General features: G+C 74.6%; 75 protein-coding genes and 2 pseudogenes (1 of these 77 cut by a window edge). 42 read left to right on the top strand and 35 right to left on the bottom strand.

All coding sequences use genetic code 11. The features are described 5' to 3' along the window. Both AB0469_RS06640 and AB0469_RS06635 read left to right on the top strand, forming a co-directional pair. Positions 1-137: adenosylhomocysteinase (locus AB0469_RS06640; protein ID WP_366450250.1), on the top strand; the 137-nt coding region annotated here is incomplete at its 5' end. Positions 138-151: 14 nt separating this feature from the next. Beyond that, on the top strand, positions 152-847 hold the full coding sequence (locus tag AB0469_RS06635) for a maleylpyruvate isomerase family mycothiol-dependent enzyme (RefSeq protein WP_366450231.1): 696 nt from the start codon (positions 152-154) through the stop codon (positions 845-847). 43 nt (positions 848-890) lie between these two features. Here AB0469_RS06635 and AB0469_RS06630 read toward each other — a convergent pair whose 3' ends face one another. Further along, entirely contained in the window at positions 891-1637 is a 747-nt protein-coding gene (locus tag AB0469_RS06630) for a PIG-L deacetylase family protein (RefSeq protein ID WP_366450230.1), read from the bottom strand. Between the two features lie 145 nt (positions 1638-1782). On the opposite strand from AB0469_RS06630, the gene AB0469_RS06625 reads away from it, so the two are divergent. The 3 genes from AB0469_RS06625 to mshA all read left to right on the top strand — a co-directional run bounded on the left by AB0469_RS06625 (position 1783) and on the right by mshA (position 6944). Further along, entirely contained in the window at positions 1783-3597 is a 1815-nt protein-coding gene (locus tag AB0469_RS06625; protein ID WP_366450227.1) for an asparagine synthase-related protein, read from the top strand. Positions 3598-3849: 252 nt separating this feature from the next. After that, on the top strand, positions 3850-5424 hold the full coding sequence (locus tag AB0469_RS06620) for a class I tRNA ligase family protein (protein ID WP_366450226.1): 1575 nt from the start codon (positions 3850-3852) through the stop codon (positions 5422-5424). Between the two features lie 179 nt (positions 5425-5603). Further along, positions 5604-6944: a D-inositol-3-phosphate glycosyltransferase gene (gene mshA, locus AB0469_RS06615; RefSeq protein WP_366450225.1), complete on the top strand. Its 1341-nt coding sequence runs from the start codon at positions 5604-5606 to the stop codon at positions 6942-6944. A 346-nt stretch (positions 6945-7290) separates the two neighbouring features. Here the strand turns inward: mshA and AB0469_RS06610 are convergent, their stop codons facing one another. From AB0469_RS06610 to AB0469_RS06570, 9 genes are all read right to left on the bottom strand, one after another. Further along, positions 7291-8343, bottom strand: coding sequence for a helix-turn-helix transcriptional regulator (locus tag AB0469_RS06610; RefSeq protein WP_366450224.1), 1053 nt, complete (start codon positions 8341-8343; stop codon positions 7291-7293). Between the two features lie 203 nt (positions 8344-8546). Next, positions 8547-8987, bottom strand: coding sequence for a transcriptional repressor (locus AB0469_RS06605; protein ID WP_366450222.1), 441 nt, complete (start codon positions 8985-8987; stop codon positions 8547-8549). A gap of 100 nt (positions 8988-9087) precedes the next feature. Continuing rightward, positions 9088-9990: a class I SAM-dependent methyltransferase gene (locus tag AB0469_RS06600; protein ID WP_366450221.1), complete on the bottom strand. Its 903-nt coding sequence runs from the start codon at positions 9988-9990 to the stop codon at positions 9088-9090. Between the two features lie 238 nt (positions 9991-10228). After that, positions 10229-10708, bottom strand: coding sequence for a GNAT family N-acetyltransferase (locus tag AB0469_RS06595; RefSeq protein ID WP_366450220.1), 480 nt, complete (start codon positions 10706-10708; stop codon positions 10229-10231). A gap of 130 nt (positions 10709-10838) precedes the next feature. Continuing rightward, on the bottom strand, positions 10839-11747 hold the full coding sequence (locus AB0469_RS06590; protein WP_366450219.1) for a M56 family metallopeptidase: 909 nt from the start codon (positions 11745-11747) through the stop codon (positions 10839-10841). Continuing rightward, a complete protein-coding gene (locus tag AB0469_RS06585; RefSeq protein ID WP_366450218.1) occupies positions 11744-12139 on the bottom strand; it encodes a BlaI/MecI/CopY family transcriptional regulator in 396 nt (131 codons plus the stop codon). Before AB0469_RS06585 ends, AB0469_RS06590 begins: the two co-directional genes overlap by 4 nt. 166 nt (positions 12140-12305) lie before the next feature. After that, positions 12306-12587 (bottom strand): metal-sensitive transcriptional regulator, encoded by a 282-nt coding sequence (locus AB0469_RS06580; RefSeq protein ID WP_366450217.1) that lies wholly within the window; start codon positions 12585-12587, stop codon positions 12306-12308. A gap of 11 nt (positions 12588-12598) precedes the next feature. Beyond that, a complete protein-coding gene (locus tag AB0469_RS06575; RefSeq protein WP_366450216.1) occupies positions 12599-14866 on the bottom strand; it encodes a heavy metal translocating P-type ATPase in 2268 nt (755 codons plus the stop codon). 94 nt (positions 14867-14960) lie between these two features. Then, positions 14961-15248, bottom strand: coding sequence for a cation transporter (locus tag AB0469_RS06570; protein WP_042809309.1), 288 nt, complete (start codon positions 15246-15248; stop codon positions 14961-14963). Positions 15249-15425: 177 nt separating this feature from the next. On the opposite strand from AB0469_RS06570, the gene AB0469_RS06565 reads away from it, so the two are divergent. Together AB0469_RS06565 and AB0469_RS06560 are read left to right on the top strand one after the other, a co-directional pair. Beyond that, a complete protein-coding gene (locus AB0469_RS06565) occupies positions 15426-16394 on the top strand; it encodes a hypothetical protein (RefSeq protein ID WP_366450215.1) in 969 nt (322 codons plus the stop codon). 84 nt (positions 16395-16478) lie between these two features. After that, positions 16479-16760, top strand: coding sequence for a metal-sensitive transcriptional regulator (locus AB0469_RS06560; RefSeq protein WP_042816407.1), 282 nt, complete (start codon positions 16479-16481; stop codon positions 16758-16760). A gap of 94 nt (positions 16761-16854) precedes the next feature. On the opposite strand, the gene katG is transcribed toward AB0469_RS06560, so the two are convergent. Next, positions 16855-19053 carry a catalase/peroxidase HPI gene (katG, locus tag AB0469_RS06555; protein ID WP_366450214.1) on the bottom strand — a complete coding sequence of 733 codons (2199 nt, stop codon included), beginning with the start codon at positions 19051-19053 and terminating at the stop codon, positions 16855-16857. 152 nt (positions 19054-19205) lie between these two features. Here katG and AB0469_RS06550 point away from each other — a divergent pair, with 152 nt between their 5' ends. Both AB0469_RS06550 and recQ read left to right on the top strand, forming a co-directional pair. After that, positions 19206-19616: a Fur family transcriptional regulator gene (locus AB0469_RS06550; RefSeq protein WP_366450213.1), complete on the top strand. Its 411-nt coding sequence runs from the start codon at positions 19206-19208 to the stop codon at positions 19614-19616. Between the two features lie 216 nt (positions 19617-19832). Then, positions 19833-21890, top strand: coding sequence for a DNA helicase RecQ (gene recQ, locus AB0469_RS06545; RefSeq protein WP_366450211.1), 2058 nt, complete (start codon positions 19833-19835; stop codon positions 21888-21890). Between the two features lie 46 nt (positions 21891-21936). Here the strand turns inward: recQ and AB0469_RS06540 are convergent, their stop codons facing one another. Further along, the gene (locus tag AB0469_RS06540) at positions 21937-24324 is read right to left on the bottom strand and encodes an excinuclease ABC subunit UvrA (protein WP_366450210.1); all 2388 of its coding nucleotides are present in this window, start codon (positions 24322-24324) and stop codon (positions 21937-21939) included. A gap of 285 nt (positions 24325-24609) precedes the next feature. On the opposite strand from AB0469_RS06540, the gene AB0469_RS06535 reads away from it, so the two are divergent. Beyond that, positions 24610-25551 carry an NAD-dependent epimerase/dehydratase family protein gene (locus AB0469_RS06535; RefSeq protein ID WP_366450209.1) on the top strand — a complete coding sequence of 314 codons (942 nt, stop codon included), beginning with the start codon at positions 24610-24612 and terminating at the stop codon, positions 25549-25551. A 17-nt stretch (positions 25552-25568) separates the two neighbouring features. Beyond that, complete coding sequence (locus AB0469_RS06530) at positions 25569-28904, top strand: aminotransferase class I/II-fold pyridoxal phosphate-dependent enzyme (RefSeq protein WP_366450208.1); 3336 nt, start codon at positions 25569-25571, stop codon at positions 28902-28904. A 10-nt stretch (positions 28905-28914) separates the two neighbouring features. On the opposite strand, the gene AB0469_RS06525 is transcribed toward AB0469_RS06530, so the two are convergent. The 5 genes from AB0469_RS06525 to AB0469_RS06505 all read right to left on the bottom strand — a co-directional run bounded on the left by AB0469_RS06525 (position 28915) and on the right by AB0469_RS06505 (position 32858). Continuing rightward, positions 28915-29493 (bottom strand): toxin, encoded by a 579-nt coding sequence (locus AB0469_RS06525; protein WP_366450207.1) that lies wholly within the window; start codon positions 29491-29493, stop codon positions 28915-28917. Further along, entirely contained in the window at positions 29490-29969 is a 480-nt protein-coding gene (locus tag AB0469_RS06520) for a helix-turn-helix domain-containing protein (RefSeq protein ID WP_052290918.1), read from the bottom strand. Before AB0469_RS06520 ends, AB0469_RS06525 begins: the two co-directional genes overlap by 4 nt. A gap of 332 nt (positions 29970-30301) precedes the next feature. Then, positions 30302-31462, bottom strand: coding sequence for an MAB_1171c family putative transporter (locus AB0469_RS06515; protein WP_366450206.1), 1161 nt, complete (start codon positions 31460-31462; stop codon positions 30302-30304). A 42-nt stretch (positions 31463-31504) separates the two neighbouring features. After that, positions 31505-32221, bottom strand: coding sequence for a TetR-like C-terminal domain-containing protein (locus AB0469_RS06510; RefSeq protein WP_366450205.1), 717 nt, complete (start codon positions 32219-32221; stop codon positions 31505-31507). Positions 32222-32354: 133 nt separating this feature from the next. Continuing rightward, entirely contained in the window at positions 32355-32858 is a 504-nt protein-coding gene (locus tag AB0469_RS06505) for a GNAT family N-acetyltransferase (protein WP_366450204.1), read from the bottom strand. A gap of 136 nt (positions 32859-32994) precedes the next feature. Between AB0469_RS06505 and AB0469_RS06500 the strand changes: the two genes are divergently transcribed. Continuing rightward, complete coding sequence (locus AB0469_RS06500; protein ID WP_366450203.1) at positions 32995-33564, top strand: PadR family transcriptional regulator; 570 nt, start codon at positions 32995-32997, stop codon at positions 33562-33564. Positions 33565-33601: 37 nt separating this feature from the next. Further along, positions 33602-35320, top strand: a complete 1719-nt coding sequence (locus AB0469_RS06495) for an acyl-CoA dehydrogenase family protein (RefSeq protein WP_366450202.1) — start codon at positions 33602-33604, stop codon at positions 35318-35320. Between the two features lie 55 nt (positions 35321-35375). On the opposite strand, the gene AB0469_RS06490 is transcribed toward AB0469_RS06495, so the two are convergent. Together AB0469_RS06490 and AB0469_RS06485 are read right to left on the bottom strand one after the other, a co-directional pair. Further along, positions 35376-36548, bottom strand: coding sequence for an agmatine deiminase family protein (locus AB0469_RS06490; protein WP_366450201.1), 1173 nt, complete (start codon positions 36546-36548; stop codon positions 35376-35378). Between the two features lie 223 nt (positions 36549-36771). Beyond that, entirely contained in the window at positions 36772-37353 is a 582-nt protein-coding gene (locus tag AB0469_RS06485; protein WP_366450200.1) for a helix-turn-helix domain-containing protein, read from the bottom strand. Between the two features lie 142 nt (positions 37354-37495). Here AB0469_RS06485 and AB0469_RS06480 point away from each other — a divergent pair, with 142 nt between their 5' ends. The 9 genes from AB0469_RS06480 (at position 37496) to AB0469_RS06440 (ending at position 47780) form a co-directional block, all read left to right on the top strand. After that, on the top strand, positions 37496-39160 hold the full coding sequence (locus tag AB0469_RS06480) for a serine/threonine-protein kinase (RefSeq protein ID WP_366450199.1): 1665 nt from the start codon (positions 37496-37498) through the stop codon (positions 39158-39160). Between the two features lie 117 nt (positions 39161-39277). Then, complete coding sequence (locus tag AB0469_RS06475) at positions 39278-40441, top strand: agmatine deiminase family protein (protein WP_366450198.1); 1164 nt, start codon at positions 39278-39280, stop codon at positions 40439-40441. 83 nt (positions 40442-40524) lie between these two features. After that, positions 40525-41106 carry a helix-turn-helix domain-containing protein gene (locus AB0469_RS06470; RefSeq protein WP_366450197.1) on the top strand — a complete coding sequence of 194 codons (582 nt, stop codon included), beginning with the start codon at positions 40525-40527 and terminating at the stop codon, positions 41104-41106. 268 nt (positions 41107-41374) lie between these two features. Beyond that, complete coding sequence (locus tag AB0469_RS06465) at positions 41375-42388, top strand: agmatine deiminase family protein (protein ID WP_366450196.1); 1014 nt, start codon at positions 41375-41377, stop codon at positions 42386-42388. Between the two features lie 90 nt (positions 42389-42478). After that, positions 42479-44134: an ABC transporter substrate-binding protein gene (locus tag AB0469_RS06460; RefSeq protein WP_366450195.1), complete on the top strand. Its 1656-nt coding sequence runs from the start codon at positions 42479-42481 to the stop codon at positions 44132-44134. After that, on the top strand, positions 44131-45093 hold the full coding sequence (locus AB0469_RS06455; protein ID WP_366450194.1) for an ABC transporter permease: 963 nt from the start codon (positions 44131-44133) through the stop codon (positions 45091-45093). Before AB0469_RS06460 ends, AB0469_RS06455 begins: the two co-directional genes overlap by 4 nt. Then, on the top strand, positions 45090-45944 hold the full coding sequence (locus tag AB0469_RS06450) for an ABC transporter permease (protein WP_366450193.1): 855 nt from the start codon (positions 45090-45092) through the stop codon (positions 45942-45944). Before AB0469_RS06455 ends, AB0469_RS06450 begins: the two co-directional genes overlap by 4 nt. Beyond that, positions 45941-46969 (top strand): ABC transporter ATP-binding protein, encoded by a 1029-nt coding sequence (locus AB0469_RS06445; protein ID WP_366450192.1) that lies wholly within the window; start codon positions 45941-45943, stop codon positions 46967-46969. Before AB0469_RS06450 ends, AB0469_RS06445 begins: the two co-directional genes overlap by 4 nt. Further along, complete coding sequence (locus AB0469_RS06440) at positions 46959-47780, top strand: ATP-binding cassette domain-containing protein (RefSeq protein ID WP_366450191.1); 822 nt, start codon at positions 46959-46961, stop codon at positions 47778-47780. The genes AB0469_RS06445 and AB0469_RS06440 overlap by 11 nt, the downstream gene beginning before the upstream one ends. A gap of 35 nt (positions 47781-47815) precedes the next feature. Here AB0469_RS06440 and AB0469_RS06435 read toward each other — a convergent pair whose 3' ends face one another. Next, positions 47816-48481: a TetR/AcrR family transcriptional regulator gene (locus AB0469_RS06435; RefSeq protein ID WP_366450190.1), complete on the bottom strand. Its 666-nt coding sequence runs from the start codon at positions 48479-48481 to the stop codon at positions 47816-47818. A 157-nt stretch (positions 48482-48638) separates the two neighbouring features. On the opposite strand from AB0469_RS06435, the gene AB0469_RS06430 reads away from it, so the two are divergent. From AB0469_RS06430 to AB0469_RS06395, 8 genes are all read left to right on the top strand, one after another. After that, positions 48639-49796 carry an agmatine deiminase family protein gene (locus AB0469_RS06430; protein ID WP_366450189.1) on the top strand — a complete coding sequence of 386 codons (1158 nt, stop codon included), beginning with the start codon at positions 48639-48641 and terminating at the stop codon, positions 49794-49796. Positions 49797-49985: 189 nt separating this feature from the next. Beyond that, positions 49986-51530, top strand: a complete 1545-nt coding sequence (locus tag AB0469_RS06425; protein ID WP_366450188.1) for an alpha/beta fold hydrolase — start codon at positions 49986-49988, stop codon at positions 51528-51530. Between the two features lie 20 nt (positions 51531-51550). Continuing rightward, complete coding sequence (locus AB0469_RS06420) at positions 51551-53155, top strand: alpha/beta hydrolase (RefSeq protein ID WP_366450187.1); 1605 nt, start codon at positions 51551-51553, stop codon at positions 53153-53155. Between the two features lie 380 nt (positions 53156-53535). Continuing rightward, positions 53536-54999 (top strand): FAD binding domain-containing protein, encoded by a 1464-nt coding sequence (locus AB0469_RS06415; protein ID WP_366450186.1) that lies wholly within the window; start codon positions 53536-53538, stop codon positions 54997-54999. Then, positions 54996-57362: a xanthine dehydrogenase molybdopterin binding subunit gene (gene xdhB / locus AB0469_RS06410; RefSeq protein WP_366450185.1), complete on the top strand. Its 2367-nt coding sequence runs from the start codon at positions 54996-54998 to the stop codon at positions 57360-57362. The genes AB0469_RS06415 and xdhB overlap by 4 nt, the downstream gene beginning before the upstream one ends. Before the next feature lies 1 nt (position 57363). Continuing rightward, entirely contained in the window at positions 57364-58173 is an 810-nt protein-coding gene (xdhC, locus tag AB0469_RS06405) for a xanthine dehydrogenase accessory protein XdhC (RefSeq protein ID WP_366450249.1), read from the top strand. Between the two features lie 175 nt (positions 58174-58348). Then, positions 58349-61054, top strand: coding sequence for an AAA family ATPase (locus AB0469_RS06400; RefSeq protein WP_366450184.1), 2706 nt, complete (start codon positions 58349-58351; stop codon positions 61052-61054). 132 nt (positions 61055-61186) lie between these two features. After that, positions 61187-62152: a helix-turn-helix domain-containing protein gene (locus AB0469_RS06395; protein WP_366450183.1), complete on the top strand. Its 966-nt coding sequence runs from the start codon at positions 61187-61189 to the stop codon at positions 62150-62152. A 25-nt stretch (positions 62153-62177) separates the two neighbouring features. Here the strand turns inward: AB0469_RS06395 and AB0469_RS06390 are convergent, their stop codons facing one another. The 5 genes from AB0469_RS06390 to AB0469_RS06370 all read right to left on the bottom strand — a co-directional run bounded on the left by AB0469_RS06390 (position 62178) and on the right by AB0469_RS06370 (position 66964). Further along, on the bottom strand, positions 62178-62876 hold the full coding sequence (locus AB0469_RS06390) for a GPR1/FUN34/YaaH family transporter (protein ID WP_366450182.1): 699 nt from the start codon (positions 62874-62876) through the stop codon (positions 62178-62180). Positions 62877-62893: 17 nt separating this feature from the next. Next, complete coding sequence (locus AB0469_RS06385; RefSeq protein ID WP_366450247.1) at positions 62894-64771, bottom strand: amidohydrolase; 1878 nt, start codon at positions 64769-64771, stop codon at positions 62894-62896. A gap of 131 nt (positions 64772-64902) precedes the next feature. Continuing rightward, positions 64903-65733: an alpha/beta hydrolase gene (locus AB0469_RS06380; protein ID WP_366450181.1), complete on the bottom strand. Its 831-nt coding sequence runs from the start codon at positions 65731-65733 to the stop codon at positions 64903-64905. Positions 65734-65801: 68 nt separating this feature from the next. Further along, the gene (locus AB0469_RS06375) at positions 65802-66296 is read right to left on the bottom strand and encodes a DoxX family membrane protein (RefSeq protein ID WP_366450180.1); all 495 of its coding nucleotides are present in this window, start codon (positions 66294-66296) and stop codon (positions 65802-65804) included. A 5-nt stretch (positions 66297-66301) separates the two neighbouring features. After that, complete coding sequence (locus AB0469_RS06370; protein ID WP_366450178.1) at positions 66302-66964, bottom strand: hydrolase; 663 nt, start codon at positions 66962-66964, stop codon at positions 66302-66304. Between the two features lie 333 nt (positions 66965-67297). Here AB0469_RS06370 and AB0469_RS06365 point away from each other — a divergent pair, with 333 nt between their 5' ends. Continuing rightward, positions 67298-68794 carry a DHA2 family efflux MFS transporter permease subunit gene (locus AB0469_RS06365; RefSeq protein ID WP_366450177.1) on the top strand — a complete coding sequence of 499 codons (1497 nt, stop codon included), beginning with the start codon at positions 67298-67300 and terminating at the stop codon, positions 68792-68794. 463 nt (positions 68795-69257) lie between these two features. Here AB0469_RS06365 and lanKC read toward each other — a convergent pair whose 3' ends face one another. Then, positions 69258-71855: a class III lanthionine synthetase LanKC gene (lanKC, locus tag AB0469_RS06360; protein ID WP_366450175.1), complete on the bottom strand. Its 2598-nt coding sequence runs from the start codon at positions 71853-71855 to the stop codon at positions 69258-69260. Between the two features lie 311 nt (positions 71856-72166). On the opposite strand from lanKC, the gene AB0469_RS06355 reads away from it, so the two are divergent. From AB0469_RS06355 to AB0469_RS06340, 4 genes are all read left to right on the top strand, one after another. Next, on the top strand, positions 72167-75148 hold the full coding sequence (locus tag AB0469_RS06355; RefSeq protein WP_366450174.1) for a type 2 lanthipeptide synthetase LanM family protein: 2982 nt from the start codon (positions 72167-72169) through the stop codon (positions 75146-75148). 117 nt (positions 75149-75265) lie between these two features. Next, entirely contained in the window at positions 75266-75457 is a 192-nt protein-coding gene (locus tag AB0469_RS06350; RefSeq protein WP_366450246.1) for a hypothetical protein, read from the top strand. Positions 75458-75576: 119 nt separating this feature from the next. Further along, entirely contained in the window at positions 75577-78534 is a 2958-nt protein-coding gene (locus tag AB0469_RS06345; protein WP_366450173.1) for an AAA family ATPase, read from the top strand. Positions 78535-78737: 203 nt separating this feature from the next. Further along, the gene (locus AB0469_RS06340) at positions 78738-80534 is read left to right on the top strand and encodes a BTAD domain-containing putative transcriptional regulator (RefSeq protein WP_366450172.1); all 1797 of its coding nucleotides are present in this window, start codon (positions 78738-78740) and stop codon (positions 80532-80534) included. A gap of 125 nt (positions 80535-80659) precedes the next feature. Here AB0469_RS06340 and AB0469_RS06335 read toward each other — a convergent pair whose 3' ends face one another. From AB0469_RS06335 to AB0469_RS06310, 6 genes are all read right to left on the bottom strand, one after another. Beyond that, positions 80660-82075 (bottom strand): MFS transporter, encoded by a 1416-nt coding sequence (locus AB0469_RS06335; protein ID WP_366450171.1) that lies wholly within the window; start codon positions 82073-82075, stop codon positions 80660-80662. After that, positions 82072-83001, bottom strand: coding sequence for a hypothetical protein (locus tag AB0469_RS06330; RefSeq protein WP_366450170.1), 930 nt, complete (start codon positions 82999-83001; stop codon positions 82072-82074). The genes AB0469_RS06335 and AB0469_RS06330 overlap by 4 nt, the downstream gene beginning before the upstream one ends. Before the next feature lie 2 nt (positions 83002-83003). Then, positions 83004-84272 (bottom strand): radical SAM protein, encoded by a 1269-nt coding sequence (locus AB0469_RS06325; RefSeq protein WP_366450169.1) that lies wholly within the window; start codon positions 84270-84272, stop codon positions 83004-83006. Then, the gene (locus AB0469_RS06320; protein WP_366450168.1) at positions 84269-85231 is read right to left on the bottom strand and encodes a hypothetical protein; all 963 of its coding nucleotides are present in this window, start codon (positions 85229-85231) and stop codon (positions 84269-84271) included. Before AB0469_RS06320 ends, AB0469_RS06325 begins: the two co-directional genes overlap by 4 nt. A 62-nt stretch (positions 85232-85293) precedes the next feature. Then, positions 85294-86532, bottom strand: a complete 1239-nt coding sequence (locus tag AB0469_RS06315) for a glycosyltransferase (RefSeq protein WP_366450167.1) — start codon at positions 86530-86532, stop codon at positions 85294-85296. A 115-nt stretch (positions 86533-86647) separates the two neighbouring features. Further along, entirely contained in the window at positions 86648-86770 is a 123-nt protein-coding gene (locus tag AB0469_RS06310) for a hypothetical protein (protein WP_344158603.1), read from the bottom strand. Between the two features lie 295 nt (positions 86771-87065). On the opposite strand from AB0469_RS06310, the gene AB0469_RS06305 reads away from it, so the two are divergent. From AB0469_RS06305 to AB0469_RS06280, 6 genes are all read left to right on the top strand, one after another. Next, entirely contained in the window at positions 87066-88151 is a 1086-nt protein-coding gene (locus AB0469_RS06305; RefSeq protein WP_366450166.1) for a radical SAM protein, read from the top strand. Next, on the top strand, positions 88148-88810 hold the full coding sequence (locus tag AB0469_RS06300) for an iron-containing redox enzyme family protein (protein ID WP_366450165.1): 663 nt from the start codon (positions 88148-88150) through the stop codon (positions 88808-88810). The genes AB0469_RS06305 and AB0469_RS06300 overlap by 4 nt, the downstream gene beginning before the upstream one ends. Before the next feature lie 44 nt (positions 88811-88854). Continuing rightward, a complete protein-coding gene (locus AB0469_RS06295; protein WP_366450245.1) occupies positions 88855-89034 on the top strand; it encodes an aroma-sacti cluster domain-containing protein in 180 nt (59 codons plus the stop codon). Positions 89035-89124: 90 nt separating this feature from the next. Beyond that, the gene (locus AB0469_RS06290; protein ID WP_366450164.1) at positions 89125-92256 is read left to right on the top strand and encodes an adenylate/guanylate cyclase domain-containing protein; all 3132 of its coding nucleotides are present in this window, start codon (positions 89125-89127) and stop codon (positions 92254-92256) included. After that, a complete protein-coding gene (locus AB0469_RS06285; protein WP_366450163.1) occupies positions 92253-93086 on the top strand; it encodes a S8 family serine peptidase in 834 nt (277 codons plus the stop codon). The genes AB0469_RS06290 and AB0469_RS06285 overlap by 4 nt, the downstream gene beginning before the upstream one ends. Positions 93087-93111: 25 nt before the next feature. Further along, positions 93112-93687 (top strand): GAF domain-containing protein, encoded by a 576-nt coding sequence (locus AB0469_RS06280; protein ID WP_366450162.1) that lies wholly within the window; start codon positions 93112-93114, stop codon positions 93685-93687. Positions 93688-93781: 94 nt separating this feature from the next. On the opposite strand, the gene AB0469_RS06275 is transcribed toward AB0469_RS06280, so the two are convergent. The 3 genes and pseudogenes from AB0469_RS06275 to AB0469_RS06265 all read right to left on the bottom strand — a co-directional run bounded on the left by AB0469_RS06275 (position 93782) and on the right by AB0469_RS06265 (position 95296). Further along, complete coding sequence (locus AB0469_RS06275) at positions 93782-94189, bottom strand: FKBP-type peptidyl-prolyl cis-trans isomerase (protein WP_366450161.1); 408 nt, start codon at positions 94187-94189, stop codon at positions 93782-93784. Between the two features lie 332 nt (positions 94190-94521). Continuing rightward, positions 94522-94761 (bottom strand): annotated as a pseudogene (locus AB0469_RS06270) (IS5/IS1182 family transposase); the annotation flags it as partial. A gap of 121 nt (positions 94762-94882) precedes the next feature. Continuing rightward, positions 94883-95296 carry an SgcJ/EcaC family oxidoreductase gene (locus AB0469_RS06265; RefSeq protein WP_366450160.1) on the bottom strand — a complete coding sequence of 138 codons (414 nt, stop codon included), beginning with the start codon at positions 95294-95296 and terminating at the stop codon, positions 94883-94885. A gap of 306 nt (positions 95297-95602) precedes the next feature. Between AB0469_RS06265 and AB0469_RS06260 the strand changes: the two are divergent. Continuing rightward, a pseudogene (locus tag AB0469_RS06260) lies at positions 95603-96324 on the top strand (PEP/pyruvate-binding domain-containing protein); its annotated part runs 223 nt beyond the window's last position; the annotation flags it as partial.

Genomic DNA, 96324 nt, shown 5'->3' with positions numbered 1-96324 from the left:
AGCACCTCGACGAGAAGGTCGCCCGCCTCCACCTCGACGCGCTCGGCGTCAAGCTCACCACGCTGCGCCCGGAGCAGGCCGAGTACATCGGCGTCGAGGTCGAGGGCCCGTACAAGCCCGACCACTACCGCTACTGACCGACGGGAACACCGTGGACACCATCGTGGAGACCGCTCCGGACACCGCAGCCGACCCCGACGTGCGGGACCCGTGGCTCCCGGACCTGCTGCTGCGCACCGAACGGGACGCGCTGATACCGCTGTTGCGGCGCACGCCGGAGGCCGCGTACGGGCTGCGCACCGCCTGCCCGGGCTGGACCGTCCGGGAGGTCCTCGCCCACTGCGCGGCCGCCCTCGTACGGATCGTCGAGGACCGGCTGGAAGAGGGGGTCTTCCTCCCCGCCGCCAACGCCGCCGACGTCGCCGAGCGCGCACACTGGCCGGTGGGCCGGATCGTCGACGAACTGGAGCGCGGGTTCAGCGAGGCGGGGCCGGTCATCGCCGCAGGTGACGGCCGGCTGGACACGGTGGCCCTGGGGGAGTGGATCCACGCCGGCGACGTCCGCGAGGCGTGGGGGGAGCCCGGTGCGTACGCGGGGGACAGCCTGGCGCTCGCCCTGCCCCTGCTGCGCACCGCCAGCCGCAGACGCGAGACGCCCCGGCTGATCGCCGAACTCGGCGGTCGCACCGGAGCGCTGGAACTGGGCAACGAGGTGGACGGCCGGCCCCCGGCCCGGTTCAGCGGCGACGCGGCGACCCTGATCCGGATCTACTCGGGCCGTCCCCTGGTCGCCACCCGCTACGAACTGGCGGGCGCGACCGAAGCGGAACTGCTCGTCTACCGGTGAGCCAGAGGGGCGCGCCCGGGCCGGCACCCGGCCCGGGCGGCCCTCACCCCTCGATCCGCACGACCTGGAAGGCCTCCGCCATCCGCCCCGCGGGCAGCCCCGCCGCCCGCGCGTGCTCGCCCAGCCACTCCCGCAGCAGCCCCGCCAGATCGTCGAAGTGGGCGGTCTGCGAGGTGTGGATGCGCAGCGCCTCGACCTTCCGGTCGAAGACCGGCGTGACGTCCACGTACTGGTTCGGGGTCGGACCGGTCATCAGCCACAGCTCGGGCACGATCCACGGCTCCAGTCCCTCCTCCTTGAGCAGGGACGGGTGGGCGAAGGGGTTGCGGGCCTCGGGGTAGATCGCCCGGAGGGCGGCGTCGCCCACGGCGCGGTGGTCGGGGTGCAGGTCGGCCACGCGGGACCAGTTGATCTCCGGGCTCGGGATGACGGCCCGCTGCGGGCGGACCTCCCGGATCACCCGGCACAGGTCGCGGCGCAGCTCCACGCTCGGCTCGACGTAACTGTCGGGATAGCCGAGGAAACGGACGTCGTCGACGCCGCTGCGCTTGGCCGAATGGACCTGCTCGGCCCGGCGGAGGTCGCCCATGGCCTGGCGCGGGAGCCGCTCGTCGTAGCCGCCGGCGCCGCCGTCCGTGACGATGCAGTACGTCACGCGCCGTGTGCCCTGCGCGATCCACCGCATGACCGTCCCGCTGACGCAGAACTCGATGTCGTCCGGGTGCGCGGCCACGACCAGCAGGGATTCCGGTGCGCTGCGGTCTGTGTGATGGGTCGCGAAGTGTTCCATGAGGTCAGCCTGTTGGGCGTGACCGTGGGCCGCAAGGCGGCCCCTTTGGCGTACTCGCGACATGTCGTCCGTACGCCACCCGAGGACTTCACCGCACCACATCGCTCAGGAACCACGCGCGCGTGGGAAGCGGAGGCGCCCCGTCATGTGCAGGATCTTCGGCTCCTTCTCGGCCGCACGGGCCGACCCGGACCCGGTCGAACTGGCCGCCGTTTCCGCCCGGCAGCGGCACGGCGGGCCCGACGAGCACCGGGTGCTGCGCGGGCCCGGCTGGTCGCTCGGCTGCGACCGGCTCGCCGTGACCGACCCGCGCGGCGGGAGCCAGCCGTACCGGCTCGCGCACCTGCCGGGCATCACGGCCGTCCTCAACGGCCAGATCTACAACCACGCGGCGCTGCGCCGCGAACTCGCCTCCCGCGGACACCGGTTCCCCGACCGCTGCGACGGCACCCTGCTGCCCGCGCTGTACGCCGAGTACGGGCCGGACTTCGCGCGGCGGCTCGACGGGATGTTCGCCGTCGCCGTCCTCGACCTGCGCGCGGCCCCCCGGCTGGTCCTCGCCGTCGACCCGCTCGGGACGAAGCCCCTGCACTACCACCAGGGCCCGGACGGCACGTTCCGCTTCGCCTCGGAGATCCCGGCGCTGCTGGCCTTCGACGGGGTGCGGGCCGCTCCGCGCGAGGACAGCCTCGACACCGTCCTGTGCCTGCGCACCCCGGTCTCCGCCCGTACCGCCCTGGAGGGGATCGGTCTCCTGCCGCCCGGCGCGACCGCCGTCGTACGCCCCGGCCGGGCCCCCGTCGTACGGCGCAGGCCCCCCGGGCCGCCGCCCCCCGCGCAGACGCCCGAGGGGGAGCGGGACGACGCCGGGGACCTGCTGCGCCGCGAGGTGCGCAGCCTGGCGCGGGCCGACGTGCCGGTGTGCGTCCTCACCAGCGGCGGCCTCGCGTCCGGCCTGGTCACGGCCCTGGCCGCCGAGTACGCGCGGGAGACCGGGGCGCCCGCACCGCACACCTTCCACCTCGCCCTGCGCGGCCGGTGGCCCGGCGCCGAGCACGGCCGGGCCCGGCAGACCGCCCGGCACGCCCGCACCCTCCACCAGGAGATCGCCCTGGACCCGGCCGAACTGCCCTCGCTGCTCACCCGGACCACCCGCCACCTGGGGCAGCCCGATGCGGACCCCGCCGCCCCCGCCGCGTACGCCCTCTTCCGGGCGGTCCGGCAGGCCGGCTACACGGTCGCGCTCACCGGGGACGGCGCCGACGAGCTGTTCGGCGGTCCGGCCCGGCTGCACGCGGCCTCCTGCGTGCCCTCCGGACCGGACTGGGCCGCCTCCTACACCGACGCGCTGGGCGCCGCGCCCCGGATGCTGCGCGCGTGGCTGTACACGCCCGCCTACCGTGCCTTCATCGCCGACGAGGGCTCGGCCGCCGACCGCGTCGAGCGGGAACTGCGCTCCTGCCCGGACGGCGACCGGCGGGCCGCCGTGGCCGCCTTCGAGACCCGCTGGCGGCTGCCCGCCGGGCCCCTGCGGCGGGCCGACCACCTGGGCATGGCCTGGGCGGTCGAGGCCAGGATGCCCTTCTGCCGCCCCGCCGTCGCCGCGTACGCCCGCACCCTCGCGCCCGCCGCCGCGCAGGACCGGGGGCCCCTGCGGGCGGCCGGGCGCGCGCTGCTGCCCAAGGCCGTGGCCCAGCGCGCCCGGCAGCCTGCCGCCCTGCCCCTCGCCGCCCTGATCGCCCCCGGCGGCCCGCTCCTGGAACCCGTACGCGAACTGCTCTCCGCCGAGCGGCTGGCGCGGGCCGGACAGGTCCGGCCGGAACGGGTCCGGGCGCTGCTCGCGCGCCAGTTGGAACGCCCCTCGGAGCGCGACGCGCTCGCGCTGTGGGCGCTGGCCGCGCACGAGCTGTGGACCGAGGTGGTACGGGGCATGCGCGTCCCGCTGGACTGCGCCGCCTGAACGGCCGTACGGGCCTGCGGGACCGGGGCCGCCGGGCCGGGGACCACCCGGCCGACCGGCCGGTACCTCCTGGCGTGTCCACGCAACGGCGTGAACGCGCACCCGCATATCAGACCGTACGGTTCGTTTCTCTGTCACGCTGGTACGGCACCCCGGGCTTCCCGGCGGCCGGGCGGCGGCCCGCCCGCCCCGACCGCTCATCCCGTTGCAAGCCCCGCTGCGTACTGCGCACCACAACGTCAAGGAGGTCCCATGAGCACCCCCGTATGGATCACCGCGACCCCGCCGGCCACCCACGGCGAACTCCACGTCGGCCACCTCGCGGGCCCCTACGTCGCGGCGGACGTCCTGTCGCGCTTCCTGAGGGCCGAGGGCGAGCCCGTCCTGTTCACCACGGGCACCGCCGACCACAACAGCTCCGTGCACGCCCGGGCCCTGCGCGCGGGCCGCAAACCGGAGGAGGTCGCGGAGGGGTACCGGGCCGCGATCACCTCGGACTGGCTGCGCTCGGGCGTGGAGTTCGACCACGTCGTGCGCCCCCGCCAGGACAAGGGATACGGACGCTGGCTCGCGGACCTCTTCCGGCGCCTGCACGCCGAGGGCGTCATCGCCGCCCGCACCCGCCTGACCCCCTACTGCGAGTCCTGCGCACGCTGGCTCCACGGCGCCCACGTCACCGGCACCTGCCCGCACTGCGCGGCCTCCAGCGACGGCGGCATGTGCCACGAGTGCGCCCGCCCCAACGACGGCGGCGACCTCCTGGAGCCCCGCTGCGCCCAGTGCGGCTCCCCGGCCGTGCCCCGGCGCTGCCGCCGCCTCTACGTCCCGCTGGAGCCGCACCGCGAGGCCCTCGCCGAGTACTGGGCCACCGCCGGCCTGCCGCCGCGCCTGGCCGCGCTCTGCGAGTCCCTCGTCGAGGACGGCCTGCCCGACATCGCGGTGGCCCACCCGGCGGAGTGGGGCCTGCCCGTCCCGGTCGACGGCTTCCCCGAGCACCGCATCGACGGCTGCTTCGAGGCCGCCGCCATGCACCTGTTCGGCTACGGGGACCAGGCCCTGCCCGAACGGGCCATCCACTTCTGCGGCTTCGGGCACGCCTTCTGCCAGGCCGTGCTGCTGCCGGTCCTGCTCTTCGCCCAGGGCGTCAAGCTCCCACAGCACTTCTGCGTCAACGAGGCGTACGTGGTCGGGGACGAGGCCCTCGTCCGGGGCTCCGGCCAGAAGGCCTGGGCCCTGGACCTGATCACCGAGTACGGATCGGACACGCTGCGCCGGCACGTCCTCCAGGCCCGCCCGCTGGGCCGCCGCACGGAGTTCCACCCCGAGCGGCTCGCCGCCGCCCGCCGTGAGCTCGACGAGAGCTGGAACAGCTGGCTGTCGCGGCTGTTCGCGGCGGTCCGGGAGGAGTGCGCCGGGCTGGCCCCGGCCGCCCTGCCCGGCGGCTCCGGCTGGGAGGTGCTGGAACGCCGGCTGCTGCGCGGGGTGGAGGACCTGCGCGACGCGTACGCGCCGGAGTCCTTCGACCCCCGCAGGGCGGTCGCCCTGCTCGACGAGACGGTGCGCTCGGCGGCCGACTTCGGCCACGTCAACGCGCACGAGGCGCACCGCCCCACCGCCGACAGCCGCCACCTGCCGGCCCTGGCGGCGCAGCTGGCCGTGGCCCGGGCGCTCGCCGCCTGGGCGCGGCCGGTGATGCCGGAGGGCGCGGACCGGCTGGCCGCGGCCCTCACGTCGCAGCCGGGCGGCCCGGTTTCGGCGGCGGCCCTCGTCCCGCCCGCCCCGGGCACCCGGCTGGCCCCGCCCTCGGGTCCGGTCTTCGGCTTCTGAACCGGCCCGGCCCGGCCCGGTCCCCCCGGACCGTGCCGCCGCCCCCCCCACACGGCGGCACGCCGGGAGCACGCACCACCCGCACCACAGTGAGACGACCATCCTCCTTCGCCGCGTGACCGCGCGCCGGTCACCCGGCGGTGCGGGGCGCACGCGGCCCCTCCCCGTTGGAGCTCCACGTGTCCCTGCGCGTCGCCATGCTCAGCGTCCACACCTCACCGCTGCACCAGCCCGGCACCGGGGACGCGGGCGGCATGAACGTCTACATGGTCCAGCTCGCCCGCGCCCTCGCCGAACAGGGCGTCGAGGTGGACCTGTTCACCCGCTGCCGGGGCGAGGAGCACCCGGACCCGGCCGGCCTCGGCCCCGGCGTCCGGGTGCGCCACCTGGAGGCCGGACCGCGTGCGCCCCTGCCCAAGGAGGACATGCCCGCCCTGGTGGTGCCGTTCTCGCTGGCACTGCTCAAGGAGGAGCGGCGCTACGACCTGGTCCACTCGCACTACTGGCTCTCCGGCCAGGCGGGGCGCATCGCGGCCGCCGGCTGGCGGATCCCGTTCGTGCACACCGCCCACACCCTGGCCCGGGTCAAGAACGCCGCCCTCGCCGAGGGGGACGCCCCCGAGCCGGAGCTGCGCATCCGCGGCGAGCACCAGGTCGTCGGCTCCGCCGACCGCCTGATCGCCAACACCGGCGACGAGGCGAGGGCGCTGGGCGAGCTGTACGGGGCCGACGCGCGCCGGACCCGGATCGTCCGGCCGGGCGTGGACCTGGCCACCTTCGGCCCGGGCCGGGGCAAGGTGCGGGCCCGGGCCCGGCTGGGCCTGCCGGCCGACGCGTTCGTCCCCCTGTACGCGGGGCGCATCCAGCCCCTCAAGGGACCCGACGTGATGGTGCGCGCGGTCGCCGCACTGCTGGAGCGGGCCCCGCACCTGCGCCGGCGCACCCTCGTCCCGGTGGTGGGCGGCAACTCGGGCGCCGGACCGCGCGGGGAGGCCTGGGAACTGGCCCGCGAGCTCGGGGTATCGGACGTCCTGCGCCACCACCCGCCCGTGCCGCAGCGGGAGTTGGCGCTGTGGTACCGGGCGGCGGACGTGCTGATGGTGCCCTCGCGCAGCGAGTCCTTCGGGCTGGTCGCCCTGGAGGCGCAGGCGTGCGGTACCCCGGTGCTGGCCTCGGCCGTCGGCGGGCTGCCGACCGCGGTGCGGGACGGGGTGACGGGCGTACTCGTCCACGGCAACGACCCGGCGGAGTACGCCCGCAGGCTGCAGTGGTTCGCCGAACACCCCGCGGAGGCCGCGGTGATGGGACGGGCGGCCGTGGCCCACGCGCGGAGCATGAGCTGGGGGAGCGCGGCGGCCCGGACCCTCGAGGTCTACCGGGACGTCCTGCGGGAGGAAGGGGCGCGACCGGCCCCGGACGGGAACGGGGCAGGAGCGGCGGCACGCTCCTGCCCCGCCGGCACCTCTCTCCTGGAGGGCCGAGAAGGCCGGAATTCCAACCTAGCAGCACTTTTGGGCTGACCAAAGGTGTGCAAGCGTAACGTCTGTATGAACTCCTTCAGATCCGCCTCAGGTGCGCTATAGGGAAGTGGCCCGCCCCCGGAATCCGTACGACAATAGAGAGGTCTTCGAAGGAATACCGGCGGCACGGATCCGCGGAGACGGAAAAGACCTTTCGCAATTCCTGGAGGAATCATGTCCGCTGCGCACACCGCCCCCGCCCGCCCGCTCTGTACGGTCCGTACCAACGGCAACGGCTGGGACTGAACAACCGGTCACGTCGGCGGACACGACCCCGCGACCTCCTCTCCGGGCGGTCGCGGGGTTTTTTCTTCGTCACTCTCCCGGCGTGTGAACGGCCCGCAATTCAATCGAGCCAGCCGAGGCGCTGCGCGCGTACTCCCGCTTCGAACCGGCTGGACGCCCCCATTTCCTGCATGAGCTCGGACAGCATGCGGCTCACGGTGCGCAGGGAAACTCCCAGGGTCCGGGCGACCTTTTCGTCCTTCATTCCCGAGGCCAGCATTTTCAGGGCCGCCCGCTGCTGCTCGGACAGTCCGTCGCCGCCGAGTTCCGGTGCCACGTCGTCGCCGTAGGGGGTGGCCGCGTGCCAGCAGTGCTCGTACAGCGCGAGGTAGGAGCGGACCAGGGCCGGGCCGCGGGCGAGGATCGCGCCGGCCGACCGGTCGTCGGGGTGCACGGGCAGGACGGCGAACTGCTGGTCCGCGATGATCATGTTCATCGGGACGGCGGGGGAGAGGCGGATCTCCACGCCCGCCTCCACCCGGCGCCGGAGCATCTCCACCGCCTCCGGGGACGTGGTGATCCGCTGGTGGTAGATGGCGCGGATGCGCACCCCGTTGTCGATCTGCCGGCGGTCCCGGCTCAGCACCCGGTCGGCCACCTCCCGCACCAGGGCGGTGACGTGCATGGACGTCAGGTCGTGCCGGATGACGTCGGTGATGTCCTCCAGGACCTGCTGGATCCGCCCGTAGTCGTCGAGGACCTCGACCTCCACCTCGGAACCGCTCAGCGCGCCGGGCCGCAGGAACCTCCCGACCAGCGTCTCCAGCGCGCTGTACGCGCGGTCCGACTCGTCCAGGTGCTCGCGCAGCCGCTCCCGTTCCCGCTGGAGCATCCGCAGCAGGGCGATCTCGGGATCGACGGCCGCGACCGCGTCCGGACCCGGCCGCCACTCATCGGACTGGAGGTCGGCGCGGGTGGCGTGGGTGGTGCCGGTGGGCACGACGAGGCCGAGCGAGATCAGCTCCGCGCGCCACTTCTCGCGCTCCTCGGCCGAGAGGTCGAGCTCGTCGAAGGCGTCGCTCAGGCTGGACACCCCGCGCAGGCGCAGCTCCTGATAGAGGGCCAGCACCTTGTCGGCCGACTGGATGCCGTCCCTGCCATCGCCCGTTGCCATCGCGAAGCGACCCCCTCGTCTTACGAATCGACAGTCACACTTTGGCACATGCCAATGGGGGAGCCACCGCCCCCCTGTTTCGGATGTGACGGGGGTCACGCAACACCTCTGAGGTGCGGGGCTCGTCCGCCGGCCGCCCGGAACGGCCGCCGCGCCCGACTCCCCGGCGATGGCGGGGAGGCGGGCGCGGAGGGGGGTCGGGTTCAGTCGCGGGCCGCGGCGAGGCAGTCGGGGCACAGCCCCTTGAAGACCACCTCGGCGCCGTCCGTCCGCCAGGCGGTGAGCGCGTCGCCGGCCGGCTCCGGCACCTCGGCCTCCACGTTCTCCACCCGCCCGCAGCGCAGGCACAGCGCGTGCTGGTGCGGCGGGCCGGCGACCTCGAAGACGGCGGGCAGGCCCGGGCGGTCGAACTTCGCGGCCAGCCCGGTCTCCAGGAAGTGCCGCAGCATCTCGTAGACGGCCTGGCTGGTCAGGGTCCCGAGCCGCTCGCGGGCGGTGGCCGTGATGGACTCGACGTCCATGTGGCCGCCGGCGGACAGGACCTGGAGCACTTCGAGGCGCGGCCCCGTCACCCGCAGGCCCACGTCGCGGAGGCGCTGGATCACTGCCTCGCGGCCGGTCGACTCCTCCACGACAGCCCTCACTGCGCCACCACCGCCATCTGGTCCACTCAAACCTTTGGGGGCATCGTACCTCTTGCGAGTCCTCCTCGAGCGGGAGGAGAGGAATGGGGGCGCGGGCCCGTCAGCCGCCGGCCCGGCACACGAGCAGGACGCTCTCGGTCCGCCCGTCCAGACGGTGGGCGCGCCGCCGTTCCACGCGCAGCCCCGCCGCGTGCAGCTCGGCGGCCAGGCACTCCGGATCGATGATCCACTTGTCGGTGGTCCGCGCCACCCGCTCGGTGCGCACCTTGCCGGTGCGCACGGAGTGGTAGGTGATCCGCTCGCTCATCCCGTCCAGGTCGAAGACCTGCCGGGCCACGGTCCATTCCTCGACCCCGTCGAACCGGGGGACCTGGAACGCCCAGGTGCGCTCGGGCTCCTCGGACAGCCCGCGCAGCCCGTGGGCGGTGTAGTCCAGGGCCAGTACCCCGCCGGGCTCCAGGTGTCCGGCTATCTCCCGCAGCAGCCCGGGGCGGGCGCGGGGCGGTACGGCCGCGATCATCGTCCCGGCCAGCAGGGCCAGCCGGTACGTCCCCCGCAACCTCAGCCGTGCCAGGTCGGCCCGAGTGGTGACCAGGCGCCGCGACACCTGGGGGCCGATCCGCCCGCCCCAGGCCCGCAGCCGCTCCAGGCTGGCCGCGTCCCGGTCCACGGCCTCGACGTGGAAGCCCTGCCGGGCGAACGGCACGGCCAGGCGCCCGGCCCCGCAGCCCAGGTCCAGGACCGGCCCGCCGCAGCTGCGGGCGAGGCCCAGGTAGCGGACGATGTCCGCGCTGTGCGGGCCCAGCAGCGCGTCGTGCAGCCAGCCGGAGTCCTCGTCCGCCGGGGCGGCCGACTCCAGGCCGGGCAGGTGGTCCGCCGGCGGTACGGCCGTCCCGCCGTAGAGGGGGAGACCGCAGGCCTCCGGCGCGGACGGCGGGACCGGTGCGAACGCGGCGGGCACGACCGGCCTGACGGGCAGGGAAGTGCCGCTCGGTGTGTGCATCGCTCCTCCAGGGGCTCGCTCGGTCCAGCCGTCCGGGGCGTGGCTCCCGTGCCGCCGGGAGACCGCGCCGCTGGGGAAATCCTGTCCTGCGGGCGGGTGGCGGGGCCAGCGTTGCGGGCTGCGTGAACACGCGATGGCGTGGATCTGCCACGGTCCCGGCGGAGCGGGGAGGAGGAGGGGCTGGGGCCCGTCGTCGAAGTCCCGTCGTCGCGGGGCGGACGGGAGTGTGACGACAGGCCTAGAGCGCGCGGCCGAGCCGGACCGGGGTGAGGGCGGTGAAGCCGTGGTGCGCGAAGAACGGCAGGGCCGGGGCCCGTTCGGCGGGGAGCGTCATCCGCTGGGACGTCGCCCCGTGCGCCCGCATCCGCTCTCCGGCGGCCGCCAGGAGGGCCGTGCCGACGCCCTGCCGACGGCGGGCCGGGGCGGTGCACAGGGCGTAGAGCTCGCCCTCGGAGGTCACCGGGACCCCGCCCGAGACGGCCCCCACGACGGTCCCGTCGGCATCGGCGGCCACCAGCCAGCCGAGCCAGGCCGGCGCCCCGCCGGGAATTTCTATTTCCGCTCGAATGCGGGGAAGCGCGCAATGGTCCGACACCAGCCGGCCGACGCGCATTTCACCGAGGAGGCTGCCGTAGTCCTCGCGTATGGCCTCGGCGAGGAGCCGGGAAATGGCCGCCGCGTCACGCGGAGCTGCGGTCCGCACGTCAGCCAGCAGCATCTATCCCCCACCTCTCGCCGTACCGGTCCTGAGCCCGCACGCGCCCACAATAGCGGCCAATTCGAGCGGCCGGGGTCGGGGGGAAATCTACGAATTGACTTAGTAAATAGCCGGGTTGGGTGGTCCTCTATCAACGGGTCCAACAACAGAGCGCGACCAGGGGGAGGATGGCGGACGCCGAGGCGGCCACCGCGAACAGCCCCCGCAGCACCGGACGTCCCGCCCGGCGCGGCCCCAGGATGCGCCGCATCCGCACCGCCGCCGACGGACCGCCCGCCGCGAACGCCCGCTGCGGCGCGTGCCCGGTCGCCAGCGCGTAGAGCGCCGAGGCCAGGGCGTCGCTCGAACAGCCGCGCAGCGCCCGGTCGTCGGCGGCCATCTCCAGCAGCAGCGGTACCGTCCGCCCCCCGATCCGGGCCAGCGGCAGCCGGCGGAACACCGACGCGTACGCCCCCGCCGCCGCCACCATCAGATGGTGGCGGCCGCCGATGTGGGCCCGCTCGTGCGCGAGCGCGGCGGCCAGCTCCCGCTCCGACAGCACCTCCAGGGCCCCGGTCGAGACCACCACCCGGCGCGAGCGCCCCGGCAGGCAGTACACCGCCGGGCGCGGGTCCTCCAGTACGGTCACCCCCAGCCGCTCGTCGTACCGTCCCACCAGGCGCAGCAGTTCGGCATGGCGCGTACGGGCCCGGCGCGCCCGCACCAGCTCCCGGACGAAGCCCGTCGCCGGGACCGCCAGCACCACGAGCGCCGACAGCGCGGCGAGGGCCTCGCGCGGCGTCGCGTCGAGCAGCCGGTGCGGCGAGGGCGGGTCCAGGGTCAGGGCCATGTCGACGAGCCGGTGGCTGGTCCGCGCGGGCAGCACCAGCTGCGCCGGCAGCAGCGCCGTCGCCGCAGCGAACAGGGCGCCGCACAGGATCCACGCGGCCAGCCCCAGTCGGGGCGCCTGCTGCGCCCACACGGCGCGGACCAGCATCAGCGGCAGCACCAGTCCCGTGACCAGGGCCAGCCCCAGCGGCGGCAGCACGTGGTGGTTCACAGGGCGTCACCCGCCGCGCCGGACGGGCGTTCGGAGCGGGCCGCGCGCAGGGCCTCGTCCAGCGCCTCCACGTCCTCGTGGGACATCCTCTCCACGAACCGCAGCAGCGTGGCCCGGCGGTCCTGGCTGTCGCCGAGCGCGTCCTGCATGAGCGCCGCGGTGTACTCCTCGCGGCTGCGCACCGCCTGGTACATCCAGGCCCGGCCGGACTTCTCGCGGCTCAGCCAGCCCTTGCGGTAGAGGATGTCGGCCACGGTCATGACGGTGGTGTAGGCGACCGTGCGGCCCCGGTTGATGTCGTCGACGATCTCGCGGACGGAGGCGGGCCGTTCCCACAGCCACACCCGGTCCATGATCTCGGCTTCCAGCTCTCCCAGCCGGCGTACGCGCATGCTTGTCGCCCTCCCCGTCGCGAGCGGCTCATCGTACGGCCCGCCCTCCCGGCGGGGGCATACCCCCACCCCGTAGCCGGGCCCCGCGCGGCCGGGCCGTGGAACGCCGCGAGCCCCTCCGCACGGACACCGTGGGGAGGGGCTCGCGGACCCTGCGGCCGCCGGGCTACGCGCGGATCAGCCGGGCTATGGCCCTGCTCGCCTCGCCGACCTTGACCCGGGCCCGGTCCCCGCCCTGGGCGATGGCCTCGGTGACGCAGCAGGCGAGGTGCTCGTCGAGCAGGGTCACGGCGCAGGACTGGAGCGCGGCGTTGATCGCGGACACCTGGGTGAGCACGTCGATGCAGTAGACGTCCTCGGCGACCATCCGCTGGACGCCGCGGACCTGGCCCTCGATCCGCCGCAGGCGCCGGATGACGTCTTCCTTGTGTTCTCCGTAACCGGCCACGGGGGCTCTCCTCAGTTGGCGGCGGCCCTGAAGCCGCGCAGACGCAGGCTGTTGCCGACGACGAAGACCGAGGAGAAGGCCATGGCCGCTCCGGCGATCATCGGGTTGAGCAGTCCGGCCGCGGCGAGCGGCAGGGCGGCCACGTTGTAGGCGAAGGCCCAGAACAGGTTCGAGCGGATCGTGCCCAGCGTCTTGCGGGCGAGCCGGATGGCGTCGGCCGCCGACCGCAGGTCGCCCCGGACCAGGGTCAGGTCGCCGGCCTCGATGGCGGCGTCGGTGCCGGTGCCCATGGCCAGGCCCAGGTCGGCCTGGGCGAGGGCGGCGGCGTCGTTGACGCCGTCGCCGACCATCGCGACGCTGCGGCCCTCGGCCTGGAGCCGCTTGACCACGTCCACCTTGTCCTGGGGCATGACCTCGGCGATGACCTCGTCGATGCCCACCTCGCGGGCCACCGTCTCGGCCACGGCCTTGTTGTCGCCGGTCAGCAGGATCGGGGTCAGGCCCAGCGCGCGCAGCCGGCCGATGGCCTCGGCGCTGGTGTCCTTGACGGCGTCCGCGACCTCCAGCACCGCGCGCGCCTCGCCGTCCCACGCGACCGCGATCGCGGTGCGGCCGGCGGACTCGGCGTCGGACTTGGCGCGCTCCAGGTGCGGGGGCAGTTCCATCGCCCACTCGGCGAGCAGCTTGCCGCGGCCGACGAGGACGGCGTGGCCCTCGACGACGCCCTGGACGCCGAGGCCCGGGATGTTGGCGAAGTCCTCGGGGGCGGGCAGGGCCCCGACCCGGGCGGCGGCGCCGGCGGCGACGGCCTGGGCGATGGGGTGCTCGGAGGCGTGCTCCAGGGCTCCGGCCAGGCGCAGCACCTCGCTCTCGTCGGTGCCCTCGGCGGTGTGCACGTGCAGCAGGGTCATCCGGCCGGTGGTGACGGTGCCGGTCTTGTCGAGGACGATGGTGTCGACCTTGCGGGTGGACTCCAGCACCTCGGGGCCCTTGATCAGGATGCCGAGCTGGGCGCCGCGGCCGGTGCCGACCAGCAGGGCGGTGGGGGTGGCCAGGCCCAGGGCGCAGGGGCAGGCGATGATCAGGACGGCGACGGCCGCGGTGAAGGCGGCCGAGAGGCCGGAGCCGGTGCCGAGCCAGAACCCGAGGGTGGCCAGGGCGATCGCGATGACGACGGGCACGAACACGGCGGAGATCTTGTCGGCGAGCCGCTGGGCGGCGGCCTTGCCGTTCTGCGCGTCCTCGACGAGCCGGGCCATGCGGGAGAGCTGGGTGTCGGAGCCGACGCGGGTGGCCTCGACGACCAGGCGGCCGCCGGCGTTCAGGGTGGCGCCGGTGACGGAGTCGCCGACGGAGACCTCCACGGGCACGGACTCGCCGGTGAGCATCGAGGCGTCCACGGCGGAGGAGCCCTCGACGACGGTGCCGTCGGTGGCGATCTTCTCGCCCGGGCGGACCAGGAAGCGGTCCCCGACCTGGAGGTCGGCCGTGGGCACGGTCACCTCCAGGCCGCCGCGCAGCACGGTGACCTCCTTGGCGCCCAGTTCCAGCAGCGCCTTGAGGGCGGCGCCGGCCTTGCGCTTGGACTTCGCCTCGAAGTACCGGCCGGCCAGGATGAAGGTGGTGACGCCGGCCGCCGCCTCCAGGTAGATGTTCCCGGCGCCGTCGGTGCGGGCGATGGTGAACTCGAAGGCGTGCCTCATGCCGGGGGTGCCGGCCGTGCCGAAGAACAGGGCCCACAGCGACCACAGGAACGCGGCGATCGTGCCCACCGAGATCAGGGTGTCCATGGTGGCCGCGCCGTGCTTGGCGTTGGTCCAGGCGGCGCGGTGGAAGGGCCAGGCGGCGTAGGTGACGACGGGCGCGGCCAGGGTCAGCGAGAGCCACTGCCAGAAGTCGATCTGGAGCGCCGGGACCATCGCCATCGCGATGACGGGCACGGAGAGGACGACGGCGGTGGTGAGCCGCTGGCGCAGCGGGGCCAGTTCGTCGGCCTCGGCCGGCGGCTCCTCCCCGGCGCCGGACGGGGCGGAGGAGCGGGGCGGCGCGGGCTCGTGCGCGGTGTAGCCGGTGGCCTCGACGGTGGCGATCAGGTCCGCGACGGAGATGTCGGCGTCGGCGTCGAAGGTGACCTTGGCCTTCTCGGTGGCGTAGTTGACGGTCGCCTCGACGCCGTCCATGCGGTTGAGCTTCTTCTCGATGCGTGCCGCGCACGAGGCGCAGGTCATGCCGCCGATGGCGAGCTCGACCTGGGCGGCGCCGGGAGTGATGGTGGTCATGAGTGCTGCTCCTCGTTCGAGCGCGGGGTCGGTGCCGGGGCCCGGTGGACGGGCCCCGGCGTCCGGGGTGGGTCGGGGTCGGGCGGCCGGGGTGTCAGGCCCGGCCGGTGAGCTCGTAGCCGGCGTCGTCCACGGCTTCGGCGATCGCGGCGTCGTCCGGCTCGCCGGCGGTGGTCACGGTGACCACGCCGCCGTCCACGTCCACGTCCACCGAGAGGACCCCGGCGAGCGCGCCGACGGACGCGGTGATGGCGGTCCGGCAGTGTCCGCAGCTCATGCCGGACACGCGGTAGACGGTGGCGGTGCTGTCGACGACGGCGACGGTGGTCGTGGTCTCACCGTTCGAGGCGCAGGCGCCATCGGGGGAACAGCAGGAAGACATGGGCTTCTCCTTGGTCGTGCAGATACCCTCTGGGGGTATCCGGGCTGACTCCAGATATACCCCCCGGTGGTATCCGTCCGCAAGAGTTTCCCGCGCTTGACTTGATACCCCCTGGGGGTATGGTGGAGGTCCATTGAACCGCTGTACGCGGCACCTACGTCGTACGGGAGACCAGGCATGAACACCGGAGTGAAGATCACCGCCTTCGCCGCCGCACTCGCGGCGGCCTTCGGCGCCGCCTACGGGGTCGGGGCGGGCGTCGGCCCCGTGGGCGCGCCGGCGAAGACGGAGCACGCGGGCCACGCGACCCGGGCACAGGCGCCCGGGGCCGGGGGCGGGCACGGCGGCCACGACCAGGCCGCGGCCCAGGGCCCGGCGGCCGGCGGCCTCCAGGTCTCCGACGGCGGCTACACGCTGAGCCTGGACACCCCGCAGGTGTCCCCGGGCCAGGGCGAGCTCAGGTTCTCGGTGAAGGACGCGGCCGGGCGCAAGGTCACCGGCTACAAGACCGAGCACGGCAAGGAGCTGCACTTCATCGTCGCCTCGCGCGACCTGACGGTCTTCCGCCACCTCCACCCGGTGCGCGCGGAGGACGGGACCTGGTCGACCCCGGTGGACCTGCCCGCCGCGGGCGCCTACAAGGCCTTCGCCGACTTCGCCCCGTCGGCCGGGGACGCGAAGAACGTCACCCTGGGCGCGGACCTCACCGTCCCCGGGGCGTACGCGCCCAACCCGATGCCCCCGGTCGCGCCCACCGCGGAGGTGGACGGCTACCAGGTGGCGCTCGGCGGGACCCTGGACCCCGGCAAGCCCGGCGAGCTGAAGCTGACCGTCAGCAAGGACGGCCGGCCCGTCACCGACCTGGAGCCCTACCTCGGGGCCTACGGCCACCTCGTGGCCCTGCGCGACGGCGACCTCGCCTACCTGCACGTCCACCCCAACGAGGGCGGGCCCGGCCCGGACGTCTCCTTCACGGCCACCGCCCCGAGCGCCGGCACCTACCGGCTCTTCCTGGACTTCCAGCACCAGGGCAAGGTCCGCACCGCGGCCTTCACCGTCCGCGCGGGCGGCGGTCAGGCGGCCCCGGCGGCCGCCCCGCAGCCCGCTCAGCCGGCCGGGGAGGAGCAGGGCGGTCACTCCCACTGACCGCCCGGCGGAACATCCCGCGGCCCGTCCTCGTTGTCGCCATACCCCCCAGGGGTACAGACCCGATGAAGGGAAGCGATCGCCGTGCCCGGATACACCTCCCACAAGGACGACGTCCTCAAGCGCCTGCGCCGCATCGAAGGCCAGGTGCGCGGCCTCCAGCGCATGGTCGAGGAGGGGACGTACTGCATCGACGTGCTCACCCAGGTCAGCGCCGCCACCAAGGCCCTGCAGTCCTTCGGGCTGACCATGATGGAGGACCACCTGCACTCCTGCGTCGCCGACGCCATCGCCGAGGGCGGCGACCAGGCCCGGGGCAGGGTCGAGGAGGCCTCGCGGGCCATCGCCCGCCTGGTCCGCGCCTGACGCGGCGCGCAGGGCCCGCCCGCGGCCGGCCCCCGGAACGGGTCCGGGCCGGCCCCCTGGCGGGGCCGGCCCGGACGCGTCGTACCGGAGGGCGTCAGACGAGGTCGAAGCGGTCCAGGTCCATGACCTTGGCCCAGGCCGCGACGAAGTCCTTCACGAACGCCTCCTTGGCGTCGTCGCCGGCGTAGACCTCCGCCAGGGCCCGCAGTTCGGAGTTGGACCCGAAGACCAGGTCCGCCCGGCTGCCCGTCCACCGGACCGCGCCCGTCGCGGCGTCACGGCCCTCGAAGAGGGTCTCGTCCTCGGACACCGCCTTCCACGTCGTGCCCAGGTCGAGCAGGTTGACGAAGAAGTCGTTGGTCAGCGCCCCGGGGGTGTCGGTGAGGACGCCCAGCGACGACTGCCCGTGGTTGGCGCCCAGGACGCGCAGGCCGCCGACGAGGACGGTCATCTCGGGCGCGCTCAGGGTCAGCAGGTTGGCCCTGTCCAGCAGCAGGTACTCGGCCGGCAGCCGGTTGCCCTTGCCGAGGTAGTTGCGGAAGCCGTCGGCCGCCGGCTCCAGCGCGGCGAAGGACTCCACGTCCGTCTGCTCCTGCGAGGCGTCCACCCGGCCCGGGGAGAAGGGCACCTCGACCTCGAAGCCCGCCCGCCCGGCCGCCCGCTCGACGGCGGCGCCGCCCGCGAGCACCACCAGGTCGGCCAGCGAGACCTGCCGGCCGTCCGAGCGGCCCTCGTTGAAGGACCGCCGGATCCCCTCCAGGGTGCTCAGCACCGTCGCCAGGCGGTCGGGGTCGTTCACCTCCCAGCCGCTCTGCGGCTGGAGCCGGATGCGTCCGCCGTTGGCGCCGCCGCGCTTGTCGCTGCCGCGGAAGGAGGAGGCGGCCGCCCAGGCGGCGGACACCAGGTCGGACACCGACAGGTCCGACGCGAGCACGCGGGCCTTGAGGTCGGCGACCTCTGCGGCGCCGACGGGCTCGTACGTCCTGGCCGGCAGCGGGTCCTGCCACAGCAGCTGCTCGGCCGGGACCTCCGGGCCCAGGTAGCGGACGACGGGGCCCATGTCGCGGTGGGTCAGCTTGTACCAGGCGCGGGCGAACGCGTCCGCGAACGCGGCGGGGTCGGCCTGGAAGCGCCGCGAGATGGGCTCGTAGACCGGGTCGAAGCGCAGCGAGAGGTCCGTGGTCAGCATCGTCGGTGCGTGCCGCTTCGACGGGTCGTGGGCGTCGGGGACGGTGCCCGCGCCGGCGCCCTCCTTCGGCCGCCACTGGTGGGCGCCGGCGGGGCTCTCGAACAGCTCCCACTCGTAGCCGAAGAGGATGTCGAAGAAACTGTTGTCCCAGGTGGTCGGGGTGTTGGTCCAGATGCCCTCCAGACCGCTGGTGATCGCGTCCCCGCCCTTGCCGGTGCCGTACGCGTTCGCCCAGCCCAGGCCCTGCGCCGCCATCGGGGCGCCCTCCGGTGCCTCGCCGACGTTTTCGGCCGGGCCGGCGCCGTGGGTCTTGCCGAAGGTGTGGCCGCCCGCGATCAGGGCGACCGTCTCCTCGTCGTTCATCGCCATCCGGTGGAACGTCTCGCGGATGTCGCGGGCGGCGGCGACCGGGTCCGGGTTGCCGTTGGGGCCCTCCGGGTTGACGTAGATCAGGCCCATCTGGACCGCGCCGAGCGGGTTCTCCAGCTCGCGGTCGCCGGTGTAGCGCCGGTCGTCGAGCCAGGTGGTCTCGGGGCCCCAGTACACGTCCTCGTCGGGCTCCCAGACGTCCGCGCGGCCGCCGCCGAAGCCGAAGGTCTCGAAGCCCATCGTCTCCAGGGCGACGTTGCCGGCGAGGATCATCAGGTCGGCCCAGGAGAGGCTGCGGCCGTACTTCTTCTTCACCGGCCACAGCAGGCGGCGGGCCTTGTCGAGGTTGCCGTTGTCCGGCCAGCTGTTGAGGGGCGCGAAGCGCTGCTGGCCGGCCCCGGCGCCGCCGCGGCCGTCGCTGATCCGGTAGGTGCCCGCGCTGTGCCAGGCCATGCGGATCATGAAGGGTCCGTAGTGGCCGAAGTCGGCCGGCCACCAGTCCTGGGAGGTCGTCAGGACCTCCGCGATGTCCTGCTTCACCGCGGGCAGGTCGAGGGTGTCGAACGCCTTCGCGTAGTCGAAGTCCTCGCCCAGCGGGTTCGCCACGGCGGGGTTCTTCGCGAGGATCTTCAGGTTGAGTGAATCCGGCCACCACTGGCGGTTCCCGCCGCCCTGGGTGGGGTGCGGGGCACGGCCGTGGGCGACCGGGCAACCTTCGGCTTGCTTCTCAGACATGGGAATCCTTCCGCACCGGCGGGTAACGCGGTGCTCGGAAATCGCTGGAGTGTTTTCCTGTCCCTTGGCTATCGGCAAAACCGATCCTACGATGGACGGATTCCAAGTCAAGAAGCACGCCAAACAGCGCTTCCCCGGGAATGGGTGACCATATGAGTGACCTGCTGGAACGACTTCGAACCCGCGGCTGGCGGATGACCGCGCAGCGCCGCGTCGTCGCGGAGGTGCTGGACGGGGACCACGTGCACCTGACGGCCGACGAGGTCCACGCCCTCGCGGCGCGACGGCTGCCGGAGATCTCCCGGGCCACCGTCTACAACGCCCTGGGGGAGCTGGTCGCCCTCGGCGAGGTGGCCGAGGTGTCCACGGACGGCCGCGCCAAGCGCTACGACCCCAACGCCCGCACGCCGCACCAGCACCTGGTCTGCTCCGGGTGCGGGACCATCCGCGACGTCCGCCCGGCCGGCGATCCGCTGGCCGGCCTCCCGGAATCGGAACGGATGGGTTTCACGGTCTCCAAGGCCGACGTCACCTACCGGGGCCTTTGTCCGTCCTGTGCCTGATCCCTTTTCCGCCGCATACGGAGTTCGCTTTTCGGCCACGAGAAAAAAGGGGGCGTGTGCGGCGGCGCATTCACCCCGCCGCATTCCGGGCACGTCCGGCGGCGGTGCGGGCGGCGCGCCCGCACCGCTCACCCGTCACGGTGAGTAGTCGTACCGGTGGTCCACAGGCCCGGCGGGCGGGACGGGAGTGTCCCAGGGTGCCGCTAGGCTTCTCGGATGGCCCTTCCGGACGCTTCCCCCGAGATCTCAGACGACGTCTCCGACGCATTGCGGGTGCTCCACCGCGTATTCGGCTACAGCTCCTTCCGCGGTGAGCAGCAGGAGATCATCGAGCAGCTGATCGGCGGCGGCGACGCCCTCGTCCTGATGCCCACCGGCGGCGGGAAGTCGCTCTGCTACCAGATCCCGGCGCTCGTCCGGGAGGGCACCGGCATCGTGATCTCCCCGCTGATCGCGCTGATGCAGGACCAGGTGGACGCGCTCACCGCCCTCGGGGTCCGGGCCGGGTTCCTCAACTCCACGCAGGACCCCTACGAGCGCCAGGCCGTCGAACAGGCCTTCCTCGCCGACGAGCTGGACCTGCTCTACCTGGCCCCCGAGCGGCTGCGCACCGAGGGGACCCAGCGCCTGCTCGACCGGGGCCGGGTCTCCCTGTTCGCCATCGACGAGGCGCACTGCGTCGCCCAGTGGGGCCACGACTTCCGGCCCGACTACCTCGCGCTGTCGATGCTGCACGAGCGCTGGCCGAAGGTCCCGCGGATCGCCCTGACCGCGACGGCGACCGAGGCCACCCACACCGAGATCGCCGCGCGCCTCGGCCTCCAGGACGCCCGGCACTTCGTCGCCAGCTTCGACCGGCCGAACATCCAGTACCGCATCGTCCCCAAGGACAACCCCAACCGGCAGCTGCTGGACCTGATCCGCAGCGAGCACGACGGGGACGCCGGCGTCGTCTACTGCCTCTCCCGGTCCTCCGTGGAGAAGACCGCCGCCTTCCTGGCGGAACAGGGCATCGACGCGGTCCCCTACCACGCCGGCATGGACGCCCGGGCGCGCGCCGCGAACCAGGCCCGCTTCCTGCGCGAGGACGGTGTCGTGGTGGTCGCCACCATCGCCTTCGGCATGGGCATCGACAAGCCCGACGTGCGCTTCGTCGCCCACCTCGACCTGCCCAAGTCCGTCGAGGGCTACTACCAGGAGACCGGCCGCGCCGGCCGCGACGGCGAGTCGGCCACGGCCTGGCTCGCCTACGGCCTCCAGGACGTCGTCCAGCAGCGCAAGCTCATCGACGGCTCCGAGGGCGACGACGCCCACCGCCGCTCCCTGGGCATGCACCTGGACGCCATGCTCGCCCTGTGCGAGACGGTCGACTGCCGCCGGGTCCGGCTGCTGGAGTACTTCGGCCAGCAGGGCGGAGCCTGCGGCAACTGCGACACCTGCCTGACGCCCGCCGAGTCCTGGGACGGGACGGTCGCCGCGCAGAAGCTGCTGTCCACCGTGTGGCGGCTGGCGAAGGAACGCCGCCAGAAGTTCGGCGCCGGCCAGGTCATCGACATCCTCCAGGGCAAGAAGACCGCCAAGGTCATCCAGTTCGACCACGATGCGCTCTCGGTGTTCGGCGTCGGCGCGGACCTGGGCACCGCGGAGTGGCGCGGGGTCGTGCGCCAGCTGCTGGCGCTGCGGCTGCTGGCCGTCGAGGGCGACTACGGCACGCTCGTCCTCACCGATGCCAGCGGTGACGTGCTGGGCGGGCGCCGCACCGTCCAGATGCGCAAGGAGAAGAAGGCGCCCGCCGCCTCCCGCAAGGAGTCCGGGGCCCGCTCCGGGAAGGCCGCCCGCGTCCCCGTCGACCTGCCGGCCGCGGCCGTCCCGGTCTTCGAGGCCCTGCGCGCCTGGCGGGCCGCCACGGCCCGCGAGCAGGGCGTGCCGGCGTACGTGGTGTTCCACGACGCCACGCTGAGGGAGATCGCCACGGTCCTGCCGGGCACGGTCGAGGAGCTGGGCGGGATCGGCGGCGTCGGCGAGGCCAAGCTCGCCAAGTACGCCGAGGGGGTCCTGGAGGCCCTGGCCGGGTGCCGGGCCGACGGAGCCGCCGCCACCGCGGCCGTCCAGGCGCCCGCCACTGCCGCGGCCGTCCAGGCGCCCGCCGCCGCGCCCCGGGCCGCGGCGCCCCGGCAGGGCGATCCGTCCCCGTCCCACGAGGAGCCCCCGTTCGAGGACGAACCGCCGTTCGACCTGGACGAGATGGACCCCCCGTGGGACGACTGGCGCTAGGACGCGTTGCGGCCCCTGCCCGGGCCGCCCCGCAGGACCGCGCCGGTCAGGCGCCGACGTACGCCGCCAGGTGCTCGCCCGTGAGGGTGGACCGGGCGGCCACCAGCTCGGCCGGGGTGCCCTCGAAGACGATCTTGCCGCCGTCGTGGCCGGCCCCCGGCCCGAGGTCGATGATCCGGTCGGCGTGCGCCATGACCGCCTGGTGGTGCTCGATCACGATCACCGACTTGCCGGAGTCCACGAGCCGGTCCAGCAGCCCCAGCAGGTGCTCCACATCGGCCAGGTGCAGGCCGGCGGTCGGCTCGTCCAGGACGTAGATCCCGCCCTTCTCGCCCATGTGCGCGGCCAGCTTCAGCCGCTGCCGCTCACCGCCGGACAGGGTGGTCAGCGGCTGGCCGAGGGTCAGGTAGCCGAGTCCGACGTCCACCAGCCGCTCCAGGATCCGGTGCGCGGCCGGCGTGCGCGCCTCGCCCGAGCCGAAGAACGCCTCGGCCTCCGCCACCGGCATCTCCAGCACCTCGCTGATGTCCCGGCCGCCGAGCCGGTACTCCAGCACCGACGCGTCGAACCGCTTCCCCTCGCAGTCCTCGCAGGTGGTGGCGACCCCGGCCATCATCGCCAGGTCGGTGTAGACCACCCCGGCGCCGTTGCAGGTGGGGCACGCGCCCTCGGAGTTGGCGCTGAAGAGCGCCGGCTTCACCCCGTTGGCCTTGGCGAACGCCTTGCGGATCGGCTCCAGCAGCCCCGTGTACGTCGCCGGATTGCTGCGCCGCGAACCGCGGATCGGTGCCTGGTCCACCGACACCACCCCCGCCGAGGCCGGGACGGAGCCGTGGACCAGCGAGCTCTTGCCCGAGCCGGCCACGCCGGTGACCACGGTGAGCACCCCGAGCGGGACGTCCACGTCGACCCCGCGCAGGTTGTGGGCCGACGCCCCGCGGATCTCCAGGGCACCGGTGGGCTCGCGGGTCGACTCCTTGAGGCGGGCCCGGTCGTCGAAGTGCCGGCCGGTGACGGTGCCGCTGCCCCGCAGCCCCTCCACCCCGCCCTCGAAGCAGACCGTGCCGCCCGCCGCGCCGGCGCCGGGCCCGAGGTCGACGACGTGGTCGGCGATCGCGATCACCTCCGGCTTGTGCTCCACGACGAGCACCGTGTTGCCCTTGTCGCGCAGGCGCAGCAGCAGGCCGTTCATGCGCTCGATGTCGTGCGGGTGCAGTCCGGTGGTGGGCTCGTCGAAGACGTACGTGACGTCGGTGAGCGCCGAGCCGAGGTGGCGGATCATCTTGACGCGCTGCGCCTCGCCGCCCGACAGCGTGCCCGCCGCGCGGTCGAGCGAGAGGTAGCCCAGTCCGATCTCCACGAACGAGTCGAGGGTGTGCCGCAGGCTCGCCAGCAGCGGAGCCACCGAGGGCGCGTCGAGCCCGCCCACCCATGCGGCCAGGTCGCTGATCTGCATCGCGCAGGCGTCGGCGATGCTGACCCCGTCGATCTTCGAGGACCGGGCCCCCGCGCTGAGCCGGGTCCCGTCGCACTCGGGGCAGGTGGTGAAGGTGACCGCCCGCTCCACGAACTCCCGGATGTGCGGCTGCATCGCCTCCTTGTCCTTGGCCAGCATCGACTTGCGGATCCGCGGGATCAGCCCCTCGTAGGTCATGTTGATGCCCGCGATCTTCATCCTGACCGGCTCGTGGTGCAGGAAGTCCTGCCGCTGCCGCTGCGTGAACGAGCGGATCGGCGCGTCCGGGTCGAAGAACCCCGACTCGCTGTAGAGCCGGTGGTTCCAGCCGCCCGGCTTGTAGCCGGGGACGGTCAGCGCCCCGTCGTTGAGGGACTTGGAGTCGTCGAAGAGCTGGGCCGGGTCCAGGTCGTTGACCGTGCCCCGGCCCTCGCAGCGCGGGCACATGCCGCCGGTGACGCTGAACGCGCGCCGCTCCTTCACGGTCTGCCCGCCGCGCTGCAGGGTGACCGCGCCCGCCCCGCTGACCGAGGCCACGTTGAAGGAGTACGCCTTGGGGGAGCCGATGTGCGGGTCGCCGAGCCGGCTGAAGAGGATGCGCAGCATCGCGTTGGCGTCGGTGGCGGTGCCGACCGTGGAGCGGGGGTCGCCGCCCATCCGCTGCTGGTCGACGGCGATCACCGTCGTCAGCCCGTCCAGCACGTCCACGTCGGGACGGGCCGCGGCGGGCATGAAGCCCTGGACGAAGGCGCTGTACGTCTCGTTGATCAGCCGCTGCGACTCCGCAGCGACCGTGTCGAACACGAGGGAGCTCTTGCCCGAGCCGGAGACACCGGTGAACACCGTCAGCCGCCGCTTGGGGATCTCGACGCTGACGTCCTTGAGGTTGTTCTCCCGCGCGCCGTGCACGCGGATCATGCCGTGGCTGTCGGCGGCGTGCGGTGCGGGCGTCCGGTCGTTCGTCGTGCCCCTGCTCATCGTCTCTCCCTCGTCGGCGCGGCCGCGGCGGCGTCCCTCGGCGCCCCGGCCCGCTCCACGCTACGCGAGGGCCCGCGACCGCCGCTTCTCCGTTCGTGACCGGTCCGGGCCCGGGGGAGGGGCGGGCCGGGCGGCCACCGGGTTCCGGCCAATCGCACCGCACCGGGCGATCCGCGGACGTGCGGGACCACTGCCGCGGGAGCACCGGACGGGGGTGGGGGATTCGGCCGTCACGGCGGGGGGCACCGGCGCGACCCGGCCGGGGGCCCGCGCTAGTGTGCACGCGTGAACTCTCATGTCGTCATAGGTTTCGGACCCGCCGGTGCCGCCACCGCCCGGCTGCTCGTCGAGCAGGGCCACACGGTCAAGGTCGTCACCACCTCGGGCCGCAGTCCGGAGCCCGGGATCGAGCACATCGCGCTGGACGCCGGGGACGGCGGACGGCTGACCGAGGCGGTACGGGGCGCGGCCGCGCTCTACGCCTGCGCCGCTCCGCCCTACCACCGCTGGGCGGGGGAGTGGCCGGCGCTGGCCTCCTCGCTCTGTACGGCGGCCGAGGCGACCGGCGCGGTGCTGGTCATGCTCGGCAACCTCTACGGGTACGGACCCGTGGACGGCCCCCTGACCGAGGACCTGCCCCTCGCGGCGACCGGCACCAAGGGACGGGTCCGCGCCGCCGTCTGGGAGCGGGCGCGGAACCTGCACGAGCAGGGCCGGATCAGAGCGGTCGAGGTGCGCGCCTCGGACTTCTTCGGACCCGGCGTCACCGACGGCGGGCACCTGGCGGCGCGGGTGCTGCCGCAGCTGCTGCGCGGCAGGCCCGTGTCCACGCTCGGCGACCCGGACGCCCCGCACAGCTGGACCTACCTCCCCGACGTGGCCCGGGCCCTCGCGGAGGTCGCGGGCGACGAGCGGGCCTGGGGCCGGGCCTGGCACGTCCCGACCGAACCGGCCCTGTCCGTCCGGGAGATGGTCGACCGGCTCGCCGCGCAGGCGGGCACGGGCCCGGTCGCGGTACGCGGCGTCCCGCCCCTGGTGCTGGGCCTGGGCGGGCTGTTCTCCCCGCTCCTGCGCGAGCTGAAGGAGGTCCGGTACCAGTTCGACCGTCCGTTCACGGTCGACTCCAGCGCCTACGAGACCGCGTTCGCCGCCCGCGCCACCCCCCTGGACCAGCAGGTCAAGGCCACGGTGGACTGGTGGCGCGAACGCCTGGCCACCACCGGGTGACGGTTCCAGTGAGAGGGATGAATTCCACAGTGGACCCCAGGGGAGCGGGGCAGGGCCGGGAGCGGGGCCGGGACGACATAGCCGTCGTCGGGATGGCCTGCCGGTTCCCGGGGGCGCGGAACCTGAACGAGTACTGGCGGCTCCTGATGGATCCGCGGGCACAGTTCGGCCGCGTCCCCGACACGCGGTGGCGCGCCGGCGCCTTCCTCAGCGACGACTTCCGCGACACCGCGGCCGCCTACACGGACACCATGGCGCTCCTGCCGGACGTGGACCGCTTCGACGCGGCCCACTACGGCATCCCGCCGCGGCGGGCGAAGGCGATGGACCCCCAGCACCGGCTGCTGATCGACCTCGCCCGCGAGGCGATCCAGGACGCCGGATGGGAGGCCGACGGCTTCGACCGCGAGGAGACCTCGGTGATCACGGCCCTCACCGACAGCGGCTACCGGGGCCTGACCACCCTGCAGATCCGCATGCGCCAGCTGGCCGGCGGGGAGTTCGGCGCCCGCCCGGGCGACCCCGGCTGGCGTGAGACGGTCCGCGCCGTCGACGGGATGCAGGGCACCTCCGTGGCCGGCATCCTGCTCAACATGGGCCCGAACACGATCAGTTCGGTCCTCGACCTGCACGGCGAGAGCTACGCCCTGGACTCCGCCTGCTCCGGCGGGCTCATGGCCGTGGCCAACGCCGTCCACGCGCTGCGCTCCGGCCGCACCCGCATCGCCCTCGCGGGCGGCGCCCAGCTGGTCGTCACCCCCGACCTGCTCGTGGGCCTGTGCCGGATCGGCGCCCTCTCGCGCAGCGGCCGCTGCCTGCCCTTCGGCGCGGACGCCGACGGCTTCGTCCTCGGCGAGGGCGCCGGGGTGCTGGTGCTCAGGACCCTGGCCGACGCGCAGGCGGCCGGCGACCGCGTGTACGCGGTGATCCGCGGCGTGGGCAGCGCCAACGACGGGACCGTCCAGGGCGGTATGCACCCGCAGGCCGCCGGACAGCTGCGCGCCCTGCGCCGCGCCTACCGCGACGCGGGCCTGGCCCCCGGCGAGGTCGGCTACCTGGAGGCGCACGGGACCGGGACCACCGTCGGCGACCCCGTGGAGCTCGCCGTCCTGCGCGAGCTGCGCGCGGAGTCGGCGGCCCCCGCCCACCTGGGAGCGGTCAAGGCCGTGGTCGGGCACTCGCTGAACTCCGCCGGGCTGGCCGGGCTCATCAAGTCCGTCCTGGCCGTCCAGCGGGGCGTGATCCCCCCGCAGCCGGGATTCGGGCTCGCCGACCGCGCCCTGCTGGACGCCGCGCGGCTGACCGTGCCGACGGAGCCCGTCCCCTGGCCGCAGGACGGCCGGCCGCGCCGGGCCGGCGTCAGCGCGTTCGGCTTCGGGGGCACCGGCGTGCACCTGGTGGTGGAGGAGCACACCGCGGCGCCGGCCCGGCCGGCGCCGGCCGCGGGCCCGCACGTCCTGGCCCTCGGCGCCCGCGACCGGGCCGGGCTGGCCCGGTACGCCCGGGACCTGGCCCGTACCCTCGCCGAGGAGCGGCCGCCGCTGGCCGTCGTCGCCGACACCCTCGCCCGCCGCGCCCCGCTCACGGAACGCCTCACCGTGGAGGCGGCGGACACCGCCGAGGCGGTCGCCCGGCTGACCGCGGCTGCCGAGGCCGTCGAGGCGGGCCGAGCCGTCGGCTCCGGGGAGGCGGTCGTCCCCGCCGCCGGGCGGACGCCCCCGTGCACCCTGCCGCCGAGCCCGCTCGCCCCGCGCCGCCACTGGATCGTGGACGAGTCGGCGCGCGCGGCCGCCGACCCCGAGCCCGCACCGGCGCCCGCCGCCTCCGCTCCGCCGCTGCGGGAGGCGCGGTTCGACGGGGCGACCGCAGGGACGGTCGTCCTCGAAGAGGTGTCGCGGACCGGCGTCTACCCGCTGTCCGACCTGCACGAGGGCCAGACCCTGGTCGGCGACCTCGGCTTCGACTCCCTGATGCTGCACGAGCTGGACACGCGCCTCGCCCACCGGGTACCGGGGTTCAAGGCGGAGGAGATGTTCTCCCCGGACCTCACCGTCGGCCGCCTGATCGGCCTCGTCGACCCGGAGCGCACCGGACCGCAGGGCGCACCGGCGGCGCCCCCGCCGGACGCCGTGCGGTGGAGCGCCGAGACGGCGCACGTCGACGACTTCCCGGAGGTGGGCAAGCTCGAACAGCTCCTGGGATCCATCGCCGACACCGGGGCGGACTTCCCGTACTTCCGGGTCCACGAGGGCAACATCCGCGACACCACGGTGATCGGCGGCCGCCCGTACCTCTCCTTCGGCAGCTACAACTACCTGGGCCTGTCCGGACACCCCGCCGTCAACGAGGCCGTGCACCGGGCCGTCGAGCGGTACGGGACCTCGGTCTCCGCGAGCCGGGTCCTGTCCGGCGAACGGGACCTCACCGTCCGCCTCGAACGGGCCCTGACCGAGTTCCTCGGGGTCGGGGACTGCCTGACCCTGGTCAGCGGCCACGCGACCAACGTCACCGCGATCGGGCACCTCGTCGGCGCGGGGGACCTCGTCCTGCACGACGCGCTCGCCCACGACAGCATCCTCCAGGGCTGCGCCCTGTCCGGGGCCGCGCGCCGCCCGTTCGCCCACAACGACACGGAGCAGCTGGAACACCTGCTGCGGCTCAACCGGTCCCGGTTCCGCCGCGTGCTGATCGCCGTCGAGGGCGCCTACAGCATGGACGGCGACCTCGTCGACCTGCCCGCCGTGATCGAGCTGAAGAAGCGTTACGGCGCCCTGCTGATGGTGGACGAGGCGCACAGCATCGGCACCGTCGGCGAACGGGGCCGGGGTGTCGGCGAGTTCTTCGGGGTGGACCGCCGCGACGTGGACCTGTGGATGGGCACCCTCTCCAAGGCCTTCGCCAGCTGCGGCGGCTACCTCGGCGGCTCGGCCCGGATGGTGCGCTGGCTGCGCCACACCCTCCCCGGCTTCGTCTACAGCGTCGGCCTGACCCCGCCCAACGCGGCGGCCGCCCTGGCCGCCACCGAGCTGATCGAGGCGGAGCCGCACCGGGTGGGGGCGCTGCGGCGCAACTCCGAGCTCTTCCTGCGCCTGGCCGTCTCCGCTGGCCTGGCGACCGGCTCCAGCGCCCACACGCCCATCGTGCCGTGCATCCTCGGGGACTCGGCACGGACCCTGCGCGTCGCGGACGGCCTCTACGCCCGCGGGGTCATCGCCGACCCGATCTTCCACCCCGCCGTGGAGGAGGGGCTGTCGCGGCTGCGGTTCTTCGTGACCGGCGAGCACCGCGAGGAGGACGTGCGACGGGCCGTGGCGGTCCTGGCCGAGGAGGTGGCGGCCGCCGCCGCGCCATGAGCGGTCCACTTCAGAAGAGGGTGCGTTCGATGCGGCTGAGCACGGCGCTCTTCTCCGGGTCGCCACCCTCGTCCGCCCCCGCGTCCGGGGGCGCCGGATGCCGCTGTTCGGCGCCCTCCATCCGCTGGGCGAGCAGATAGGCGATGATCTCCGCCTCCTGCTCCTGCACGTCGTCGTAGGTGGCGCGCAGGAGCATGTCGCGCACGAGGTCGGGGTCGAGGTCGGGGAAGAGGAGGCGGGCGGCCGCCTCGTCCAGTCCGCCGGCCCCGCGGTGGCAGCAGATGATGTGGCCCAGCTCGTGCAAGATGATGTGCTCCTGATGCGCGCTGGTGGTGTTGGCGTCGTAGAAGATCAGGTCCTCGTCGCGGGCGGCGACCCACATGCCGCACGGGTGCGAGGAGGGCATCTGCATCGGGACGAGGAGGATCGGCCGGTCGCGCGCCTCGCCGAGGTGGCGGCAGAGTTCGGCGACGTCGGACACCTCGGGGAGGCCGAGTTCGGCGAGCCGCCGGGCGCCGGCCTTGCGGAGCTTCCTGAGCTGGCTGCGGCGGTCGTGATCGGCGGCCCGCTCCTTCCAGGCGCCCCTCATACGGGCTCGGAGGGGCCGGGTCCGTCGGACGCGGGGGAGTCGGCGACGGGGGCGTCGGTGACCGGCGGGAGGCCCTGCATCTGCCGGTACTGGTCCATGATGGCCGTGATGGCCGCGAGGTTCTCCTTCTTCATCCCGGCCGCGCGCATCGCCACGGCCCGGACCCCGGACTGCCGCAGCGCCTCGATGGCGGCGACCTGGCTGAGCACGGACTCGGCGACCTTGTCGTCGAAGAAGTAGGCGACCGAGACGCCGAAGAACTTGGCCAGGGCCGCCAGGAGGTCGGGTGACGGGTTGGAGCGCTTGCCCGTCCGCAGCTGCGAGAGGTACACGCCCCCGGCCTTGAGCTCGGGGTTGGCCCGCTTCAGCTCCTCCGCCACCTCGGCGTTGGTCCAGTGCTTGCCCTTGGGACGGACCGTCTTGAACAGGTCGTCGAGGCGCCTGGCGAGCAGGGGCCGGTCGTCGCTCTCGGTCATGGTGAATCTTCCTCCCGTCACCTCCTCGGTATAGCCCTTGGCTATACGCCAGTTTCACAGAATAGCGGTCAGTTGACAATTGGCCTGGACTCCGCCAACGTTGGGTCTCGCCGATAGCTGCCAGCTAACTCGTCACGGGGGAAGTCCGACGGGGGCAACTCGTCACGGGGGAAGTCCGACGGGGGCAGGCGGTGAAAAACGGACTGGCCCGGCCCTCGGGGGATGGGCCGGGCCAGTCCGGGCATGAACCACCCGAACGGCCCGACGTCGCACGCGGGGGGAACGGGGGAGGCCCGCCCGGTTCGACGGGGGATACGAACCGGGCGGGAGCTTCAACTCGCGGTGCCGAGCTTACTGTAGGCGGCCGCGACTTTGGTGAGCCAGGCGACCTCGGCCGTGAAGTTGTCCGTGTCGCGGTCGTCGAAGTCGCCCGCGTCCTTGTTGTCGTGCGGCATGGTCCCGGCCTGCTTGGCCGTCAGGGCCCGCTTGATCCGCGCCGCCTCCGTGAAGGCCTGCCGCGACTCCTCGCTCTCCTCGCGCCCCGACGCGCCGTCCGAACCTCCCACGGTCGTACGGTCGATGTACGGGCGCAGGTCCCGCCATCCGTCGCGGATCTCGACGACCCGGCGGTGCAGCCGGTAGTCCAGGTCCGAGACCGAGGCGCCCGGCGGCTCCAGGGCGATGTCCGGGGAGGACTCGTACAGGTCCCGCCAGAGCGGGTACAGCGCCCGGTACGAGCGGTAGCTCCGGCCCCACGCCAGCAGCCGGGAAGCCGCCGGACCCCACGAGGAGTTGGTGAGGCCGAGCGACAGGATGACGATGCCCGCCGCGCTGAAGAGGTTCGAGGCCAGCTTCCAGGCGCCGATGTCGACCCCGGCCGCGGCCGTCAGGATGTTGAGCGTCCGGCACGAGCAGTACAGGAACAGCACCACGGCGGCCACCCGCAGCACCCGCAGCGCCTGGCGCAGCGACTCGTTGTCCGTCATCCGCGCGTACGAGCCGCACTGGCGGAAGATGGTCACGCACGGCAGCGCCTGGGAGGCCATGAAGGCCAGGAGGTAGACGAGGACCAGCGGCTGCCCGCTGCCCGTGTCGAAGTCCGAGGACGGCCGGGAGGCCCCGTCGGCCAGGAGGAAGAGCGCCACCAGGGCCACGTCGAGCGCACCCCCGGTGACCAGCCACCACCGCGTCCTGCGCCGGGCCTCCTCGTCGGGCGCCGCCCACCGCAGCAGGATGATCTCCGCGGCGACGCAGTAGGCGACCGCCGACAGGTGCATGAGGAGGATGGCGAGGTTGCCGACGCCCAGGAAGGTGGGGCCGCTCATGGCCACGGCGCCCATGGTGAAGGTGAAGCACTGGAGGACCAGCGTGGCGATCAGCGTCCAGTAGGCGCTGTCGTGCCGGCTGCGCCGAGCCTGGCACAGCCGGTAGATGAGCGCGGCGTACGAGGAGAGCGCCGCGATGACGAAGCAGAGGGTTCTGATGGTGTTCAAGGCCTGGTTTCCTGCAGGGTGCCGCGGGGGCGGCAGACGGGGTCAGTCGGTGGGTTCGCCCAGCGGGACTTCGAGCCCGATGCTCTCGGCCGCCACGGCGATGGCGTAGTCGAAGTACGCGGCCTCGTCCTTGACGCTGTCGTGGGTGCGGCTGAAGACCTGGAAGACCAGGAGTCCGATGAGGTTGCTCCACAGCACGATGCCGCGCTCGATGATGTCCGAGAACGGAGCCTGCGGAACGCCGCCGAAGGCCTCGACGGCGGCCGGCAGCAGCAGCGGCGGACCGGGCACCGCGCGCCGCGGCGGGGTCAGTTCACCGGCCTCCAGCGCCGCCCGGATGATCCCGGCGAGCACGGCGGGGGTCCGCGCGGCGGCCGGGACGGTGTCCTGCGGGGCGTGGTAGCCCGGCACCGGCGAACCGTAGATCAGCGTGAACTCGCCGGGGTTGGCGAAGGACCACTGCCGCAGCGCGCGCGTGACGGCGAGCAGCCTCGCCCCCGCCGTGCCGCCGGCCGCGTCGGCCCGCTCCATCGCGGCGCCCGAGGCGTCGTAGGCGTCGATGACCAGCGCGGTCAACAGGGCGTCCCGGTGGGGGAAGGCGGCCTCGACCTCGGAGAGCCCGAGCCCGGCCGCCCGTGCCACGCCCTCCAGGGACAGCCCCGCGGCCCCCAGTTCCACCAGCTGCCGGCGGGCGGTCTCCTTGACCGCGCCCGCCGTCGTCGCACCGTCGTCGTTCGAACTGATTGCTGAAACGTCCATGCCGGAACCGTACCCGCCGCCCCGAACGGCCGGGGTCCCCGCACCGCGAGCACCCCGGCGGACCGCTGCGATCCGGCCACGGGGCGGCCCCCGGCCCGCCACCGGGCCACCGGCTCCTGCCGTGTCCCGTCGCTCAGGCCCGGCGCAGGGTCAGCACCCGGGTGGTGCTGCCGTCGTCCTCGGTGAGGTCCCGCACGTGCGCGAAGCCCATCCGCTCCAGCAGCACCAGGGAGGCGCCGTTCTCCGCGGCCACCGTGGCGTGCACCTCCTCCAGTCCGAGGGTGCCGAAGCCGTGGGCCACCACGGCCCGGGCCAGCTCGGTGCCCAGGCCGCACCCCCAGACCGCGGGGGCCAGCGCGTAGACGATCTCGTGGCCCCCGGCCGTGTCGGTGTGCTTGATCTCGGCGTGCCCGACCAGCTCGCCGTCCCTGCGGACGGCCCAGACGTCGAACAGCTCCCGGGCGTAGACCTTCGTGAAGATCCGGCCGAACAGGGCCCGGTCCTCCTCCTCGGAGACGGGGCCGTCACCCATCCACCGGGAGACCCGGACGTCCTGGAACAGGGCCACGAAGTCCGCTTCGTCCTGCGGGACGTAGGGGACGAGGAGCAGGCGCTCGGTGCGCAGGGTCGGAGTCACGGTCGGCGACGCTATCCACTCGCCACGGGGCGGGCAAACGGGTTTACCGGGCGCCGCGGCGGCGGAGCGGGTGAGCCGTGTCTCACCCGGGCGGCGCCCCTTGTCTATGCAACTCGTTGCATAGAAAGATCGGGGCATGGCGCTCGACCACGCGATCCTCGTCTCCCTCCTGGAGATGCCGGGCTCCGGCTACGAACTGGCCCGGCGGTTCGACCGGTCCATCGGCTACTTCTGGACCGCCACGCACCAGCAGATCTACCGCGTCCTGGGACGCATGGCGGGCGACGGCCTGCTGTCCGTCCGGGAGGTGCCCCAGCAGGGGCGGCCGGACAAGAAGGAGTACTCCGTCGCCGCCCCCGGCCGCGCCGCCCTCGCACGGTGGCTGCACGAGCCGATCGAACCCGAGAGCATGCGGCACGAACTCGCCGTGAAGATCCGCGGCGCGGCCTTCGACGACCCCGCCGCCCTGATCCGCGAGGTCGAACGGCACCACCGCGCCCACAGCGACCGCCTCGCGCACTACCTCGCGGGGGAGCGGCGCGACTTCACCGGCCCCGGCGCACCCGACCCGCTCGACGCCGGGCAGGAGCTCCAGCACGTCGTGCTCCGCGGCGGCATCGCCTACGAGCGGATGACCGTCGCCTGGCTGGACGACGTCCTCGCCACCCTGCACCGCCTGGGCGCGACGCCACCGCCGTCCGCCTGACCGCACCCCACCCACCCCTCCCGGAAGGCGACCCCTCATGGCCGACCCCCTCCTCTTCAACCCGCGCACCTACGACCCCGCGCACTTCGACCCCGAGACCCGCCGGCTGCTGCGCGCCACCGTCGACTGGTTCGAGGAGCGCGGGAAGCGCCGGCTGCTGGAGGACTACCGCACCCGCGCCTGGCTCGCGGACTTCCTCGCGTTCGCCGCGAAGGAGGGCCTGTTCGCCACCTTCCTCACCCCGGCCGCCGCCGCGGGCCGGGAGGACCAGCGCTGGGACACCGCCCGGATCGCCGCCCTCAACGAGATCCTCGGCTTCTACGGCCTCGACTACTGGTACGCCTGGCAGGTGACCATCCTCGGCCTCGGACCGGTCTGGCAGAGCGGGAACGCCGCCGCCCGCGCCCGCGCCGCCGAACTGCTCACCGAGGGCGAGGTGTTCGCCTTCGGCCTGTCCGAGCGGACGCACGGCGCCGACATCTACTCCACCGACATGCTCCTGGAGCCCGACGGCGACGGCGGCTTCCTGGCGAGCGGCTCCAAGTACTACATCGGCAACGGCAACGCTGCCGGTCTCGTCTCCGTCTTCGGCCGCCGCACCGACGTCGAGGGCCCGGACGGGTACGTCTTCTTCGCCGCCGACAGCCGCCACCCGGCGTACCACCTCGAGCAGAACGTGGTGCACTCGTCCAAGTACGTCAGCGAGTTCCGGCTCCAGGACTACCCGGTCGCCGCCGAGGACGTCCTGCACACCGGCCGCGCCGCCTTCGACGCCGCCCTCAACACCGTCAACGTCGGCAAGTTCAACCTCTGCACCGCCTCCATCGGCATCTGCGAGCACGCGATGTACGAGGCCGTCACCCACGCGCAGAACCGCGTCCTCTACGGCCGCCCCGTCACCGCCTTCCCGCACGTGCGCCGCGAGCTGGCCGACGCGTACGTCCGCCTCGTCGGCATGAAGCTGTTCAGCGACCGCGCCGTCGACTACTTCCGCTCCGCCGGTCCCGAGGACCGCCGCTACCTCCTCTTCAACCCGATGACGAAGATGAAGGTGACCACCGAGGGCGAGAAGGTCATCGACCTCATGTGGGACGTCATCGCCGCGAAGGGCTTCGAGAAGGACACCTACTTCGCCAACGCGGCCGTCGAGATCCGCGGTCTGCCCAAGCTCGAGGGCACCGTCCACGTCAACCTCGCGCTGATCCTCAAGTTCATGCGCAACCACCTGCTGGAGCCGGTGGAGTACCCGGCCGTGCCGACCCGCCTCGACGCGGCCGACGACGACTTCCTCTTCCGGCAGGGCCCGGCCCGCGGCCTGGGCTCCGTACGCTTCCACGACTGGCGGCCCGCCTTCGACGCGTACGCCGACGTGCCGAACGTCGCCCGCTTCCGCGAGCAGGCCGACGCCCTCTGCACGTTCGTCGCCACCCTCGCCCCCGACGAGGCGCAGAGCCGCGACCTGGACTTCCTGCTCTCCGTGGGCCAGCTCTTCGCCCTGGTGGTCCACGGTCAGCTGATCCTGGAGCAGGCCCGCCTGACGGACCTGGACGGGGACGTCCTCGACGAGCTGTTCTCCGTCCTCGTCCGCGACTTCTCCGGCCACGCCGTCGAACTGCACGGCAAGGACTCCGCCACGCAGGCGCAGCAGGCCTGGGCGCTCGGCGCGGTGCGCCGCCCGGTCGTCGACGAGGCCCGCGCGGCCCGCGTCTGGCAGCGCGTGGAGGCGCTGTCGGGGGCGTACGAGATGGCGCCGTAACGGCTCCCCGCCGGCCGGGCCGGGGGACACCGTCCCCGGCCCGGCCGGCGCCGGGTCAGGCGGCCGGCTTCCCGGGCTGGTCGTGGGTGGAGCAGTGGATGCCGCCGCCGCCCGAGGCGATCGTGTCGATCTCCACCTGTACGACGTCCCGCTTCGGGAACTGCTCCTGGAGGATGCCGCGCGCGCGGTCGTCGGCCTGCCGGTCGCCGAACCGGGGCAGGAACACGGCGTCGTTGGCCACGTAGAAGTTGGCGTAGGTCGAGACGAAGTCGTCGCCCCGGCCCGTGATCCGGTCCAGGTCGGGCTGGGGCAGGTCGATGATCCGGAAGCGCCGGCCGCGGGCGTCGACGGCCTTCGACAGGACGGACTTCGCCTGGTCGGCCGAGCGGGACCAGGAGTCCGGCGGGGTGTTCGGGTGGGCGCGGTCCAGCAGGACCACGCCGGGCGCCGTGAAGCGGACGAGGCTGTCCACGTGGGCGTCGGTGATGTCCTGGCCGCGCACGCCGGCCAGCCAGACGACCTTCTCGACGCCCAGGGTCCTCTTCAGCTCGGCCTCGATCGTGTCCCGGGACTTCCCGCGGTTGCGGTTGTCGTTGACGATCGAGCTCTCGGTCACGAGGAGGGTTCCCTCGCCGTCGGTCTCGAAGGATCCGCCCTCCGCGACCAGCGGGGCCTGGACCCGGGGGATCCCGTACGTGCGCAGCAGGGTCCGGCCGACCTGGGCGTCGTTCCCGTGCTGCTGCTTGTTGCCCCAGCCGTTGAAGTTGAAGTCGACGCCGACGACCCTGCCGGCCTCCTCGACGAAGACGGGGACGGTGTCGCGGGCCCACAGGTCGTCCACGGCCAGCGGGACGACCTCGACCTGGGAGCCGCACGCCCGCTGGGCCGCGTCCGCCTGGTCGGGCCGGGCCATCATGACCACCGCCTCGTACTTCCCGACGGCCCGAGCGATCCGCGCGATGTCCTCGCGCACGTAGGGGAGGTCCTTGTCCCACACCCCGGCGGCCAGGGCCGGCCAGGCCATGAACGTACGGGTGTGGCTCTCCCACTCGGCGCCGAGCCGGCGCTTCGCACCGTTCGCGGCGGCCTGCTCGGGGGTGCCGGCCGGGCTGCCGGGCCGCTCGGCGGGGTCGTCGCCGGGGCCGCAGGCCGCCGCGCCGAGGGCGAGGGCGCCGACACCGGCGAGGGTGCGCAGGACGGTCCGTCGGGTGGGGGGAGGGTTCGACACGGGAAGACTCCGATCGTGGACTGGCGGACCAGGTGCGTCCGGCCAGGGCGGGCCCGGCGGACGGACACGCGCTCCTAGGACGAGGGTGCGCTCCCGGTCCCGTGAAGGGCCAGTGAAGGAGGAAGCGGAACGGCCTCGTACCGCCACTGTGGCACTGACTGAAAATTCAGTCAAACCGCCGCGCCGGACGGGACCAGGTCGTCCGGTCCGCCCCGCGGGCCGGTCAGCCCAGGCGGTCGATCTCCACGCGGACCGCCTCGCGCATCAGCTGCCGGGCGTGCCCCAGGGGGAGCAGGCCGCTGAGCCAGCGCACGCTCAGGCCCTCCAGCAGGGCGGTCAGCCGCTGGGCGGCGCCCGTGGCGGCGGCGGGGGCCGCCGCCGGCCGGACGGCGGCGACCAGCTGGGCGACCTCGGCCGTCCAGGCCGCGCCGGCCGCCGCGAGCTCCTCGCGCAGCTCCGGGTCGAAGACCGTGTGGGCCCGCAGTTCCCCCCAGGCCGTGCTGTTCTCCCGGACCTCGGGCAGGTCCTGGAACTCCAGGAGCAGGGCCCGCTCCAGCAGCTCGCGGGGGTCGGACGGGCGCCGCGCGGCCCCTTCGCCCTCCGGGCCGGTGTACCGGTCGGCCCGGTCCCCGATGAAGGCCAGGGCCTCGCGCAGGATCCCCGGCCGGTCCTTGAAGTGGTAGTAGACCAGGGCGGTGGACACCCCCGCCTCGGCTGCGAGCTCCGCCACCCGCAGCCCCCGGACGCCGCGGCGTGCGATGACGCGGGCGGCGCCTTCGAGGATGACCCGTCTGCGGTCCGTCACGGTGTGGTCCCTCCCGGGTGAACCCGTCCGGCGATGTGCGGCACGTAGTGCGGCACGTATTGTCACACGTTGACTGAAACTTTAGTTAAGGAGACGATGAAAACCGGCCACTCGACCTGCCGCATCGTGGAAAGAGCACCGCATGTCCGACCAGCTTCCCGGCGCCCAGCCCGCCCCCGCCGGCCTGTCCGCCGACGACCCCCGCGAGATCGGCGGCTACCGCCTCCACGCCCGGCTCGGCGCCGGCGGCATGGGGGTGGTCTACCTCGCGTACACGCCCGGCGGCCGGCCGATCGCCCTGAAGGCCGTGCGCGCCGAGTTCGCGGCGGATCCGGAGTTCCGCGAGCGGTTCGCCCGGGAGGTGGCCAGCGCCCGCCGGATCCACGGCCTCTTCACGGCGCAGGTGGTCGACTGCGGGGTGGACGAGCGCACCCCGTGGCTGGCCACCGCCTACGTGCCGGGCCCCTCCCTGCACGAGGTGGTGCGCCGGCACGGCCCGCTGCCGGCGCGGACGGTGCTGCTGCTGGTCGCGGGCATGGCGGAGGCCCTCCAGGCCATCCACGGGGCCGGGGTCGTCCACCGCGACCTCAAGCCCGCCAACGTCCTCCTCGCGGGGGACGGCCCCCGGGTGATCGACTTCGGCATCGCGCACGCGGCGGACTCCTCCGCGCTGACCGGCACCGGGCTGCGGATCGGCACGGCCGCCTTCATGGCGCCGGAGCAGGCCCTCGGCCACCGGGTGACCCCGGCCACCGACGTCTTCGCCCTCGGTGCCCTCGTCGCGTTCGTGGCGGGCGGCGCGCCGCCCTTCGGGGCCGGACCGGAGTCCACCGCCCTGTACCGCGTGGTCCACGAACACCCCGACCTCACGCGGATCCCCGCCGACCTGTACGACCTGGTGGCGTGGTGCCTGGCCAAGCAGCCGCAGGACCGCCCGACCACCGCCGAGCTGATCGCGTACGTCCACGCGCACCCCGCCGTCGGCCGGCGGCCGGAGTTCACCGACGGCTGGCTGCCCCGGCCGGTCCGGGAGGAGGTCGGCGGGACCCCGCGGGCCGCCGCCGACGGGCCCGCGACCCATGCGCCGACGGCCGTGGCCGCCACGGCCACCGCGTCCGCGCCCGGTGCGCCCCCGGCCCGTACCCCCCGGCCCGGCGCGTACCCGGCCGCCGCCCCCGTGGCCGCGCCGGTTCCCGCCGCCCCGGCGCCGGCGGCGGAAGCCGCCCCGGAGCCGTCGCCCGGCCGCCGGGCGGCCCGGCGCGGGCGGCGCCTGCCCGCGGTGGCCGGAGCGGTGGCCGCGACCCTGCTGGCCTGCGGTGCGGCGGCGTACTACCTGGACGGCGCGGACGGCCCCGAGGAGGGCCCCGCCGCCTCGGCCGAGGACCGGGAGCCGGCCGACGGCGGGGCCGGCACCGACCGGCCGTCCCCGACCCCCGCGCCCTATCCGGCGGGCTACACCCAGGTGGAGCTGACCGCCCCCGACGCCGGCTACGAGTTCGACCTGAAGGCCGGGAAGGTGGTCCCCGCGGACACGGCCACCTGGTTCCTCGCCCGCGACGGCCAGGCGTTCGTGCCCTCGGAGGAGTCCGACTCCTTCGTGGCCGACGGCCGGACGCTCACCGTGCCCGGCTGCCTCCAGGGCATCGGGACCAAGCCCGTCACCGCCCTGCCCTTCAGCGCCCTGGCGGGGGAGCGGCCGTTCTGCGTCCGCAGCCCCGACCGGCGCGAGCTGGCCGTGGTCCGGCTCCGCAAGGCGGCCGCCTCCGGGCCCGTCACGATCGTCGTGGACCAGTACCACCTCGGCTGATCCGGGGGCGGCCGACGCGGAACGAGTTCCTCCAATCTCCCTCCCATGTATTGACTGAATTTTCAGTTAGCGCAAGGATGCCGATCATCCCCGCCCCTTCCCCATCAGGGAGCCCCCATGGACATGCCCACCACCTCCCGTCGCCGGCTGCTCCAGCTCGGAGCGGCGGCCCTGCCGCTGGCCGCCCTCGGCACCGCCCTGCCCTCCGCCCTCGCCCGGGCCGCCACCGCCGGCGCCCCGGCCGGGCTGACCATGCCGGCCGAGACCGACGCGCACGTCCGCACGTACATGGCCTGGCCCGCCCTCTCCCGGGTCTGGGGCAGCACGCTGGAGGGCGTCCGCGCCGACATCGCGGGCGTCGCGTACGAGATCTCCCGCTTCGAGCCGGTCGTCGTGCTGGCCCGCCCCGGCCAGGCGGCCGACGCCCGCTACCAGTGCGGCCGCGGCGCCCGCCACGCCATCGACGTCGTCGAGATACCGGTCGACGACCTCTGGATCCGCGACTTCGGCCCCACCTTCCTGGCCGGCCCGGGCGCCGTCGCCGGCGTGGACACCAACTTCAACGGCTGGGGCAAGGCGGGCACCAAGTACGCCCAGCCCTTCGCCAACGACGCCGCGGCCGCCGGCATCCTCCTCGGCGAGTACGCCGTGAACCGGATCCAGGCGGGCTTCACCGGCGAGGGCGGCTCGCTGGAGACCGACGGCGAGGGGACCCTGCTGGCCACCGTCAGCTCGCTGGTGAACCCCAACCGCAACCCGGGCATGACGCAGCAGCAGGTGGAACAGGAGATGAAGGCGGCGCTCGGCATCGGCAAGGTGATCTGGGCGCCGGGCCTGGCGGGCGCGGACATCACCGACTGCCACATCGACTGCCTGGCCCGCTTCACGGCCCCGGGCAAGGTCATCCTGGACCGGCCCGGCCCCGGCGCGGACGCCAGGTGGATCGCGGTCTACGAGGAGACCAAGCGGGTCCTGCAGACCGCCACCGACGCCAAGGGCCGCAGCCTGGCCGTCACCGAGCTGCCCGGCCCGGACCGCGCCAGGATCATCGGCCAGGGGGACGAGTTCCTGTCCAGCTACACCAACTACTACACGCCGAACGGCGCCGTGATCGCCCCCCGGTTCGGCGACGCCTCCGCGGACGGCGCGGCCCTCTCCATCCTCCAGGCCACCTACCCCGGCCGGCAGGTGGTCCAGATCGCCATCAACGCCATCGCGAGCGGTGGCGGCGGCATCCACTGCGCCACCCAGTCGCACCCGGCCGTCCCGCCGGCCGCCTGATGCCCACGGCGCCCCGGCAGGTCCGCCGGTCCCGGGACGGCCCGGGTGCGTCCGTACCCGAACACCCCGGTAAGGTGCGGGTCATGGCGTCTCGCAGCACTCAGATCCTCGAAGCGGCCGCCCGGGTGATCGCCCGGCGCGGGGTCCGCGGGCTGCGCGTGGAAGAACTCGCGGCCGAGGCCGGCGTGTCCACGGCCCTGATCTACTACCACTTCAAGGACCGCACCGGCGTCCTGCGCCAGACCCTCGAGTTCATCAACGACCGGGCCGAGCGCTACACCACCGACCGCGACCCGGACGCCCCTCCCCTCACCCCGAGGGAGGAACTGGACGAGACCCTCCTGCTGGAACTCCAGGACACCGTCGAGGTGCGGGAGAACAGCTCGGCCTGGGGCGAGCTGCGCGCCAGCGCCGTCTTCGACGAGGTGCTGCGCGAGGACCTCGCCCGGGCCACCCTGGTCTGGGTCCAGGAGGTCGCCGCACTGCTGGGGCAGGTCCAGCCGATGGCGACCGCCTCCTCGCTCGCCGCGGCCGCCGAACGCCTCACCGCCCTGCTGGAGGGGCTGAGCATGCGGTGGCTCAGCGGCGGCATCCGGATCGACCACGCGCGCGAGCTCATGCGCGGGGCCATCGACGCCGAGCTGGCCGGACTCCGGCAGCACTGAGGCGTCCGCCTCCCTTTCCCGCACTTCCGGTGGGCCGCCCCGGCCCGCCCGGACGCGACTGCCTCATGTCCTCCCGCAGGCCGGGGCCTTCCCTCGTCGTGTCTATTGACTGAATTTTCAGTCAGTGTCACAGTTCCTCGCATCGCCGGCGCACCACCGAGGCGGCGCGATGTAAAGGAAGCTCCGCCCCTCCTGCCGCGCCGTTCCGCTCTTGACTGAATTTTCAGTTCGATGGAAGACTTCATCGACAGAAGAAATGAGACACCTGATGGCTGAATACCGCATGCCCGCCGAGTGGTCCGCGCACGAGGGCTGCCTGATGGCCTGGCCCACCCGTGAGGACCTGTGGGGCAGCGTCCTGGCGGACGTCAAGGAGGAGTACGCCAACGTCGCCCGCGCCATCTCCGCCTTCGAGCCCGTCACGATGGTCGCCCCGCCCGGACACGGCGAGGACGCCCGCGGCCACTGCGGGGACGGCGTCACCGTCATCGAGCTGCCGCTCGACGACTCCTGGTTCCGCGACTCCGCCCCGCTGTTCGTCCTGGACGGCGACGGCCGGCGCGCGGGCGTGGACTTCCGCTTCAACGCCTGGGGCGGCAAGCACCACCCCTTCGACGCCGACGACCGGATCAGCGCCCTGCTGCTGGAGCACCTCGGGGTCGACCGCATCGGCTCCGGCATGATCCTGGAGGGCGGGGCCATCACCGTCGACGGGGAGGGCACGCTCATCACCACCGAGCAGTGCCTCCTGCACCCCAACCGGAACCCCGGCATGACCCGCGAGGAGATCGAGGACGAGCTGAAGGCCCGCCTCGGCATCACCAAGGTCGTCTGGCTGCCCTACGGCGGCCTGCGCGACACCGAGACCGACGGCCACGTCGACGGGGTCTGCGCCTTCGCCGCACCCGGCACGGTCGTCGTCTCCCTCCCCTCCGACCCCTCCCACCCCGACTACGCCCGGATGCGCGCCAACCGCGCCGTCCTGGAGGCCGTCACCGACGCCCGGGGCCGCCGCCTGGAGGTCATCGAGGTGCCCCAGACGGCCTTCACCGACCTCTCCGACGGCGAGATCGAGGTGTCGTACATGAACTACTACATCGCCAACGGCGGTGTCGTCGTCCCGGTCGCCGGCGTGCCCCAGGACGAGGACGCCCTCGCCGTCATCGCCTCCGCCCACCCCGGCCGCAAGGTCGTCGGAGTACGGGCGCTCGCCATCGCCTTCGGCGGCGGCGGTGTCCACTGCATCACCCAGCAGATCCCGGCCCGTCCCGCCGCCGGCTGATCCCCACGCCCTTCCGCTCCAGGCGGACCGCCCGCCCCGGCGGTCCGCCCGCTCCTCCCCCCGACCCTCACGGAACGAAAGAGCGCGACGATGACCAGCTCCCCACCCCGCACGGGCAGACGCCTGCGCCTGCGCGCGGCGGCCGCCCTCACCGCCGTCCTGACCTCCTGCGCCCTCCTCTCCGCCTGCTCCGGCCCGCCCAAGGACAAGGCGGGCGGCGTCACCGACGTCAAGCTGTCGCCGTCCACCCCGGAGGCCCGCGGCGAGATCGACTCCTTCACCTGGGCCGTCTACGCCGAACCGCCCACCCTCGACTACACGGCGGCCTTCGACTACCCGCAGAACACCTTGCTCTCCAACGTGTGCGAGAGCCTCATGCGCTGGACCCCGTCCCTCACCACGGAGCCCGGCCTCGCCCGGCAGGCGACCAACCCCGACCCCACCACCTGGGTCTACGACCTGCGCCCCGGCGTCCGCTTCCACGACGGCCGGGAGATGACCGCCGACGACGCCGTCTTCAGCCTCGCCCGGCAGATGGACCCGGAGAACGCCGCCGCCTGGGCCCAGGTGTTCCAGAACGTCGCCGCCGTCACCAAGACCGGCCCGCTCCAGGTCACCGTCAAGCTCAAGAAGCCCGACTCCCAGTTCCCCCAGTACATGGCCACCGCCGCCGGCGTGGTGGCCTCCAAGGCCACCGTCGAGGCCGCCGGCAAGGACTACGGCACCACCGGCGACCTCGGCTGCACCGGCCCGTTCAAGCTCGGCCCGTGGAACAAGGGCCAGTCGATCGAGCTGGACCGCTTCGACGGCTACCGCGGCCCCAGGGCCAAGTCGAAGAAGGCCGTCTTCCGCATCCTGACCGACCCCTCCGCGCGCACCAACGCCCTGCTCAGCGGGGAGGCCGACGGCGGCTACCTGATCCCCACCGAGAGCTACGCCCGGCTGCGCGACAGCGGGACCGGGACGCTCTTCTTCGGCGAGGGCCTCAGCACGGTCAACGTCAACATCACCGACATGAAGGGCCCCCTCGGCGACATCCGCGTCCGCCGGGCCCTGTCCCTGGCCCTCGACCGCACCGGCTTCGTCAAGGCCGGACTCGGCGGCGCCGGCACCGTCACCAACTCCCTCACCACCCACGCCGCCTGGGCCGCCGCGCCCGAGCGCACCCTGAAGACCGCCTTCGACGGCCTGCCGCCCACCGGCCAGGACATCGAGAAGGCCACGGCCCTGATCAAGGAGGCCGGGGCCACCGGCAAGACGCTGACCGTCGCCACCAGCTCCATCGGCCAGGACGTCTCCCTCCTCGCCACCGCCGTCCAGGCGGCCGGTACGCGGATCGGCCTGGACATCCGGCTGAAGACGATCGCCCCGAACGCCTTCACCGCCCTGTTCACCGACCCCCAGGCGCGCGAGGGCATCGACATGTTCCCGCTCACCTACTACGACTCGATCACCGACCCGCTCGACCTGCTGGTCAACTTCAAGACCGGCGCCTACCTCAACTTCGGCGGCTACAGCGACCCCGAGTACGACCGCCTCGTCGACCAGGCCACCGCGGTCTACCCGACGGAGGAGCGCATGGACATCGCCGCCAGGCTCCAGCACCAGGCGTCCGAACAGCTCCTGTGGATCCCCGTCGCCGAGTGGCCCACCGCTCTGTTCATGAACAAGCGGATCACCGGCGCCCCCACCACCATCTCGTACATGTACCACCCGTGGGCCGCCGACGTGGGGGCCGCGCAGTGAGCTTCCTCAGATTCGCCGTACGACGGGTGGCGGAGATGGCCGCCACCCTGCTCGTCGCCTCGTTCGTCGTCTTCGGGGCCCTGTACCTGGCACCGGGCAACCCGGCGAGCTTCCTGCTCGCCGGCCGCTCCGCCTCCCCGGAGGCCCTCGCCGCGATCAACGCCCAGTACCACCTGGACGACCCCTTCCTCGTCCGCTACCTGCGCTGGCTGGGCGACGTCCTGCACGGGGACTTCGGCCGGTCGATCACCTACCGCACCGACGTCTCCCGCCTGCTCGCCGACCGGCTGCCCACCACCCTGGTGCTGATCGCGATGTCGCTCGTCGTGGTCGTCGCGGCCGGCCTGCTCCTCGGCCGGATCGCCGCCGTCCGCGGCGGGGCAGCCGACTCCGCGATCCTCGTCACCACGACCCTCGCCGTCGGCACCCCCTCCTTCGTCGCGGCGGTCCTCCTCCAGGGCCTGTTCGCCGTCGACCTCGGCTGGTTCCCCAGCAGCGGTACGGGCGAGGGCGGCTTCGGGGACCTGGTACGGCACCTCGTCCTGCCCTCGGTCGCCCTCGCGCTGTACCTGATCGGCATGCTCGCCCGGGTCACCCGCTCCGCCATGCTCGAAGCCCTCGACAGCGAGCACGTCACCGTCGCCCGCAGCCGCGGCGTCCCCGAACGCCAGGTCATCCGCCGGCACGTCTTCCGCAACTCGCTGGGCACCGTCCTGACCACCGGCGGCCTGATCGTCTCCACGCTGCTGGTGTGCACCATCCTCGTCGAGACCGCCTTCAGCGTCGGCGGGATCGGACAGCTCCTCGAACTGTCCACCACCACCAAGGACTTCCCGACCGTCCAGGCCATATCGCTGATCATCGTCGCCCTCTTCATGACCGTGAACCTGCTCGTGGACCTGGCCCTGCCCCTCGTCGACCCCCGGGTCACCCTCGGATCCAGAAGGGCCGCCGCGTGACCGCCGTACCGACCCGCAGGCCCGGCCTCGCCCGGATCCGCGCGGCAGGCTCCCCGCTCCACCTCGCCTGCCTGGCGCTGGTCGCCGTCGTCGTCCTCGCCGCCCTGCTCGCACCCTGGCTCGCCCCCCACGACCCCAACACGGTCGACCTGGGCGACGCGCTTGCCGCGCCCTCCGCCGCACACCCCTTCGGCGTGGACGCCGCCGGCCGCGACACCCTCTCCCGGCTGGTGCTCGGCGCCCGGACCTCCCTGCTGGGACCGCTCGGCGTCGTCGTCTTCTCCACCGTCGCGGGCATCGCCATCGGCACGGCGGCGGCCTGGCGCGGCGGCTGGCTCGACTCGGTCCTCTCCCGCAGCACGGAGCTGGTCTTCGCCTTCCCCGGCATGCTGCTCGCCATCCTGATCATCTCCGTCCACGGCGAGGGGCTGCTCGCCCCGGTCCTCGCCCTCGCCGTGGCCTACACGCCCTACGTCAGCCGCCTCACCCGCTCCCTGGTCCTGGCCGAACGGGCCCGGCCGTACGTCAGCTCCTACCGGGTCCAGGGCCACTCCGCCCTCCAGATCTGCCTGCGCCACGTCCTGCCCAACATCGCCCCCGTCGTCCTCGCCCAGTCCGCCATCAACTTCGGCTACGCCCTGATGGACCTCGCCGGACTGTCCTTCCTCGGACTCGGCGTCCCCGCGCTCACGCCCGACTGGGGCCGCATGGTCTTCGACGGACAGACCGCCATCCAGCACGGCTACCCGCTGTCCGCGGTCCTGCCCTGCGCCGTCATCGTGCTGACCGTGGTCGCCTTCAACGTGGTGGGCGAGCGCTGGGCGGACCTCGTCGCCAGGAGAGACCGATGAGAACACCCCACCCGTCTGCCGCACCCGCACCCGCAGCCGCGCCCGGCCCCGCGCTCGACGTCCGGGGCCTGAGGATCACCCTGCCCGGCACCGCCCGGCCCGTCCTCGACGGGATCGACCTCACCGTCGGGAGCGGCGAGACCGTCGCCCTCGTCGGCGAGTCGGGCTCCGGCAAGTCCCTCACCTCCCGCAGCGCCCTGCGCCTGCTGCCGCCCGGCGCCGCCGTCGAGGGCGAGGTGCGCGTCGGCGGCCGGGACGTCCTCACGCTGGACGCCGCCGCACTGCGCGCCGTACGGTCCGGCACGGCGGCCATGGTCTTCCAGGACCCGCGCGCCGCCGTCAACCCGCTGCGCCGGATCGGCGACTTCCTCACCGAGGGCGTCACCCTCACCGGCGCGATGGGACGCGACGGGGCCGCCGCGCGGGCCGCCGAACTCCTGGGGGCCGTCGGCCTGGACGCGTCCGTCCTGCGCAAGTACCCCGGCCAGGTCTCCGGCGGCATGCTGCAACGGGTCGTCATCGCGGCGGCCCTGATGGGGGACCCCGCGCTGCTGCTGGCCGACGAGCCGACCACGGCGCTCGACGTCACCAGCCAGGCCGAGGTCATCGCCCTGCTGGCCGCACTGCGCGAACGCTTCGGCACCGGACTGCTGTTCGTCACCCACGACCTCGACCTCGCCGCCGCCATCAGCGACCGGGTCTACGTCATGTACGCCGGACGGATCGCCGAGACCGGCCCCGCCGAGGCCCTCTTCGCCCGCCCCCGCCACCCCTACACGGCGGCCCTCCTCGCCTCCACCCCGCGCATGGACGGCCCCCGGGGGCGGCTCGCCGCGATCGCCGGCCAGCCGCCCGACCTGCGCCGGGAGCTGTCCGGCTGCGCCTTCGCCGCGCGCTGCCCGCTCGCCACGGAGGTCTGCGACGAGCGGGCCCCGCTGCCGGCCGCCGCCCCCGACCGCCCGGAGCACCGGGCCGCCTGCCACCACAGCGACCGGCTCGAAGGGAGCGCCGTCGATGCCCGATGACGTGGATGACGTACGGGACGTACTGGAGGTCAGGGGACTGCACCGCTCCTACGGGGCCGTGCGCGCCGTGGACGACGTGTCCTTCGCCCTCCGGGCGGGAGGCTCGCTGGGGATCGTGGGGGAGTCCGGCTCCGGCAAGACCACCACGGCCCGGATCGTCGTCGGCCTGGAGCGGGCCGACGCCGGCGAGGTCCTGGTCGGCGGCCGGTCCCGGACCGCTGCGGGCACCGGACGCGGCCGGGCCCGCCGACTGGCCCGCGCCCGCGAGGTCCAGATGGTCTTCCAGGACCCGTACCTGTCCCTCGACCCCCGTACGACCGTCGAGCAGGCCCTGCGAGAACCGCTCGGCCTGCACTTCCCCGGCCGCGACCACACCCGGCGCGTCGGCGAGCTGCTGGACCAGGTCGGCCTGGGCACCCGGGCCGCCGACGCCCTGCCCCGGCAGTTGTCCGGGGGCCAGCGCCAGCGCGTGGCCATCGCCCGGGCCCTGGCCGTCGAACCGGCCGTCCTCGTCCTGGACGAGGCCGTCGCCGCCCTCGACGTCTCGGTGCAGGCGCAGATCCTCAACCTGCTCGCCGACATCAGGGAGCAGACCCGCGTCGGGTACCTCTTCATCACCCACGACCTCGGCGTCGTCCGGTGCGTCACCGACGAGATCGTCGTGATGCGCCACGGCCGCATCGTCGAAGCGGGGGCCACCGCCGAGGTGCTCGCCGCGCCCCGGCACGCGTACACCAGGCTGCTCCTGGAGTCGGTGCCGCGGCCGGGCTGGGACCCAGAGGCGATCGCCGCGGCCCGCAGGGCGCTCTAGACGGGGGAACAGGGGGAAACGGGGGAGCGGGGGGCTCAGGCGCCGGCGGCGAGCGTGCGGATCAAGGTCCGCAGGACCGGCTCGCCGCCGTCGCCCGGGACGGCTCCGCCGTCGGCTCCGTCGTCGGCTCCCAGGGACTCCATGGCCGCCAGTCCGTCCACGGCCGCGGCCACGGCCAGTCCCAGCGGGCGGGGGTCCAGCGCCCCGCCGCGCTCGTCGGCCAGTACCTGGAACAGGGCGACGAAACAGGCCCGCCAGCGCCGGTACTCGGCGTCCAGCACCACCCTCACCCGGGAGTCGTTCAGCGCGTGCCAGTGCAGCGCGGAGTGGAGGCGCGAGAGCTCCGCGCCCTCGGGCCGGCCCAGCAGCCCGACCACCCGCTCGGCCCGCTCCGCGAACGTTCCGGGGCCGGACACGGCCTCCTCCAGCGGGGTGATCCACTCGGGGTGGATGTCCGCGACGACCGCCAGGACCAGATCGGTGCGGTCCTGGAAGTGGTAGTGGCACATCCCGTGCGAAACCCCGCTCAGCGCGGCCACGTTGCGCGTGGTGAACCGCTCGCCCGGCTCTCCGGCGAGCAGGGTCCGCGCGGCGGCGATCAGCCGCGCCCGGGTCTGCTCGCCCTTCGCCGAGGCACGCGGGCGGGCGGCCCGCGCGGGTGGGGCGGGCGGGACCTCGGAACGCTGCGCGGAAGCTGCCATGGGCGTCACTCTAACCAGCCTCCACCACGCGACCTGGGGCTTTCCCGGATCCGCCGGAAGAACCCTGCCGCAACTCTTGACCGAGCGCTTGGCCAGTTCTAGCTTTCCGGCCAACCCCGCCGAAAGCGTGGGGAGTTGGAGCATGGGAGGAACCGTCATGAACGACCACATGGTGAACCGGCCCGAGGGCGGGGCCCTGGGCCGGCGCAGATTCCTGACGGCGGCCGCCGCCGGGATCGCCGCCGCCGGCCTCGCGGCGTCCGGGGGGCTCGCCCGGGCCGCCTCCGCCGCCCGCCCCGCCGCCGCGGGCACCTTCCGCGTACCGGCCGAGGACGTCCGCCACACCCGCACGTGGATGGCCTTCCCCGACAGCAGCTCCATCTGGGGCGGCGCGCTCGCCGGGGTCCAGTCGGACATCGCCCTGATCGCCCGGACCATCGCCAGGTACGAACCCGTCTACCTCTGCGCCAACTCGGCGAGCGCCGCCAAGGCCCGCTCCCTCGCCGGTCCGACCGTCACCGTCCTCACCTCGATCCCGGTCGACGACTGCTGGATGCGCGACAGCGGACCGGTCTTCCGCACCGACGGGGCCGGCGGCCTCGACGCCGTCGGCCTGAACTTCAACGGCTGGGGCAACAAGCAGACCCACGCCCGCGACGCCCTGGTCGCCGGCCGGATCGCCGCCTACGCCGGGGTCCCCTTCACCGCCGCCGGAGTGGTGGGGGAGGGCGGCGCGGTCGAGCAGGACGGCGCGGGCACCCTGATGGCCACCCGCAGCAGCCTCGTCAACAAGAACCGCAACCCGGGCGTCTCGCAGACGCAGATCGAGGCGGCCCTGCGCACCGCCTACGGGGCCTCCAAGGTCATCTGGTTCGACGGCGTGGTCGGTCAGGACATCACCGACGACCACGTGGACGCGACCTCCCGCTTCCTCGCCCCCGGCCGGGCCGCGGTCCAGATGCCCCTGGCCACGGACACCGACGCCTACGCCAAGGACGCCCGCCGGCAGTACCAGGTCCTGTCCGCCGCCACGGCCGCCGACGGCACGCGCATGGCCGTCGAGCAGATCCAGGGCCCCGACTACAACAAGATCCGCTCGACGAACCGGGACTTCCTCGCCTCGTACGCCAACTACTACCTCTGCAACGGGGCCGTCATCTCGGCCCACTTCGGCGACACCCGCGCCGACACGGCGGCCCGGGCCACCCTGGCCCGGCTCTACCCGGGCCGCACGATCGAGCAGCTCAACATCGACCGCCTGGGCACGGGCGGCGGTGGGATCCACTGCGTGACCCAGCAGCAGCCGGTGCCGTAGGGGGCGGACGGGGGGTGGGCCGCCGGTGACGTGCCACGTCACCGGCGGCCCACCGCCGTCCGCGTGCACGGGTACCGGCCGCCGGGTACCGTCGAAAGGTACGTTCCGCCCCGTCCGCCACGGCGCCGCCCGCGGCGGACGGGCAGCCGCGGATCCGGAAGCAGGTGTCCGGCAGAGGAACGGGATCGCATGACCATGCCCCTGAACGCCGCGGCCGCAGCCGCACTGCTCTGCCTCGGGGCCTTCGGTCCGGCAGCGGGCGGCGCCGCGCCGACGCCCGCAGGGGCTGCAGGACCCGGTCCGGCCACCCCCGCGCGGTTCGTGCCGGGGCCCTGCCCGAAGACGCCCGAGCCGGTCCAAGCGCTGAGCACCGCCAGATGCGGCACCCTGGAGGTTCCCGAGAACCGCGCCCGTCCCGGAGGGCGGACCGTCAAGCTGGCGGTGGCGGTCGTTCCGGCCGTCTCGGCGAAGCCCGCCCGGGACCCCGTGGTGTTCATGTCGGGAGGTCCCGGCGGTGAGACGTTCGACGACATCCCGTTCCTGGTCTCCTCCGGCCTGAACCGGGACCGGGATCTGATCGTCATGGCCCAGCGCGGCAACCTCTACGACACGCCCGGCCTCGCCTGCCCGGAACTCGACCGCTTCTACGCCGCGTCCGTGGGGCTCCCGTCCTACGCACCCTCGACGCAGCGGCTGATGGCCGATGCGGTGAAGCGCTGCCGGGACCGCCTGACGGCCCACGGGGTCGACCTGAGCGCCTACAACAGCACGGAGAACGCGGCGGACTTCGCCGACCTGCGCACCGCGCTGGGCATCGAGCAGTGGAACGTCTACGGCCATTCCTACGGCAGCGACCTGGCCCTGACCTACCTGCGCCTCCACCCCCGGGGAATCCGCGCGGTGGCGCTCGACTCGGTCACCCCGCCGCAGTCCGTCTCCCTCCCGTTCGCCTGGGCGAGCGCCCGCGAGGGGCTCGACAACATCTACGAGGCCTGCGCGGCCGAGCCCCGCTGCAAGAGCCGCTACCCGGACCTCGAACGCACCCTGAACGAGCAGGTGCGCAAGCTGGACGCCCGGCCGCTGACGCTGAACGTCCGGCCGCCGCAGGGCGGGGACCCGGTGAAGGTCGTCCTGGACGGCGGCGCACTGCTGAACGTACTGGTCGCCAAGGCGATTCCGTTCGCCGACGTCCCGGCGGCGATCGACGAACTCGCCCGCGGGCGTCCCGAGCGCTTCGCCCGGGCCCGCGCCGCCGGTTCGGTCGAAGAGGCCGGCCAGACCGCTCACGGCCTGACGCAGTCCGTGGTGTGCGCCGAATGGGTGCCGGGCCACTCGGCGTCCGACGTGCTGGACGCGGGCCGCCGGGCCTTCCCCGACTGGCCGGAACCGGTGCAGGCGCAGGCACCCCAACTGGCCTTCCAGGAACAGATGTGCCGCATCTGGAAGGTGCCGGACCGCACCGCCGTCCAGCGGGTGGCCACCTCCAGCCCGGTGCCCGTGCTCTTCGTCAACGGGACCTTCGACATGAAGACCGGGGCGAGCTGGGCGCAGAAGACCGCCCGGACGCTGCCCCACTCCACCATCGTCCGCATCCCCGGCATCGGACACTGGGCGGTCCCGCAGTCGCCCTGCGCCCAGAAGGTGCTGGCGTCCTTCCTCGCCCGTCCCGCCGCGCCCGACACCGGATGCGTGGCGGGCCTCGGGTGGGAACCCTTCACGATCACCCCGAAGTGACCGAGCAGCCGGGAGGGCAGATGGCTCCCCACCGCGATCCCCGCCGCCGTACGGTGCGGCGGCAGCGCACCGCGCCGACCCTGGTGGCGACCGGGATCCTCGTCACCGGCCTGCTCGCGCTGCCCGCCGACGCGCAGGACACCCCCACCCCGTCCGCCGGCGCCGGAGCGCTGGGAACGGTCGCCGGGACGGCGGGCGACGCCCACTACGAGCCGGGCCCGTGCCCCCGGACGCAGCAGCCGATCGCCGAACTCGAAGGGGCCCGCTGCGGCACGCTCACCGTCCCCGAGAACCGCGCCGCACCGGACGGGCGGAGGATCAGGCTCGGGGTGGCGGTCGTCCCGGCCGCCTCGGCCACACCCCGACCCGACCCGGTCGTCTGGCTCGCCGGCGGCCCCGGCGACGACGCCGTCGGGGAGGCCAGGATGGCGATCGACGGCGGCCTCAACCGCGACCGCGACGTCGTCTTCATGTCCCAGCGCGGCACGTACTCGGCCGACCCGGCGCTCCTGTGTCCCAACATCGACGAGTTCAACGCACGCGTGATCGGCCTCGTCGCCGACGACCCGTCCACCGAGCGCGCCCACGTCGACGCGACGAAGGCCTGCCGGGACAAGCTGGCGGCCACCGGGGCCGACCTCGGCGCCTACAACGACGTCGAGAGCGCCGCCGACTACGCGGACCTGCGCTCCGCCCTGGGCGTCAAGGAGTGGAACCTCTTCGGGATCTCCTACGGAACCCACCTGGCGCTCGCCACCATGCGCCTGCACCCCGAAGGCATCCGGTCGGTCGGCCTCGACGGCATCCTGCCCCCCTCCAGGGGAGGTTCGGCCGCGGCGTGGAGCAGCGCCCGGCAGGGCTTCGACGGCCTGTTCAAGGCCTGCGCGCAGCAGCCGGCCTGCAACCGCCGCTATCCGAACCTGTCCGCCACCTTCGAACGCCTCGTCCGCGAACTGGAGGCCAGGCCGGTGACCACCACCGTCACCGTCCCCGGACACCCGGAGCCGGTGAAGGTCGTCCTGGACGGCTCGGCCCTGGTGACCTGGCTGACCACCGCCACCCATGCCGCGGAAGGGGTGCCCCGCTCCCTCGACGAGCTGGCCCACGGCAAGCCGGAGCGGATCGCCCGGCAGTGGGCGGGCTGGAGGCTCGCCCCCCAGGCCGTCGGGAGCGTCTCGCACGGACTCGTCTACGGCGTCTTCTGCAGCGAGTGGACCCCGTACGAGACCAGGGCCCAGGCGCTCGAAGGCGGCCGGAGGGCCTACCCGGCGTTCCCGCCCTCGGTCCAGGAGCAGGCCCCGCAGCTGGCCTTCCTGCGCCCGGACTGCAAGGCCTGGAACGTCCCCGCCGCCCCGCCCTCGATCCGCGACGCCACCCGCAGCGACATCCCCACCCTCGCCCTGTCCGGCGGCTTCGACGCCCAGACGGGCGCGGACAACGGCCCGTACGTCGCCCGCACCCTGCCCCGGGCCACCGTCGTCACGGTCCCGTACGAGCCGCACGTGGTCTTCGCGACCTCGAAGTGCGCGCGGACGATCACCGGCTCCTTCCTCGACAACCCGACGGCCCCGGACACCGCGTGCCTCAAGGGCCTGCGGGCCCCTGCCTTCGAGACCGGCCCCTGACCCCTCCGCGGCGGCGGCGCCACGCCGTGGACACTGCTTGACCGATCAACCGGCGGCGACGTAGCTTCGGGCGCAACGACTCGTGAGACCGGGCAAGGAGGCGACGTCGGATGTCCACCCCCTCCGTACCGCTGCGCCCCGCCCACGAGGTCGCCTGGGCTCCCGGCCGTGTAGCACACGGCTGCTGAACGGCCCCCTCCTCCCGGTGCGCCCGATCGCGGCCCCGGGCTCCCCCTTTTCCTCCCCTCCGCCCGCGGTGCGCCGTCGTGTGCCGGCATGCGCTCCGCGGGTCGTCAGAGCGGCGCCACCGAAAGAGAAAGCTCCTGAAATATGGCGACTAGAACAATCATGCCCTTTATGTTCCGAATCGAGGGTGTGCGATGGTAGCGGCGCGGATCACCGTCAACGGCAGCGAGACCCCGATCGAGCCCGCCTCCCCCCACACCACGGTGCTGGACTTCCTGCGCGAACGCGGCCTCACCGGCACCAAGGAGGGCTGTGCCGAAGGAGAGTGCGGCGCCTGTTCGGTCCTGGTGGCCCGGCCCGGCGTGGACAAGCCCACCGACTGGGTGGCGGTCAACGCCTGCCTCATCCCGGCCGCGGCACTCGACGGCCAGGAGGTCGTCACGTCCGAAGGCCTCGCCACCGCCGGCGGGCCCGGCACCCCGCCCGTCCTGCACCCCGTACAGGAGGAGATGGCGGTCCGCGGCGGCTCCCAATGCGGCTACTGCACGCCCGGGTTCGTGTGCAGCATGGCCGCCGAGTACTACCGCCCCGGCCGCTGCGCCCACGACGGGCCGGCCGACGGCGCCGATCCCGAGCACGGCCCGAACGGCTTCGACCTGCACGCGCTGAGCGGGAACCTCTGCCGCTGCACCGGCTACCGCCCCATCCGCGACGCCGCGTTCGCCGTCGGCACCCCCACCGGGGACGACCCCCTCGCACAGCGCCGCGAGCAGTCCCCGCCCGCACCGGTCGCCACCGCCTACACCCGGGACGACAGCGCGTTCCTGCGGCCGGCCACCCTGGACGGGGCGCTGCGGCTGCTGCGCGAGCGCCCCGAGGCAGTCGTCGTCGCCGGAAGCACCGACTGGGGCGTGGAGGTCAACATCCGCTCCCGCCGGGCCCCTTGCGTGATCGCCGTCGACCGGCTGCCCGAACTGCGCACCCTGCACGTCGCGTCCGACCACATCGAGATCGGCGCGGCACTGACCCTCACCGAGGTCGAACGCCGCCTCGACGGCAGGGTCCCGCTCCTCGCCGAGCTGTTCCCCCTGTTCGCCTCCCGGCTCATCCGAAACAGCGCCACCCTCGGCGGGAACCTGGGCACCGGCTCGCCCATCGGCGACAGTCCGCCGGTCCTGCTCGCGCTGGAGGCGTCGGTGGTGCTCGCCGACGGCGACGGCCGGCGCGAGGTCCCCCTCAGCGACTACTTCACCGGCTACCGGCAGAGCGTGCGCCGCGCCGGCGAACTGATCCTCTCCGTGCGCGTCCCGCTGCCGCTGTCCCCGGTCACGGCCTTCCACAAGATCGCCAAACGGCGCTTCGACGACATCTCCAGCGTCGCGGTCGCCTTCGCGCTCGACGTCCGGGACGGGACCGTCCGCAAGGCGCGCATCGGCCTGGGCGGCGTGGCCGCCACCCCGGTCCGCGCCCTCGCCGCCGAGGCCGCCCTGGAGGGCCGGGCCTGGACGGCGGACACCGTCGAGGCCGCGGCCCGGGTACTGGAGGCCGAGGGCACGCCGATGGACGACCACCGCGCCAGCGCCGGGTACCGCTCGGCCGTGCTCGGCCGGAGCCTGCTGAAACTGTACGCACAGCACACCGGGGCGGTGTCGTCGTGAGCCACCTGTCCCAGCGCCCCGAGAAGCCCGCCGTCGGGCTCCCGCTGCCGCACGAGAGCGCCGCCCTGCACGTCACCGGCGCCGCCCTCTACACCGACGACCTGATCCACCGCACCAAGGACGTCCTGCACGCCCACCCGGTCCAGGTGATGAAGGCCCACGGCAGGATCACCGCCCTGCGCACCGCGCCCGCGCTCGACGTCCCCGGCGTGGTCCGCGTCCTGACCGCCGCCGACGTGCCCGGTGTCAACGACGCCGGAATGAAGCACGACGAGCCGCTCTTCCCCGACACGGTCATGTTCCACGGCCACGCCGTCGCCTGGGTGCTCGGCGAGACCCTGGAGGCCGCCCGGCTCGGCGCGGCCGCCGTCGAGGTGGAACTCGACGAACTGCCCTCGCTGGTCACCCTGTCGGAGGCGATCGCCGCCGAGAGCTTCCACGGCGCCCGCCCCGTGATGCTGGCCGGCGACGTCGACGCCGGATTCGCCGACTCCGCCCACGTGTTCACCGGCGAGTTCCGGTTCTCCGAGCAGGAGCACTTCTACCTGGAGACCCACGCGGCGCTCGCCCACATCGACGAGGCCGGACAGGTCTTCGTCCAGAGCAGCACCCAGCACCCCTCGGAGACCCAGGAGATCGTCGCCCACGTCCTCGGGCTGCACAGCCACGAGGTGACCGTGCAGTGCCTGCGGATGGGCGGCGGCTTCGGCGGCAAGGAGATGCAGCCGCACGGGTTCGCGGCCGTCGCCGCCCTCGGCGCCCGGCTCACCGGCCGGCCCGTCCGGGTACGGCTCAACCGGACCCAGGACCTGACCATGTCCGGGAAGCGGCACGGGTTCCACGCCTCCTGGAAGATCGGCTTCGACGCCGAGGGGCGCATCCGGGCCCTGGACGCCACCCTGACCGCGGACGGCGGCTGGAGCCTGGACCTGTCCGAGCCGGTGGTGGCCCGCGCGCTGTGCCACATCGACAACACCTACTGGATCCCCCACGCGCGCATCGCCGGCCGGATCGCCCGGACCAACAAGGTCTCCAACACCGCCTTCCGCGGCTTCGGCGGACCCCAGGGCATGCTGGTGATCGAGGACATCATGGGCCGCTGCGCCCCCCTCCTCGGCCTGGACCCGACGGAGCTGCGGGAGCGCAACTTCTACCGCGAGGGCCAGCACACGCCCTACGGGCAGCCGGTCACCCAGCCCGAACGGATCTCCGCCGTCTGGGAACAGGTCAAGGAGAACGGCGCGATCGCCGACCGGCGCCGGGAGATCGCCGCCTTCAACGCCGCGCATCCGCACACCAAGCGGGGCCTGGCGCTCACCGGCATCAAGTTCGGCATCTCGTTCAACCTCACCGCCTTCAACCAGGGCGGCGCGCTGGTGCTGATCTACAAGGACGGCTCGGTCCTGATCAACCACGGCGGTACCGAGATGGGCCAGGGCCTGCACACCAAGATGATCCAGGTCGCCGCGACCACCCTCGGCATCCCGCTGCACAAGGTGCGGCTGGCACCGACGCGCACCGACAAGGTGCCCAACACCTCCGCCACCGCGGCCAGCGCCGGCGCGGACCTCAACGGCGCGGCGGTCAAGAACGCCTGCGAGCAGCTGCGCGGCCGGCTCCTGGAGGTGGCCGGCACGCGGCTGGGCGCGAACGCCTCGGACGTGCGCATCGTCGAGGGCGTCGCCCGCGTCCTCGGCGACGACCGCGAGCTCGCCTGGGACGACCTGGTGCGCACCGCCTACCTCCAGCGGGTCCAGCTGTCGGCGGCCGGCTTCTACCGCACCGAGGGGCTGCACTGGGACGCGAAGGCCTTCAGGGGCTCGCCGTTCAAGTACTTCGCCCACGGCGCGGCCGCCGCCGAGGTGGAGGTGGACGGGTTCACCGGCGCCTACCGCATCCGGCGGGTGGACATCGTGCACGACGTCGGCGACAGCCTGTCCCCGCTGATCGACATCGGCCAGGTCGAGGGCGGCTTCGTCCAGGGCGCGGGATGGCTGACGCTGGAGGACATGCGCTGGGACACCGGGGACGGCCCGCACCGCGGCCGGCTGCTGACCCGGGCCGCGAGCACCTACAAGCTGCCGAGCTTCTCGGAGATGCCCGAGGAGTTCAACGTCACGCTGCTGCAGAACGCCACCGAGGAGGGGGCGGTCTACGGCTCGAAGGCGGTCGGCGAGCCCCCGCTGATGCTGGCGTTCTCGGTGCGCGAAGCGCTGCGCCAGGCCGCCGCGGCCTTCGGACCCGCGGGGACCTGTGTGGAACTGGCCTCCCCCGCGACCCCGGAAGCGGTGTTCTGGGCGGTCGAAGCGGCCCGCGCCGGGACCGCGGCCCGTACCGGCGCGAGCGTTGCGGGCCATGCCTGACATGACCTGGGTGGCCGCGGTCGCGCGGTTGCGGGCCCGCCGGGAACCCGGCGCGCTCGTGACCGTCGCGACCGTGCGCGGCCACGCACCCCGCAAGGCCGGCGCCAAACTCGTCGTCGGGCGGGACGGCACCTGGGGCTCGATCGGCGGCGGCAACATCGAGGCCGTCGCCGTCGACCGGGCCCGCGAGGTGATCGGCACCCCCGACGCGGAGCCGGAGCTGATGGAGTTCGCCCTCAACGACAAGGTCACCGGCCGGCACGGTGTGCAGTGCTGCGGCGGCGCCGTCTCGGTGCTGCTCGAACCCCTGCCGGTGGTCCCGGCGGTGGCGGTCTTCGGCGTCGGGCACGTCGGACTGGAACTGGCCCGCATCCTGGCCCGCTTCGACCTCGACCTGCACCTGGTGGACAGCCGCCCGGGCCAGCTCGCCGAGGAGCGGCTCGCCGTGCTCGGGGACGCGGTGGCGCAGGTCCACGTCCACCACACCCCGCTGCTCCCGGAGGAGGTGCTCGCCGACCTGGCACCCGGCACCCACGTCCTGATCATGACCCATGACCACGCGGAGGACGCCGCCCTGTGCGACGCGGCCCTGCGCACCGAGGGCCTGGGCACGATCGGACTGATCGGCTCGGCCGCCAAATGGTCCAGGTTCCGCCACCGCCTGTCCACCGAGGGCGGCCACGACGACGCGGCCATCGACCGCATCAAGACCCCGATCGGGATGACGGAGATCACCGGCAAGGAACCCGCCGCGATCGCCGTGGGCGTCGCGGCCGACCTCCTGCGCACCTTCGAACGGGAAGGGCACTGAGGAACCGGGGGCCGCCGCCGGAGGATCTCCGGCCGGCGGCGGCCCCCGGCGCCGACCCTGCGGAATGCGCCCCCGCACGCGCTGCGACTATGCTCCGGCACATGCCCGCCCCGTCCGCCCGCCCGGCCGGGACGGACCGCACCACCGCGTACAAAGGGTCTACGGGAGTCCAGTGTTGATCGGACGTCAGGAAGAACGGGCGTTCATCGCCGCGGCACTCTCACCCCGCGCGGCCACCGCGTCGCTGCTCCTGCTCGGGGAGCCCGGCGTCGGAAAGACCCTGCTGCTGGACGCCACCGTCGCCGACGCCGTGCGCGAGGGCACCCGGGTCCTGCGGGTGCGCGGCAACGCCGCCGAGGCCGAGCTCGCCTTCGCCGGCCTGCACCAGCTCCTGCTGCCCGTCCTCGACGGCGCCGACGTACTGCCGGCCCGTCAGCGCGCCGCCCTGCTCGCCGCCTTCGGCCTGGGGGACGACCCGGCCCCGCCCGACCTCATGATGATGAGCCTGGCCGTCCTCACCCTCGCCTCGCAGACCGCCTCGACCGGCCGGCTCCTGCTCGCCGTCGACGACGCCCAGTGGCTCGACCACGGCAGCCGCCAGGTGCTCGGCTTCCTCGCCCGGCGCCTCGCCGGCGAGCCCATCGGCCTGCTCGTCGCCGCGCGCGGCACCCACCACCCGGACTGGCTGGACCCCTCGGTCCCGCTCCTGGTGGTCCCCCCGCTCCCGCCCGCCGAGGCGGAGGAGCTGCTCAGCGCCCAGCCGCACCCGCCGGCCGGCCCGATCCGGCGCCACGTCCTCGCCACCGCCGCGGGCAACCCCCTCGCCCTCGTCGAGCTGGCCCGGTCGGCGGCGCGCGACGGCGGCCTCCCGGCCACGGCTCCCGTCCCCGTCACCGACCTGCTGGAACGGACCTTCGCCGCCCGCGTCGACGAACTGCCCGCCGCCACGCGCGAGGCCCTGCTGGTCGCCGCGGCCGCCGAGGGCGCCGGCCTGTCCGACGTCCAGGCCGCGCTGGAGCCCGGGTCCCCCGTCGACGTCTGGCAGCCGGCCGAGCGGGCGGGACTGGTACGGGTCCACGCCGACCGCGTCGACTTCCACCACCCCCTCGTCCGGTCGGCGATCTACGGGGCGGCCCCGTTCGCCGAACGGCGCCGGGTCCACCTGGCCCTCGCCGAAGCCCTCGGCGCCGACCCCGACCGCCGCGCCTGGCAGCTGTCGGCCGCCGCCGTGGCACCCGACGCCGCGGTCTCCACCGCCCTGGAGGACGCCGCCACGCGCGCGATGGGCCGCGGCGCCGTCGCCGAGGCCCTGGCCGCACTGGAGCGCTCCGCACAGCTGAACCCGTCCGCCGACGAGCGGACCCGGCTGCTGGCCACCGCCGCCTACGCCGCGATCGTGGTCGGCGACGTCGACCGGGCGGAACGGCTGGCCGCCCGGGCCTCCCGGTCCGACGGCGACCCGGAGGCCACCCGGTGGATCTCCGCCTTCTGCGGGCTGGTCGAAATGCTGATGCTGCGCATGGAACGCGCGTTCTGCCTGGTCGTGCCGGACGGGCTGCCCGGCGCGGAGCGCATCGACGAGGGCGTCTCCACCATCGCGACGGGCATCGTCTACCACTCGGGGATACCCGCCCAGCGCGAGCGGATCAGACCGATGCTGGCGGCGCGCGGCGACGACGGGGGCACGGCCGCCCACCCCTTCCACCTGTGGGACCTCGGCGCCACGGACCCGTACCGGTACGGGAACACGGTGCGCGGCCACCTGCCCGCGCTGACCACCGCCCCGGGCCTGCTCCCCACCCTCAAGCACACCCTCGGCGTCCTGAGCATGCTGCTCGACGAGACCGAGACCGCGGTGTCCCTGCTCGGCGAGGTGGTCAACCCGCAGTGGGAGGACGCCGCCGACTTCCACGCCGGGACGACCGCCGCCGACCTCGCCCTGGCCAACCTCGACGCCGGCCGCTGGGCGGACGCCCGGCTCGGCGTCGAACGGCTCGCGGGCCGCTTCCTGGACGGCCGGCGCAACCTCGGCTCCGTCCGGGCCCTCGCCGTCCTCGCCACCCTGTGCGCCCTGACGGGGGAGCCCGGGGCGGCCCTGCGGCACACCACCGCCGTCCTCGCCGTCACCGAACCGGCCCACGCGCTCGCCACCACCGTCCGTGCCCGCCGGGCCGCCGCCTTCGCGGCCATGGCCCTCGGCGACCACGCCTCCGCCCACCGGCACCTGGCCGCGCTGTTCGACGGCTCGGGGGCGCCGCTCCACTACCACCTGTCCTGCTACGCCGTCGCCGACCTCGCGGCCGCCGCCGTGCTCACCGGCCACGCCGGGGAGGCCCGTACCGCACTCGAACGGGTCACCGCCGAGGTCGGCGACGGCGCCTCGCCCCGGCTGCGGCAGATCCTCTTGCGGGCCGCCGCGCTCCTCGCCGAACCGGCCGGCGCCGGCGCCCTCTTCGCCGAGGCCCTGGAGGACCCGGCCGGACAGCGCTGGCCCTTCGAACGCGGCCAGCTGTGGCTGGAGTACGGCGAATGGCTGCGCCGCCAGCGGCGGATCGCCGAGGCCCGCGCCGCCCTGACCAAGGCCCGGGAGGTCTTCGACGGCCTCGGAGCCGTCCACTGGGGGGCGCGGGCCGAGGCCGAGCTGCGGGCGGCGGGCGTCGCCGTCGAGTCGGCGCGGCCCAGCGCCCTGCGCTCCCTCACCCCGCAACGGCAGCGGATCGTCCGGCTGGCGGCGCAGGGCCTGACCAACCGGGAGATCGGCGAGCGGCTCTTCCTGTCGCCGCGGACCGTCGGGACCCACCTCTACCAGGCCTTCCCCGTCCTGGGCGTGACCGCCCGCAGCCAGCTGCGCGACGTCGTCGCACAGGAGCCGGGCGACTGAGGACCGGGCGGGAACCGGCGCGGCGCCGCGGGCCCCGTCACGACGCAAGTCATGTGACGGATGGCCGCGCCGCCGCCCGGTCCGAGAGTGGGAGCAGAACCCGCACCGCTCTGCACCGCACCCGGAGTCCCCATGCCCGTCGTCCTGTCCACCTCACCGCTGCCGCCCTCCCAGCGCGCCGACTACTGGCACGACCTGGTGTCCGACACCTTCGTCCCGCTCGACGTCGAACTCCACGAGCCGGTGCCCTCGGCCGGCACCATCTCGACCCATCGGCTCGGGCCGCTCCAGATCTCCGTGGTCGAGGCAGGCCCGCAGACCGTCTCGCGCAGCGCACGCCGCATCTCCCAGGGCGGCGGCGAATACCTGACCGTCACCCTCCAGCAGCGCGGCACCGGCCGCCTCACCCAGGACGGGCGCCAGGCCCTGATCGGGCCCGGCACGTTCACCTGTTCGGACGCCGGCCGGCCCTACCGCCGCGAGCAGCCCGCGGACTTCCGCTTCACGGCGTTCCGGGTACCGAAGGCCGAGCTCGGCGTCACGGACGGCGACCTGCGGGCGGTCACCGGCACCCTGTTCAGCGGGAGCTCCGGAACCTCCGCGCTCGTCGCCGGCCATCTCGACCGGCTCGCCGAGCAGGCCGCCGGGTTCGACGCGTACACGGGCCACCGGCTCGCCCTGACCGCCACCGACCTGCTCGCGGTCCTCGTCCGCGAGCGCCAGGGCCGGCTCGACCCGCGGGCCCCGGAGGCGGCGCGGGGGATGCTCGCCCGGATCAAGGAGTACGTCCTGCGCAACCTCGGCGACCCCGGCCTCTCGCCCGAGCGGATCGCGGCCGCGCACCACGTCTCGGTGCGCTACCTGCACAAGCTCTTCCGTGCCGACGGGACCACGGTGGGCCGCTGGATCCACCGCGAACGGCTGGAGCGGTGCCGGCGGGAGCTGGCCCGCCCCCGCGGTGCCTCGCCGGCGGTGGCGGCGGTGGCCCAGCGCTGGGGCTTCGTGAGCCCCTCCCACTTCAGCCGGGCCTTCCGGGCGGCGTACGGGATGTCCCCGCGGGAGTGGCAGGCGACCGCCCCTCGCGGCGGCCGGGGCTGACCGGCCGCCGGGACCGGGCCCCGGCTCACAGCGTGCGGCGCACGCCCGCCTGCCGCTCCAGGTTCCGCAGCTGCACGGCCAGGTCCCCCTCGACCGCGCGGTGCGCCGGCCCGCTGCGGCCGAGCGGCAGCACCTCCTCGCCGCGCACGTCCTCCAGCAGCAGCGCGAACGCCGTGTACGCGCAGACCAGCGCCACCACGATCCCGAGGGCCCCCGCCGTACGCGTGAGCCATTCCGCCCCGGTGACGCCGGCCAGGCCCCCGGCCGCCCAGCGGGGCAGCGAGACCACCAGGACGAGCCACAGGGCGCGTTTGGGCCGGGTCACCGCCGCCATCAGGGCGCCGAAGCACAGGAACGCGAGGTTGAACACGCCGAGCACCTCCGGGCCCTCGGCCGCACCGCTCCCCATGACCAGCGCGTACGCCAGCCAGCTGCCGGCGAACGTGCCCATCAGGGTCGCCGCGATCACGTCCCGGGCCCCGAAGGCGAGCACGGCGACCAGGAACTGGAGGGCGAAGGCGGGCAGCACGCAGAAGGCGACCGCCCGCCGGGCGGAGGCGTCGAACACGCCGAGTTGCAGGCAGCCCGTCATCACGGACGCGATCGCCACGGTGAAGAAGCCGAGCGGCATCGGCGAGGCGACGGGGTGCAGGTTGATCCGCGTCATGGCGCGCAGGTCCGGCTCGAAGCGGCGGCCGGCCGGGTCGGGGAGCTCCTCGCTCATGGGTCCGACCTCCCCGCTCAGTGCGCGAAGCACGGGTCGACGGGGTCCGCCGGGGGCCGGCCGCTGCCGTCGCCGTCCTGTGCCGCGCGCCATCGGCGGTGCTGCTCCGACTCCGCGGCGACCTCCGCCATCGCCTCGGCCTGCCGGGCGCCGGCCGCCGCGTACCCGCCGAAGTGCGCGACGGGGCTCCAGCGCGGAACGACCGGCGGGAGCGGCTCGTCGAGGCCCGCGTGCTCGGCCTCCGCGTGGACGATGCGCCCGCCGACGACGGTGAGCACCGACTCGATGTCGGGGATGGCGGCCTCGGGGACGGCGAAGTAGTCCTGCGAGAGGACGGCCAGGTCGGCGTAGTACCCCTCGCGCAGCATCCCCTTGACGCCGTCCTCCCCGGTCAGCCGCGCTCCGCCCCGGGTGTACAGCTCGAGCGCCTCCTCGCGGCCGAGCAGGTTCGCGGCCGGGTAGAGGGCCGTACCGCCGACGGTGCGGCCGGTCACCAGCCAGTGCAGCGACACCCACGGGTTGTACGAGGACACGCGGGTGGCGTCGGTCCCGGCGGCGACGGTCAGACCGCGCTCCAGCATGGCCCGGACCGGCGGGGTCCGGTGGGCCGCCCGGTACCCGTACCGGGCGGCGAAGGCGGTTCCCTGGAAGGACATCCGGTTCTGCACGGAGACCGCCCCGCCGAGGGCGGCGATCCGGTCCAGGCTGTGGTCGGAGACGGTCTCGGCGTGGTCGAACAGCCACCGTTCGCCGGCCGCCGGGAAGAGGCCCTCCGCGGCCAGCTTCTCGAAGACCGCCAGGTCGCGGCGGATGGTCTCGTCATAGGTGGCGTGCAGCCTGAAGCCCCAGCCGTTCTCGGTCAGCAGCCGCACCGCCTGCTCGAACTCGGCCTCGTAGCCGGGTTCGAGCTCGGGCCGCGGCTGCGCGAAGTTCTCGAAGTCGGCGGCCGCCCAGGTGAGGTTCTCCCCGGCGCCGGCCAGCCTCAGCCACGCGTCCCCGTCCCCGGGCCGGACGGTCCGCGTCCAGCGCCGGAGGTCGGCGAGCTCCTGCCCGGCCGTCTGCGGGAAGAGGTAGTAGGCGATGCGCAGGGAGAGTTCGCCGGAACGGGCCAGGTCCACGACGGTCGCGTAGTCGTCGGGGAAGTTCTGGAAGCCTCCCGCGGCGTCGAGGGCCGAGGTGAGGCCGAAACGGTTGAGCTCCTTGAGGAAGTGGCGGGTGGAGGTGCGCCGGTCGGCCGCGTCCAGCACCGGGGCCTTGGCGAGGGTGGAGTACAGGACGAGTGCGCCGGGGGCCGCCAGCAGCACGCCGGTCGGCTCGCCGTCCCGGCCGCGGACGATCTGCCCGCCGCGCGGGTCGGGGGTGTCGCGGGTGTACCCGGCGGCCCGTACGGCGGCCCGGTTCATCAGGGCCGACTGGTACAGGTGCAGGACGAAGACGGGGGTGTCGGGCGCGGCGGCGTTCAGCTCGGCCACGGTGGGCATCCGGCGCTCGGCGAACTGCTCGGGGGTCCAGCCGCCGACGACCCGGATCCACTGGCCCCGGGGCGTCCGGCCGGCCTGCTCGCGCAGCATCTCCAGCGCCCGGCGCAGGCTGCGCACCCCGTCCCAGCGCAGCTCCAGCACGTAGTGCAGTCCGCCGCGGACGACGTGGAGGTGCGAGTCGTTCAGGCCGGGCACCACCCGGCGGCCGAGTGCGTCCACGACCCGGGTCGCGGGGCCCACGAGAGGGGCCAGGTCGTGGTCGTCGCCGAGGGCCAGGACCAGGCCGTCGCGGACGGCGACCGCACGGGCCTCCGGCCGGCGGGGGTCCCCGGTGAACACCTTCGCGTTGCGGACGAGGAGGTCGGCCGCGCCGCCGCCTCGGCCCTCGGCGGGACGCAGCCCGGCGACGGGCATGCCCGGCTCCGGGACCGGCTGGTGGGACATGGTGGGGCTCCAGGGGTGGGAGTGGTCGCGGGGGCCGTGCCGGCGGCCGCGCCCCGGGGGAGGGGGAACGGCCGCCGGCACGGGAGGGCGGAGGGGTCCGCTCAGGCGAGGAAGTCGAGCAGGGCGGCGTTGACCTCGGCGGCGTGGGTCCACAGCAGTCCGTGCGGGGCGCCGGGGATCACCTTCAGCTCGGCCCCGGCGATGAGCCGCGCCAGCGGGACGGCGGTGGAGTCGATGGGCAGGGTGCGGTCGGCGTCGCCGTGGATGATCAGCGTGGGGACGTCGATGCGCGGCAGGTCCGCGCGGAAGTCGGTCAGCCAGGCGGCGACGCAGTCGAGGGTGCCCTTGGCGGAGGCGCCGACGGCGACGTTCCAGCTCGCCCGGACGGCCTGCTCGCTGATCCGCTCGCCGCCCAGCACGTCGACGTTGTAGAAGTCGGCGAGGAAGTCGGTCATGAACGCGAACCGGTCGGCGCGGATGGCCTCCTCGATGCCCTTGAAGACCACCCCGTCGACACCGGCCGGATTGTCGTCGGTCTTCAGGAGGAAGGGCGGGACCACGCCGATCATGACGGCCTTGGCGATCCGCTCGGAGCCGTAGGTGCCCAGGTATCGGGTCACCTCGCCGGTGCCCATGGAGAACCCGGCCAGGACGACGTCGCGCAGGTCGAGGGCGGTCAGCACGTGGTCGAGGTCGGCGGCGAAGGTGTCGTAGTCGTAGCCGTCGCAGGGCTGGTCGGAGCGCCCGAAGCCGCGCCGGTCGTAGGTGACGACCCGGTGGCCCGCGGCGAGCAGCGCGGCGGTCTGCTTCTCCCACGAGGCCCCGTCGAGCGGCCAGCCGTGGATCAGCACGACGGGCCGGCCCGTGCCGTGGTCCTCGTAGTACAGCTCGACGGGCGCGGAGTTGCCCTCCGCGACCTTGATGTACGGCATGTGCGTGTCTTCCTGTTCGATGGCGCGGCCCGGCGGACGGCCGGACCGCGGAGGGTGGGGGAGGAGGGTCAGGCGTCCGGTGCGGGGCGGTGGAGTGCGAGCCGGGTGAGGAGTCCGCTGCCGACCCCGGCGGCGAGCACGAGGGCCGTCCACCACACGGGGTGGCCGCCGAGGCCGAGGGCCCCGTCCAGGGACCAGGCCCCGGGGCCGGTGGCCGCCAGGGCGGCGGCGGTGCCGATCAGGACGAGGGGGTACTCGTAGCCGTCGTCCTGCACCCAGAGGCCGTTGTGCCACTTCACGGTGAGGGCGACGGTCATGACCCCGACGACCCCGGTCGCGGCGAGCGGGGTCAGTAGTCCGGCGGCCAGCAGCAGCCCGGACCCGATCTGGCCGCCGCCCGCCGCGAGGGCGGTGAGCGCGCCCCCGCGGAAGCCGTCCGCGCGGAACTCCCGCGCACCGCCGTCGAGTCCCTTGCCGCCCAGGTGCCGGCTGATCTTCTGCACTCCGTGGCCGGCGACGAGCAGGCCCACCAGCAGCCGGAGGGCGAGGAGGCCGATGTCCAAGGGGGTCAGCCGGCCGCGTGCGCGCCGATGACCGCCTGCGCGTACACGACGCCCAGCCCGTACGCCCCCGCGTGCTCCTTGACGATCTCCATCACGGCGCCGTACGTCTCCTGGCGCGCCCAGTCGCGCTGGAGCTCCAGCAGGACCTGCACCCAGGTCACGGGGACCGCGCCGGCGGCGACCATCCGCTGGAGGGCGTGCTCGTGGGCGGCCGGGCTGACACCGCCGGAGGCATCGGCCACCACGTACACCTCGTAGCCCTGCTCCAGCGCGGAGAGGGCGGGCAGTACCAGGCAGACCTCGGTCCACAGTCCGGACAGGATGATCTTCCTGCGCCCGGTGGCCCGGACCGCCTCGACGAGGGCCTCGTCCTCCCAGGCGTTCATGCTGGTGCGGTCGACGGCCTTCTGCCCGGGGAACACGGCGGCCAGCTGCGGCAGCAGCGGCCCGGAGAACGACTCGGCGGCGACGGTGGTGAGCACGGCCGGCACGCCGAACGCACGCGCCGCCTTGGCGAGGCCCACCGTGCTGTTGACGATCGCGGCGCGGTCGCCGCTGCCGGTGCCGAAGAACATCTGCGGCTGGTGGTCCACGAAGAGCATGACCGCGTTGTCGGGCGTGAGCAGATCGGCGCCGGGCGCGGCCTGCACCCGCGAGATGTCGAACATGAGGGGTCCTCTCACAAAGGGATTCATGGGTAAGGAAATTGACGGTCCGTCACGTGCTGTTGACCGGCCGCCCCCCGAACGTAGGCCCGCCCGTCCCGTCGCGGTTGTCCCTGCGCGCCCGCCCCCTTGCCCCCGAGCGCACCGGAAGGCGCCCGACGACGCCGCCCGTGCGTCAGCGCGCTGGGGTCACTCCCGGTCCCGGACCGGGGCCCGGGTCGCCAAAATGGAGTGCGCCCCGGCGGCGGCAGCGAGAGGATCGAGGGGAGACGCCGATGAGTCCTCCCCGGCGCCGCGGTCTGTCAGGGTGACCTGCCCCACGCGTAGGAGGCTCACATGACGGAAGGCACCATGCCCGCACCCCTCGCCACGCCCACCCTCCCGCCCGCCCGCGTCACCGCCGTGCTGCGGATCCTCGTGCTGTCGACGTTCGTCGTCTTCCTCAACGAGACGATCATGGTCAACGCGATCCCGCGGCTCATGCGCGAGTTCGAGGTAACCGCGGCGGCCGCGGGATGGCTGTCCACGGCCTTCATGCTCACCATGGCCGTCGTCATCCCGGTGACGGGCTGGTTCCTCCAGCGCGTGACGACGCGGACCGCCTTCGGCCTCGCCATGGCGCTCTTCCTGACCGGTACGGCGCTGGCCGCGGCCGCGCCCGCCTTCCCCGTACTGCTGGGCGCCCGCGTCATCCAGGCCGGCGGCACCGCCGTGATGATGCCGCTGCTCATGACCACCCTGATGACCCTCGTGCCCCCGCAGGACCGCGGCCGCGTCATGGGCAACATCACCCTCGTCATCTCCGTCGCGCCCGCCCTCGGCCCCGCGGTCTCCGGCGTGCTGCTCCAGCTGGGGAGCTGGCGCCTGCTGTTCCTGGCCGTGCTGCCCATCGCCGGGGCCATGGCCGTCTTCGGCCGGCGCAACCTGGTCAACGTCGGCGAGCCGCAGGCCGGCCCGATCGACTGGGTGTCCGTCCCCCTGGCGGCGGCGGGCTTCGGCGCCCTGGTCTACGGACTGGGCGAGCTCGGCGCCGGCGACGCGGCCCGGGCCCCCGTGCCCCCGGCGGCCACGACCCTGGCGGGCGCCGTGCTGGTCGGCCTGTTCGCCTGGCGGCAGCTGGCGCTCCAGCGCTCGTCCACACCGCTGCTCGACCTGCGCACCCTGACCTACCGCCACTTCTCCGTGGCGCTCGCCCTGATGTGCCTGTCCTTCATGGCCCTGATGGGCGCGTTCATCCTCCTGCCGATCTACCTCCAGGAGGTGTGCGGCCTGACCTCACTGCAGACCGGGCTGCTCCTGATCCCCGGAGGCCTGACCATGGGCCTGCTCGGGCCGCAGGTCGGCAGGCTCTACGACCGGCTCGGCGCACCGCGCCTGGTCGTCCCCGGAGCGGTCCTCATAGCCGTCTGCCTCGCGCTGTTCGCCCTCACGGGCGAAGGGACCTCGCCGTGGCTGGTGCTCGCCCTCCACGTGGCCCTGAGCGCCGGTATGGCGTTCGTCTTCACCCCGGTCTTCACCTCCGGCCTGTCCGTGCTGCCGCCGCACCTCTACCCCCACGGCTCAGCCGTCCTGGGCTCGCTCCAGCAGGTCGCGGCCGGCGCCGGGACCGCCCTGGTCATCAGCGTCATGTCGGGACGGGCCGCCGCGGCGGCCGCCGACGGCGCCGACGCCACCGCGGCCCTGGCCGCGGGCGTCCGCTGGGGGTTCGGCATCGGCGCCGTACTCGGCGCCCTGACCGTCCTGATCGCCTTCCTGGTCCGCACCCCGCCGACCCCGCAGACCCTGGGCGAGGACGGCACCACGGCGGACGAGTCCGCCCGGAAGGCCGGCTGACCCCCCGGGCGGCCCTCACGGGGGGCCGCCGCCCCGGAGCAGCACCACGGTCCAGACGTACGGCCCCACGGACCGGACCTGACCGACCTCTACGTCACCACCGCACGGCGGGCGCCCGAACACGACGAACCGCTCGCGGGCGGCGTCTTCGTCGTGCCCGGGGCCGGCCAGGGCCACCTGGCGGGCGTCCCCGCCTGACCGCCCGTGAACGGGGGACGGGGGCCGGGACCGGCGGTCCCGGCCCCCGTCGGGTACCGGCTCGTTACATCGGCTCGGGGAAGATGTCGCTGATGCTCCAGGAGACGCTGAAGCAGGGCGGGAAGAAGCCCTCCGGCTCGGTGTCCAGGGCCTGGAGCGCGAGGATCTGGCTCATGGTGATCTCACTTCCTACTCGGGGTCGTTCGGTCGGTCACTGCAACCCCGGCACGGATTCGGTCGTGCCGCGCCGGGGGGCTCTGGGGTGTCAGCCGGCCGCCGGGACCGGCGGGCGCGCGCGGCGGGGTTCCGTCAGGAGCGGGCCGGCCAGCAGGCGGTGCAGGGCCAGCAGGACACCGGCCCCGCCGCTGGAGAGGTCGGCGGTGAACCGCATCGAGCCCGCGCCGAGGAAGCGCACTCCGCGCCGGTACGGGACGGCGTACTTGACCAGGCCGGTCGCGGCGCGCACGGCGTCCGCGCGGGCGGCGTCCGTGCCGGTGAGCTCGGCGTGCCGGGTCAGGAACCAGCTCAGTCCGGCCAGCCCGCGGTAGAGGCCCGCCTCCTTCGTGGCGCAGGAGACGCGGATCCCGGCGACCAGCTTCGGCAGCGCCGCGGCGCAGCGCTCGTCCGGTGCGGTCGCCACGTAGGGGGTGAGCGCGGCCGCGATCCCGGCCGCGCCCGTGGCCAGGTACGGCATGGCACGGGTGAGCCGGGCGTCGTCGGAGACGGACAGGGCGCCGTCGTCCAGCGCGAAGGTCCGGTCCAGCTCCTGGTGGAGCAGCAGGCGGCCCGCCTCCAGCCAGCGGGTTTCTCCGGTGGCCCGGGCCAGGCGGTGGAGGAACAGGGCGACCCCCGAGCGGCCGTGCAGCAGACCGCGGGCGTCGTGCTCGCCGAGCGTGGCCGGCAGGTCGGGGGTGCGCAGGAGGCCCTGCGCCGCCGCGACCGCCCGCTCCAGGTGGCCGTCCTCCCCGGTCAGCCGGTGCAGGGCGAGCCAGCCCGCCCCGACCCCCGCGCGCCCGCCGGCCAGCGTGCCGCAGGAGGCGGTGAGCGGGTGGCCGTCGGCGTCCCGCAGCAGGTCGACGGCCTCGTCCAGCCGGCCGAGGCCGGCCAGCACCGGGGCGATGCCGGCCGAGCCGACGAGCAGTCCGGGGGGCAGCGCCCCGCGCAGCGCCAGCGCGTCGCGGCGCAGCCGCTCGCCGATCTCCGCCGGCACCGCGACACCGGCGCGCTGCAGGGCGTGCACCACCCCGGCCGTGCCGTAGGCCAGGCAGACGTTGTTGGTCCCGAACGCCTCGGCCGAGGGCGGGAAGACCCACTCCGGCCGGTCGGCGTCCGCCGTCCCCAGCAGCCCCTCGGCCACCTCGTGGGCCAGCCGGGTGAGGCAGCCGCGGGGATCGGCGTCCAGCTCGGCGGGGGAGGGCGGGCGGCCGCGGCCGTCCTGGTCCCGCGTCCGCGCCGGCGCCGTGTGGAAGGCCGTCGCCCGCTGCCACAGGTCCTGCGGCGGGGCCACCTCCGCCAGGTCGCGCCGCAGCAGCGCGAGGTTGCCGGGCGCGTGTTCGGCGGTCTCGTTGAACGGCGCGAGGAAGGAGAGCGCGACCGCCGCCACGCCGTACCGGTCCCGCAGCAGCGGATCGGTGTCGGCCCGCAGCAGGCCGGGCGGCGGCGTGAACCCCGGGGTGCCGACACCGGAGGGCGCCGCGGACAGCGCCGTGGCCGCCTCGAAGTCCACCAGCCGGAGCCCGCCCGACGGGGTGACCATGATGTTGCCCGGGCTGAGGTCGCCGAACCGGTGGCCCGCGGCGTGCAGCCGCCCGAGGACCGCGTCCAACCGGGCCAGCAGGCCCCGGCACGCCTCGTAGTACGCGGCGACCGACCGGTCCGTGCGGTCCGCGCGGGCCAGCGGCGTGGACCGGCTCAGCCAGGCCACCAGCGGCTGCCCCTCGACGTACTCGGTGACGAGGAAGTCGTGCTCCCACTCCGTGAAGTGCTCCAGCGGCTCCGGCCCCACCCCGGGGGCGGCCGCGTGGAGGGCGCGCAGCACCTCGTACTCGTGCCGCAGCCGCTGCTGCGCGTCGGTCCCGTCGAAGACCAGTCCGTTGTGGGCGCGGGCCTCCTTGAGGAAGACGGTCCGGCCGGTCCGCCGGTCCAGCGCCCGGTAGGTGCCGCCCGCGTTGCTCAGGCGCACCGCGCGGGTCACCTCGTAGTCGCGGATCAGGATCGGGCCCGCGTGCGGCTGCTCCTCCTGCTCGACGAAGGGGTCCGTGATCCCGGGAGGCAGGTGGAAGGCGGGCACCCGCAGGTCCACCACCTCGCGGCCGGAGCCGTCGGTGACCAGCCCCTCCCGGGTCCCGTCGGCCCGCAGCCGGACGCGGGGACCGAAGGCGCCGTAGCGGTAGTGGACCGTCCGCGAATCCCGGAAGCGCCGGTCGGTGAGGACGTACGGGCCCTCCTCCCCGTCGAGCGCGTCGCGCAGGCGCTCCAGCAGCCGGCCGGCGGTCGCCCGGTCGGGCGGGTAGACGGCGCAGAACTTGCCCGACTGGGCGCGTGAGGCGTGCTTGTGGTGGAGGTACAGGAAGAAGAGCCGGGCGCTCAGGTGCTTGAACGGCACGCCTTCGGAGAAGCAGATCCCGGCGACCGTGTCGAGCACGTGCTGCGCCCGGTCCAGCCGCGCCGACACGTGGATCTTCCAGCCCTGCTCGGCGAGGCCGGTCCGCGCAGCGCCCCAGAACGTCCAGATGCCCTGGGCGGCGCCGCGCAGGCCCGCCGGCACCTCGCGGGGGGCGAAGCGGGGCCCGGGGTCGGCCACGCTGGTCAGCGGCAGGTAGTACTCCTTGTCCGCGAGCGCTTCGCCGAAGCCTTCGAGCACGGGATCTCCTTGCAGGGGGTGAGGGGCGGCCGCACCGGTCCACGACGTTCGTGCCGGACGCTAGGACCGGCGGGTATGGAAACGGTTCGGCGGTGGCATGCGACCGGTATCGGGCGGGATCGCCCCCTCCGCGGTCCCCGCGGGCCGGGGCTTCGCGGGCACGTCCCCGGCATCCGCTGCCGGCCCGCTCGAGACCCGCTCGCGGTGCGGTGGAAAACATGGGGGACTCTCCCCCATGTGCGGGAGGGCGCCCGCGTACCAGGATCGTGCGTGGCACGGAGCCGTGGGGTCGGGGTCGAGGAGGGGCGCGGGTGGCTGGGCAGGGGCGGGCCGGGAGCTCGCTGTCGGCGGACGAGCGGTGGTGGCGGGCCGGGCTCGTCGGCGACGGGGGTGGAGGGCGGCCGGACTGGGCCGCGTTCGCCGAAGAGGCGACGGCCGTCGCGCCCGAGGAGGCGGTGGCGCCCGAGGGGGACCATCCGGGGCTGAGCGGCTTCGAGTGGGTGCTGCGGCCGTTCACCGTCCGCGCGGGGGAGCGGCTGGAGCGGGGCCTGTCGCAGCGGGCGCGCCGGCTCGTGGACGTGACCGCCGTGCGGGGCGACCTGGAGCGGCACCTCAGCGGCAGGCTGGCCCGGACGGCGGCGCGGACGCTGGTGCTGGAGCTGTACGGGGCGCGCACCGCCGGGCGGCTCGACGGGGACGACACCCGGGCCCGGTTCCGCGACTTCCTGGGGCGTACGGCGTCACGGCGCGGCCTGGCGGCCCTGCTGGCCGGCCGGCCGGTGCTGGCGCGGATCCTGGGGCGTACGGCCCTCGACGCGGCGGACGCCGTCGCGGAGGCGCTGGAGCGGCTGGCGGACGACCACGCCCTCCTGACCGCCGGCCTCCTGGCGGAGCCCGGCGGCGATCCGGGGCCGCTCGTGGGCGTCGAGCCGGGCGCCGGCGACGGGCACCGGGGCGGACGGAGCGTGATGCTGCTGCGCTTCGCCGACGGGACCCGGCTGGTGTACAAGCCGCGGCCCCTCTCCGTGCACCGCCACTTCAACGACCTCGTCGCCTGGTTCAACGCGCTGCCCGGCTCCGTGGACCTCCGTACGCTGCGGCTGCTCGACCGGGGCGGCTACGGGTGGGTGGAGTTCGTCGCCGCGGGGCCCTGCGCCCGTGCCGCGGAGGTCGAGACGTTCTACCGCCGCCAGGGTGCGCTGCTGGCGCTGCTGCACCTGGTCGACGGGACCGACCTGCACCACGAGAACCTGATCGCCGCCGGCGCCCACCCGGTGCTGATCGACGTGGAGACCCTGTTCCACCCGCAGCTGCCGGGCAGCGCCACGGAGGACCCGGCCGCCCGCGCGCTCCACGACTCGGTGTACCGCGTCGGGTTGCTGCCCCAGCTGTTCGTGGGCGACCACAGCGCCCTGGACATGTCCGCGGTCGGCGGCGGCCGCGCGGCGGTGTCGCCCGTCGCCCGGGCGGACTGGGCCGACGCCGGCACCGACCGGATGCGCCTGGTGCGCAGGGCAGGGAGGTTCGGCGAGTCCGCCAACCGGCCACGTCTCGCGGACGGCGCGCCCGTCGAACCGACGGCCCACGTCGAGGCGCTCTGCGCCGGATTCCGCGCCGGGTACACGGCGATCGGCGCGGCCCGGGAGGAACTGCTGGACAAGACGGCCCTGTTGAAGGCGTTCGCCGAGGACGAAGTGCGGGTGGTGGTACGTCCCACCTGGGTGTACGCCACTCTGCTCGACGAGTCGACGCACCCCGATCTGCTGAAGGACGCGGGCGAGCGCCAGCGGGTCCTGGAGGCCCTGCGGACCGACGTCTTCGGGGCGGCCCCCGCGCCCGACCTGGTCGACGACGAGATCGCCCAGCTCTGGGCCGGTGACGTACCGCTGTTCACCGCCCGTCCGGGCCGGGACCGCCTGTGGGGTGCGCGGGGGCGGCCCCTGGCCGACCGTACGGACCGCTCCGGGATCGCCCGCGTCGCCGCGAGGCTCGCCGCGCTGGACACGGTCGACCGCCAGGACCAGGAGTGGATCGTGCGGGCCGCGATGGCGACGGCCTCCCGTGCGCCCGCGCACCGGCCCGCCGAGGACCGGCGCACCCGTGCCGCGGAGCGCGCCCCGGAGCCGGAGCGGCTGTTGTCGGCCGCCCGGTCCGTCGGGGACCGGCTGGTCTCCCTCGCGTACCGCGAAGGAGCGCGCAGCAACTGGATCGGCCTGGAGCTCCTGGACGACCGCTACTGGCGGATCGGCCCGATGCCGGCCGACCTGGCCGGCGGCTACACCGGGCCGGCCCTGTTCCTGGCCCAGTTGGCGGCGCTCACCGGGGCCGGACACTACGCGGAGGTGGCCCGTACGGCCCTGGCGCCGGTGCCCGGGCTGCTCGACGCGCTGGGCTCCCGGCCCGCGGACCTCCGTGCGGTGGGTTCGGGGGCCTTCTCCGGCCTCGGCGGCATCGCGTACGCGCTCGCCGAGACGGCGCGGCTGCTGGACGATCCGGAAGTCGGCTCGTGGGCGCTCGCCATGCTGCGGCTGGCGGGCGCGGCGGCCGCGTCCGAGAGGGAGCACGGGGTGGGCGCGGGCGTCGCGGGCGGGCTCGTCGCACTGCTGGCCGCCCACCGGGCCGGGGCCGGTGCGGGGGACGAGGGGCGGCGGACCTGGCGGGACGCGCAGACCTGCGCGGACCGGTTGACCGCCGTGGATCCCACGGCGGGCGGGCGGGGCTTCACGACGGGGGCCGCCGGGCTCGGATGGGCCCTGCTGCGGTTCGCCGAGGCCGAGGCTGCGGCGGGGTCCGGTGGCGGGGCGGCCGGGGGCGGTGAGCGGTACCGGCTCGCGGGCCTGTCCGCGCTGCGGGCGGCGGTGGGCGGGGAGCCGGCCGGCGGGCCCGCGGGCGAGGCGCGGGCCTCGGCCTGGTGCCGGGGGCGCGCGGGCATCGCGCTCGCGGTGCTGGACGCGCCGGGAGCCCTGGACGACCCGCACCTCGCGGCCTGGTCCCGCAGGACCGTCGAAGGGCTGGGCCGGGACAGGCCGGCCGCCGACGACAGCCTCTGCCACGGCGAGGCGGGACTGTGCGAACTCCTGGGCCACGGCGCCGTCCCGGAGGTGCGCCCGCACTGGATCCGCCGGGCCGGAGCACTCCTCGCGTCCGTCGAGGAGACCGGTGCCCGCAGCGGCGCCCCGGACGGGGTCGCGCATCCCGGCCTGCTGAACGGGCTGGCGGGGATCGGACACGGACTCCTGCGGGCGGGGTTCCCGGAGCGCGTGCCGTCCCTGCTCCTCCTGCGGACGGCCTGAGGGCCGGTCCGGACGACGGGCCCGGTGCCCGCCGCCGGCGCACGACGGGACCCGCCGCACCATCACACAGCTCAGCACGACCACCACTCCTGCGGATACGAAGGACGGATGAGGACCATGCAGATCAACGACTCGGTGACGTACGTCGACGGCGGTGCCGGCGCGGAGACCGCGGCGCACGACCACCCGGTGGGCGAGGTGATGCTCGGGGCGGGCGGTCTGCTGGGGCTGCGCAGCCAGCTGCTCAGCACCACGGACTCCGAGGCCGGCGCCCTCACGGGCTGGACCACCGGTTCCCACTGGTTCTGAGGGGAGGACGGACACCCCGCGCGGGGACGTGTCAGGGACGCAGCCGTGGCGGATCGGTCGGAGGCCGGGGGATTCCCCGGCCTTTGCCGTGTTTGAACAAGATCCAGTAGCCTGCGCCCATGCGAGCGACGTCGTCGGTCACCGTGGGGCGGGCCGCTGAGATCCGGCTTCTGGACGAGGCCCTGGAAAGCGCCGGGAAGGGTGCCGGACGGGCGGTGTTCCTCGTCGGCGAGGCGGGGATCGGCAAGTCACGGCTGGCCGGCGAGTCCGCCCTGCGCGCCTACGGCCGGGACATGCCGGTCCTGCGCGGCCGTGCCACGTCCACCGGCCTCGTCGTGCCCTTCCGTCCCCTGGTCGAGGCGCTCTCCTCGCGGTTCCGGGCCGCGGGCGCTCCGGACGACCCCGAACTCCAGCCCTACCGGCCCGCGTTGGCCGGCCTGGTGCCGGAGTGGCGGGCCGGTGCGGTGGCGCCCGGATACGCGATCTCCCTGGTCGAACTGGCCGAGGCGCTCCTCAGGCTGCTGGCGGTGCTCGGCCGCGAGCGGGGCTGCCTGATCCTGCTGGAGGACCTGCACGACTCCGACACCGAGACGATCGCCGTCGTCGAGTACCTCGTCGACAACCTGGCGGAACTGCCGGTGCTCCTGGTCGGCACGCTCCGGCCCGACCCGGGCCCGGCCGTGGACCTCGCGCTCGCCGCCGAGCTGCGCAACACCGCCTCGCTGAGGGAGCTGGGGCCGCTGGACGAGCCCGCCGTAAGGGACATGGCGGCCGCGTGTCTGGACGCCGGACCGGGAGAGGTGCCCCCGGCGGCGCACCGCCACCTCGCGCAGTGGGCGGGCGGGAACCCGTACCTGGTGGAGGTGCTCCTGGCCGACCTGCTGGACACCGGACGGCTGAGCAGGACCGACGAGGGGTGGCGGCTGGCGGAGCACGGCGGTGCGCCGGTGCCGGCGGGCGCGGTCCGCAGCTGGGCGCGCCGGCTGGACCGGCTCGACGGACCGGTGCGCGAACTGCTGCTCGTCGCGGCGACGCTCGGCGGCCGGTTCTCCGTCGGGGCCCTCAGGGCGGTGACCGGACTCGACGACCGGGCACTGTTCGCCCACCTCCGGTCGGCCTTCGAGGCGGGGATCATCGCCCCGGACGGGGCCGCCCACGACCACTACACCTTCCGGCACGCCCTCACGGCGGACGCGCTCAGGGCCTCGCTGCCGCCCGCGGAGCAGGCCGCGCTGGCCCGGCGCGCGGCCTCGGCCATCGAGGAGTCCGCCGCGGAACTCTGCGGTGACCAGCGCCAGTTGGTGGCCACGCTGCGGCTGGCGGCGGGCGACAAGGTGGCGGCGTCCCGGCAGTTCGCCCAGGTCGGCCGGCAGATGCTGGACGCCGGTGCGTCGGGTTCGGCCGCCGTGCTGCTGGAGCGCGCCCGCGGGCTCGCGTCCGACGAGGAGCGGGACGAGGTCACGGTGCACCTCGCGATCGCCCAGGCCGAGTCCGGGCGGCTCGACGATGCGGCCGCACTCCTCGACGACCTTCCGCCCGCGCCCGCCGGTTCGCGTGCCGCGGAGGAGCGGGCCCAGGCGCACACGCAGGTCGCGTGGGTCGCGACCATGGCGGAGCAGCAGGAGGAGGCGCGCCGCCGGATCCGGGCGGCCCGCACCCTGCTCGGAGCCGCCCCGCGCCCGGAGCAGGAGGCGGCGCTCGCGGTGGTCGAGGGCCACCTCGCGCTGCTGCCGGAGCAGGCCGGCGCCGGGGGCGGCCCGGCGGGCCGGGAAGAGGAGGACGGCCGTGGGCGACGGGAGGAGGCGGAACGTTCCGCCCGGAGCGCCGCGCTGACCGCGGAGCAGCGCGGCCGGCCCGTGGTGGCCTGCCAGGCGTGGCAGCTGCTGGCGATGCTGTCCCGGGAGCGCGGCTTCGACGAGGCCGACGCCTGCCTGGAACGGATGCTCGCGGTCGCCGAGGAGCACCGGCTCGCGCTGTACCGGGCCGAGGCACTGGTGCGGCTCGGCACCAACGCGTTCATGCGGACCGGTGGGGCGACGCGCCTGGAGACGGCCCGCACGGCCGCCCACGAACTCGGTTCGCTGGCCCTGCTCCAGGCCGTCGACGGACTGCTCGCCATGCAGAGCGTGCTCGGAGGGCGATGGGAGCGGGCCCGGGAGATCGTCGAGCGGTCGGTGGAGGCCAGCGCCCGCCTCCAGAACCTGTCGACGCACCGCTACCTGCTCCTCGTCGACGCCACGCTCGCCGCCCACCAGGGGCGGGCCCGCGATCAGGAAAGGGCCCTGGTCCGGTTCCGCCGGGCGGGCGGCGAGGAATCCATGCTCGTGCCCCTGCAGCGCGGACTGTGCCAGGCCGTGGGCGCGCTGATGGGGGAGGACCGGGAACGGGCGAAGGCCGAACTCGACGCGGCGCTGGTGTGGGAGCGGGAGCACCCGAGCTTCTTCTACCTCAGCGGCCGCTACGGGCTCGGCCCCCTGCTGCGGATCCTCGACGGCGAGGACGCCGGCCGGGAGGCGTACCGGGAGGCCCTGGACTCGCCGGGCGGCCAGCTGGCCTGGAACCGGATGTTCCTTTCCATGGCGGACGCGGTGCTGCGCGGCCGGGACGGGGACCCGGACGGTGCGCTGCGCGCCGTGGAGCGGGCCGGCCGGGCGGCGACGGTGTTCCCGCAGGCGTGGCACCTCGCGCTGCGGCTGACCGCCGAGGCGGCGCTCGCCGACTCCTGGGGCGAGCCGGTCGCCTGGCTGCGGACCGCCGAGGAGTACTTCCACGAGGCGGGTGTGACGCCGGTGGCCGGGGCCTGCCGGGCCGTCCTGCGGCAGGCCGGGGTCAGCGTCCCGCAGCGCCGGGGCGGCCGGGAGCGGATCCCCGCGGGCCTGCGCACCGCGGGCGTCACGCCGCGCGAGTACGAGGTGTTCGTACTGCTCGCGCAGCGGCCCGGCAACCAGCAGATCGCCCAGAGCCTGTGCATCTCGCCCCGGACCGTGGAGAAGCACATGGCGAGCCTGATGGTGAAGACCGGCTCGGCGGACCGCGCGGCCCTGTGCGCCCTGTCGGCGGAGTGCGCGCAGGAGTAGCGGCGGCCGGCGGGGCCCGGGTGGGGGCCCTCCGGGGGAGGCCCCCGTCAACATGGGGGTCCGGACCCCCATAGGGGGGTGCCCGACCCCCATGGCACGGTCACGGGCGGCGGGAGTCTGCGGGCCGGGTACCGATGTGCGACGGGGTACGGGCCGCTGATCATCGGGGGGACCGATCCACTCCCGCACCCTACGGAGGTTCGATGCCGCTTCCGTCCGCGCAGCCCGCAGCGTCACCCGGCACGCTCAGGTTCTCCGTCCTCGGCCCGCTCACGGTCCACCGGGACGGCCGGGCACTGCCCCTCGGCCCGTTGAAGCAGCGGGTCGTGCTGGCGGCCCTGCTCGGCTCCGCCAACAGCCCGGTGTCCGTCGACGCGCTGAGCGACGCGGTCTGGCAGGAGGACCCCCCGCGCACCGCCCGCAAGAACCTCCAGGTGTACGTGAGCGCCCTGCGCACACTGCTCGCGGACGACGGCGCGGACCGGCCCCGGCTCACCCACACGGGCGGCGGATACGTACTGCGCGTGGCCGAGGACGAGCTCGACCTCCTGAGGTTCCGCTCCCTGGTACGGGCCGCCGAGGGGCAGGGGCCCCGCCCGGCCGCCCGGCTGCTGCGCCAGGCCCTCGACCTGTGGCAGGGGCCGCCGCTGGGCGACGACCTGCGGCAGTCGCCCCGGCTGGCCGAGGAGGCCGAGCGGCTGGAGCTGCGCCATCTGACGGCCTACGAGAGCTGGGCGGAGGCGGAGCTGGAACTGGGCGGTGCGCCGGCGGTGGCCGAGGGGCTGCGCGACCTGGTGGAGCGGCACCCGCTCCGGGAGCGGCTCCGGTCCGCCTGGATGTGCGCGCTGGGCCGCTCCGGCCGGCAGGCCGAGGCGCTCGCGGCGTACGACGACTACCGGCAGCTCCTCGCCCGGGAACTGGGCCTGGAGCCGGGCGGCGCCATGGCGGCCCGGTACCGGACGATCCTCGCGGGTGACGCCCGGGCCGGGGCGCCCGTGCCCGCCCGGCCGCGGACCGCCCTGCCGCCCGACCTCGCCGACTTCACCGGACACGGCGAGGAACTGCGGTACCTCGTCGACCTCCTGGAGGACGACGGCGCCGGCCGTACCGTGCTGCTCTCGGGCCCCGCCGGGGCCGGGAAGACCACCCTCGCCGTGCGGGCCGCGCACCTGCTCGGCGACCGGTTCCCCGACGGGCGGATCTGCGTCTCCCTGCGCGACGCGGACGGGCTGGCGCGTCCGCTGCCGGCGGTGCTCGCGGAGCTCGGCGAACGGACCGGCCGGGTCGCGCCGTTCGGGCCCGACGCGTGGCGGGAGTGGCTGGAGGAGCACCGCGTGCTGGTGGTCCTGGACGACGTGCCCGACGAACGCGCCGTACGACCGCTGCTCCCGCACGGCGGTCGGGGCAGGGTGCTGCTCACCGCGCGCGGCCAGCTGGGCGGCCTGGCACCGGTGCACCGGGTCAGCGTCCCACCGCTGGGCACCGCCGAGTCGGTCCAGCTGCTCGCGGGCCTCGTCGGCCAGGGCCGGGTGCGGGCCGACCGGGAGGCCGCCCTGCGCATCGTGCGCGCGTGCGGCGGGTCGCCGCTGGCGGTCCGGGTGAGCGGGATGCGGCTCGCGGTGCTGCGCCACCTGCCGCTGCGCGAGTTCGCGGACCGGCTCGCCGACCCCCGGGGGGTGCTGGACGAACTGACCTCCGGGGACGTGTCCGTCCGGCGGTGGCTGGCCCACGGCTGGGAGGCGCTGCCCGAGGAGTGGGGCCGCGACGCGGGACGGCTCGCCGTGGGCACCGGGGAGGGGCCCTTCGGCCTGACCGAGGCGGCCGAGGCCCTCGGCTGCGACGAGCGGCACGCCGTACGGGTGGTGGAGGCGCTCATCGACGCCGGCGTGGTGACGTCGCCCTGCGGTGAGGTCACGGCGCACGCGGCGCAGTACGAACTGCCGCACCTGATACGGCTGTACGCGCACGGCTCGGGACTCGCCACCCCCGCCCTGACGTAGGCCTTCCCGGCGCCGGCTCCGGCCATCCCCCCCGGGCGGCCGGAGCCGACGCGTCACCGGGCCGCCGGCTTTCCGGGGCCGGGGCCGCCCGCCCCCGCAGAGCGGCCGTCGGGCCGGTCGACGGTTCAGGCGGCGGGTTCCCCGTCGTCGTGGGCGACGACCTCCACCCGTTCCCTCCGCTCCGGTCCCGGCTCCGTCTTCCCGGGGGCCTCCCCGGGGGCCTCCCCGGCCCCTTCCGTGCCGGGGAGGGCGGTCCACGCGAAGACGCCCGCCAGGAGGATGACCAGCCCCGCCGCGGCGATGACCGTGTCGACGGGACCGAACCGGAGCCCGCCGAGCGAGCCCTCGACGCCCCGCAGCGCGGATCCGGCGAGCCAGCCGGACAGGACGGCGGAGAGGATCGACGCCAGCCTCGTCACCGGGTAGAACACGGCCACCACCCGGCCCCGGTACTCCGGGGGCGCCGCCGAAAGCAGCAGCGGTGACATCGCGGTGTTCAGCAGGGTGAGGGGAACGGTGAACACGAAGAGCAGGGCGACGCCGCCCGGGAACCCGGTCTGCCGGGAGTAGGCGACCAGCAGCACACCGCTCACCAGCAGGCTGATCCAGGTGGTCCTGCGCGCCCCGAGCCACTGCACCACCCGGCCCCCGCTCAGCGCTCCCGTGATGCCGCCCGCACCCATCGCCATGCCGAGGTATCCGTACAGGTGCGCGTCCGCGTGGAGGCTGCCGGTGGCGAAGAAGACGTTGAGGGTGCCCAGCGCCCCCATCCCGAACTGCCCGATGACGGCGAGCAGGAGCAGCGCCACCAGGAACCTGCTGCCCGCGAAGAAGCGCAGCCCGTCCGCGAACTCGCTTCTCCAGTTCCCCCGTTGCCGGGCGGCGGCCCTGCGCGCGCGGCCCGCCGAGGCGGGGGCCGGGCCGGCCCCGCGCACGCCGACGGAGCGTATCGCGACGTAGGACACCGCGTAGGACAGGCCGTTGAGGAGCAGGGCCCACTGCAGTCCGGCGGTGAACAGCAGCGGCGCGGCGAGGGGCGGCCCGATGATCCAGGCCGTCTCGCCGGTCGCCTGCCCGATGCCGGCCGCCCGGGCCCGGTCGGCGTCCCCGGTCACCAGGTCCGCGAGGACCGCGAAGCGCGCCGGGGAGAAGAACTGGCCGGCCGCGTTGAGCACGAGCACGGTCGCGTAGATCAGGACGAGCCAGACACCGGTCGGGAGGGTGCCGGCCGGCAGCAGGGTGAGGGCCGTCAGCACGGCCACCAGGGCGCCGCGGAGCGCCTCGGAGCGCAGCATCGTGGCGCGCTTGTCCCAGCGGTCGACGAACACGCCCGCCAGCGGCCCGATGACCAGTACGGAGACGCCCGAGGCCATCACGATGCCGCTGACGGCCATCGGCGCCCACGACTCGCCCTTCGCCAGCACGGTCGCCACCCACAGCACCAGCGTCGTGTTGAAGACGGCGTCCCCGACGGACGAGACGGCCTGCCCGAACCAGAGTCGGGTGTAGTCGCGGTTGATCAGGGTAAGCCGCGGCTTCATGACGGCCTCGGCGAGGAGACGACCAGCGCCATGAGGGCGGTGACCAGGGTCGTGTGGTACGCCTTCGCGAAGAACTCCCCGGCCGGGGCCGACGGGTGCGCAGCCAGCGCGGCCGACCGCCCCGGGACCGCCCCGTCGGGCCGCTGGGCCCGCACCAGGCACTCCACGGCCGCGGCTCCGGAGGGCGTGTCCAGCGGCTCGCTCCCCAGGATGAACTGGGTGAGGACCAGCTCCGCGGCCAGGTCCCACCGGTCGTGCCCGACGCAGTGGACCAGCAGCCGGTCGACCAGGTCCCGGGCGTGCGCCAGGCCGGCCCCGTCCAGCCCGGGGGAGGTCCGGCCGAAGTCGCCCAGGTAGAAGGCGGCGTGCGTCACGGCGTACGCCTGCGGCTCGGTGAGCGGCGCCCCGTCATCCGACGCCGCCTCCCCCGGCCCGGCGGCGCGGAACGCGACGAGCGGGCTGTGCGGGAGGAGTTCGGCGTACGGCTCGACGGTGTGGCGGACGCCGGCCTTGTCGGCGTAATGGCGGGTCTCCAGGCGCTGGTAGGGGGACTTCCCCCGGGGCGAGAGGAACTCGGGGTCGAGTTGCGCGAGCGTCGCGCGGACCTGGGTCCCATCGATCCCGTCGGGGGCCAGCGCCGCGTAGACCAGCGCGTATGCGGACGCGTACGACGGGATCCCGGCGAACAGCTTCGGGAGGTCCGGGGCCTGCCACAGCCTGCGCACCAGGGCCCCGGCCTTGTCCAGTGCCTCCGGGGGGTCGGGCAGGCGGGAGGCGCAGTGAAGGAGCAGCGCCAGTTCCAGCGCCGCCTTCGCCTTGCCGAGGGCCGTCGGATGGGCCCCCGGGGAGAACGGGTCGAAGTGGTCGAGGTTCCCGTCCAGCCAGCCGAGCGCGCCGGCGGCGAGCCGCTCCAGGGGTGAGGACATGACTACAGGCGCCCCGTCTCTTGCAGGTAGTCGAGCAGGGCCGTGTCGACGGAGTCGCGGAACCTGGCGAGCGTCCTCGCGTCCTCGTCGTAGCGGTAGAGGTCCTGGCAGGCGATCCAGCGGTCGCGGGTCTCCCCGCCCGGCCGGTAGCCGTCGGTGACCGTGCCGACCTCCCAGTCGGGCTTGCCGGCGGTCTCCCAGCAGCTGGCCAGGGTGCCGTCCGCGCTCACCACCGCGCCGTACCGGCCGTCGGTGTGACCGCAGGTGACGCACGTCTGGCGGGCGCCGGGGCGGCCCACGGTGAAGCCGAGGTCGAGCGCCCGGCGCTGCCACCGGGTGAAGGCGGCCGGGAGTTCACCCGTGTGCAGCAGGCTGTTGGTGTAGCCGACGCCCACGTCGCCGATCCGGGCGAAGTACAGGGTGCACCGGGCGGGGTCGAGCGTGGCGGCGAGCCGGTCGATCAGGGAGTCCACGCCGTGGAAGGTCTCCTGGGAGACGTTCACCCGCAGCATCCACTGGAGCGGCGTGGCCTCGGTGGCCTTGGCGATGTTGCCGACGATCTTGTCGAAGGTGGCGCCGCCGTCCGCCCGGCCGATCCGGATCCGGTCGTGGTCGGCGCGGTCGCCGTCGAAGGTGACCTGGACGGAGGTCAGCCCGCGGTCGCTGAGCTTGCGGGCGAGGGACGGGGTGAGCAGCGTGGCGTTGGAGATCATCCAGGCCGAGGTCGGCGCGATCTCCGCGGCCCGCTCCAGCAGCTCCAGGCAGCCGCGCGGGTTGAGCAGGGGCTCCCCGCCGAAGAGCAGGATCTTCAGCTTGTCCAGGCCGACGGCGGCCATCTGCCGCTCGGTGAAGCCGAGGATGTCGGTGATGGTCTCGGAGGTGAGGCGGGTGCGGCCGATCCGGGGCGGCCGGCTGCCGCCCGCCTCGTCCTGGGCGGTGTTCTGGAAGCAGTACCCGCAGCCCAGGTTGCAGTGGGTGCTGGTCAGGACGGTCAGCGCGTAGGAGCTGATCCGGCCGGGGGTCAGCATGCCGGTCTCCTGCAGCCGCCGCTCCGCCTCGGGGCGCAGGCCCCCGTCGGAGGTGACGTGCCGGTCGCGGAGACGTGCCACCCCGCCCGGACCCAGGAACCACCAGTTCCGCTCGCCCTTCAGGAGGCGGGCGCCGGAAGGGAGGGGCGCGGGGTTCCCGGCGGCGGGGTCCGCCGCTGCCGGGTCCGTGGCCGTTGCGAGCCTCACGGGGAGGCCGGTGCTCACTGCCTGGTCGATGCTCACAGGGTCTCCCGTATGGCCGTTGCCGCCGTCAGGGCGGGTTCTTTGGTCCGGCCGCTTGTGACGACCAGCGTCATCAGCGCCACGATGAGGGTCACTTTGTAGGACTTGCGGAAGTACTCGACGGGCGTGGCGTCCGCCGGGAGCCGCTCGCCGGCGGAGCGTCCGGGGATCGCTCCGTCAGGGGCCTGGGCAGCGGCGAGCATCCGCAGGCCGGCCGCGCCGGAGGGGGTGCGCAGCGGATCCGCGCCCAGGCAGTACTGGGCGAGCATCAGCTTCGGCACGACGTCCCAGTCGCCGAGTCCCACGCAGTGGTCCGTCAGGCGTTCCACCACGCGCAGGGCGCGCTCCTGCTCCTCCGCGGGGAGCGGGAGTTCGCGCAGGCCGAAGTCGCTGAGGTAGAAGAGGGTGTGCGCGACCTTGCAGGCGTCCAGGTCGGCCACGGGCAGCGGACCGGCGAGGGGGAGCGGACTCGCCTCGTACAGCTCCTCGTACGGGGCGAACTCGTGCTCGACGCCCGCGAGATCGGAGTAGAACCTGGCCTCCAGGTGCACGAACGGCGGCTTCCGGCCCGGCGCCAGGTAGCGGTCGGCCGCCAGCCGGTCCAGCAGGGCACGGGACGCGGCGGTGGCCGGCCCGCCCGGGGCCAGCGCCGCGTACATGAGCTCGAACTGGCCCGCGCGCCCGGCGTCGAGGGCGAGGAGTCGAGTGAAGTCGGGCCGCTGCCAGACCTGTTCGACCACCCTGGTCACCTCGGCCAGGGCGGGGTCCGCGGGGGCGCACTGCTCCCAGTGGCGGCGGAGCATCGCGAGCTGCAGGAGGGCCTTCGCGCGGGGGATCTCCGGTATCTCGGCGTGTGCGGCGGGGGAGTCGAGGTAGGCCGCGTGCAGCCGGATCCACCGCCGAGCGCCCGCCGCCAGGCTGGTCACGGCCTCGTCCGGGCCTGTTGTTCGCGTACTCATGGTTCTCCTTTGACGAAGCGGACGCCTCGGCGGCGGGCCGGGCCGGATCCGGAAGGGACGGCTCAGGCCGCGGAGGCGGCGGTGGCGGCGGTGGCGGCGGTGGCGGCGGCGCGGGCCGGGGGCACGGCGGCGGCCCCGGCCGGGGGAGCGGTCACGCCTGCCACCCGCTCGACGGCGTCGGCCGCGCGTGCCGCGCTGTCCATCGCGGCCAGCCTGCTGCCGAGCACGCGGGCGCGGGCCCGCAGGCCCTCGTCCCGCCAGGCGGACTCCAGGAGCGCCGAAGCATCCCCGGCCGGGCCCTTCGGGAAGTGCACGGCCACGCCGGCCCGCAGGCAGGCCCCGGTGAGCAGGGGCTGCTCGGAGCCGTTGGGCGAAAGCGCGAGGGGCCGGCCGCGAAGCAGCGCGGCCAGCACGGGCGCGGAGGTACCGCTGCTCAGCACGAGGCCGGCGCGGTCGACGAGCGGTCCCATCCAGCGCTTGCGGACCAGGAGGATGTCGGCCCCCGGGGCGGGCTCCGGGTCGGTGGACCGGCCCTGCTCGACCACGGCCTGGAACGGGCCACCGGTGAAGGCCTCGTTGAGCCGCGGCCACAGGGTCTTGCCCTCGAAGAAGCGGCCGAGGTGGACGTAGACGACGGGTTTGCCGTTCCGCGACAGGTGGTCCCCGATCGCCCCGGCCTCCGCCGGGTCGGGCGCCGGTTCCCAGGACAGCGGCCCCACGTGCCGGATCCGCTCCGGCAGCTCCGCACCCGGGTACTCCAGCTCCGGATCCCCGCGCAGCAGCAGCGCGTCGCCCAGCAGCGGTTCGGCCCCCCAGCGGGAGGCGCGCCCCGCCAGACCGGCCTCCTCCCGGAGGTCGCTGTAGAGCCCCAGGCAGCCATCGGTCCGGCTCCGCCGGGTCCGGCCCAGGTGCGGCTCGTCGTCGCCGCCGGACCGGTAGTCCCACAGGTGCGCCGCGAGCCCGATCACCACGACCGGGATGTCCAGCGTCTCGGCGGCCAGCAGGGCGCCGTTGCACAGCACGGAGGTGACCAGCAGGTCGGCCCCGGTCTCCCGGGCCGCGCGTACGGTCGCCCGGTACTGCGCCGCTCCGTTCGGCCCCCACCACGTGGCGGAGAACGCCCGGTGGCCGCCGTACTCCTCGGCCGCCGCGAACGGCAGTCCGGCATCGGCGGCGACGGGCGCCGCGGTGGACCGGCCCAGCACGCTGACGTCGTGGCCCCGCCGCCGTAGTTCGCGGCCGGCCGCGATCGCCGGGTAGAGGTAGCCGCCGTCACTGAGCGGGCAGAGAAGGATCTTCATGGGGTGCCGCTCCTCGGTGCGGTTCTGGTGCCGGGGTGGCCGCGGGCCCCCGGCTCCGGCAGGGATCTGCCGAGAGCCGGGGGCCCGCGCGGTGCTCAGCCTCGGTGACGGGATGTCACATCTCGTGCGAGTTGTTGATGACGCAGCCGCCGCCGTCGGAGATGCCGTCCTCGCTGTGGGCGACGACCTCGATGTCCTCGTTCTCGGTCTCGGCCTCGGGGTTGATGTTCTCGCTCATGTTCTTCTCCTTCGTTTCGTCGGCGTCGTTCCGCCGTCTGAGAAGAAAGTTACGGACCCCGGGTACGGGAACGCCTGGCCTGCGGTTCGGCACCGGTATACGCCGAGCTCACCGCCGTGGTACGCCCTGGAATCCCCTCCGCACGCCCCGCCGCGGCCCGGCTTCCGACCGCGCTGACCTGCGGATGAACCGATCACCAGGCGTTCGTGAACCGGAAGCCTGCCGCTCCCGGACACGATCCGGGCCATGCACGCGCGCGACCCGGGCGCGCGGTACGAGCTACGGAGGAAGAGACGTGGAGCTCGCGGAGCTCATCGGCCTGCGGCCGGTGCCCTGTGGCGGACTGCTGGTGGCGCTCACCCGCCGCTGCCCCATGAGCTGCGCGCACTGCTCCACCAACTCCTCCATGGCCGCCGCCGACCAGCCCGACCCGGAAGACCTGCTGCGCTTCATCGGCTCGTTCGGCGCCGAGGACCGGCCCGAGGCGGTCATGCTGACCGGCGGCGAACCGCTGCTGCTGCCGGAACTCGCCGCCCGCCTGGCCGGTGCCGCCCGCGCCGCGGGCTCCCGGGTGGCGCTGCTCAGCGGGATGTTCTTCGCCCGTGACGGACGCGTTCCCGACCGGATCATGCGGGCGATCACGGCCCTCGACCACTTCTCGGCCAGCATGGACGTCCACCACGAGCGCGAGGTCCCGCGGGCGGACGTGCTGCGCGCCCTGCGGGCCGTGCTCGACGCCGGGATCCCGGCCAGCGTCCACCTCACCGGTAGCGGACCCGACGACCCGTACCTGGCGGAAGCCGTCGCGGACGTCCGGCGCGCCTTCGCGGGCCGGGTGCCCCTGCTCGTCAACGAGGTCCGGCCGCTCGGCCGCGCCGCAGGCCTCGTCCGGGCCACACCGCCCGGACCGGACGGCTCCCTGGCGGCGCCGTGCACCCTCGCGGCCTGGCCGGTCGTCGCCTTCGACGGGACCGTGGCCGCCTGCTGCAACCAGTGGACGGTCGACCGCCGCCCCGTCCCCCCGCACCTGCGCCTCGGACACATCGCCGACGACGACTGGCAGGCCGTCCGCGCACGCTCCCTCGGCTCCCCGGTGCTGCGGATGCTGCGCTCCGTCGGCCCCCGCCGGCTGCACGCCCGCTACGGGTCCGAGCCCGCCCCGGCCGGCTACTGCCGCAGCTGCCACGCCCTCGCCGACCGCCCCGAGGTCCTCGCGGGCGCGTCCCGCGACGCGGGCGGCCGGGTCGGCGAACTCCTCGACCGGCTCGGCGCCCAGCAGCAGCTCGCCGCCGGACCCGCCGCCCTGGTGAGCCGCATGGGCTGCGCCCGCTACGCCCATCTGGTCGAGACGCTTCCCGCAGAGGAGAAGGGCCCCCGATGACCGTCACCGCGTCCCACGCGCTCAGGACCAAGCTCGCGCCCACCACCACCGTCCTGACGGCCGCGACCGCGGCCCTGTGGCGGCCGGACGGACTGCGGCAGCGGTACCCGCGCTACCTGGCCGCCATGCATGCGCTCGTCCGGGCCTCGGTGCCCCTGCTGGAGCGGGCCGCCGAGCGGTGCGCCGACCCGGACGACCCGGACGCGCGGACCCTCGCGGCGTACTACACCCGCCACGCCGAGGAAGAGCGCGACCACGACACCTGGCTGCTGGAGGACCTCGCCGCCGCCGGCGCCCGGCCGGCCGCCGTCCCGCACCCCGTCGCCGTCGAACTCGCCGGGGCGCAGTACTACCGGATCGAGCACGGGCACCCCGTCGCCCTGCTCGGGTACATCGCGGTCCTGGAGGGCAACGCCCCCGGTCCCCGGCTCGCCGACCGCCTCGCCGAGGTCACCGGCCTGCCCGGCGCGGCGTTCCGCACCCTCAGGGAGCACGCCGCGCTCGACGGCGGCCACCTCGACGACCTCCACCGGGTCCTCGACCGGCTCGCGCCGGCCCCGGACCGCCGGACCGCCGTCTCCGTCAGCGCGCTGCACACGGCGAACCTGCTCACCCGCCTCTTCCTCTCCCTCGCCGCCGACCCCGGAGGACACCCGTGACCGAGCACACCGCGCCGTACGACGACGCCCCGTCCGAGCCCACCCTGGAGGCGCTGGCCGCCGCGGGCTTCGACCTCGACGCCCTCAGCGAGGAGCAGCACGAGGTCCTGCGCACCCTGGCCCCCGAGGAACTGGCCCTGCTCGTCGACATCAGGGGGCGCCTCGACGCGGCGGCACCCGAGGTGCAGGCCCATGCCGACGTGGCCGGCGGCGCCCTCTTCTGACCCCGGCGCCCCCACCGTCCCGCCGCCGCCCTCTTCCGACCCCGGCGCCCCCCACCGTCCCGCCGCCGCCCCCGTCCACCGGAGGAATCCATGTCCTGCGCCTCCTGCCGGAGCGCACTGCCGCCCGACGCCCGGTTCTGCCCCTTCTGCGGCAGCCCGTGCACCCCCGGGCCGGTCACGGCCAGGCCGACCGGCCGCAAGGTGGTGACCGTCCTCTTCTGCGACCTGGTGGGTTCCACGGCGCTCTCCGGAGCACTGGACGCGGAGACCCTGCGCGCGGTGACGCTCCGCTGGTTCGACCTGATGAGGCTGCGGATCGAGGAGCAGGGCGGCACCGTCGAGAAGTTCATCGGGGACGCCGTGATGGCCGTCTTCGGCGTGCCGGCCGTGCGGGAGGACGACGCCCGCCGGGCGGTCGCCGCCGCCCTGGCCATGCGGGAGGCGCTCGCCGGGCTCAACGCCCGGCTGGAACAGGGCGTCGGCGTAAGGCTGGAGATGCGCATCGGCCTCAACACCGGCCAGGCGGTGACGGGGTCGGCGACCCTGCGGCAGGCGATGGTATCCGGCGAAGTGGTCAACGTCGCCGCGCGCCTGGAACAGAACGCCGCCGCCGGGGAGATCCTCATCGGACCGGACACCCTGGCGGCCGCCGGACCGGGCGTGCGGACGACGGAGACCGGCCCGCTGCTGCTCAAGGGCAAGAGCGACCGGGTCGCCGCCCACCGCCTGCTCGGCCTGGACGAGGACGAGGGCCCGGAGGCGCTGCGCCGCTTCGACCTCGCCTTCGTCGGCCGCACGCGCGAACTCGCGCTGCTCGACGAAGCGTTGGAGCGGATGGCGCGGACCCGCCGGGCCGACCGCACGGTGGTCTCCGGCGAGGCGGGCCAGGGCAAGACCAGACTCGTGCGGGAGTGGCTCCACCGCGCCGCGGCCACCGCCGGCGGCCCGCGCCACGGCGTCGGCCGCTGTCGGGCCCGGGGCGAACAGCCCAGCCTCGGACCGCTCGCCGACGCCGTGGCCGACCTGCTGCGGACCCGCGGCGAGCCCGCACCGTCGCCCGAACTGGACCTGCTCCACCAGGGCCTGCTCCTGGACGGAACGCCCAACCCGTCGCCCGCGGACACCTGCGCCGCGCTCGCCAAGGTCCTCGCCGGCCTCGCCGAGGCGCAGCCCGTGGTCCTGGTGATCGACGACTGCCACTGGGCCGCGCAACCGCTCTTCGACGCCCTCGACCGGCTGCTGCGCGCCCTCGCCGACGCGGCCGTCCTGATCGTCCTGCTCACCCGCCCCCAACTGTTCGACGTCCACCCCGGGCTGGCCCTGGACACCGTGCCGCTCGGCGGCCTCTCCGACGCCGAGGCGCAGCTCCTCGCGGCCGAGCTGACCGGGGGCACGGCGGACGCCGAGCCGCTCGGCCCCCGGGTCCTGGCACGGGTGGGCGGAAACCCCCTGCACCTGGAACAGCTGCTGGTGGCGGGCGACCCCGTCGACGCGGACAGCGTCCCGCTCCCGCTCCAGGCCCTGATCGGCGCCCGGATCGACGCGCTCGACCCGCCCGAGCACCGGGCGCTGGGCCTGGCGTCCGTGCTGGGCGGCGACTTCACCGCCGACGAGCTGACGGAGCTCGCCGGGGACCCCGCGCCCGAGTGGACCGCGTCCGGGCTCCGCCCCCTGCTGTACCGGCTGGTCCGGCACCGCCTGATCAGCCCGGACGGCGGGGCGTTCCGCTTCGCCGGAGGACTGGTCCAGGAGGTCGTCTACGCCAGCCAGTCCAAGCAGGACCGGGCCGACCGGCACGAACGGGCGGCCCGCCTGGACTCCGTCCGTGAGCGGGGCGCCGCGGCGGTCGGCGGCCATCTCGCACACGCGTACCGCTACCGGGCCGAGCTGGGCGCCCAGGACGCGCACTCCGACGAACTGCGCCGGGACGCCGCCGACGCGCTCGCCGAGGCCGGACGGCTGGCCCTGGCCCACGCCGACCCCGTATGGGCGGCCGACGTACTGTCCCGGGCCACGGCCCACTACGCGGCGGGCGAGCCGGGAAGCACGGCCGCACGACGGCGGCTCGGCCAGACCCTGCTGGACCTCGGACGCGGCACCGAAGGCCGGGCCCTGCTCGAAGAGGTGCTGGCCGAGGCCCGTTCCGGCGACGGGGACGCCGTGGAGGCCGCGCACGCCCGCCTCGCCCTGGCCTCGGCCGGCCGGTCCACGGGGCCGGACGGGTCGCCGGCGGAGGCCGCCGACGCCACCCTGCCGGTCTTCGCGGCGGCCGGCGACGACCTCGGCCAGGCCAGGGCCTGCCTGCGGCTCGCCCAGCGCGCCCAGGAACAGGGCCGGCACCGGGAGGCGGAGCGCCTGCTCGCCCGCACGCTGGACCACGCGGTACGCGCCGACGCCGAACCGGAGCGGGCCGCTGCCCTCGGCGCGACGGGCGTCTCGCTCTGGCGCGGCCCCCAGCCGGTCGCGGATGCGGTCACCCGGTGCCGCGAGCTCCTCGCCGAACAGGGGGCCGGCCGCCGGGCCGTCCGGCTGACGCTCAACTGCCCGCTGGCGGTGGTGCTGGCCCTCCACGACGACCGCGACGGGGCCCTGGCCTGCCTCGCGGAGGCGGAACACCTCGCCGAGCGGCTCGGCTACGCCGAGGCCGACGCCTTCCTGCCGATCTTCACCGCGACCGTGGCCGACCTGACCGGCCGCCGGGAGGACGCGCTCCGGAACCTGGAGCGGGCCGCGGCCGCCGCACGGGACCTGGGCGCCGCGGCGCTGCTGCGCAGCGCCCTGCTGGACACCGCCCGCATCCGGCTGGACCTCGGCGACTGGCGCACCGCCCGCGACGCCCTCGCCGAACTGGAGGGGGAGCGGCCGGTCCGGCCGCGGGCCGAGTCGGCGGACCTCGACGGCCTGCGGGCCCGGATCGCCGCCGCGCAGGGGCGGGCCGGGACCGCCGGCCGGCTGGCCGCCAGGGCGCTGGCCACCGCCGCCCGCACCGACTCGCCCGTCGTCCAGGGCACCGCCGCCCTCGACCTCGCCCGCACCGCACTCGCGCTCGGGCGCCCGGCCGACGCGGCCGCCGCGGCGGCGCGCGCCCGCCGGCACTTCGCGGCGAAGGGGCACCTCCCCGCCGTACGCCAGGCCGAGGCACTGGTCACCCGCTGCCACGCGCCCGGGCACGGACCCGCCCTCGGACGACCCACCGCAGTCGGAAAGGAAGCACCACGATGACCACCGCCCAGCAAGTGGCGCCCGCACTCACCTGGGGCCTGCGCGGCAGGGGCCCCGCGGACGTCCCCGTCGAGGCCGACGGTCCGCCGGACCCGCCCGAGAGGGGCCTCCTCGGAGGCACCGGTCGCGGCGTACGCGTCTGCGTGGTCGATTCGGGCGTCGAACGGGACCACCCGATGGTCGGCCCGGTCGCCCAGGCGTGGCGGGTCTTCAAGGACGGCGACGGGGTCCACGTCGAGGAGACCGATGAAGGGGACGCCTGCGGGCACGGCACCGCCTGCGCCGGGATCATCCGCCGCACCGCGCCGGACTGCGAACTGTCCAGCATCCGGGTGCTCGGCGACCGCTTCTCCGGCAGCGGGGACGTCCTGCTCGAAGGGATCCGGTGGGCCGTGCGCCAGCGGTTCGACGTGGTGAACCTGAGCCTGTCCACCACCCACGAGCGCTTCGTGGACGAGCTGCGCCGGCTGGCCGACGAGGCGTACTTCCAGCAGACCGTGATCGTCGCCTCCGCGCACAACACGCGCGTGGAGAGCTTCCCCTGGCGCTTCTCCTCGGTGATCTCGGTCGGCAGCCACCAGGAGGACGACCCCGACCTCCACCTCTACAACCCCGAGCCCCCGGTGGAGTTCTTCGCCCCCGGACAGAAGGTCCGGGTGGCCTGGCTCGGCGGCACGTCGATCCGCAGCTCCGGCAACAGCTACGCCACCCCGTTCATCGCGGGGCTCTGCGCGCGGATCCTGTCGAGCAGCCCCCGGCTGACGCCGTTCCAGCTGAAGAACGCCCTGTACCTGTCCGCAGCCAACGTCCGTGTCCACGGGCGCCGGTGACACCCGGCGCCGGAAGGGAAGCCCCATGACCCAGACGATCGCCCCCGCCGTGCCCGCAGCACCCCGGCCCGATCCGGCCGTGGCCGAGCTCCTGCGGTCGGTGGTGGACACCGCGCGCGCCATCTTCGGCGCGCAGGCGAGCTCCATCCTGCTCCTCGATGCGGACGAACTCGTCTTCGAGGCCGTCTCCGGACAGGGACAGGAGTTCCTGGTGGGACGGCGGTTCCCGGCGGGCCGGGGGATCGCCGGGTGGGTCGCCGCCTCGGGGGAGCCGATGGTGGTCGACGACCTGCACGACAGCGCCTCCTTCGACCGGGACATCGCCGAGTCCACCGGCTACGTCCCGAACGCGCTGATGGCCGCCCCGCTCGTCCGCGGGGACCGCGTCCTCGGCGTCCTGGAGGTGCTCGACCCGTCCCCCCAGGCCCGCTCGGGCCTGCCGGAACTCGACCTGCTGGGCCTCTTCGCCCGCCAGGCGGCCGTCGCCCTGCACGTCCTGACCACCCACACCCCCCGGCCGGCCCCGCAAGCCCCGCAGGACCCGTCGCGCACCGAACTCCTGCGCCTCCTCTCGGAGGCCCGCCGCGTCCTCGGTGACTGACCGGCACCTCCCGCGAGCGACGGCGCCCGGCCGGAACCGTCCCCCGGCCAGGCGCCGGTCACGGCCGCACGCCCGGCCGCACGCCCGGCCGGGCTCACCGGCCCGCGGTCCACCCGGCCGCACCGGAATACGAGTCGACGAGGTCCACCACGAAGACCAGGGTCGACCCCGCCGGGATCAACGGCGAGGGCGACTGCTTCCCGTAGCCCAGACGCGGCGGAACGACGATCTCGCGCCGGCCGCCGACCCTCATCCCCCGCACGCCCCGGTCCCAGCCCTTGATGACCTTGCCGCCGCCCAGGGCGAACTTGTACGGCTCGCCCCGGTCCCAGGAGGAGTCGAACTCCTTCCCGGTCTCGAAGGTCACCCCGACGTAGTGGACCTTGACCACCATGCCGGCCTTCACCTCGGGCCCGTCCCCGACGACGAGGTCCCGCACCGTCAGCTCCCCGGGAGCATCACCCCCCGGAACCTCGACCTCGGGCTTCGTCGCTCCACCCATCGCTGCCTCACCACTCTCGACGGAACCTCACGCACGGCCCGGCCCCTCCGGACCCCCGGGAACACCGACCGCCCGGCACACGTCCGACCCCGTGGAGCACACACTCCGGCACGGGGAGTCCGACGGCGGTGGCGCGGGTACCCGGACCTGGCGCGAGTTTACCGACGACCGGCCCGGGGGCTGTGCTCTCCGGCGTGCCGGGACCGCCCGCCGTTTGCAGTGCCTGCCCATGTCCCCCTGGCGCCCGAGGAGACGCGCGGCCCGGGGCCGGGGCCGCGGGAGGGGGCGGGAAGGCTCGACGAGCGAGCCAGGACGTCTCCTGCGGATCACCTGGCCGGCCGGCCCCCGAGCCGGCCGCGCCGCTTGCGGTTGGCGTCCCGGTCGGACGGCTGCGGGGTCACCGCCCGGATCCCGCGCCGCCGCGGGTGGGACCGGATCGCCCGGGACGGGCAGGCCTTGTCGGCCACGACTGCGTCTGGTGTGGTCCGGGGCCGCCCCATCGGCCTGGGCGCCCGCAGGCGGTTCATGACCTGGGCGAACGCGGGTGCGTCACCGGCCTGGCCGGGAGTGAGCTCGTCGGCCGGGGCCCCTTGTGACGGGTCCCGGCGGCATGCTGATAGGCGCGGACGATCGCGGAGCCGACCGCGATGACCCAGTCCAGGTCGCCCTCCGTGTCGGCTTGGGGGAGAAGGCCTAGTCGGCGGTGACGGCGGCGACGGCGGTGTTCTGGCAGGCGGTGAGCAGCCAGCGGCCGTCCCCCTGCTTCGCGATCACGTACAGCGGGGCTCCCTCGCTCTCGAGGCCCGGGGCCAGGTAGCGCTGACGGACCTTGACGGCCGCGACGTCGGGGCGGATGAAGAGCACGTGCATCACCTCGTAGGTGACCTTGCCGTCCCAGTTCGCCGCGGGGAGGACCTTGCGGGTGAACTCCGATATCGCGTCGAGGCCCAAGAGGACGTGGCCGTGGGCTGTCGTCCAGATCGCATCGGGGTGGAAGAGGGCGAGGAACTCCTCGGGGTCCTTGTTCTGCTGGGAGTGCTCGACGGTGGCGACGAGCCGGCGGATCGCTTCGATGTCCGCAGCGCGGGACGTGGATTCCGTGTTCATGTGGATCACCCTCACACCTCAACCGCAGTTGGGGTCAAGTCCGGCGCTGTACCGACGGCTCGGATGGCATCCGCTCGAGAAGGACGTTCTCGTCGGACAGCCCGAAGGCCGCCTGGTGTCCCTGCCGTTGCGGACCGTGACGACGACCCCGCACGACGGCTCCCGTCAAGTCTGCCCTCCCGTACGGCTGTTCTCGCTCCCGCGTGACGGACGCGGGAGGTGTCCGGTACGCGGCAGGCCTGTTCGCGAGGGCGCCTCCGATGCAATCATGATCCTTTGCCGGAGGCCGAGTTGGGGGATCGGGTCATGGGGCTCGTGCTGTCGTTGAACGATGCGAACGCGACGCTGGAGACGGCGGGCGGCAAGGGGGCGGCCCTCTCCGAGCTCGCGCGAGCGGGGCTGCCGGTACCGGGCGGGTTCCATGTGACGACCGCCGCGTACCAGGAATTCGTCACCTCCACCGGCGTGGCGGACCGCATCCGTGCGGAGCTCGCCGCAGCCTACGGACCGGACGGCGACGCGGACGCGGACACGGCGGCCGGCGCGGGGGCCCGCATCCGGGCGCTCTTCGAAGAGGGCCCGCTGCCCTCCGCCCTGGAGCAGGCCATCGCGAAGGCGTACGCGGACCTCGGCGACGGCGCGCGCACCGTCGCCGTACGGTCGTCGGCGACGGCGGAGGACCTGCCGGACCTGTCCTTCGCCGGCCAGCAGGACACGTACCTGAACATCAGCGGCGAGAGAGCCCTCCTGGGAGCCGTACGGAAGTGCTGGGCATCGCTGTGGACCGACCGTGCCCTCGCGTACCGCGCCCGGGCGGGCATCGCCCACGAGGACGTCTCGCTGGCCGTGGTGGTGCAGGAACTGGTGGCCGCGGATGCCGCCGGGGTGATGTTCACCGTCGACCCGCTGGGCGGGCGTGCCGACCGGCTCGTGGTCAACGCGGCCTGGGGGCTGGGCGAAGCCGTCGTCAGCGGGCTGGTCACCCCGGACACCCTGGTCGTCGAACGCGCCGGACTGGTCGTCGTGGA

The sequence above is a fragment of the Streptomyces sp. NPDC093801 genome, assembly GCF_040701585.1.
Lineage (GTDB): Bacteria > Actinomycetota > Actinomycetes > Streptomycetales > Streptomycetaceae > Streptomyces.
Note: the sequence above shows the minus strand (reverse complement) of the source record. Positions and strands in the feature narration are given on the sequence as shown.

Excerpts from the sequence above, each read along its gene's own strand:
- AB0469_RS06630 (WP_366450230.1), bottom strand. The coding sequence starts at position 1,637 with ATGGAACACTTCGCGACCCATCACACAGACCGCAGCGCACCGGAATCC.
- AB0469_RS06625 (WP_366450227.1), top strand. The coding sequence starts at position 1,783 with ATGTGCAGGATCTTCGGCTCCTTCTCGGCCGCACGGGCCGACCCGGAC.
- AB0469_RS06620 (WP_366450226.1), top strand. The coding sequence starts at position 3,850 with ATGAGCACCCCCGTATGGATCACCGCGACCCCGCCGGCCACCCACGGC.
- AB0469_RS06610 (WP_366450224.1), bottom strand. The coding sequence starts at position 8,343 with ATGGCAACGGGCGATGGCAGGGACGGCATCCAGTCGGCCGACAAGGTG.
- AB0469_RS06600 (WP_366450221.1), bottom strand. The coding sequence starts at position 9,990 with ATGCACACACCGAGCGGCACTTCCCTGCCCGTCAGGCCGGTCGTGCCC.
- AB0469_RS06595 (WP_366450220.1), bottom strand. The coding sequence starts at position 10,708 with ATGCTGCTGGCTGACGTGCGGACCGCAGCTCCGCGTGACGCGGCGGCC.
- AB0469_RS06585 (WP_366450218.1), bottom strand. The coding sequence starts at position 12,139 with ATGCGCGTACGCCGGCTGGGAGAGCTGGAAGCCGAGATCATGGACCGG.
- AB0469_RS06575 (WP_366450216.1), bottom strand. The coding sequence starts at position 14,866 with ATGACCACCATCACTCCCGGCGCCGCCCAGGTCGAGCTCGCCATCGGC.
- AB0469_RS06570 (WP_042809309.1), bottom strand. The coding sequence starts at position 15,248 with ATGTCTTCCTGCTGTTCCCCCGATGGCGCCTGCGCCTCGAACGGTGAG.
- AB0469_RS06565 (WP_366450215.1), top strand. The coding sequence starts at position 15,426 with ATGAACACCGGAGTGAAGATCACCGCCTTCGCCGCCGCACTCGCGGCG.
- katG (WP_366450214.1), bottom strand. The coding sequence starts at position 19,053 with ATGTCTGAGAAGCAAGCCGAAGGTTGCCCGGTCGCCCACGGCCGTGCC.
- AB0469_RS06550 (WP_366450213.1), top strand. The coding sequence starts at position 19,206 with ATGAGTGACCTGCTGGAACGACTTCGAACCCGCGGCTGGCGGATGACC.
- recQ (WP_366450211.1), top strand. The coding sequence starts at position 19,833 with ATGGCCCTTCCGGACGCTTCCCCCGAGATCTCAGACGACGTCTCCGAC.
- AB0469_RS06540 (WP_366450210.1), bottom strand. The coding sequence starts at position 24,324 with ATGAGCAGGGGCACGACGAACGACCGGACGCCCGCACCGCACGCCGCC.
- AB0469_RS06530 (WP_366450208.1), top strand. The coding sequence starts at position 25,569 with ATGAATTCCACAGTGGACCCCAGGGGAGCGGGGCAGGGCCGGGAGCGG.
- AB0469_RS06525 (WP_366450207.1), bottom strand. The coding sequence starts at position 29,493 with ATGAGGGGCGCCTGGAAGGAGCGGGCCGCCGATCACGACCGCCGCAGC.
- AB0469_RS06520 (WP_052290918.1), bottom strand. The coding sequence starts at position 29,969 with ATGACCGAGAGCGACGACCGGCCCCTGCTCGCCAGGCGCCTCGACGAC.
- AB0469_RS06510 (WP_366450205.1), bottom strand. The coding sequence starts at position 32,221 with ATGGACGTTTCAGCAATCAGTTCGAACGACGACGGTGCGACGACGGCG.
- AB0469_RS06500 (WP_366450203.1), top strand. The coding sequence starts at position 32,995 with ATGGCGCTCGACCACGCGATCCTCGTCTCCCTCCTGGAGATGCCGGGC.
- AB0469_RS06495 (WP_366450202.1), top strand. The coding sequence starts at position 33,602 with ATGGCCGACCCCCTCCTCTTCAACCCGCGCACCTACGACCCCGCGCAC.
- AB0469_RS06480 (WP_366450199.1), top strand. The coding sequence starts at position 37,496 with ATGTCCGACCAGCTTCCCGGCGCCCAGCCCGCCCCCGCCGGCCTGTCC.
- AB0469_RS06475 (WP_366450198.1), top strand. The coding sequence starts at position 39,278 with ATGGACATGCCCACCACCTCCCGTCGCCGGCTGCTCCAGCTCGGAGCG.
- AB0469_RS06470 (WP_366450197.1), top strand. The coding sequence starts at position 40,525 with ATGGCGTCTCGCAGCACTCAGATCCTCGAAGCGGCCGCCCGGGTGATC.
- AB0469_RS06465 (WP_366450196.1), top strand. The coding sequence starts at position 41,375 with ATGGCTGAATACCGCATGCCCGCCGAGTGGTCCGCGCACGAGGGCTGC.
- AB0469_RS06460 (WP_366450195.1), top strand. The coding sequence starts at position 42,479 with ATGACCAGCTCCCCACCCCGCACGGGCAGACGCCTGCGCCTGCGCGCG.
- AB0469_RS06445 (WP_366450192.1), top strand. The coding sequence starts at position 45,941 with ATGAGAACACCCCACCCGTCTGCCGCACCCGCACCCGCAGCCGCGCCC.
- AB0469_RS06440 (WP_366450191.1), top strand. The coding sequence starts at position 46,959 with ATGCCCGATGACGTGGATGACGTACGGGACGTACTGGAGGTCAGGGGA.
- AB0469_RS06435 (WP_366450190.1), bottom strand. The coding sequence starts at position 48,481 with ATGGCAGCTTCCGCGCAGCGTTCCGAGGTCCCGCCCGCCCCACCCGCG.
- AB0469_RS06430 (WP_366450189.1), top strand. The coding sequence starts at position 48,639 with ATGAACGACCACATGGTGAACCGGCCCGAGGGCGGGGCCCTGGGCCGG.
- AB0469_RS06425 (WP_366450188.1), top strand. The coding sequence starts at position 49,986 with ATGACCATGCCCCTGAACGCCGCGGCCGCAGCCGCACTGCTCTGCCTC.
- AB0469_RS06420 (WP_366450187.1), top strand. The coding sequence starts at position 51,551 with ATGGCTCCCCACCGCGATCCCCGCCGCCGTACGGTGCGGCGGCAGCGC.
- AB0469_RS06415 (WP_366450186.1), top strand. The coding sequence starts at position 53,536 with ATGGTAGCGGCGCGGATCACCGTCAACGGCAGCGAGACCCCGATCGAG.
- xdhC (WP_366450249.1), top strand. The coding sequence starts at position 57,364 with ATGACCTGGGTGGCCGCGGTCGCGCGGTTGCGGGCCCGCCGGGAACCC.
- AB0469_RS06395 (WP_366450183.1), top strand. The coding sequence starts at position 61,187 with ATGCCCGTCGTCCTGTCCACCTCACCGCTGCCGCCCTCCCAGCGCGCC.
- AB0469_RS06390 (WP_366450182.1), bottom strand. The coding sequence starts at position 62,876 with ATGAGCGAGGAGCTCCCCGACCCGGCCGGCCGCCGCTTCGAGCCGGAC.
- AB0469_RS06385 (WP_366450247.1), bottom strand. The coding sequence starts at position 64,771 with ATGCCCGTCGCCGGGCTGCGTCCCGCCGAGGGCCGAGGCGGCGGCGCG.
- AB0469_RS06380 (WP_366450181.1), bottom strand. The coding sequence starts at position 65,733 with ATGCCGTACATCAAGGTCGCGGAGGGCAACTCCGCGCCCGTCGAGCTG.
- AB0469_RS06370 (WP_366450178.1), bottom strand. The coding sequence starts at position 66,964 with ATGTTCGACATCTCGCGGGTGCAGGCCGCGCCCGGCGCCGATCTGCTC.
- AB0469_RS06365 (WP_366450177.1), top strand. The coding sequence starts at position 67,298 with ATGACGGAAGGCACCATGCCCGCACCCCTCGCCACGCCCACCCTCCCG.
- AB0469_RS06350 (WP_366450246.1), top strand. The coding sequence starts at position 75,266 with ATGCAGATCAACGACTCGGTGACGTACGTCGACGGCGGTGCCGGCGCG.
- AB0469_RS06345 (WP_366450173.1), top strand. The coding sequence starts at position 75,577 with ATGCGAGCGACGTCGTCGGTCACCGTGGGGCGGGCCGCTGAGATCCGG.
- AB0469_RS06340 (WP_366450172.1), top strand. The coding sequence starts at position 78,738 with ATGCCGCTTCCGTCCGCGCAGCCCGCAGCGTCACCCGGCACGCTCAGG.
- AB0469_RS06335 (WP_366450171.1), bottom strand. The coding sequence starts at position 82,075 with ATGAAGCCGCGGCTTACCCTGATCAACCGCGACTACACCCGACTCTGG.
- AB0469_RS06330 (WP_366450170.1), bottom strand. The coding sequence starts at position 83,001 with ATGTCCTCACCCCTGGAGCGGCTCGCCGCCGGCGCGCTCGGCTGGCTG.
- AB0469_RS06320 (WP_366450168.1), bottom strand. The coding sequence starts at position 85,231 with ATGAGTACGCGAACAACAGGCCCGGACGAGGCCGTGACCAGCCTGGCG.
- AB0469_RS06315 (WP_366450167.1), bottom strand. The coding sequence starts at position 86,532 with ATGAAGATCCTTCTCTGCCCGCTCAGTGACGGCGGCTACCTCTACCCG.
- AB0469_RS06310 (WP_344158603.1), bottom strand. The coding sequence starts at position 86,770 with ATGAGCGAGAACATCAACCCCGAGGCCGAGACCGAGAACGAGGACATC.
- AB0469_RS06300 (WP_366450165.1), top strand. The coding sequence starts at position 88,148 with ATGACCGTCACCGCGTCCCACGCGCTCAGGACCAAGCTCGCGCCCACC.
- AB0469_RS06290 (WP_366450164.1), top strand. The coding sequence starts at position 89,125 with ATGTCCTGCGCCTCCTGCCGGAGCGCACTGCCGCCCGACGCCCGGTTC.
- AB0469_RS06285 (WP_366450163.1), top strand. The coding sequence starts at position 92,253 with ATGACCACCGCCCAGCAAGTGGCGCCCGCACTCACCTGGGGCCTGCGC.
- AB0469_RS06280 (WP_366450162.1), top strand. The coding sequence starts at position 93,112 with ATGACCCAGACGATCGCCCCCGCCGTGCCCGCAGCACCCCGGCCCGAT.
- AB0469_RS06275 (WP_366450161.1), bottom strand. The coding sequence starts at position 94,189 with ATGGGTGGAGCGACGAAGCCCGAGGTCGAGGTTCCGGGGGGTGATGCT.
- AB0469_RS06265 (WP_366450160.1), bottom strand. The coding sequence starts at position 95,296 with ATGAACACGGAATCCACGTCCCGCGCTGCGGACATCGAAGCGATCCGC.